Below are 104,602 nucleotides of genomic sequence, written 5' to 3'. Positions count from 1 at the left end.
CCCGGGGGGGTCGCAGAGAAATGGCGGTAGCGACTGTTTACTAAAAACATAGGACTCTGCAAAGTCGCAAGACGACGTATAGGGTCTGACGCCTGCCCGGTGCCGGAAGGTTAAGGGGATTTGTTAGCCGCAAGGTGAAGCTTTGAACCGAAGCCCCGGTAAACGGCGGCCGTAACTATAACGGTCCTAAGGTAGCGAAATTCCTTGTCGGGTAAGTTCCGACCTGCACGAATGGCGTAACGATTTCCGCGCTGTCTCAACCAGTGGCTCAGCGAAATTGAATTCTCGGTGAAGATGCCGAGTACCCGCAGAAAGACGGAAAGACCCCGTGCACCTTTACTACAGTTTGACAGTGACATTCGAATAAGCTTGTGTAGGATAGGTGGGAGACTTTGAAGCTGGGACGCCAGTCTCGGTGGAGTCATCCTTGAAATACCACCCTGGTTTGTTTGGATGTCTAACCCAGGCCCGTCATCCGGGTCGGGGACACTGTCTGATGGGTAGTTTGACTGGGGCGGTCGCCTCCCAAAGAGTAACGGAGGCGCGCGAAGGTTCCCTCAGGCTGATTGGAAACCAGCCGTAGAGTGTAAAGGCATAAGGGAGCTTGACTGCGAGACCAACAAGTCGAGCAGGTACGAAAGTAGGTCTTAGTGATCCGGCGGTTCTGTATGGAAGGGCCGTCGCTCAACGGATAAAAGGTACGCCGGGGATAACAGGCTGATCTCCCCCAAGAGTTCACATCGACGGGGAGGTTTGGCACCTCGATGTCGGCTCATCGCATCCTGGGGCTGAAGTAGGTCCCAAGGGTTTGGCTGTTCGCCAATTAAAGCGGTACGCGAGCTGGGTTTAAAACGTCGTGAGACAGTTTGGTCCCTATCTTCTGTGGGCGTAGGATACTTGAGAAGAGTTGACCTTAGTACGAGAGGACCGGGTTGAACGTACCTCTGGTGTTCCAGTTGTTCCGCCAGGAGCAGTCGCTGGGTAGCTATGTACGGAAAGGATAACCGCTGAAAGCATCTAAGCGGGAAGCCTCCTTCAAGATTAGGTATCCCTGGGAGCAATCCCCTAAAGGCCCGTTGTAGACCACAACGTTGATAGGCCGGGTGTGTAAGTGCAGTAATGCATTCAGCTTACCGGTACTAATCGGCCGTGAGGCTTGACCATAAAAAATTCTTGGAGAGGGGGGTGGGTCTCCCACCCCCCGATCATAAACTGCTGATGCGTAAAACCTACAAAAACACGAAAATGCGATTGTTGAGAAATATATTGCGAGAGCCGTAAAGGTTCGAGCTAAGAGTTTCTCTGTGGCTATGCCGAGAGGGTCACACCCGTTCCCATCCCGAACACGGAAGTTAAGCCTCTCTGGGCCGATGGTACTGCACTGGTAACGGTGTGGGAGAGTAGGTCGCCGCAGGGAATTTAATAGAGAAGCCCCGTCAGGAATACCTGGCGGGGCTTCTCGCGTTTATTCCGAGCCTGCTTTCTCTGCCCGCCCGCTATGCTGGTTTCTGAACCATCGGGCAGTTGGCTGTCGGCCCGAAGATGGCGCCGTAGTTGAAGTAAGAATCCCTGAAGCAATGTCCTGACTTGCTCTGGCATTCTTCCAGGTTTCCACAGTCGTAACAGGCTGAGCCCTTGAACTTCTCCCTGGGGGGATAAGCAAAGTTCAGCAGTGATTCGCTGTTCCATACCTCAAGCAGTGACTGGGTTGAAACGTCGCCTACAAAAAATGGCTTATCCTGCGGCACTGTATCGCATAGGACTACTTTGCCGTCAGGGGTTATAGTCATTGAGCTGCGGCCACCTGCACATTGCGCTCGACTTCTCCAATACCGTATTTTCTCAGTCTTTTTGTCGCTTAGTTCCACTGATATCTCGATCGGGCCCGGCTGCAGAGATGATGCGTGCGAACTCCCTGCCTCGGTGCTAGAGGAAAGCGCAATGCCGCTCGTGCGAAGGCTCAACTCGGGAAAGTCGATTCTGGCCCTTTCGCATTGTTGCGTGATCAAGATCTTGTCGTGACTGCTTAAACAGAGGTTATCGTTGTGCTTATGGTAGGTTTTTGTGTAGGGTGCGACCGTTATCTGTGTCACTCCCAGCTCCACGAGCTGCTTGATCCATTGGTAAATGTGCGGTGCATTCATCGGCGCGGCGACGGCTTTGACCCGCAGGTTGAACCCGCGCGCCTGTAGGTTCTGGATGCTCTGCACCGCCCTGCCGCTCGCCGCCCCCGGTTGATCAGCCGCTTCGGACGGCGCGTCCATAGTAAGCTGTACCTCGCGCAGGTACTGGTTGACTGGTTTCGTCATACCCACCTCTACCAGCCTGTCTGCGATTTCTTCTGTGATGAAGCATTTCGTCGGAAGCTGGAACAGCATGTCCTGCGAGACGAGCTCGGCGATCAGTGCCAGGGCTTCCTTTCTGTACAAAGGGTCGCCGCCGGCCTTTTCTGCTGCTGCGATTTGGAACTGTCGTCGGTGAACTGCAGCGGATCCATTTTGATCACGAAGGGCTCCAGTTCTGGAGTCATCGCAACGACCGCGTCACATTCCTTGTTTGCTGCGAGTATCACTTTGGTCACGAAGTCCTCTGCAGCTTCCAGATTCTCAAATCCGTGGGCGTACTGCACGATCAGGCACAGGTGCCGGAACGCGAGCCTCCCGTCCATCAGGGAAAGCGTTGCGCCCACCAATGGTGACACCATGGAGTATTCTGCCTGGCCAGCTGCGTACCGGCACAACAGAGTCCAGTCGCCGTTTCGTTTAAGCCGCCAATAGGGGGAGATGACCGGAATTGCTGTGTCTGTTATCTCTACATCTTTGCCCAGCACGGAACATTGCAGTTGCATATCGCTCCTCCTTGCCTGCTGCAGCTTCTGTTTGCACGTGGGTGAGCTGAAAGGCTGAGAATAAGCACGAACGCACATCAGTCTATAGCATCATTAGAAGGTGTCAATGTTGTAGGTTCAAATACGCGGGTGTGCGGCGAAGTGTCGGACGACTGCTCACTTAGTATGATCCCAACGGGTGTTGCGAAGGCGGGCGCGAATGCATATTCCGCTTAGGCCCGCCCAGAAAGCTGATGGAGAGGCAAATGTTAACCAGTGCCATCAGGGTGATCGAATGAAGACGCGGGATGCGCTACCCTTACTCTGTCACATTATGAGAAAGCTTGGCTGGTGCGGGTTGTGTGTGTTAATTTCTTTGGCACGAGCAGCTACAAAAGGTGGCGGAGCCATGGAGATGACGACGGAAAGACAGATACAACTGGAGCCTGGCTGGAAATCACATATGCTGGAGGAATTCGATAAGCCTTACATGCTGGAGCTGAAGGAGTTCCTGCGCCTGGAGTTGGCGCGCAAGAAGACCATCTATCCCAAGGGGAGCGAGTACTTCAATGCCTTCAACTCCACCTCCTTCGACAAGGTGAAGGTGGTGGTGCTGGGACAGGACCCTTACCATGGGCCGGGGCAGGCACACGGGCTCTGCTTTTCGGTAGCACGGGGGGTGGAGGTTCCGCCTTCGCTGGTGAACATCTTCAAGGAGATACAGGCGGACCTGGGGCTCGCACCTGGCGATTTCAGGCACGGTAACCTGAAATCGTGGGCGGAGCAGGGCGTCCTCCTCCTGAACAGCGTGCTGACTGTGGAGGCGGGACGCGCAGCCTCGCACCAGGGGAAGGGTTGGGAGGCCTTTACCGACCGCGCCGTTTCGATGCTCAACGACAAGAAGGATCACGTGGTATTCATGCTCTGGGGCTCGTACGCCCAGAAGAAAGGCGGCGTCATAGACGAGAAGAGGCACCTGGTCCTGAGGGCACCGCATCCCTCCCCCTTGTCAGCTCACCGCGGTTTCCTGGGCTGCCGGCACTTCTCTCAGGCCAACGCCTACCTGACAAGGCACGGCATCGACCCGATCGACTGGCGCCTCCCCGCCTAGCGGCGGCGCGGCATCCGCTCACCGCGCACAGAAAAGGGGAGACCAAAAGCTGGCGGTCCCCCCATTCTTTATGCTCCTTCCTTTAGTACCTGAATCTGCAGATCTGCAGCCTCAGGCACTCCGAGAGCCGACTCAACTCATCAGCAGTCGCCATCGATTCGCGGTTGTCCCTGGCTGTGCCCTGGATGGTCCCGGTGATCTGGTGCACGTTATTGCTGATCTCGCGGCTGGTTGCGCTCTGCTCCTCGGCCGCGGTCGCTATCTGCCCTATCTGTAGCGTCACATCGTTCACCTGCTTAAGTATTTCCGCCAGGCTCTCCCCTGATTTCACTGAGTCTTCGGCCCCTTTCGCGGCTTCCCTTGCGCTTTCATGCATGACCTGCACGGCGCGGGCGGTCTCCTCCTGGATCGACCTGATGTTGACCTCTATCTCCTTCGTGGCGCTGGTGGTCCTCTCCGCCAGCCGGCGCACCTCGTCGGCCACCACCGCGAAGCCGCGCCCCTGCTCCCCCGCGCGGGCGGCTTCTATGGCCGCGTTCAACGCGAGGAGGTTGGTCTGGTCCGCGATGTCCTGGATGGTCCCGATGATGTCGCCTATCTGTTCCGACTTTACCCCCAGATTCCCTACGCTTTCCGAGGTGGCGCGCACCTTTTCATTTATGAGCTTCATGCCTTCGATGGTCCGTTCCACGTCGGCGGCTCCGTACTTCGCCATCTCGCAGGCGCGCTGGGCGCTGTCGACCGCGCTCAGGCAGTTCTTCGAGATGTCGGCGGAGGTGGCGGCCATCTCCTCGCCGGCGGTAGAGACCGTTTCCGTCTGCACGGCTACCGCCTCGGTGGTATTGGCGAGCCTCTCGGTGCTGGAGTGCAACTCGGAACTGGCGCTGGCTACCGAGTTCGCGTTGTCCGCCACAGTCTGCACTATGGTGTGAACCCTGTCTATGAACCTGTTGAAATAACGGCTGGCGGTACCTATCTCGTCGTCGGATTCATTGAGACGATGGGTGAGGTTGCCGTCCCCTTCGGCTACGTCTTGCAGGGTCCTGATCAATTCCCGCAACGGCAACAGCGCCTTGTGCAGGGCTAGGTATCCGGCCAGAGCCAGGACCCCGCCTAGCAGTGCGGACAGCGCGAGGATCAGGTATTTCAGCCTGTCGAACACCGCCAGGTACTCGGAGCGCTTCTCCCCCACGAAGAGGGCGCCGATCACCTTGCCGTTGCCGTCTTTGAGGGGCAGGTAGGAGGCGAAGTGCGGAACACCCAGGATTACTGCCTCCCCCTGGTAGGGAACCGCGTGACCGATGACCGCCTCACGCGCGGGCCCCTGGAGCGTGGTGCCGATTGCGCGGGCGCCGTCATTCTTCTTGATCGTGGTAGCGACCCGGATGTCGTCCCTGAAGATGGTCGCCTCCCCGCCGAAGATTTCCTTCACCTTGTCGGTCAGGGCGTTGTCCCCGTCCAGCGTCATCCCGTTCGTCTGCAGCTTTCCGTCCACCAACACGATGCCGCCATCGTTCTTGCTGATCAGTTCACGGAAAGCCTTGATCCTGGAGGCGAGGGAGACGTTAACCTGGCGGGTGATTTCCTTTTTCGTGACGTAGAGAGAGATGGCCGAAGTAGTGATGGTCGCGATGAGAACCATGGCCACATTGCTGATCAAAATCTTCTTGCTTATGTTCATACTGGTCCCTTCGTTGCGCGTGTTTGGGTGGAGTTGACGGAAGCTTCGAAAAGACCTATCGGGGGGTAAAACAGGAATCTTTAGAAAAAGTATACACGTCGATGTATACACAATTACAACGTTATTAGAGAGCGGGGTAAAGTGGTCTGACCGTGGTGTGGGCGGGAGCCACCTTTTACTGAGGCAGCTATATGGCATACTGGCATAGTCGATAAGGAAAATCACTTGCAGCTGTTTCTGCCGAATTTTATACTGTCATAGAAGGAGAATCACTTACACTGATGGAGGTTTGCCATGAAAGCTTTTACTACCAAGCTGGCCGTTTTTACGGTCGTTACTCTTATGTCTGCTGTACCGGTACTCGCAGGTGACAGCGGTATGGGGATGAGCTCAGGAGACAAGTTCCAGAAGGATGAATGCCTGCTGGTCGCGCGGGCCTGCCGTGACAACGTGGACTCGATCCAGCAGAGGATAGACAGGCTCAACAAGGAGATCGGGAAAGGGACTGCTGTTTACAGCCGGGACGAACTGAAGATGCTAGATTCCCAGTTGAAGGATGCAACGCGTACCCTGGAGATGCTGATCAGTGACGGTGCCTGACAATTGAATAGCGTCGGAAATGGCATGAAGAGGTGGGGGCCGCGGGCCTCCATCTCTTTTTGTGGCCGGTCGAAAATCAAGGCGAGGGGGCTGCTTGGGACTTGAAGGCCGAGAAAGCCTGCAGCAACTCAAGGAAAAGCGCGTCGAGGGGCTCTGCGTCCTCTATCTTGGCCGCAGATTCCATCCGTGCGGCAAGTTCGCGCATGACCGGCGCGCCCATGTTGGCGGAGGTCCCTGCTATAGTGTGGGCCCTGTAATATATGGTGCCAAGGTCCTTTCGGGAGATCGCCTCTTTCAGGTGGTCGAGGTGCTCGGAGATTGCCGTTAGGAATTTCGCCACGAACATCTCCACCGCTGCCTCTTCTCCTCCCAGTCGCTCCAAGAGGTCGGCTCGGTCGAAGGCGAGCGGGGCCGTTTGCGGCGGCGGTTCTGGAGTGGCGGCCGCAGCGGAGGGGTGGCAGGCGTCGGAGGTGGCAATCTTCCTGATCATGGCGGCGATTTCCCTGTCCCGCACTGGCTTCGACAGGTAGCTGTCCATGCCGGCATCGGTGCAGATGGTGATGTCCTCCTTCATCGCGTTGGCGGTCATGGCGCAGATATGGACCCGCCACCCGGTCCCCTCTTCGCGGCTGCGGATGATCCGGGTTGCTTCCAGACCGTCCATGACTGGCATCTGCACGTCCATGAAGATGAGGTCGAAGTTCTCCCGCTCCCACATCTCGACCGCTTCCCGCCCGTTTTGCGCCGTCTGGATCTGGTGGTTTCCTGTCTTGGCGATGAGCTTGGCCGATATCAGCTGGTTGAGCGGCACGTCGTCCACCACGAGGATTCTCAATTCCCGCTCCACCTTCTCGCTCTGTGTTTCGACTTCCTCCTCGACGGGGCGCTCGCCGGGCTTGGGGAGTGTCGCCTCCATGCTGAAGCTGAAGACGCTCCCCTCTCCCAGGGCGCTTTCCACGCTCAGTTTCCCACCCATCAGTTCCGCCAGGCTCTTGCTGATGGAAAGCCCCAGTCCGGTGCCGCCGTAGAGCCGGGTGGTGGAGTTGTCCGCCTGAGAGAACTTCTCGAAGATGACTTCCATCGCCTCGGGGGCGATGCCGATACCAGTATCGGCCACCGAGAAGTTCAAACAGACCCCGCCTGCTCCGTCGCAGGTCGCTGCGGCAGTGAGTGTGATGCTCCCCTTCTCGGTGAACTTCAGGGCGTTGCCGAGGAGGTTACCCAGTATTTGCCGGAGGCGAACCGGATCCCCAACTACGAGTTCCGGAAGCTCGGTGCCCGCCTCAAGTTCTACCCGGACCCCCTTTTCCTGCCCGCGGAGCACGAACGGCTGAAGAGAGCGGTCCAGGAACCGCCGCAGGTCGAATACCACCGCTTCGAGCGTGAGCATCCCCGCTTCCACCTTGGAGACGTCGAGGATCTCGTTGATGATGGTGAGAAGACTTTCGGCGCAATCGGAAAGCGATTCCATGTAGCCGTGCTGTACCTTGTCGAGCGGCGTCTCCATCAGAAGCCTGGCAAGGCCGATCACTCCGTTCATCGGAGTCCTGATCTCGTGACTCATGTTGGCGAGGAAGGCGCTTTTGGCCGCGGTGGCGGCCTCGGCCTTGACCAGAGCTTCCTCGAGCTCGGTGGTGCGCTGGGCTACCTTCATCTCCAGTGTCTGCATGTGTTCCTGGAGCATGTCGTAGAGTTCCGAGTTCTCCACGGCATAGGCCGTGTTGATCAGGATGCTGCTCAGGGCGTTCAGGGTGGAGACCTCTGCGCTGAGGTGGCTGCCGGGAAGTATCCCCATGAACATCCCCCTGATGCGGCTGTTGGTGGCCAGCACGTGCAGCACGAGCGTGTCGGTGCCGGAGAGTGTCGGTACTATCACGGGGTGGTTCTGGTTCACGGCCCAAGCGAAGGTGCCGTCCTGCACCCGGGCATCTACCTCGTTGATCATCTCGCCACAGGAGAATTCCGGGTCGCAGACGGTAAGGGTGAAGGAAGCGTCCTCGTCGATGCCGAGCATGGCAAGAGCGGTGAAGGGTATCAGCCGCTTCAACTGGCCGAAGACCGCCCTGATCACGAAGGAAGGTTCCTTTTGACGGTAAATGTCCGACTGGAAATCGCTGCAAGCGGTCAGCACGTCGAGTGTCTTCAGGTAGTTCAGGTTGGTCTCCTCCAGGAAGTTCACCCTCTCCTGAAGCTTACGGACCTGGTTTTCAATGGGCTCATTGTGATGCATCTTCACTCCCGAACAGTACCGATACTGTCTGTTCATAGGTGCTGTCCACCTGCTTCACCAGTGTGGGAAGGAAGTAGCAGGAGATCTGCAGCCGGTCCCATACTCCCTTGTCGAGTTCCGGCACGAAGATCTCGCCGCTGTGGCCCAGCTGCAGGGCGTGGGCGATGATGTCGGCCAGATGGAGTATGGAGCTTTCGCGCGGGTACTGGTCGCCCAGGCGGCAGTCGTGGTGGCCCCCCACGGGCTCGGCCACCCGGGGGGGGATCTTCCATTTTTTCAGCAGAGCACCGCCGACGTCGGCGTGGTCGAAGCCGAACTTCTCCCGTTCCGCGCGGTGCAGCAGGGCGTCCGTCGCCCGGCACTGCTCCAGCAATTCCAGGCAGATCCCCGGCACCCGGACGTACATGACCAGCCTACCGATGTCGTGTAGAATCCCGGCAACGAAGAAGCGCTCCAGGTTCGACTCGCGCTGGCTGGTGGCAAGGATCCTCGCCGCGAGCCCGGTGGCGATGCTGTGCTTCCAGAACTGCTCCATGTTGACCAGTTCCTCGGGGATACCCTTGAATACGTCCATGACCGAGATGGCGAGGGCCAGGTCGCGCACCTGGAGCACACCTATGATGGTGACGGCCTGGGTGATGGTGTCTATCTTGGAGAAGTAGCCGAACAGAGGGCTGTTGGCGAGCTTCAGGATCCTGGCGGTGAGCCCCTGGTCCTCGGAGATGATCTTGGCGATGTCCCCGATGGAGCTGCGGGGGTGGTCGATCGCTTCCGAGAGTTGAGAGTAAAACATCGGGAGGGAATGTATGGTGGAGACGTCCTCCACCATGTGCTCCACCGAAGAATGCGGCTTACGATGCATTGGCGGCCCTCCTTTCGGTGCAGATCCGCAGCAGTTCCTTCACCGCGGGGTGCTCGGGGTCGTTATGGACGAAGAGCCTCTCCACCTCGGCTCGCGCCTGGCGCAAAAGCTCAGGGTCTACCTCCTCATGCTGAGGCGCCTCGGGGTCCTCGGCGACCCCTTCGCCTACGATCTCGACCTCGAGCACCCCCCACATCCTGAAGATGGAGAAATGCTTCTCCGTAAGCTCCGCACCGGACGGAAGGAGCATCCTGCCGCTGCGGTCGCAGACGTTGCGGCTGAGAATCATGCCGGGGGCCAGGTTGTCGATGTGGACAACTGCCAAGGGGGACCTCCTTTGTTGCACCTGCTCGCGGGGGACCGCGCTCTCATGAATTATGCTGCTAGTTGCGTATCGGTCTTTGTTGCGGTTTCTTTAGCTCCCTGCACCATTCCCGCAGCGTGACGGCAATAAGGCTCTCCTGCCGCAAAGCCCCTCGCGGGCCAGGTGGTGGAAAAACGCTACGGGGTTGACATAAGCCGCAACCCCTGTCTTTAATAGACGATGCTCAAAACTACTCATGAAGATCCTCGCTCCTCGAAGGCCACTTTCTGGCTGATACTTACAACCTTTTTCTGGGGAGGGAGTTTCGTCTTCAACAAGATCGGCTTCAGAGAGATCCCGCCAGTAACCTTCCTGTTCTTCCGCTTCGCCCTGGCAACGCTGCTTATGGCGGTGGTCTGCCTGCCGCGCTTGAAGCGCTTCGACCGGAACGTCCTGGGGAAGGGGTTCGTCATCGGGATGGCGCTTGCCGCCACCAACCTCTCCTTCGTTCTCGGTGTGAGCGGCACCAGCATCTCGCGCGCGGGGTTCCTGAACAACCTGTTCGTGCTGATCATCCCGCTGCTGTGCTTCGCCTTCTGGCGCGAGCGCTTCGACCGCTGGACCGCGACCGGTCTTTTCCTCGCCCTCGCCGGCCTGTGGCAGCTGGCCCAGGGCGGGGCGGAGGGTTTCAACAAGGGGGACCTGCTCTCCACCCTGTGCGCGCTCTTCATCGCCCTGCACATCATATCGGTGTCGAAACTTTTGCGGGACGAGGACGTCTACCTGCTGAGCCTGGTGCAATTCGGCACTGTCACGGCGGTGGGAGGCCTGCTGTTACTGGTGCTGCCGGAGCCCCCCTTCGCCATCACCGCGGTTTCGGGCGGTTCGCTGCTTTACTGCGCCATCTTCCCGACCATCATCTGCTTCACGCTGCAAAACAGCTACCAGCGCTACACCACCCCCACCAAGGCGGGGCTCATCTACACTATGGACCCGGTCTGGAGCATGCTGGGGGGGACGCTGATCCTGGGGGAGCGGCTGACCGCGGGAGAGTGGCTGGGGTGCTCGTTCATCTTCGCCTCGGTCGTACTTCCGCTCTCCATCAAGCGCCTGCGTGAGCGGCACCTGGGCATCGACTACCGAGCCGAAGGGGCCGCTGCCGATTAGCGACCATTCCGCCCCGCCGCCGCATGGTTTTCGTTGACTTCACGGCTTTCTCGGATACGCTGGCGCGAGAACGTAATCGCGACGCTAAAAAGGAGGGGGCATGCCCGAACTCCCTGATCTCACCATCTACGCTGAAAACCTGGAAAAAAAGCTGGCCGGAAAGAAAGTAAGGTCGGTTTCCTTCCACGACAGGGGGCGCCTTAACGTAGCTCCGGATCAGCTCTCCTCCGCGCTTACCGGCGCGAAGATCGCCGCGGTCAGGAGAACGGGAAAGCAGGTCTCCTTCCAGGCCGACAACGGTGCCGTCCTGAGGGTTCACCTCATGCTGACCGGCGGTTTCGTGCTGGCCGGGGCAGATCAACTGAAGGGGGTGGAGGCGCCGGTGGTTAGCATTGCCTTCACCGACGGTTGTGCGCTGGCTGTCTCCGACCCCAAGGGGTGGGCGACCCTCACCCTGAATCCTCAGCCTGAGCGGGAGGCGCCCGACGCCCTGGAAGTCAGCTTGGAGCAATTGCAGCAGTTGTGCGCCCGAAAGCCGAAGGCGCTGATCAAGGCGCTGCTCCTGGACCAGGCGCTCATCGGGGGGATCGGCAATGCCTACGCCGACGAAATCCTCTGGGAGGCGCGCATCTCGCCCAAGTCGGCGGCGGGAAAACTCCCCCCTGAGGCTGTCTCGGCACTGGCGCGGGCCATTCCCGCCGTTCTCGAGGATGCCATAGCGGAACTGCGCAAACGCCACCCCGACATGGTCTCAGGCGAGTACCGCGAGTTTCTCAAGGTGCACCGACCCGGGCTGAAGAAATCCCCCACCGGGGCACCAGTCATCAAGGAGAACGTCTCCTCCAAGCAGACCTACTACACCGACGAACAGCGGCTCTACAGGTAGCATGGGGGGCGGCACCTGCCCGCCCCCCATGGCTTCGTATCCATCCCCCTTGCAGCAGTTTCCTGACGCCTGAGCTTCGCATTTCCTCTCCGTTTCTTTCCTGTTGACCCTTTTCCCCGTGCCGCATGCCAACCTATCCGGTTTTCACTGCCGAGTCGGCCAACTTTCCAGATCCCCTGCGTTGACAATAAGAGAAAGCCGGATACTTTTAGACAGTTAGTTTTTACTAATGTTTCACCAAAACCACCGGCTTCGGCCAACAACGGGAGGAAAACATGAAAAGGTTTCTGTGGATGGCGGTCGTTTCTCTGTTTGCGTTGAGCATGGCGATCCCCGCACTTGCGGCGGATAAGCTGTCGAGGTCCGACAAGGCGTTCGTGAAGGATGCTGCCAGCGGCGGGATGATGGAGGTCGAAGCGGGACGCCTGGCCCAGCAGAAGGGGGCCTCTCAGGAGATCAAGGACTTCGGTCAGATGATGGTAACTGACCACGGCAAGGCCAACGACGAATTGGAGGCCATCATCGCTAAGAAGCAGATGAAAAAGCCGGCGAAGATGGACGCCAAGCATAAGAAGATGGTCGACCAGCTGAACGCGCTGTCCGGTGCCGAGTTCGATAAGAAATACGCGAAGGAAATGGTCAAGGACCATGAAAAGGACGTGGCGAAGTTCAAAAAGGCGAGCGGAAAAGTCAAGGACCCCGAGATCAAGGCGTGGGTGGACAAGACCCTGCCGGTCCTCGAACAGCACCTGCAGCACGCGAAGGATATGGCGAAGAAGCTGGGCGTGGCCAAGAAATAGGGAGCGCTTTCAGAGGTTAAAAACGATGGGGCTTCGGAGTTTCGAAGCCCCATTTCTGCGCCCGGGCATGGCTCAATCCTGGGCCCGGCCATAGCAGGCGGTCATCTCGGAGAGACGGGAAGCGACTTCGCCGAGGTCTGCAGTGGGGATCCTCCACTCCCAGTTCCCCTCCGCTTTCCCGGGCCTGTTCATCCTGGATTCCTCGCCCGCCCCCAGCACGTCCTGCATCTGGATCACCGCCGTGTGCGCCACCGACATCAGCGCCAGCCTGATCAGCTCCCAGTTGACCCCGTTCTCCACCCGCCGTCCCAGATAGCGGTAGAGTTCCAGCCGCTCCTCGTCGCCAGCGCCCTGATACCACCCGGTGACGGTGTCGGTATCGTGGGTGCCGGTGTACGCCACGCTGTTTAAGGGATGGAGGTGCGGCAGGTAGCTTCTTTCCCGCGCCTCCTTCTGGAACCCGAAAAGGATCACCTTCATCCCGGGGATGGCGTACCGGGCCATGGTCTCCCTTACGTCGGCGCCGATGGTCCCCAGGTCCTCTGCGATCACGGGGAAGAGAGGGTAGTGCTGAAGCATGGTGTTGAAGAATTCCTGTGTCGGGACCTTTTGCCAGTTCCCCCTGAGCCCGTTTTGCTCCCCTACCGGGACTTCCCAACAGGAGGTCAGTCCTTGGAAGTGGTCGATCCTCACGAAGTCGTACTGCCTGAACAGGTAGTGAAAGCGCCTGATCCACCAGTTGAAGCCGTTGCGCCTGAGCCCGTCCCAGTCGTAGACGGCGCAGTTGAAGAGCTGCCCTTCGGCGCTGAAGGCGTCGGCGGGGCTCCCGGCGAGCAGGTACGGCTTTTTCTGCTCGTCCACCTTGAATAGTTCCGGGTTGGCCCAGATGTCCACCGCGTCGTAGTTCATGAACATGGGGAACTCGCCGATGATCCGGATCCCCTTGCCGTTGCAGTAGTTTTTCAGCAGGTGCCATTGCTTGAAGAAGAGGTATTGCAGGAATTTCTCCCGCTCCACCTCGTCCCAGAGTTCTTCCCGCAACAGCTGGACCTTTTCGCTGCTGCGGTTGCTGAGCTCCTGCGGCCACTCGGCCAGGGGGAGGTTCCCGAGATGGTCGCTTATCGCCGTGAACAGGGCATGGTCTTCGAGCCACATGGAATTGCCCCGGCAGAACCGGGCGTAGTCCTCCGGAACCCCACCCTTCTGGAACCGGATGTGCGCACGCTGGAAAAGCTGCCGCTTGAAACGCGAGACGGCCGGGTAATCGACCCGCCGTTCCGGGAAGTGGGGATGGTCCTCAACCTCCATCTGCGTCAGGAGCCCCTCCGCCGCCAGCAGCTGCGGGCTGATGAGGGCCGTGTTTCCGGCGCAGGAAGAGAGGGAGCTGAAGGGTGAGTCGAAGTATCTCTTGTTCGTCGGGTTGAGCGGCAGGATCTGCCAGTAGCTCTGCTTCGCCTCCGACAGGAAATCGGCGAACTCGTAGGCGCCGGCTCCAAAGTCCCCAATGCCGAATGGGGACGGAAGGGACGTGATGTGACAGAGAATCCCACTACCGCGTTTTTTCATAACTCCTCCCGTAGAAAAGCCCCACCCGACTGAGACAGGTGAGGCTTTTTTTTGATGCGCAAAACGCCGGCGCTGCTCAGCAAAGCGGCCGCTAGAGGACCCGCAGGAAAGCGACCAGGTTCGTCTCCTCCTCGGCGGAAAGCTTCAGTCCGAGTACCAGGTTGAAGAACTTCACCGTGTCCTCCAGGGTGAAGCAGCGGCCGTCGTGCATGTACGGCGGGCTCTCTTTGATTCCCCTCAGGGTGAAGGTCTTGATGGGGCCATCGCCCGGTTCGCGGGTGAAGCGCTCCATCTGAAGGTCGTGCATCTGGTGATCCAGGTAGAAGGGGGTGGGGTGGCAGGTGCCACACTTCCCCTTGCCGAAGAAGATATTCTGCCCCGCCATCTCAGCCTGAGTGGCTTTGCCGGGGACCAGGTAACCTGCAGGATCGAGTTTGGGAGCGGGAGGTACGTCGAACATGTTCTGCATCTGGGCCATGTGGCTTACCTGTACCCGGCTCAGGATGTTCATCCCTTTTTTGGCGGCATGGATCTCGTCGCCGTTGAAGTAGGCGGTGCGCTGTTCGAATTCGGTGAAATCCTCGACCGAGCGCAGGCTCCGCTTGGAGGAGTGGAGCTGCTGGTTGAAAAGCCCCCTGAGGCTGACCGTATCGAGCCGGAAGCGGCGCTCCTGGGGACGGATATCTGGGCTCAGGTGGAATTGGGCGGTGGTGTGCCCGTTGACGTGGCAGTCGAGGCAGGCGACTCCCAAGCTCGCCTGGGGGGATTTGCGGTCGTCGGTTGGGTTGAATTCCTCCTGGGGGAAGGGGGTTACCAGCATCCGCAGGCCGTCCAACTGCACCGGTGTGAGGAGGTCCTTGAAGAGGCGGTAGAAGTTGTTGATGCTTACCACCTCCCCGCGGGAAACGTCCCCCAGCTCAGGCCGGTTCTGCAGGAAGATGGCGGGGGGGAGCTCGGGGAGGAAGGCATCGGGGATGTCGAAATCCACGTCGAAGCGCTGCAGCCTCGGGAACATGTCGATCTGGATCTGTGGGAAGACCTGTCCGCCGCTGACCTGCTTGGGATGAGGCAGCGGGGGATAGGGGAAGAGGTCTCCGGATCGTATCTGTTCGGGGGACATCGCCGCCAGCCGCTCCCAGGAGGTCCCTTGGGCGAGCAGGGCGGTCGGACCGACGGCTATGGGCTTGCCGCGGGTCATCTTCACGTCAGGGGAGAGGTTCGGCTTGAGGTTGTACCTCATTTCCAGCAGGCGCCTCTGGGTGGCCATCACCTTCGGCTTATCGGCCACGTCCTTCTGGTACACCTCCTGGAAAGTGGTCATCGGCTTCTTCGCGTCGAGGGGGTCACGGTAGAAATCGAAACCGAGGATCTTTCCCTCGTCGGGTTGGTTCTTGAAAGCCGTCGAGGAGGGTTCCGCCTTGGTGGCCATGAACAGGTCCGAGTTGTCGTGCTGGTTTTTTTGCTGCTCGGGGCGGGTCCTTGCCACCTCCCTTGGCGTCTGCGCAGCCTGGACCGCGTCGTAGGGCGCCTTTCTAGCGGGCTCCCCCTGTGGCTGCGTCCACGATTTGGTTGCCGGGATGATCAGGGCTGCTGCAAGAAAAAGTGACGAAACCAATGCGGCGTCTTTTCTCATGTTTAGCTCCCTTTTAGCGGTTAGAATATTTGAACCAGCTAATCTTTGCACAGCTCCCTTGGAAGTCAACACTCGACTCCCCGGTGAGGACGAGGCTGCAGCTCCAGCTTCTCCAGGCGGTGGGCAAGGCCGCGCGATACCGCTCCTGGGGCGGTGCAGCAGGATTGTTAGCTTTTGCAGATGTTGCGGGCAAGTTGTATACTGAATTGGTCAAAAGTCCCGTCATTAAAGGAGGGGAGCCATGAAAATAATGAAGATCCGAACCCTGGTGATACCGGTATTGATCGCTGCCTGGTCAGTCCTTTCGGCGGCCCAGCTGAGTTATGCCGACAGAGGCGGCGGGGGCGAGCAGGGGGCTCGCGCAGTCGGACGCGGCGGCACGAGTTACTACGGCGGCCGCGGCGGATACTACGGGCGTGGCGGATACGGTACCAGCTACGTGGGGCCAAGCCACAGCCACAGCCATTTCTCCGGCAGCGTCTGGATCGGCCCCGGCTTCGGATTCTGGGATCCCTGGTACTACCCCTACTACCCGTATCCAAGTTACCGCTACTATGCACCACCGACCGTGGTAGTCCCACAGGAGCCGCAGGAGTACGTCCTGCCTGAAAGCCAGCAGGAGACCGGGTACTGGTATTACTGCCGGAATCCGCAGGGGTATTACCCCTACGTCGAGCGCTGCCCGAGCGGCTGGATGAAGGTGGTTCCCGACAGCGTCCCCCCTGGGGAAGAAGAGCAGGACAAGGAGAAGTGACATGAAAACATATTCCAGAACAGCTGCCTGGTTGCTGCTGGCCCTTGTGGGGCTGGGCGGGTGCGCCACCGTTCCCACCGGCCCGACCGTTAGGGTATTGCCGGCCCCGGGCAAGTCATTCGAACAGTTCATGGCCGAGGACGCGGTCTGCAGGCGCTGGGCCGAACAGCAACTGGGGCTGAGCCGTCAGGATACGGTGAACCAGAATACCGCAAGCAGCGCCGTGGTCGGTACCGCCGTAGGCGCCGGGGTCGGGGCCCTTTTGGGCGCGGCCGGCGGCAACGCGGGGACCGGAGCGGCCATAGGAGGGGGCACCGGGTTGCTGTTCGGGGCCGCCAGCGGCTCCGAATCGGGACGTGCTTACGGCTACGAGGCGCAGCGCTTATACGACAACACCTACGTGCAGTGCATGTACTCCAAGGGGAACCAAGTGCCGGGCATGGTGCGCAAGGTGCGCCGGACGAGAAACGTTGCTCCTCCTCCTCCAGACATGTACTCGGTCCCTCCCGATTACTACCCGGCTCGCTAGAGACAGGGGCGCCGCGAGGCGCCCCTTCTGCGTTTGTGAGATTGTGATGATTAACGGCTTGTGCTATCTTGGCAAGCCGTTCCGTCTGCGCGCTTTTAATCCCTGTTGAAACGAGGTCACCTTGTTGAACCGCATCACCAGTCACCCCTTCTTCCCGTGGTTAGCCGCAGTTGCCAGCGGCATCCTCCTTTTCTTAGGCTACGCCGGCTTCGACCAGTTCTACCTGGAGTGGATCTTCCTGGTGCCGCTTTTCTGGGCCCTGCGCGGCGCGCGTCCAAGGCGGGCTTTCCTCATCGGCTGGGTCGCGGGAATAGTCGGGCACGCCGGCGGGTTTTACTGGGTCATAGAGATGTTCAAGCAGTTCGCCGGGGCGCCTTTCCCCTTCGCCCTTGTAGGGCTGGTGCTTTTGGCGGCTTCAAACGGCATCGTCATGGCCGCCTGGGCCTGGGGAATCAGGTTGATCGCCGCAGGCCGCGGCTGGCAGGTGGTCTGGGTGGCACCGGTGGTCTGGACGGCCATGGAGAAGTTCTGGCCCGAGGTTTTCCCGAACTACCTCGGGGCGAGCCAGTACCGGTTGTCGCACCTGACCCAGATAGCGGATTTCACCGGAGTGCTCGGGGTCAGCTTCCTCGTGGTCTACATCAACGCCACGCTCTACTGGGTGACTGCCTGCTGGTGTGAGGAAAGACGCGTCCCCTGGCGCCCGCTGTCGGCCCTGGCGCTCTCGCTTCTGCTCGTGGTCGGTTACGGGGAGATGCGGCTTAGGGAGGTGGAGCGGCAGGTAGCTTCGGCGCAGACCCTCAAGGTCGGGCTGGTGCAGGCGAACCGTGGCGCGGCGGACATGCACGTCGATGCCGACACGGTGCTTAAGGAGCACCGGGACCTGTCGCGGGGCCTGGTTGAAAGTGAACGGCCCGACCTGGTGGTCTGGCCGGAAGGGGTGCCGGTGAGCCTCTCCTTCCGCGAAGGCGTTCTCCCCACGGCGGCCCTGGGGGACCTCGGCACGCCGCTTTTGTTCGGCGCCTGCCTGCGTACCGCCGACGGGATCTGCAACAGCGCCTTCCTGGTCGACCGCTCCGGCCGCATCCTGGGGAGCTACGACAAGACGGTGCTGGTCCCTTTCGGGGAGTACATACCCTTTGGCGACACCTTTCCGAGCCTTTACTCCTGGTCCCCCTACTCGAGCCGCTTCTGGCGCGGCCAGAGCGAGGAGCCGCTCCTACTGGGAAACCACGTGATCTCGCTCAGCATCTGCTATGAGGACATCTTCCCCCTGCATATCCGAAAGCTCATGGCGGGTGGTAAGGAAAGGCGCGTTCCCGAGGTGATGTTCAACCTCACCAACGACTCCTGGTACGGCAAATCGACCGAACCGGTGCAGCACCTGGCCCTGGCGAGCTTCCGCTCCATAGAGAACCGCCGCTCCCTGGTGCGCGTCACCAATACCGGCATCTCGGCCTTCGTGGACCCCGCCGGCCGCATCGTCAAGAGTACCGGCATCTGGACCAAGGAAACCCTGGTCGACAAAATCCCGCTGTTACAGGGACGTACCGTCTATTCCACAGCCGGAGACTGGATCGGCTGGCTCAGTGCCTTTCTCTTTGCGGCAGCGGTAACCTCCGTGTGTGTCTCGGCGCGTCGCAAGCTGAGAGAGTGAAAAAGGGGGCGTCCGTCGTTTGACTGAAAAACATATTCGACTATAGTCTCACAAGGCAAAAAGGCAACGCCAGATCAACGGGCGGCGGCGACTGAGACTGCACAGGCCGCCGCTGAAAGCAAGAAAGAAGGATCAACGGTGAAAGTTACGGCAAAAACAGGGAGAAGAAGCGCCGAGCCGTCCTACCCCAGGGGAAACACGTCGCCGCTTGGCGCCACCGTGTCCCCCGGAGGGGTGAACTTCAGCGTCTTCGCCAGGGACTGCACCGGGGTCGAGCTTCTTATCTTCGATGCCGCCGACGACGCCGTTCCCTCCCGGGTCATCACCCTCGACCCGCAGCAAAACCGCACCTACCATTACTGGCACGTCTTCGTTCCCGGCATCGGGGCGGGGCAGCTCTACGGCTTCCGGGTCGCCGGGCCGTTCGAGCCGCAAAGGGGGCGCAGGTTCGACTCCGGGAAGGTGCTGATCGACCCTTACGGGCGCGCCGTCGCGGTCCCCAAAGGGTACTGCCGTGGCGACGCCTGCCTGCCGGGAGACAACGCCGCGACCGCCATGAAGAGCGTCGTCGCGGACCCGCGCGGGTACGACTGGGAGGGGGACCTTCCCCTCAAGCGCCCTTACTCCAGCACCGTCATCTACGAGATGCACGTGGCGGGTTTCACCAAGGACCCCTCCTCCGGGGTCCCGGCGGAGAAGCGCGGCACCTACGCCGGGCTGGTGGAGAAGATCCCCTACTTAAAGGACCTTGGGGTCACCGCGGTGGAGCTGCTGCCGGTCTTCCAGTTCGACCCCCACGACGCCCCCTTCGGGCTGGTGAACTACTGGGGGTACAGCCCCATCTCCTTCTTCGCCCCCCACGCCGGCTTCAGTTCGCGCAGCGAACCGCTCGGCCCCCTGGACGAGTTCCGCGACATGGTGAAGGCGCTGCACAAGGCGGGGATCGAGGTGATCCTCGACGTGGTCTACAACCACACCTCCGAAGGGGACCACAAGGGGCCCACCTTCTGCTTCCGCGGCTTTGCCAACGACGTCTACTATTCGCTTTCCCCCGACGGGAGCTACATCAACCACACCGGCTGCGGCAACACCCTGAACGCGAACCACCACGTAGTGCGCCGGCTCATCATCGACAGCCTGCACTACTGGGTCAAGGAGATGCACGTCGACGGCTTCCGTTTCGACCTTGCCTCCATCCTCTCCCGCGACGGGCAGGGGCGCCCACTCAAGAACCCCCCCATACTCTGGGACATCGAGAGCGACCCGGCGCTGGCCGGGATCAAGCTGATCGCCGAGGCGTGGGATGCGGGGGGGTTGTACCAGGTGGGGAGCTTCATCGGCGACAGCTGGAAGGAGTGGAACGGGGAGTTCCGCGACGACGTGCGCCGCTTCTTAAAGGGGGACGAGGGGGTGGTGTCGCGCTTCGCCGCGAGGATGCTGGCGAGCCCGGACATCTACGGGCACCAGGAGCGCGAACCTGAGCAGAGCATCAACTTCGTCACCTGCCATGACGGCTTTACCTTGAACGACCTGGTCTCGTACAACGAAAAGCACAACGAGCAAAACGGCGAGTCAAACAGGGACGGTTCCGACAGTAACCTGAGCTGGAACTGCGGTGTCGAAGGGCCGACCGAAGCGCCGGAGATCGAGGAGCTGCGCAACCGGCAGGTCAAGAATTTCATGGCGGTGACGCTTCTTGCCCTGGGGACCCCGATGATCCTTATGGGGGACGAGATGCGGCGCAGCCAGCAGGGGAACAACAACGCCTACTGCCAGGACAACCGCATCGGCTGGTTCGATTGGGCTCTCCAGGAGCGCCACGCGGACATCTACCGGTTCACCAAGGAGCTGATCAAGGCAAGGCTAATGCAGAGCGGCACCCTGTCCGAGGCCCGGACCCTGAGCCAGTTGCTGGGGGAGGCGCGCCTTGAATGGCAGGGGGTCAAGCTGGGTAGCCCCGACTGGAGCCACGAGTCCCACAGTATCGCGCTGACAGTCTGGAGCCGCTCCCGCCACGTGGTGTTTCACTACATGGTCAACGCGTACTGGGAGCCGCTCGACTTCGCGCTCCCCCCTCCGCGCCGGCTTCCCGGCGGCACCTGGTACCGCTGGATCGACACCTCGCTTGCCTCGCCGGACGACATCGTCCCCTGGGATCTCCCCCCGCCGCACGCCTCTCGAAGCTACCGGCTCCCCCCGCGCAGCATCGTGGTGCTGATCGCAAAGTCGCGCAGGGGCGGAGGGCGCCCGGCCCCCGACGAAGCCTGAGTACTCCACCAAAGCCGCGCTTGCCCCACCACAAGGAGATCCCGCATGTCTTCAACCTTCGGCACCCTGTTCAGGGTATCCACCTTCGGCGAAAGCCACTGTGCAGCGGTCGGTGCCGTCGTCGACGGCGTCCCCGCCCGGATGCGGCTTGCGGAGAGCGACATCCAGCCGCAGCTGGATCGGCGCCGCCCGGGGCAGAGCGAGCTTTCCACCCCCCGCGAGGAAAAGGACCTGGTGACCATCCTCTCCGGCGTGGAAAACGGGCTCACCCTAGGCACCCCCGTGTGCCTCCTGGTGCACAACCGCGACCAGCGCCCCGGCGACTACCGGGAGATGGAGGCGGTCCCCCGACCCTCGCACGCAGACTATAGCTACCAGGTGAAATACGGCATCCGGGCCTCGAGCGGCGGCGGGCGCTCCTCTGCCCGCGAAACCATAGGGCGCGTGGCCGCCGGCGCCATAGCGGAGAAGTACCTGGCCGAGCGCTTCGGAGTGGAGATCGTGGCCTGGGTGGACGGCGTGGGGGAGTTGGAAGGGGGCGCGGTCGATCTGGATCGGATCAGCCGCCAGGAGGTTGATGCTACCCTTGTCCGCTGTCCCAACCGCGCGGCTGCGGAGTCGATGATGCAGCTGATCGGGTCGGTGCGGGACCGGAAGGACTCAGTGGGCGGGGTGGTGCGCTGCGTCTGCCGCAACCTTCCCGCCGGGCTGGGGGAGCCGGTGTTCGACAAGCTGGACGCCCTGCTGGCCCACGCCATGCTCTCGCTTCCGGCCGCCAAGGGTTTCGAGATCGGCTCCGGGTTCGGCGGAAGCCGGATGCTGGGGAGCGCCCATAACGACCCCTTTGTGCAAAAAGAGGGACGCCTGGGGACCGTGACCAACTTTTCCGGAGGGGTGCAGGGGGGGATTTCCAACGGCGAGCCGGTTCATTTCCGGGTTGCCTTCAAGCCACCGGCAACCGTTTCCCTGCCTCAGCAAACGGCTGCCTTCGACGGCGCCGAGACCGTATTGGAAGCCAAGGGGCGCCACGACCCGTGCATAGTCCCGAGGGCCGTTCCCATCGTCGAATCGATGGCGGCGCTGGTCCTGATGGACCTGGTGCTGAGGCAGGAGTACCGCACGAAGTAGCCCGGGGAGGTTCAGCGACTACAGTTGGCCTCGGCCACCAGGGCCATGCGGGAGCCGGGTGGGAGGTACTCCGGCGCGGTGGTGTCGCCAAAATCCGTCGACTTCAGGATCGCTCCCTTTTGGTCGAAGTGGGTCACCGACAGCAGGCGCCCTTCCGTTTCGGCGCAGTCGATCTGGTACATGTAGCGCGACTCGTACAGGCGGGAGGGCTCAGGCAAACCGTGCAGCACCTTAAGCGCCTCCTTCTTCCCCTGTTCCGTGTAAACCACCCGCGTCCTTACCTGGATCGTGTTGTTCCTGGCGGGGGTGGTGCCGTTTCTGTCGTAGAAGAAGGAGGAATCCTGGTTCTCGTCGACGAGTACCCAGTCGGGGTCGGCGGCCAGCGCCGGAAGAGCGCAGGCAATAAGCGCCAACAGCGAAAAGAAAAGTAGTGGTAGCCGCATCTCGTTCCTCCTTGAGCCGTAGAGCCCCCTCAGCGCCGTGAATCCGTCTCCTCGGCCCGTGTCCGCATCTTCTGCATCTCGGCCCCCAGATCTGTCAGTATCTCCTCTTCACCCCTAACTACCCCCTGCACCTTCAGCGATTTTCGCAGCAGATCGAGTTCGTATTCAAGGTAGAGCGGCGCCACAGGACTTTGTATCGCAGTCTTCAGTATCTTTTTCACTATGAAGCCGGTGAATTGGGGATGCTCCAGTAACTCGTGCCGCAACTCTCCGTCATAGGGGCGCACCAGCACCCGCTCTTTCACGGGCTCGCCGTGCAGCAGCATCTCTGAGATGAAGACGTCCTCGCTTTCCTCTGTGACGCGCGCCTCGGTGATGCCGACCAGATAACGCTCAGGGTGCTGCAGCCTGTCCATGAGCATGTTCCAGAGGGTTTGATGCTCGCAATGAACAACAACCTGCAAGGTCCTGACTAGCATGAGAGCCTCCTGATAGTGTCGTTGCTGCACGCTGTAGCTTCTTTTTTGGCGACAACTAATTATAGAGCCAGGCAAAGCACGGTCAAGGGGGAGGGCCCTGGGGGCGGCACCCCGCACTCCAGCTCCGGATAGCGTTCGTTGACACCTAGATGACCACGGTTACAATGGGGAAATTGTTCGGCTTGGGGCGAATCCGGGACGGCAGGAGGTCGTCATGTTCTCAGGGAATCAGGTTTCAGCGTGGGAGAAGAGGCATCCGATTGTGACCGGCGTGGCCGCGGGTCTTGTAGCCGGCGCGGTCGCCGGCGGCAGCGAAAGGGTATTGGACCGACTGGTGAGTAAAAAGCAGAAGCGGCGCGACAGGAGGGTGCGGGAAGGCTCCGCCCATGAGGTCGCCGGGCCCCACTTCGTCTCCAAACTTTTGGGCCGGCGGCTAGACGCGCAGGAGAAAAAGCGCGCCAATCGGGCTTTCGGGGTGGCCTATGGGGTTGGGTGGGGCTTGATCCACAGCGGCCTGAGGAAGCGCTTTCCGGTACTTCGGCGTTGGGGCGGCCTTCCTTTCGCTATTCCCTTCTTCTTCGCCTGCGACGGCATCATCGCGCCGGCCCTGGGCCTGTCCCCCGGACTCAACCGCGTTCCCTGGCAGCCGAACGCCAAAGAGATGGGCAACCACATCGCCTGGGGTGCCGCGGCCGAGCTGGTGCATCGCCTGGCGGCCCGGGTGCGCTAGAGCCAAAAGGAAAGGGGGGAGCGATGGCCAGAAGATCCGATCTCAAGAAAAGTGAACTTCCCAGATGGCTCAACACGGCACTGATTTTCGGCACCATGGCTGTCGTGGCCGTCATGGAATTGAAGCGGCAGCTCAGGAAGGAACGGGAGGACAAGGTGGTCCGCAACGCGCGAAACGCCACCTTCGCCCTGCTGTCTGCGGCGACGGTCGGCCTCGCGGAGAAGCCGGTCGTGGCGCCGCTGGCCCTGGCGGTGCACAAGAAAAATCTCGGGCTCTTGAAGCTGTTCCGGCTCCCGGTCTGGGCTGATCTGCTGCTTTCCGTGCTGCTGCTCGACTACACCCTGTATATCTGGCACTACCTGACCCACAAGGTGCCTTTTTTGTGGCGCTTTCACCGCCCCCACCATGTGGACCGGGACCTCGACGCCAGCACGGCGCTCCGTTTTCACTTCGGCGAGTTGATGCTGTCGGTCCCCTGGCGCGCCGCCCAGGTGCGCCTGATCGGCGTCTCTCCGTTTGGGCTTGCCCTTTGGCAGACGCTCACCCTGATGGAGATCTTGTTCCACCACTCCAACCTGCGGCTCCCCTTAGCCTTGGAGCGCCGCCTCTGCCGGTTCATCGTCACCCCCAGGATGCACGGGATCCATCACTCGGCGGTGCAGGGGGAAACCGATTCCAACTGGGGCACCATCTGCTCCTGGCCCGATTACCTGCACGGGACCGTGCGGCTGAACGTCCTGCAGGACAGTGTAGACATAGGTGTGATCGGCTACCAGGACCCGGAGCAGCTTACCCTCGGCAAGGTGATGGCGATGCCGTTTCAGCCCGAAATCAAGGCGGTCGCCCCGCAGCGGCGGCCCTTGCCCGTCCCGAGAACCGTGCTGGCGCCGTGACGGTTGCCGGTGCCAAGGAAAGAAAAAAGAGACCCGGGTCGAACTTCAACCCGGGTCTTTTTCGTTGTCCGTTGGCGCCGTCAGGCCAAGGGGCCCCTGGGGGGATCCTTGGGACGGGTCTTGACCACCCCGGTCAGTATCGCGATCCCCAAAAGAATGATGCAGACGATGGCTATCTTGAACATGGCCAGTCCCGCCTCGACGAGCGCCCAGGCGATGCCTCCGATAACCAGCAAGAACCCGACTACATAAAGCGCGAATGACATGGGATCCTCCTTGTCGGATGCCGCAACTGGAGACGTGCCGGGGGAGTAGCGGCATGTTTTCTGGGTGGTTGTGGTTAGTGGGTATTAATTTGCGACAGGTTTAAATCTATCCGCCCAGGTCCTGATGTCAATCCTTGCCAGGGGGCGTTGGACAGATGCAGGGGGAGTCGATGCGTCAGGGGGCTTGGTACAGTGGGCCGTGTGAATCGAGGTGGGTCAGGTAAAGTCTTGTGTCGAACTCAAGCTGGTGGTAGGCAGGTTCCATGTACTCGCAGAGCTGGTAAAAGGCCTTGTTGTGCTCCTTCTCCTTCAGGTGGGCGAGCTCATGGACCACGATCATCCTCAGGAACTCCACCGGCGCCAGTTTGAAGAGTGCGGCGATCTTTATCTCGTGCTTTGCCGTGAGCTTCGCCCCCTGCACCCGCGACACGAACGCATGGAGTCCGAGGGCGTGGTTTATCACGCTGATCTTCGGGTCGTAGCTTACCTTGCTAAGCGGTTGCGATTTGCGCAGGAACTCGTTCTTGATGGCGACGGTGAAGTCGTAGAGGGCGCGGTCGGTCCTGACCTGGTGCGGGGTGGGGTATTTCGCGAGCAGCACGCTACCTAACTTGTTGTCGGCTATCAGCCGCTCCACCTTGCTGGTGACGCTTTCGGAATAACCGGCGAGATATTTCAGTCCACGCATGTACTTCTCTTCCCAAAAATGAGTTGAAGGCATGGCGAAGGTAACACATTGGCAGGCGAAGTGCTGTAAAAAAAAGAGGCGCCGGAGGAGATGCCGGCGCCACCTTTTCAAGCCATTGGTAGGACGCTAAATCAGTACCTGTAGCAGGTCTTGCTGGATCGCTCTGCGTGCCTATCGATCACCCCCTGCAGGTAGTGCGAACCGAGCTGGCTGCGGGCCAGGGTCTGTTTCACCGGGGGAATCCATTGTTGTCGATGGCTCTGCGACAGTTATGCCTTTGCACCTAAATCTGCGTCCCGAAAAAGGGAGGGGTTCGTCAACCCGATTGGGTTGTCAGGTTGACGAATCTGGATCTACTGTGCTAATAACAATGGGCGGCTGAGAACCGGGAAATCTGTCATAGGAGGGGAAGCTGTGCAGACATTTGCTGAAGAGCTTGAAGCCCTGCGGGCGGAGGGACTGTACCGCAGCATGAGGGTGGTAAAAGGCGCACAGGGAAGTCGGGTGGAGCTGGACGGGAAGCAGGTCCTCATGCTCTGCTCCAACAACTACCTGGGGCTTGCCGACCACCCGGAGCTGAGGAGCGCCGCCGTCTTCGGCGTCGCGTTCGGCGTAGGAAGCGGCGCCTCCCGGCTGGTTTCCGGGACCATGGAACTGCACGACAAGCTCGAGGAGCGGATCGCGTCGTTCAAGGGGACCGAGAAGGCGCTTTTGTTCAATTCCGGCTACGCAGCCAACACCGGGATCGTCTCGGCGTTGGTTGGGCGCGGCGACGCCATCTTCTCGGACCGGCTCAATCACGCCAGCATAATCGATGGCGCTCTCCTCTCCCGGGCCGATTTGCACCGCTACCCGCACCGGGACACGGCGGCCCTGGAGCGGTTGCTGCGCGATAAAGGGGGAAACGGCAGGCGTCTCATCGTCACCGACGGGGTGTTCAGCATGGACGGCGACATCGCCCCGTTGCAGGACCTCGTGCGGCTGGCCAAGCAATACGGCGCCCTGCTCATGGTAGACGACGCCCACGGCACGGGCGTTCTTGGCGCGACCGGACGCGGCAGCGGCGAACTTATGGGCGTCATGGACGGGATCGACATCCACATGGGGACCCTGGGCAAGGGGCTTGGCAGCTTCGGCGCCTACGCGGCCGCGTCCGCCACCATCTGCGAATACCTGGTGAACAAGGCTCGCAGCTTCATCTTCTCCACCTCGCTCCCCCCTGCCGTGCTGGCCGCCTCCATCGCGGCGATCGAACTGGTGGATTCGCCTCAAGGAAAAGAGCTGAGGGAGAAACTCGCGGCCAACACCGCACTCTTCAAGGAGAAGCTGGCGCAGGCGGGCTTCGACACCATGGGGAGCGAGACGCAGATTGTCCCCATCTTCGTGGGACCGGCCGACGCCACCATGGAGTTCAGCAAGGAGCTTCTGGAGCGGGGGATCTTCGTGCAGGGGATCAGGCCGCCCACGGTCCCTTCGGGAAGCTGCCGGCTACGCTGCACCATCATGGCGACACACGAACCGGGCGAACTCGAAGAGGCCGCGGGGATCATCGCCGAGGTCGGGAAGAAGCTCGGGGTGGTTTAAAACCAAAAACAAAAGCTCACAAAAAGCAAAAGCTCACCACAGAGGTTCACAGAGGAAAAGACAAAGCGGACACAGAGGAAAACAGAACTTCAGGGGAAAAACCTTAACGACGAATTTGCTTTTCCTTTAAAAACTTCAGTGACCTCCGTGAACCTCCGCGACCTCTGTGTTCCGCATTTTTGTGAGTCTTATCGATTGGATCTGATATGCCCTTCATCGAAACATCAACGGGAGTAACCCTTCACTACCAGGAATCAGGAGCCGGACGGCCGGTGGTGTTCCTGCACGGCTGGGCCATGTCCGGACGCGTCTGGCGCTTCCAGAACCCCCTCGAAGACAACTTTCGCCTGATCTTCCTTGACCAGCGCGGCCACGGACAGTCGACCACCTCTGCCAGCTACAGCATCGACGACTACGCAGCGGACGTTGTGGCCACCTTTGACCAGCTCGCCCTGGAAGACGCCGTCCTCGTAGGGTGGTCGCTCGGGGTGCAGGTGGCGTTGCAGGCCTTTCCTTTTGTGAGGGAGCGCCTTGCCGGACTGGTGCTGGTGGGGGGGACCGCCCGTTTCACCACGACTGACGATTACCCGCATGGGAAACCGCCGGTAGACGTGAAGGGGCTGGGCCTCAAGTTGCGGCGCGACTACCAAAAGACCATGGGGGATTTCTTCAAGGGGATGTTCGCCGAGGGGGAGATGGACCAGGCGCAGTACCAGCGTATCGTGCACGAGATCGTGATGGGCGGCCACTCCCCCGACACAGTGGCGGCGAAGGAGTCGCTGAACCTCCTGTCGACGGTGGACCAGCGGGACCGGCTGGCCCAGGTGGACCGCCCGGCGCTGCTGGTGCACGGCGAGCTGGACACCATCTGCCCTGCTTCGGCATCGGCCTACATGGCGGAGCGTATGCCCATGGCAAGGCTGGAAGTTGTCACCGGCTGTGGCCACGCGCCCTTTATGACGCAGCCGGAGGGGTTCAACGCAGTGGTGAGGAACTTCATCGACGGGTTGCAGCAGTAACTGAAATCCCCCTCCCTGTCCCTCCCCCGCTGGGGGAGGGGACGCTATGCTACAGTTCTATCCCTATGACGGGGGAGGGATTGGCGATACTTTCACGATTCAGATATAGCGGGCGGTTTATAGATGGCGGCAGAGATAGACAGGCAGAAGGTACGGGATTCTTTTCACCGGCAGGCGAACGACTACGATTGCCACGCGGTGGTGCAGTGCCGGGTGGTGGCAAAAGTGGTGGATATGCTGCAGGCGCAGCAGCTGACCCCGGCGCGGATTCTGGATGTAGGCGCCGGGACCGGCCGTCTGCTGGGGAGGGTGACGGAACTCTATCCCGAAGCGAGCGCAGTCGGAGCCGATCTGGCCCCCGGGATGTGCCGCGCGGCCGCCGAGAACCTCGCCGGCAAACGGGTGCAGATGGTTAACGCGGACGCGGAAAATCTTCCCTTTGCCCCGGAAAGCTTCGACCTGGTTCTCTCCACCTCGACCTACCAATGGCTCTCCTCGCTGGACCAGGCTTTCGGCGAGGCGCGTCGCGTACTCGCGCCGCGAGGGCTTTTTTGCTTCGCACTCTTCGGCGAGAAAACGCTCTTCGAGCTGCGGGATTCCTACCGGAGCGCCTTAAGCGGCGGAGCCGACCGCAGCCACAGCTTCTTCTCCAAATCGGAGGTCGAGGAGGCGCTGCAAAGGGTAGGTTTTACCGGCGCCACGGTAACCTCGGAGCTGGAGGTCGAGATGCACCCCGACGTGCCGGAGCTGCTCCGCTCGCTCAAGCGGATCGGTGCCGGATCAACCGCGCCGGTCGCCGCCAGTGGACTATCGGAGCGGCGCATCATGCTGGACATGATGGCGGCCTACCGGAAGGAGTTCGGAGCCAAGGACGGCATCCCGGCAACCTATGAGGTAATCTACGGCCTCGCCCGCAAACCAGGGTAACTACTTTTTCCTCTCCAAGCTCGCATGTTCCATTACAGGGGCGGTCCCTGCTCCCTCTCCCTCTGGGAGAGGGTCGGGGTGAGGGCGCTGCGGTCGGCGAAGGCTTACTTGGTGGCATCTCCCTCACCCGCCCTGCGGGCACCCTTTCCCACAGGGAGAGGGGATGTCTGATACATATCTGGATGGCTTGCATAAAAAATAAAAGGGGGCGTCCAATCCTGGACGCCCCCTTTTTATTTCAACTTCGCGAACCGGGCCTAAACCCTGGTCAGCTGCCGGTACATGATCCGGTGCGGCTGGTCTGCCGCGGTTCCAAGACGCGCGTGGCGGTCTTCCTCGTACTCTGAGTAGTTACCCTCGAACCAGACCACCTTGCTGTCCCCCTCGAAGGCGAGGATGTGGGTGGCGATGCGGTCCAGGAACCAGCGGTCGTGGGAGATGACCACGGCGCAGCCGGCGAAGTTCTCCAGGGCCTCCTCAAGCGCCCGCATGGTGTTCACGTCCAGGTCGTTGGTCGGTTCGTCTAGGAGTATTACGTTGCCGCCCTCCTTCAGCATCTTCGCCAGGTGGACGCGGTTTCTCTCGCCGCCGGAGAGCATACCGAGCTTCTTCTGCTGATCGGCGCCGGAGAAGTTGAACCGCGCCACGTAGGCGCGGGAGTTCACCAGCTGCTTGCCCAGTTGCAACTGCTCCTGTCCGCCGGAAATCGCCTCCCAGATGGTCTGCTCCGGGTCGAGCGCGTCCCTGCTCTGGTCGACGTAGGCAAGCTTCACCGTTTCGCCGATCTTGAAGGTGCCCGAATCAGGCTTCTCCTCGCCGGTGATCATGCGGAACAAGGTGGTCTTGCCGGCGCCGTTCGGGCCGATCACGCCGACGATGCCGCCGGGGGGGAGCCGGAACTCCATCCCCTCGACCAGGAGCTTGTCGCCGTACCCCTTGGCTACGTTCTCGGCCTCGACCACGACCCCGCCCAGGCGCGGCCCCGGCGGAATGTAGATCTCCAGGTCGCGCCCACGCTTCTCGCTCTCGGTGTTCAGCAAGTCCTCGTAGGAGTTGATGCGCGCCTTCCCCTTGGCGTGGCGCCCCTTAGGCGACATCCTGATCCACTCCAGCTCGCGCTTGAGGGTCTTCTGGCGCTCGCTCTCGGTCTTCTCCTCCTGCGCCAGCCGCTTTTCCTTCTGCTCCAGCCAGGAAGAGTAGTTCCCCTGCCACGGGATCCCCTGGCCGCGGTCGAGCTCCAGTATCCAGCCTGCCACGTTGTCCAGGAAGTAGCGGTCGTGCGTTACGGCGATGATGGTGCCGGCGTAGCGCTGCAGGTGCTGCTCCAGCCAGGCGACGGACTCCGCGTCCAGGTGGTTGGTCGGCTCGTCCAGGAGCAGGATGTCAGGCTTCTGCAAAAGGAGCCGGCAAAGCGCCACGCGCCTCTTCTCGCCGCCGGAGAGGTTCGCCACGTTGGTCTCCGGGGGAGGGCAGCGCAGCGCGTCCATGGCGAGCTCGAGGCGGCTGTCCAGATCCCAGGCGTCGAAGTGGTCCAGCTTCTCCTGCACCTTGGCCTGGCGGTCGCAGAGCTTCTCCATGTCGGCGTCGCTCATCTCCTCGCCGAATTTCATGTTGATCTCGTTGAACTCGTTCATCAGGTCGACGATCTCCTGCACCCCTTCCTCGACGCACTGGCGCACCGTCTTGTTCGGGTCGAGCTGCGGCTCCTGTGCCAGGTAGCCTACGGTGTATCCCGGGGAGAGGATGGTCTTGCCGTTGAACTCCTTGTCCACTCCGGCCAGGATCTTCAGCAGCGAACTCTTGCCGGAGCCGTTCAGACCGAGGACGCCGATCTTGGCGCCGTAGAAGTAGGAGAGGTAGATGTCCTTCAGCACCGGTTTCTTGTCGTAAAACTTGCTCACTCCGATCATGGAGTAAATGACCTTGTTCGGGTCTAGCGCCATCTGTCTGGTTCCTCCGTTTTTGTATGAAATTAGGCGGCAATACCTTGGTTTTCATGGTGCGGTATCATGCTTTGGTTAATCTGGCCATTCTTACATGCAACGGGGGCGCTGTGTCAACTCCGATTGCCCGGAGTCGGTCCTTGACATTCTGTTCTTTGTATAGTTAAATCCGCCGGATCGAATAAGCTAACGAGGGGTCTCTATATGCAAACCTGCAGGCGTTTCATGCTCCATATCTGCGCCGGGCTTCTGACTGTCGCGGCATTTTCCGGCTGCGGTGGATCCAGCAACAGCGATACCATTCCCACCACGGTGAGCATCTTCAACGCCCACAGTGTTATCTTCAGAAACAACACCGCGATGACCATGGGGTACAACGACTTCGGGCAGCTGGGAGACGGCACCCTGGACAACCGCGACCTCCCCACCATCGTGCCGGGGCTTGGCCACATGGACAAGGCGGCCGCGGGCGCTGAGCACACGCTTGCCTTCAGGAACAACACCTCGGTGGTCATGGCCTGGGGGTACAACGTTTACAGCCAGCTCGGCAACTCCTCGGTCTCTACCTCCGCCAACACCGGGTTCAGCTCCAGGCCGGTCAAGGCGCAGCTGGAGCGTCCGGTAACCGACGTCGCCGCGGGGGCCTTCCATTCCCTCGCCGTCGCCAACAACTCCGTATGGGCCTGGGGCTACAACGTGTACGGCCAGGTCGGCGACGACAGCACGACCGAAAAGGTGTCGATTCCGGTGAAACTGGATAAAGACATCGCCGGCGGCGCGCTGCCGGCCATAGCCGTGCAGGTCGCCGGCGGCGGGCTCCACTCGCTTGCCCTCTTCAATGACGGCTCTGTCTACGCCTGGGGGAGCAACGCCGTCGGCCAGATAGGTGTGGCCCCCGCCGACTCGATCCTCTACAAGAGGCCGAAGAAGGTGGCTGGGCTCTCGCACATCACCATGATCGCCGCCGGGAACAAGTTCAACCTGGCGCTGGAGGAGACACCCGTCACCGGGGGTACCCAGCAGAGGCTCTGGGCGTGGGGGTACGGCGCTGCCGGTCAACTCGGACAGGACCCCGCCGGAACCGGTCTCACCCAGCTGACAGCAGGCGATCCCAACACGGCGTACAGCGCCACGCCGGTTGTCGTGCCGGGGACCACCGTGACCATAGCCGACGGCAACACCGAGGTCATCAAGTCAATCTCCGCCGGCCTCGACCATGCGCTGCTTCTCGTCGGCGGCCAGGGGCACGCCCTCGGGGACCCGACCCACAAGGTGCGCTCCATAGGGTTCAACTTCTACGGGCAGCTCGGGAACAACATGCTTCCCACCCCGTCGGGAAAACTGACCACGACCAGCAGCTTCGAGCTGGTATACACCCTGAACTCCTCCGGGACCGGCGAGCTCACCGGCGTCAGCGAGATCAAGGCCTTCGGCAACCATTCCCTCGCCAAGGCGAACGGGGTCTGGTACGGCTGGGGAGACAACAACATGGGGCAGCTGGGGAATCCGGCTCCATTTTCCTCCGCCGGAAACCCGAAGATTCCGGTGCCGGTGCGGGGTCTGTAGCAAAGGTGAAACCGGGTGCGGGGGAGGGCGGAATTCCTTTTGCCGGAGCGGTCCTATTTCCCTGTTTTCCCTTGACTTAGAGTTGCCACTTAGTTTAATTTGACGGATTGTTTTCACCCCCAGGCCAACAAGAAAGGTTGCTGATTACATGGAAGAGTTGAGCGAGCTGCTGCTGCAGAGAAGACGTAAGGTAGATGCATTGTGGGAGGCGGGGATCAACCCGTACCCGAACGATTACAGGCCGCAGCACACCTCGGCCGATCTGCGCGCCGCCTACGGCGACAAGGAAGTCATCGAGGAGCAGCCGCAGAGCTTCGTGGTCGCCGGCCGCATCCTTATGCGCCGCTCTTTCGGCAAGGCGGCCTTTGTGCAGGTGCAGGACCGCAAGGGTCGCATGCAGCTCTACGTCAAGAAGGACACCGTGGGCGAGGAGCTCTTCGCCGAGTTCGAAAACTACGACATAGGCGACATCATCGGCGCCACCGGCACCCCTTTCCGCACCAAGACCGGCGAGCTTTCCTTAGCCGTCAGCGAACTGCGCCTTCTGACCAAGTCGCTATTGCCGCTTCCCGAGAAGTTCCACGGGCTCACCGACGTGGAGACCCGTTACCGCCAGCGCTACGTCGACCTGATCGTCTCCCCGGACGTGCGCGAGGTGTTCTACAAGCGCTCCCGCGTCATCCAGCTTATCCGCGATTTCATGACCAGGAACGACTTCCTGGAAGTGGAAACCCCGATGATGCAGCCGATCCCCGGCGGCGCCACCGCGAAGCCATTCGTCACGCACCATAACGCGCTGGACATGGAGCTATTCCTGCGCATCGCCCCCGAGCTCTACCTGAAAAGGCTCGTGGTCGGCGGCTTCGAGCGCGTCTTCGAGATCAACCGCAACTTCAGAAACGAAGGGATCTCGGTGCGCCACAACCCCGAGTTCACCATGATGGAGTTCTACCAGGCCTACGCCACCTTCGAGGACCTGATGAACTACACCGAGGAGCTCCTCTGCCACGTGACCCAGGAACTTCTGGGGACCCTCGACTTCACTTACGGCGGCGAGCCGATCAGCTTCCAGCGCCCTTGGCGCCGCTTCACCGTCAAGGAGGCGATCCTCGAGTACGGCGACATCGACGCGAAAAGCCTGGAGGACCGGGACTTGGCCTACGCCTACGCGCAGAAGATCGGCCTGGAACTCCCCGAGGACGTTGGGTACGGCAAGCTGATCACCGAGATCTTCGAGGAGGTCGCCGAGACCAAGCTGATCCAGCCGACCTTCATCACCAACTACCCGACCGAGGTCTCGCCCCTTTCCAGGAAGAACGACCACGACCCGGACTACGTCGACCGCTTCGAGTTCTTCTGCGCCGGGCGCGAGATGGCCAACGCCTTCTCCGAGCTGAACGACCCGCGCGACCAGAAGGAGCGCTTCCTGGCCCAGGTTGCCGCCAAGGACAAGGGGGACGAGGAGGCGCACTACATGGACGAGGACTACATCCGCGCCCTGGAGTACGGCCTTCCGCCGACAGCCGGCGAGGGGATCGGCATCGACCGCCTGGTCATGCTCCTGACCGACTCCCCGTCCATCCGCGACGTCATCCTGTTCCCGCAGCTAAGGAAAGAGGCGAAATAAATGCCCTTTGAGCTCTTCATAGGGCTGCGCTACCTGAAGGCCAAGCGCAAATCCACCTTCATCTCCCTGATCACCCTGATCTCCGTGGCCGGCGTGGCCCTGGGGGTCATGGCGCTCATCATCGTCCTCGCCGTGATGACGGGGTTCGAGGAGGACCTGAAGGACAAGATCCTCGGGACCAACGCGCACATCGTGGTCCTGAACGGGCTCGGTGCTGTGCAGGACTACCCCCAGGTCATCAAGAAGCTGGAAGGGATGGACGGCGTGGTAGCCGCGACCCCTTTCATCTACAACCAGGTCATGCTCTCCACCGGCAAGAACGTCTCCGGCGTGGTGCTGCGCGGCATCGACGTGAAGAGCGACGCCCGCGTCACCAACCTGCACAAGTCCATGGTGGAGGGGAAACTGGAGACCCTGGAGAACGAGGTCGGCAAGACCCCGGGGGTGGTGATAGGGAAGGAGCTCGCCAAGAACCTGGGGCTCTTTCTGGGGGACACGGTTGACGTGATCTCGCCCATGGGGAACATCACGCCGCTCGGCATGATGCCCAAGCTGAACCGCTTCCGCATCACCGGCATCTTCAACACCGGCATGTTCGAGTACGACTCGACCCTCGCCTACGTCTCGCTCAAGGAGGCCCAGCAGTTCCTGGGGCTGGGCGACGTGGTGACCGGGGTCCAGCTCAAGGTGCGGGACGTCTACAAGACCGGCGAACTGGCGCAAAAGATCAACCAGGAGCTCGGTCCCCCGTACCATGCCCGCGACTGGATGCAGATGAACAAGAACATCCTCTTCGCGCTGAAGACTGAAAAGAGCGTGATGTTCATCATCCTGACCCTGATCGTGCTGGTGGCCGCCTTCGGCATCGCCTCCACGCTCTTCATGGTGGTCATGGAGAAGACCCGCGACATCGCCATCCTGAAGTCGATGGGGGCGACCAGCCGCAGCATCATGCGCATCTTCGTCTTCGAGGGGGTCATCATCGGCGTCCTCGGCACCGTGATCGGCGTCCTGGGAGGGCTGCTGGTGGCGCTCAACCTGGAGCCGATCGTGACCTTCGTGCAGAAGGTGACCGGGTTCGAGCTGTTCAGCAAGGACATCTACTACCTGGACCACTTCCCCTCCCAGGTGATCCCGTCGGACGTGGTGCTGATCAGCATCACGGCGGTCCTGATCTCCTTTGCCGCGACGCTCTACCCCTCCTGGGCCGCCTCGCGCATGGCCCCGGCGGAGGCGCTCCGCTATGAGTAGCCTTCTCGAGGTGAAGAACCTCTACAAGTCCTACGGGGAAGCCGCGGCCAAGGTGGAGGTCCTGAAGGGAATCGACCTCACAGTCGAGCCGGGGGACACCATTGCCCTGGTGGGCCCCTCCGGCGCCGGGAAAAGCACGCTGCTGCACATCATGGGGACCATCGACCGTCCCACAAGCGGAGAGGTGCTCTTCGACGGGCAGCCGGTCTTCGCGCTCGGGGACCAGCCGCTGGCCGCCTTCAGGAACCGCTCCATCGGCTTCGTGTTCCAGTTCCACCACCTCCTGCCCGAGTTCTCGGCGCTGGAGAACGTGATGATGCCGCTTCTGATCGGCGGCGAGAAGAGGTCCAAGGTGGAGGGGCGCGCCCGCGAGCTTTTGAGCGACGTGGGGCTCGCGCACCGGGTCACCCACCGGCCGGGCGAGCTTTCCGGAGGCGAGCAGCAGCGCGTGGCCATCGCGCGGGCGCTGGTGCGGCAGCCGAGGCTGCTTCTGGCCGACGAGCCTACCGGCAACCTCGACATGAAGACCAGCCACGAGGTGCACGAACTGCTCTACTCGATACAGCGCAGTACCGGGATCTCCCTGGTGATCGTCACCCACAACGAGCAGCTGGCCGCGGGGATGAACCGCACCATCCGCGTGGTCGACGGCAAGATCTTGGAATAACCGGGCTCTTTCCCGCCGGGCCAGGCGCGGAAACGCCCCGGAACTGCCGCTGCCGCAAGGCTTTAGTTACTTTACTTATTGACTGTATTCCCTGGGGGCCCTTTGCTGCGTACATTGCGTACCTTGATTTCAGCCGTGCTTGCCGTTCAGCTCCTGGTCTGCCCGACGTTGTCGTTTGCCCAGGGCGAGCAAAATGTACCGTCTGCTACGCCGGCTCCTTCGGCCGGGCCCGTTCCGGCAACGCAGCCCACGCAGCCGGCTTCATCCCCTGCAGCAGCGCCCGAGGCGGCAGCGCCCCATGCCGGCGCCGAGAAGATCACCGCGATCAAGGTCAGCGGCAACCGGCGCATAGAGACCGCCGTGATCATGCCTGCATTGCGGGTAAAGGCGGGTGAGGCGCTGGACCCGGAAAAGGTCGATGCCGACCTGAAAACGATCTACCAGCTCGGTTACTTCAAGGACGTGAAGGCGCAGACCGAGCCGGCGGACGGGGGTGTGATCCTAGAGTACGTGGTGCAGGAAAAACCGATCGTGCGCGAGGTGAAAGTCGAGGGCGCGAAGGAACTTGCCCCCGAGAAGGTGCGCGATGCGGTGGAGATCAAGCCTAACGCCATCTTCTCCCAGAAGGACCTGCAAAAGAGCATCAAGAAGGTGAAAAAGCTCTACGCGGACGAGGGTTACTACCTGGCCGAGGTGACGGGCGACATCAGCATGCGCTCGGAGACTGAACTCAACGTCATCTTCCGGGTCAAGGAGGGGGACAAGGTCCTGATCAAGTCGATCCGCTTCGAGGGGAACCACGCCTTCAAGGCGAAGAAGCTGAAAAAGGCCATGGAGACCTCTGAGAAATGGATGTTCTCCTGGCTCACCGGCGCCGGCACCTACAAGGAAGAAACCCTTAAAAACGACATGGCGCTCCTTACAGAGCTGTACATGAACGACGGCTACATCAACGTGAAGATCGGGGAGCCGAAGGTGGAGCTGACCCCGGACCGCAAGGCGCTCATGGTCACCATCGGGATCACCGAGGGAGAGCAGTACCGCATCGGCAAGCTCGATTTCAAGGGAGACCTCCTGGAGCACCGTGACGTCCTCTTCGGCAAGCTCAAGGAGAAGAGCGGTGATATCTTCAGCCGCAGCAACCTGCGCGCCGACATCTTCACCCTTACCGACTTCTACGCCGACAAGGGGTACGCCTTCGCCAACGTCGCCCCGATCACCAACCTGAACCGGGAGCAGCGCATCATCGACATCAGCTTCGACCTGGAGAAGGGGGAGAAGGTTAACATCGACCGGATCAACATCAGCGGCAACACCAAGACCCGCGACAAGGTGGTGCGCCGCGAACTGAGGCTCGCCGAGGGCGAGCTTTACAGCTCGACCGCGCTGAAGCGGAGCAAGCAGAACCTGATGAACACCGGCTTCTTCGAGGAGGCCAACCTGGTGACGGCTAAGGGGAGCGCCTCCAACAAGCTCGACCTGAACGTCGACGTGAAGGAGAAGCCGACCGGCACCTTCAGCATCGGCGCCGGCTACAGCTCGCTGGACGGCATCATCGGGCAGGGCTCGGTGCAGCAGGCGAACTTCCTGGGGCTCGGCCTCAAGATGACCGCCGCCGCCTCCTTCGGCAGCAAGTCGCAGACCTACAACCTCGGGCTCACCGACCCGTATTTCAACGATACCAAGTGGACCCTGGGTGGGGATCTCTACCGCAACGAGCGGCAGTACCTGGACTACACCCGCCGCGCTACCGGCGGTGACATCAAGGCCGGCTACCCCTTCTCGGATACCCTGAGCACCTTCTGGCTCTACAAGTACGAGCAAAAGGAGATCTTCGACGAGTCTCCTGAACTCCTGAACAACATCGCCAACGGCGCCATCGTGGCACCCGAAAAGACCTCGACCACTTCCGCCATCGTCGGCAGTCTCACCAGCAACACCACCGACTATCGGCTGGACCCCTCCACCGGGATGATGAACACCCTCTCCATGGAGGTGGCCGGGTTTGGCGGCACCAACCGCTACATCAAGACCATCACCGAGCACACGCTGTTCCATCCGCTGCTCTTCGGGGTCGGGTCCTTGCGGGGGACGCTCGGATACGTACAGGGCTTCGGCGGCAAAGAGATCCCGATCGACGAGATGTTTTACCTCGGGGGGATCAACTCGCTGCGCGGCTACCGCTCCAGGACGGTTAGCCCGAACAAGACCACCCCCGTCCCGCAACTGGACGCGACCGGCGGCTTCGCCGGGATGACCGAAAGCCGCGTCTACCTCGGTGGCGAGATGGAGGCGGTGGCGAACGCAGAGTTCACCTTCCCGCTCCTGAAAGAGGCGGGGCTCAAGGCGGTTGTCTTCTTCGACGCGGGGAACGCGGCCAACAGCCTGAACGACACCTTCGGCAACATCCTGACCAGTTACGGCGGCGGCATCAGGTGGTTCTCCCCGATCGGGCCGCTGCGGCTCGAATACGGCATCCCCATCAACCCCAGACAGGGAATAGATTCGGGCGGAAGGCTCGAGTTCTCCATAGGGAGTATTTTCTAAATCCATGCACTGCAAGGAGCAAGTCATGAAACGTCTTATCATCGCATTACTGGTGGTGTTTTCCCTTCCTCTCTCCGCTTTGGCTGCTGACGCCAAGTTCGGCTCCGTCGACATCCAGAAGGTGCTGCTCATGTCCGATGCGGGCAAAGAGGCGAAGGACCAGCTTAGCCAGAAGGCGGCCAAGTACGAGAGCGAGAAGAACACCAAGGAAAGCGAGCTGAAGAAGCTCAAGGGGGAGCTGGAAAGCCAGGGGGTCGTGCTTAACGAATCCGCCCGCGGCGCCAAGGAACGCGACTACCAGCAGCGCCTCAAGGAGTACCAGCGTTTCCTGAAGGACGCGCAGGACGACCTGCAGGCCAAAAACGACGAGTTCACCGGCAAGATCGTGGACGAGATCGTCAAGGTGGCGCAGGAATTCGGGCGCAAGAACGGCTACACCTTCATCCTGGTGCGCAACGAGACCATGATCTACCTGGACCCGGCCGCTGACGTGACCGACGAAGTGCTGAAGGCTTTCAACGCCTCCAGGAAGAAATAACAACGATCGTTCCGCGTTCCGTGTTCAACCTTCTGCGTTAACGACCTGACACAGTTCCCCCCTTTGCCAAACCTTCCTTCAGGCAAAGGGGGAATTGTCGTTTTTATCGCCGGAGCTGGAACCGGAGCCAGGAAGCTCTGGTGAGGTTTTAGATGAAGAAATCGCTTAATGAAATAGCGCAGTACCTGGGAGGGACGGTTTCCGGCGACGGCTCCGTCCTGATCGGCGGGCTCGCGACCCTGGACGACGCGGGGGAGGGGACCCTCACCTTCCTCGCCAACCCGAAGTACGCCGCCAAGGTGGCCACCACCAAGGCCTCGGCGGTGCTGATGGGAACCGGTGGGAACACCCACGGCAAGAACGCCATCTTCCACCCCAACCCCTACCTCGCCTTCGCCAAGCTGCTCACCCTCTTTTACACCGCTCCGGCAAAGCCGCTGGGTGTGCTTCCGGGCGCCTTCGTTGCCGAAGGGGTGAAGCTCGGGGCGGACGTATCGGTGTACCCGGGGGCCTCCATTGGCGCCGGCGCAGTGATCGGGGACCGCGTGGTGCTGCACCCGGGGGTGGTGATCTACCCCGGGGTCGTGGTCGGCAACGACGTGACGCTGCACGCCAACGTGAGCGTGCGCGAGAGGTGCCGCATCGGCAACCGCGTCACCATACACGACGGGACCGTGATCGGCTCCGACGGCTTCGGCTACGCACCCGACGGCGCCTCCTATTACAAGATCCCGCAGATAGGCATCGTCATCATCGAGGACGACGTGGAAATCGGCTCCAACTGCGTCATCGACCGCGCAGCCCTCGAGGCCACCCGGATCCGCCGCGGTACGAAAATCGACAACCTGGTGCAGATCGCGCACAACGTCGTCATCGGCGAGGACTGCATCATCGTCTCCCAGGTCGGCATCTCCGGCAGCACCCAGCTGGGGAACCACGTAACGCTCGGGGGGCAGGTCGGCGTCGCGGGTCACATCAAGATCGGCGACAACGTCATGATCGGCGCCAAGTCCGGCGTCGCCGGCAACGTGGAGCCGAACCAGGTCCTTTCCGGCATCCCGGTCATGCCCCACCGCGACTGGCTCCGCTCCGCAGGGATCGCACCCAAGCTCCCCGAGATGAAGAAGACGCTCTCGGCGCTTGAGAAGCGGGTGGCGGAGCTGGAAGCAAAGCTGGCCAAGGGGGAGTAACTTCGTGAACCCCCTTTGCCAAGGGTAAGTCAACTGAGGCACTTCAATGTAAATCTCGGCTCCGTTCGCTGGAGCCGGTGCAAGGAGAGATTATCAATGCTTGATATAGTGCAAATTATGGAGCTCCTTCCGCATCGCTACCCTTTCCTCCTGGTCGACAAGATCGTGGAGATGGAACCGGGCAAGCGGATCGTCGGCATCAAGAACGTCACCATGAACGAGCCGTTTTTCCAGGGGCACTTCCCCGGATTTCCGGTCATGCCCGGGGTCCTGATCATCGAGGCCATGGCGCAGGTTGCGGCCATCCTGGCCTACAAGGCGGCCGAAGGCGACGCGAAGGATAAGGTGAGCTACTTCATGGCGATCGACAAAGCCCGTTTCAGGAAACCGGTGAAACCGGGCGACACCCTGAGGATCGAGGTGGAGACCCTGTTCTGCAAGCGGGGTGTCTGGAGCGTCGGTGCCAAGGCGTACGTAGGCGAGACCCTGATGACTGAAGCGGAGCTGAAGGCGACCCTCGGGGACAAGTAGCCCCGTTCAACGTGGGATTCAGGGGGATTTTCCGTCCAACAGGTAAATCCCACCCCGCCCCCCCTTGCGAAGGGGGAGTCGCGTCTTTGCGTTTTACCGAAGCGGGCGCGGCAAAAATGGAGAAAGAGATGATTCACAGCACCGCAGTAATCCACCCCGGCGCCAAGATCGCCGACGGGGTTGAAATCGGCCCGTACGTCGTCATCGGTGAGAACGTAAGCATCGGCAAGGGGACCAAGATCGGCCCGCACACCGTGATCGACGGCTGGACCGAGATCGGCGAGGACAACAATATCTTCCACATGGCCTCGGTGGGGGCCGTCCCCCAGGACCTGAAGTACAAAGGGGAGAAGACCTGGCTGCGGATCGGCAACGGCAACACCATCAGGGAGTTCGCCAGCCTGCACCTGGGAACCGTGACCGGCGACGGCGAGACCACCGTCGGCGACGGCAACCTCTTCATGGCCTATTCGCACGTAGCCCACGACTGCCACATCGGCAACCATGTCATCATGGCCAACTCGGCCACCCTCGCCGGGCACGTCACCGTCGAGGACTACGCCATCATGGGGGGGCTCTCCGCGGTGCTGCAGTTCACCCGGATCGGCGCGCACGTCATGGTCGGCGGCATGACCTCGATCACCCTCGACGTCCCCCCCTACACCATCGTCACCGGCGACCGCACCGAGTCGAGGCTCAGGGGCTTGAACCTGGTCGGGCTTAAAAGGCGCGGCTTTCCGGAGCAGACCATCTCAAGCCTGAAGAAGGCGTACAAGATCCTGTCGCTTTCAGGCATGAAGCTGACCGAAGCGCTGGAGAAGATGAAGAGCGACATCCCCACCTGCCCCGAGCTCGAGCACTTCATTTCCTTCATAGAGTCCGCCAAGCGCGGGGTCACTAGGTAGAGATGGGGCAGATTAAGAGGTAAGGCAGATTAAGATAAAGAGTGAGGCAGATTAAGAGCAGAACCAGATTAAGACTAAGATATCAAGAAGCTTTATGTTGAGGTGCCGCTGAGGTTGATGTTAAGAATTACGAAAGGTTTTGCTCAATCTTAATCTTAATCTGCCTTTGCCTTTAAGCTGGTTTTCAGAGGTTCGTTTGCAAGAAAAACCGAAGTCCGTGATGATCGTCGCCGGTGAGGCTTCCGGCGAGATGTACGGCGCGAGCATCGCGTCCGAGATACGCGCCCTCGCCCCGAAGACCCGGTTCTTCGGGATGGGTGGCGGCAAAATGCGCAAGGCCGGCGTCGAGACGCTGGTCGATGCGGACACCATGGCCGTTATGGGGCTGGTTGAAGTGCTCGCGCACCTCCCGGTGATCGTCAACGGTTTCAACACCCTGAAGAACAAGCTCCGCAGCGATCCTCCCGACCTGTTGATCCTGATCGACTACCCCGACTTCAACCTCAGGCTCGCCAAGGTGGCGAAAAAGGCCGGCGTCAAGGTGCTCTACTTCATCTCCCCGCAGGTGTGGGCCTGGAGAAGCGGGCGCGTCAAGGGTATCGGGCAGGTGGTGGACATGATGGCCGTCCTCTTCCCGTTCGAGGTCCCCTTCTACCAAAACGCCGGGGTCCCGGTCACCTTCGTGGGACATCCGCTGCTCGACCTGGTGCGCCCGACCATGAAGCGCGACGAGGCGCTTGCCTCCCTGGGGCTCGACCCTGGGCGGCGCTGCGTCGGCCTTTTCCCGGGGAGCCGGAAGTCCGAGATCGGGAAGCTTCTGGGGGTCATCCTTGAGGCCGCTGAGATCCTGAAAGAGAGGATGCCGGAATTGCAGTTCGTGCTCCCGCTTGCCTCGTCGCTGCGCCAGGAGGATCTCGATCCCTACCTTCAAGCCTCCAAGGTCGAGGTGAAGGTTGTTTCCGGGCGCAACCACGACGTGATGACCGCCTGCGACGCCGCCGTCTGCGCCTCGGGGACGGTGGTGATGGAGATGGCGCTGGTCGGGACCCCGCACGTGATCATCTACAAGATGTCCACCTTCACTTACGAGGTGGGCAAAAGGGTGATCAACGTGCCGCACATAGGGATCAGCAACATCGTGGCGGAAAAGCGGATGGTAAAGGAACTGGTCCAGCACGAGGCCGAACCGCTTGCCATTGCGGACGAAGTTGACGCCCTGTTGAACGACGCGGGATACGCAGCCGAGATGCGGGAAGGGTTCGCCGCGATGAGAGTCAAGCTAGGCAGCGGAGGCGCTCTGGAAAGGGTGGCCCGGCTGGCCATGGAGATGATGGGATGAGTGCAGTAAACGAGAAAGCAACCAATGCCTTCAAAAGGCTGCTGCAATACAGTCGCCCCTACTGGTGGCGCATCGCCCTGGCGGCGGTGGGCTCCCTTGGCGTCGGCGCGATGGACGGCGCCCTGGCCTACCTGGTGGAGCCGGTGTTGAGAAAGATCTTCTCCGGCAAGGAGACCGGCATCTTCGTCCTCCTTCCCATCGGGATAATCGTGCTCTACGCGCTGCGCGGCTGCTGCCGCTACACCAACGACTTCTTCATCAGGAGCGCCGGCCAGCTCGCCGTGCAGGACGTCAGGAACGATCTCTACGAGAGGAACATGAGGCTCAGCCTTGGGTACTTCTTCCGTAACGAAACCGGGACCCTCATGTCGCGGGTCCTAAGCGACGTCGCCATGATGCAGGAGGGGGTGGCGAGCGTCATCACCGGCCTGTTCCGCGACGGCATCTCGTCCGTTTCGCTTTTGTGCGTCATCTTCTACCGCGACTGGAAGCTTGCACTTATCTCCTTCGTCGTCATCCCGCTCACCGTGATCCCTGCCCAGAAGATCGGCAAGAGGATCAAGGGGCTCGCCCGGCACGGGCAGGAGAAGATGGGGGATCTGGCGAGCATCCTCCAGGAGACCTATTCCGGCATCAAGGTGGTGAAGGCGTTCGGGCTCGAGGCGCGCGAGGTGGAGCGTTTCAAGCGCAGCAACGAGGAGTTCTACTACTTCACCAGGAAGAACATCAAGTACGAGGGGCTCTCCGCTCCCATCATGGAGTTCATCATCTCCTTCGGCGTGGCGGCCGTAATCTGGGTGGGCGGCAGCAGCGTCATGCAGGGGACCCGCAGCGCCTCGGAGTTCTTCTCCTTCATCACCGCTATGGTGCTGGTGTTCACCCCCATCAAGCGACTGATCTCTTCCTACAACAACGTCCAGCGCTCGGTGGGCGCTGCGGAGCGGGTGTTCGAGGTGATGGACGAGGAGCCTGAGATCGTGGACCTGCCGGGTTCCAGCGACCTGGGGAGGGCCAAGGGGGAGGTGGAGTTCCGCGACGTCCACTTCAAGTACGAAGACGAGTACGTGCTGCAGGGGGTGAGCCTCGTGGCCAGAAGGGGAGAAGTGATCGCCCTGGTTGGGCCTTCCGGCGGCGGCAAGACCACGCTGGTCTCGCTCATCACCAGGTTCTACGACCCGACACAGGGGGCGGTGCTCATGGACGGGGTGGATATCCGGCAGCGGACCGTAAAGAGCCTCCTGGAGCAGATCGCGCTGGTGGACCAGGAGACCATCCTCTTCAACGACACCATCGCCAACAACATCCGCTACGGCAAGATAAACGCCACCGACGCCGAGGTCGAGGCCGCGGCACGCGCCGCCTTCGCCCACGATTTCATCCTGGAGCTCCCCGAGGGGTACGAGACAAACATCGGCGACCGCGGCGTCCGTCTCTCCGGAGGTCAGCGGCAGCGGCTCTGCATCGCCCGGGCGATCCTCAAGGACGCCCCGATACTGATCCTGGACGAGGCCACGAGTGCGCTCGATACCGAGAGCGAGCAGATGGTGCAGCAGGCCTTGAACAACCTGATGCACAACCGCACCACCTTCGTCATCGCGCACCGCCTTTCCACCATCACCCACGCCGACCGGATCGTGGTGCTTGAGAAGGGGAAGATTGCCGAGGTGGGGAGCCACCAGACGCTCATGGACAACGAAGGGCTCTACAGCCGTCTGCACGGGATGCAGTTTAAGACGTCGTAGTCAGGTATAGCCCCCCTCTCGGAAGGGAAGGGGAATTGGAACGAGAGGCTTCTTGATGTTGAAACAGATCCGATGGTACCTGGAGACCGCGCTTTTTGTCGCGGTCTCCTTTGCTGTTGCGCTCCTGCCGGACCGGGTGGCGCTGGCCGCGGGAAGGTGTATCGGCCGGCTCTTCTTCCGACTGGTGAAAGGAAGGCGGCGGGTGGCCATCGAGAACATCGCGGCGAGCCTCCCCTTTCTGGAAAGCCAGCCCGGCTGGCGCGGCGGCACGGCCGAGCAACTGGCGCGGGAGACCTTCGAGAACCTCGGCTGCTGCGTGGTCGAGGTCTGCAAGCTTTACCGCGGCAAGGGGCAGGGGCTCATCGACTCGGTCGAGTTTCGGGGGCTGGAGCATTACGAGGCCGCGCTCGCCAAGGGGAAGGGGATCGCCTTCATCACCGCCCACTGCGGCAACTGGGAACTGATGGCGCTTGCCTTCGGCGTGCGTCACCACGAGATCTCCGTGGTGGCCCGGCGCCAGGACAACCCGCACCTGAACGCGCTGATCGAGAAGATCCGCAAGGCCTACGGCAACGGCGTCATCTACAAGGACGGAGCGCTGCGCTCCATGTTCGCGGCGCTGAAGAAACAGGAGATCGTGGGGCTTCTGATCGACCAGGCGGTGCATCCCGACGGTGGGGTGCTGGTCGATTTCCTGGGGCGGCCCGCCTGGACCATCCGGCTTCCGGCGCTCATCGGGCGCAAGAGCGGCGCTCCCATGGTTCCCGGCTTCATCCACCGCGAGGGGGGCAAGAACATAGTCACCCTGTACCCCGAGTACCAGATGTCCACCCTGGATGACCCGGAGCTTGCCGCCGCCGAGGACACCAGGGCGCTGACCCGGTTCATCGAGGAGTACGTGATCCAGCACCCCACGCAGTGGTACTGGGTGCACAAACGCTGGAAGAACTCCCCTGCTCCAGCCGTAGCGGACGGGGCAGCCAGCGACTGAGCGACACCCGCCGCAGATGGAGTAGCGTCTGCATTCCCTCCCCCGGAGGGGGTGAGGGCGTCGCCGATGGCGGCCATCTTGATGCAACTGCAATGACTTGCCTGACAAGGCTTCGAGGCGCGGACCCAGGTCCTATTGCCAGAGGGTGTTTTCTATTAAATGATCGACTTCTTTTACAACCTGCTGCTCTGGCTGCTGCTGCCGGTGCTGGTCCCCTACCACGCCTACCGCTCCTTGAGCCGGGGGAGGCGCACCGCCTTCATGGAGCGCTTCGGCGCCATCCCGGACAGCGAACTGGCGCCGGTTCAAGGCCAGAGGACCATCCTGGTCCACGCCGTCTCGGTAGGGGAGACCCTCGCCGCCCAACCGCTCCTCAAGGGGATCCGTTCGCGTTTCCCGGAACACCGGCTGGTGATCACCAACGTGACCGAGACCGGCCGCGGCGTAGCTCTCAAAAGCAACTCCGCCGACGTCTGCATCTATTTCCCCTTCGACTATCCTTTCGCCGTCCGCGCCGTCCTTGAAAAGGTGAGGCCCGACCTAGTGGTCATCATGGAGACCGAGATCTGGCCCAACTTCATCAAGGAGGCGGGGAAGCTCGGTATCCCGGTACTACTCGCCAACGGCCGCATCTCGGACCGCTCGCTTTCGCGCTACCTCCGCTTTTCCTGGTTCTTCCGCCCCGTGCTGCAAAGGCTCTCCTCTCTCTGCATGCAAAGCGCGGAGGATGCAAGCCGCATCCAGGCCATCGGGGCGCGGCCGGAGACGGTCCACGTCGCCGGGAACCTGAAGTACGACATCCCGCTGCGGCCGAGAAACGCGGAGCAGGCGTCCGGGGTGAAGGCGAAGTACGGCATCCCCGAAGGCCCCTTCATCTTCACCGCCGCCAGCACCCACGAGGGGGAGGAGGAATTCGTCCTTGAGGCGTACCGCATGCTCCTGTCGGCGCGGCCGGAGAGTTTCCTCATCCTCGCCCCGCGCCACCCGGAGCGCGCCGCCGGCGTCGCCGAACTGGTGAAGAAGAGCGGATTCCAGTTGCGGCGCCGCTCGCAGCTGGAGGCGGCTCCCGCGCCGCAACAGGCGGGAGAGGTGTTCATCCTCGACACGGTCGGCGAGCTCGCCGGGCTTTACGGCGCCTCGGACCTCGTCTTCGTGGGAGGCTCGCTGGTCCCGACGGGTGGGCACAACCCGCTGGAGCCCGCGGCCTGCGGCGTCCCGGTTCTCTTCGGGCCGCACATGGAAAACTTCCGCGAGATCGCCGCGACCTTCCTCGCCAAGGGTGGGGGCATCCAGCTCACAGGCGCGCCCGAACTGGGGGATAAGCTCGTTTCCCTTTCCGGCGATGCCGCCAGCCGCGACGAGATTGGGCGCCGTGGCGCGGGGATCCTAGCGGAAAGTGCCGGCTCCACCGCGCGCCATCTGGACGCGATGGCGGCGTGCCTGGGAGAAACACGTGGCTGATTTCGAACTCTATTTCAAGGAACTGATGGACGGAAAGCGCGCGGGCTGGAAGGACAGGCTCGCCCTGGCCGGCCTGCGCCTCGCCTCGCTTCCCTACGCGCTGGCGCTCAGGGCGCGGGCGCTTGGGTACGCGAGCGGCCTGATTCCGTCGCACCGGCTCCCCCGCCCGGTGATCTCGGTCGGTAACATCACCCTTGGCGGAACCGGCAAGACCCCGACCGTCGCCTGGCTCGCCTCCTACCTGATCGGGCGCGGCAAAAAGGTGGCCGTCCTGTCGCGCGGCTACGGCGGGAGCGCGGAGGGGGAACTGCGCATCGTCAGCGACGGCAAAAGCCTCCTCGTGGGGCCGGAAGAGGCTGGGGACGAACCTTGCCTTCTTGCGCGCAAGGTGCCGGGGCTCATGGTGGTGACGGGGGCCGACCGCTACCGCGCCGGGCTTCTCGCACTCAAGGAGCTTGCCCCGGACGTGTTCATCCTGGACGACGGCTTTCAGCACCTGAAGCTCAAGCGCGACCTGAACCTGCTGCTGCTAGACTGCAGGCGCCCCTTCGGCAACGAGCGCGTGCTCCCGGCCGGGTACCTGAGGGAACCGAAGAGTGCCGTGAAGCGTGCCGACCTTGTGCTCTTCACGCGCTGCCAGCCCGATGGCGCACCGCAGCTTGCGAACCTGGATAAGCCGGTCTGCCACTCAATGCACCGGCTGAACGGCTGCGCTCCTCTGGAAGGGGGAGAGCCCCGGGCGTTTGCCGAGCTGAAGGGAGAGCGCGCCATGGCCTTTGCCGGCATCGCCGACCCGGCCGGGTTCTTCGATTCGCTGGAAAAGGAGGGGGTGCAACTGGTTACCACTCTCGCTTTTTCGGACCATATCTGCTATGGTGACGCCGAAATTGCGGCCGTTTTGCGCCTGAAGAAGGCGTCCCGGTCGACTTTCATGGTAACCACCGAGAAGGACGCGGTGAAGCTCGCCCCCTTCAAAGAACAACTGGGAACCGTCTACGTGGCGCGGCTCGATCTCGAGCCTCTCGATGCACCGCTTCTGCAAGGGATGGTGGATCGTCTTGTCGCGAACGGCCAGGCGCGGGCGCTGGAACAGAAAAAAGGCGGGGATAAACGCGCATGACCATGGCTGCCATGACTGACAACCGCACCGGGAAAAGGATCCTGGTGCTGCGCTACCGTTTCATCGGCGACACCATCCTCACTGTCCCGTTTCTGCGCAACCTGCGCCGTGCCGAGCCCGATGCCTACATCGCCTGGGTCGTCGCCCCCGGATCCTCCGAGGTGATCCAGGGAACCCCCTACGTCGACGAGCTCATCTTCTGGGATCCCCCCACCATCCATGCTGACAGCCGTTCCACCCACAAGACGCTAGGCGACAAGCTCGGCTTCATCAGGGAGTTGCGCGCCCGCCGCTTCGACAAGGTCTACGTGCTGAAGCGCTCCTTCGGCAGCGCCGTCATAGGCTTTCTCTCTGGCGCCCCCAAACGGGTGGGCTTCGCCACCGAGGGGCGGAGCTTGCTCTTGACCAAGGGGGTGCCCTACCGGCACGGACAGCACGAGGTGCAGAACTTCCTGGACGTCCTGCGCGCCGACGGCGTGCCGGTTGTGGACGACCATCTCGAGGCGTGGCTCTCGGCCGAGGAAAAGGCGTTCGCGGACGACTTCTTCCGGGAGCGAGGCGTCGGTGCGGACGAGCTGGTGGTCGGGATGCACCCCTTCGCCGCGAACCCGCCGCGCGCCTGGCACCTGGACAACTTCACCGAACTCGCGCGTGCACTGCAAAAGCGTCACGCCTGCCGGATCCTGTTCTTCGGCGGTCCCCGTGACAAAGAGGCGCTCGATGCGATACGCGGCGGCCTGGATGTCCCGCCCCTCGAGGCGGTCGGCTCCACCACACTGCGCCAGACCATGGCGCTTCTCTCCCGCTGCGGGGCGCTTATCTGCAACGACAGCGGCATCATGCACCTCGCCGCCTCGCTCCAGGTGCCGCTGGTGGCGCTTTTCGGCCCGCAGTCGCCGGTGAAGTTCGGCCCCTGGGGAAAGGTGTGCCGCGTGGTGCGCCACGACTTCCCCTGCAGCCCGTGCCGCCAGCGGTTCTTCACCGAGTGCGAGCCGTCGGAGCGCGGGAGGCCCGCCTGCATCGAGGCGATAACCGTCGAAGAAGTACTGGCTGAAATTGAAGCCCTGCTTGCCGCAGGGGATAGGGAGCATACGGATAGATGAAAGTTCTGCTGATCAACAACGGCAAGGGATGGAGCGGGGGGCAGGAGCACCTCAAGGACCTTGCCCTGGAATTGCGCGAAAACGGCGTGGAAGTCCAGTTCCTGGTGCGCCAGGACACGGTGAACGAGACGAGGTACGCAGAGCTTGGCTTCAAGGTGCACCTGATGCCTTACAAGCACGGCCTCAACATGGTGCGGACCTTCCCCTGGCTGGTCTCCATGCTGCGCAGCGAGCGCTTCGACATCGTCTCCATCAACCGGGAGCACGACCTCGCGCTCACCGTTCTCGCCTACCGCGCGGCGTTCCCGTTCAAGCGCCACGGCAAGCTGATGATGAGCTACCACCTCCCGACCGAGCGCAACCAGTTTCTCCTCTCCGCCGTGGACGCCATCGTCAACATCTCGGTGCACGTGCAGGACAAGCTTGTGAACAGCAATCCCGCCGCCCGCGGCAAGTCGCACATCCTCTACTACGGCATCAAGCTCCCCGAACCGCCGCCGGAAGAGAAGTTCGACAACGATCGCCCGGGGCGCTACCTCACCGGGCGCCGCTTCCCGGTTATCGGCATGGTAGGGGAGTTCTGGAAGAACCAGATCGAGATGGTGGAGATGCTTCCTTTGCTCATGAAGGAATTTCCCGGCATCACCCTCGCCTTCATCGGCAACGATTCGGCCCGCCCCCTGGTCGAGCCGCTCGTCGTCCGCGCCAAAGAGCTGGGCGTGGAGGAGAACGTCCTCTTCACCGGGCTCGTGCCGCGCGACCGGATCTACGACATGTTCCACGACCTCGACCTCTCGGTCACCACGCACAGAAACGAAGGGCTCGGCATCGTGCATCTGGAGAGCCTGGCCGCGGGGACCCCGGTGGTGGGCTACAACGAGGGTGGCTACGTCGACATATTCAAGGGTGAGGACGTGGGGATCATGGTGGACGGGACCACCCCCGACTTCGCCGCCGCCGTTATCGGCCTTTTGAAGGATGACGCCCGTCGCTTCGCCATGGGACGCGAGGGATACGAACTGATCCGCGAGCGCTACTCGCTGCAGGCGATGGGAAGAAGCTACCTGCAGTTCTACAAAAAACTCCTGGGGGCCTGATGCGCGTTGCCATGATCGACAACAGCCGCGGCTGGGGCGGAGCCGAGCAGGTTATGCTGATGGTCGCTTCCAAGCTGCGCGAGCGGGGCCACGAGGTGACCGTGTTCGTGCGGGAGGGTGGCGCCCTGGTGGAGCCTTTCCGGAAGGCGGGGCATGATGTCTGCGCCGTGCCGCGAAAGGGGCTCGGGCTTCTCACCGGTGTCGCCAGGACGGCAAGCGAGATCCGGCGCGGCAGGTTCGACCTGATCCACGTGCACAGAAACCATGACCTCGTGGTCGGCAAGATCGCCTCCGTCGCTGCGGGGCTCCCGATGCTCCTCACCCAGCACTGCCTTTTGGGGAGCACCTCCAGCTCCATCATCAACCTGGCCGACCGGATCGTCGCGGTATCCGGCTTCATCGGCGACGACATGAAGCGCCGCTTCCCGGTCCTTTCCGGCAAGGTGCAGGTGATCCACAACGGCATCGACCTCACCCCGTTCAAGGAGCCGAGGCCCGGCTTTTGGGAGAAGGTTCCGGCGGTAGCGGGCGCCAAGCCGCTGCTGGGGGTGATCGGCTACTTCTACAAGAACCAGGAGGAGCTGATCGCGATGATGCCGCGGGTGCGGGAAAAGCTCCCCCAGGCGAAGCTCGTCATCATCGGCAAGGACGACGAGAAGCAGCCCGCGCTCGAGAAGCTTGCGGCCGAGCTGGGGGTGGCGGACGCCGTCCACTTCCCGGGTAAGATCCCGTATGCGGAGATCGGCGACGCCATGGCCGGGCTCGACTTCAACGTGAGCGCCTTCCGCCGCGAGGGGTGCGCCCTGAACGTCCTGGAATCTTTGGCCGTCGGCACACCCTTCGTAGGCTACCGCTCCGGCAGCTATCCCGAGCTTGCCCTCGACGGCGAAACCGGGGTGCTGGTCGACGACCAGGACCAGTTCGTTGAGGCGCTGGCGCGCCTCTCCGCCGATCCCGAACTCGTTGCCTCGATGAGGCAAAGGGCGCGGGAAGACGCCTTCGTCCGCTTCGACCTGAACAGGATGGTTGACGACTACGTGGACCGCTACCGGGAGATGGCGGGGGAGCGGGGGTGAGCGAGCGTCCGCTGATCAGTTTCATATTGCTCGCCTACCGCCAGGAGCAGTTTGTTGCGGACGCGGTGGCGGCGGCACTGGCGCAGACCTATGAGCCGCTGGAAATAATCCTGACCGACGACTGCTCGCCCGACGGGACCTTCCGCATCATGAGTGAGATGGCTGAGGCGTACCGCGGCCCGCACAAGATCATCCTGAACCGCAGCCCCGAAAACCTCGGCATCTGCGGTCATATCAACCGAGCCGTTGGCCTCTCCAGAGGCGATCTTATAATCCTTGCGGCCGCTGACGACATATCCTTGCCGGAGCGGACACTGGCACTGTACCAGCATTGGCAGGGACAGGGAGGACGAGCGGATTCGGTTTTCTCCGATGCGTTCCTCATCGACGAGGAGGGGTGCCGAACGGGGCGGCTCTTCGAGAAGACGGCAGCATCCTTCGCCGGCTCTGTCGAGGAGGCAGTGCAGCGCGGCGGGGTGGGAGTGCCAGGCTGCACCCACATGTTCACCAGGCGGAGCTTCGATAACTTCGGACCCATCGACCCAGTGGTAATTGCCGAGGATATGGTGCTTCCTTTTCGGAGCCTGCTGGGAGGAGGGGTCACTTTCGTGGACCTCCCGCTGGTGAACTACAGGGTTCACTGCAGCAACGAGAGCATCGCGGCCACAAAAATTCCTTCCCGTGCCAGGAGGGAGCGAAGCGCCAAAAACGCCACCGCGGTGCTGCAGACTTGGCTAAACGACCTGAAAACGGCCTCGGCGACAGGCATGATCTCCAAGGAGAGGGCACGTACGCTGAGCGACCGTATCGCGATGGAGCGCTACTGGAGCATCGTGGAGGCGAGATGCTACGCGACTAGCCTTCGGAGTGCCCTCGCCGAATTCCTTCGGGACGCAATGAAGCACCTTGGCCGCATCATCGACCGGTACCGCCGCAGCAAAAAATGGTGACATGCTCACTCTGTTGCCGTTAGCAATGCCTTTTAAGCAAGGGGGCGTAATGGCTTTACCGAAAGTTTCACACTTCATAATCACCTACAATCAGCGCGCCTACATTGAACAGGCACTACAAAGCGCCGTAGATCAAGACTACCCTGAACTTGAGATTGTGGTGGCGGACGACGGTTCAGTGGACGGCACTGCAGAGATCGTCGCTGACTTTGCCCTGAGGTACCCCGGGAAAGTCATCCCTTCCTTGGCCGAGAGCAATGGGGGAATAACGAGTAACTGCAATCGTGCCTTGGCCCTATGTAGCGGAAAATACATCTCGTGCCAGGGCGGAGACGACGTCCTGCTTCCGGGGAAGATTTCGCACCAGGTACAGTGGCTGGAGGCGGACGAGAGACGGGTCATGTGTGGGCACGATGTGCGTGTCTTCTTCACCTCTTTGGACGGCTCGGAGCATGTGAGAGGAAGTGGTAGAGCCGGTCGCAACGGTGTCGGAGCGGGCAAAATCATCGAAGGGGGCGTCGGTTCCTTCTTCATGGGGACCTCGCTGATGTGGCGCGCCTCTGCCACCCCTCCCGGCGGTTTCGACACGCGGATACCGATCTCCTCAGACTGGAAGTTCATTATCGATGTCGTCGGTCTCGACGGTGTATGGGGGGCGGTAGACGGCGTGTATGCGCTGTACCGCATTCATCCTCAGAATATTTCCAGTACCAAGCGTGACAGCATAATCATGGAAACCCTGCGGACTTTCGTTTATTTGCGACAGCAGTACCCAGCGTTCCGAAGCGAACTCAACTTGGCCAGGAGGGAGATTTTTTACAACGTGGCCAAGGTGTACTATCGGAACAACAGCTTTGGCAGGGCGCGCAGGGTCTTCAGGGCGCTTCTCGGCACGGAAGGGAGTGGCTCGTGGGGACAGAAGGCGCGGGTCTTGAAGTACTTATTCAAATGCAGACGCAGAAGCAGGGGGGCAATTTGAACTACTTCGTACACAGCCATGCCCTGGTGGAGTCGACGAAGATCGGCGACAACACCAGGATCTGGGCCTTCGCGCATGTGCTCCCGCAGGCGACCATCGGCTCGGACTGCAATATCTGCGACCATGTTTTCATCGAAAACGACGTCGTGGTGGGAGACCGGGTGACTGTCAAGTGTGGCGTGCAGCTCTGGGACGGACTGCGCGTGGCGGACGACGTCTTCATCGGCCCAAACGCCACCTTTACCAACGACATGTACCCCCGCAGCAAGAAACCGTTTCAGCTTCTCAAAACGGTCGTGGAGTGTGGGGCGACGATCGGTGCCAACGCCACCATCCTTCCCGGTTTGACCATCGGCGCCGGAGCCATGGTGGCGGCTGGCGCCGTGGTCACCAAGGATGTCCCGGCTGGCGCCTTAGTGGCCGGCAACCCGGCGCGCCTGATCCGGTACATCGAGGAGAAGTGCTGATGTCTCTTTCCAAGTGCAAACTGATCGATCTCCCCAAGATCTCCGATCCGCGCGGGAACCTGACCTTCATCGAGGAGAACAGGCACTTCCCCTTCGACATAAAGCGCGTCTACTACCTCTACGACGTCCCGGGGGGAGCGGAACGCGGCGGGCACGCGCACCGCGAGATGAACCAGATGATCATCGCCATGTCCGGCAGCTTCGACGTGGTGCTCGACGACGGCTTCGAGCGGAAGCGCTTCCACATGAACCGCTCGTACTACGCCCTGTACGTGGCGCCCATGGTCTGGCGGGAGATCGACAACTTCTCCTCCGGTGCCGTCCTTTTGTCGCTTGCCTCAAACTTCTACGACGAAAGCGACTACTACCGCGAATACGATCACTTTTTGCGCGACGTCAGGGGAGGGAAGTGATGGTCCCCTTTCTTGACCTGAAGGCCCCCTACCTGGAGCTGAAGGACGAGCTCGACGCGGCCTACCGCCGTGTGATGGAGTCGGGATGGTTCATCACCGGACGCGAAGTCGAGGCGTTCGAGGCGGAGTTCGCAGCCTTTTGCGGGACGAAGCACTGCATCGGCGTCGGCAATGGGCTGGACGCGCTGCACCTCATCCTGCGCGCCATGGAGATTGGCCCCGGCGACGAGGTGATCGTCGCTTCCAACACCTACATCGCCACCTGGCTTGCCGTCTCCTACGCCGGTGCCACGCCGGTACCCGTCGAGCCGGACGAGGCGACGCACAACATGAGGCCGGAGCTGATCGAGGCCGCCATCACCCCTGCTACCCGTGCCATCATGCCGGTGCACCTCTACGGCCAGCCGGCGGATATGGACCCGATCCTCGATATCGCCAGGCGCCACGGTCTGAAGGTCATCGAGGACTCGGCGCAGGCGCACGGCGCGACCTACCGCGGCAAAAGGGCGGGGAACCTCGGCGACGCGGCCGGCTTCAGCTTCTATCCCGGCAAGAACCTCGGCGCGCTGGGGGACGGCGGCGCCGTCACCACGAACGACGGCGCGCTTGCCGACAAGATCCGCCTGCTGCGCAGCTACGGCTCCAAGGTCCGCTACTGCCACGAGGTGCAGGGCTTCAACTCGCGCCTGGACGAACTGCAGGCTGCGTTTTTGCGGGTCAAGCTTGCACGGCTCGACGCCTGGAACGAACGGCGCAAAGCGATCGCGAAGCTCTACCTCGAAGGGATACGCCTTGACCGGCTGCGCCTGCCGCGCGTTATTGACGGGGCGGAGTCGGCCTGGCATCTCTTCGCCGTCTGCCATCACGAACGCGACCGGCTCCAGGGAGCGCTCAAGGAGGCAGGCATCGAGACCCTGATCCACTACCCGGTTCCGCCCCACCGCCAGGACGCCTATCGGGCCGTGCAGCTGCCGCAGGGAAGTCTCCCCGTTGCCGAGCGCCTGGCGCAACAGGTCTTGAGCCTTCCGATGGGGCCGCACCTCTCAGCCGCGGACGCAGAGCGGGTCATCGCGGTCGTGAACGAGGCACTGCGGTAGACCCGATTAAGCAAACGGAAGTGATCCAGGAACTGATGTGAAGCGGTTCCTCACCAAGGCATCAAAGGGTTGAAATGAAAAGACTTCTGTTCATAGAGCCGAACCTGCGCAGTCCCAGCGGGCATTACTGCGATTTCGTGCGCGCTTTGGGGAGCCGCGCCACCGACGCCGTTCTCGAGGTCTTCGCGCACCCCGAGGCGGACGCGATGCTGGAGCGGATGGCCGGGGTGCAGGTCTGCCGGCAGGAGCCGAGGGTGGGGAGCCCGCTCGCCGAGTGGCGCACCATTGCGCGGGAGACCCGCGCCGGCAACCCCTTTCTGGTCTTGACCGCCGATGCGCGCCATGCCGCCGCAGTGACCATGACCGCCGCCTTTACCGGCAAGGACCCCAACGCTGCACGGCTCTTTTTTCACCGTCCTCCCACCACGGTCCGTGACCAGTACCTGTTCCCGCTCACCTGGGGCGCCCGTGAGCATGCTCTCGCCGTCACCTCCACGGAGCAGGTGGCCGAGTCGCTGCGGGGCATGGGGTACCGCCGCGTGGTCTGCGTCCCATATCCGGCGCAGGGACCCGCGACCGCACCTGAGCCGGTTCCCTTCTCCCACCTGCTGATGGCGGGGGCGGCGCGCCTCAACAAGGGGCTCGACCTGGTCGCGGGGATGGCCGGAAACTGGGCGGCACAGGGGAGAAACATCCCCCTTTTGGTGCAGGTCTCCCAAAAGCACGCCGACCGGCACGGCCGTCGCGAGGGGGAGGTTGTGCGCGCCCTTCTTGCCTGCGGCTACCAGGGGTTGAGGGGCGACGACAGCGCTCCCGACAGGGCCGAGTACCTCTCCCGCTTCAAGGGGGCGCTGGTCTTGGCACCCTACGCCCGCGAGCAGTTCGCAAGCCAGGTGAGCGGCATCGTGCTGGACGCGCTTTTGCTCGGCTCCCCGGTGATCGCCACCAGCGGCACCTGGCCCGGAGCCCAGGTGGAGCGCTTCGGCGCCGGCGAGACCATTGCCGAGCGCACGCCGGAGGCGCTCTCCGCGGCCGTCGACCGGGTGCTGGCCGACTGGGACGGCTACAGCGCCAGGGCCTGCGAGGCCGCAAGGACCCTTGCCCAGGAGCATGATCCGGCGCGCCTTTTACGGGTGCTACTGGAGGGAGAGGGGGCGCTGTAGCATTTGCCCACGGTGGGGAAAATCCCCCCTGTCTCCCCTCCCGCCTTCGCGGACCGAAGCGCTACGGCGCGCAGGCCCTCGCAAAGGGGGGAACGTTAGTTCTAGCGCTATGCCTGAACCTTCACAAACGGGGATGAATATAGGTGCTTAAAAAGGAACCGATGAACGCTAAGGTCTCGAACATACTCATCATCAAGCCGGGCGCCATCGGCGACCTATTGCACATGACCCCCGTGATCCGGGCCCTGAAGGGGATCTACCCCGCAGCCTCCATTACCATCATGGTAAGCTCCCGCGTCACCGCGCTTCTTTTCGCGGACAATCCGATGGTGGACGAGGTGGTAATCTTCGACAAGAAGGGGGAGCAGAAGACCTGGGGCGGCGTCTTCAAACTCTGGAAGCGGCTCAGGCCCAAGCGCTTCGACCTGGTGCTCAACTACCAGCGGAGCAACCTGAAGGGTTGGGCGCTGGTGACGGCGGCCATCCCTTGCCGGGTGCTGGTCTACCACAAGACCCGCGGACGGGTGATCCACGCCATCGTCGACCACCTGCGCCCCCTGGCCCGCCTCGGTGTGGACCCGGAGCGGGCCGACCGCTCCCTCGACTTCTTCCCCTCGCAGGCGGATACCGAGTACGCGGAGCGGTTCGTGCGGGAGAACGGCCTGGCAGGCAGGCGCCTGGTCGCCTTCAACCCCGGGACCAGCAGCGAGAACAAGTGCTGGCCCATCGAGCGCTACGCGGAGCTGGGGGACCGGCTGGCTGCGCGCGGCGTGGCCGTGGTGGTGGTCGGGAGCCGGGACGAGGCTCCGCTTGCTGCGGCGATCCGGGCGGGGATGAAGGAGCAGGTGTACGATCTGTGCGGCTGTTCGCTGGGGGAGCTCGCCGCTTTGCTCAAGCACTGCGAGTTCCTGGTCACCGGCGACACCGGCCCCATGCACATAGCGGCCGCGGTCGGCACCAGGAACCTGGCGCTTTACGGCCCGATCAGCCCTGTGAGAAGCGGCCCGGTCGGCGAGGGGCACCGGATAGTCATCCACGACGAACTGGACTGCTGCCCCTGCAACAGCTTCAAGTGCAGCAACAAGGAGTTCAGGCTCTGCATGGAGAAGATAACGGTCGACGAGGCGGATAAGGTAGCGACGGAAATGTTGGCAGTCAAAGAGAGGTGAAATGAAGATGCACGTACAGGAATTGAAACTGGCAGATCTGATCCAGGCGTTCGACCGCCTGATAACCTTCTGGCACAGCGACCCGGCCGATTACAGAAGCGAGCCGGGCGAACTGAACCCTATAGCGCTCGAACTCGGCTGGCGCAACTATTCGCTGTGGCACGAGGAGGACAAGGCGCGCCGCACAGACGTCGACGACAGCATGATCGCCCAGGTGAAGCGCAACATCGACGGCTTCAACCAGCAGAGAAACGACCTGATCGAGAAGCTGGACGAGGCGATCCTCGCCTGGCTCACCCCGAAGGTCGATTTCGATAAGGATCTCCCGATCAACTCGGAGACCCCCGGCTCTATCGTGGACCGCATCTTCATCATGTCGCTCAAGGTCTACCACATGCACGAGGACACCCTGCGCGACGACATCGACGACGCCCACAGAAGCCGCTCCCAGCAAAAGCTCGCCACCCTCAGGGAGCAGCGCGCCGACCTGGAGCAGGCACTGCACCGCCTCCTCGACGATTACCTGGCGGGGAACCGGAAGATGAAGCTGTACCGTCAGTTCAAGATGTACAACGACCCGACCCTGAACCCCGAGCTGTACCGGCAGACAGGCGCCTGAGATGAATAGGGGAAGGAGTCTGTCGTGCGCGTTCTGATCGTCAAGATGTCGGCGCTGGGTGACGTGGTACATGCCCTGCCGGTGCTGGATTACCTGGCCCAAACGGTCAAGGGGGTCGAGATCGACTGGGTGGTGGAAGAGGCTTTCCGGGACATGCTCTCCGGCAACCCGCTGATCTCCCGGCTGCACCTCGCGCGCTTCAAGGCGTGGCGCAAGAAGCCGTTCGCGCTGGCCACGCTTAAAGAGGTGAACGCCCTGGCGAACACGCTCAAGGAGCGCAACTACGACATCGTCTTCGACCTGCAGGGGAACATCAAGAGCGGCATCGTCACCAGGATCACCGGCTGCCCGAGGCGCTACGGCTTCGACCGGGAAGCGGTGCGCGAGAGCCTCAACGTCTACTGCACCACGAACCAGATACCGCTCAGGCGCGCCGACCAGCACGTGAACGACCGGGCGCTGCGGGTGGTGAGCGTCCCCTTCGGCAAGAACTACCAGGGGATGCAGCTTGCCACCGATATCTTCACCCCCCCTGAGGACGATGCGGCCGCCGAGGCGTTCCTGGCGACGCTCTCCGACGGGCTGGTCTTCGTGCTGCATCATGGCACCACCTGGAGCACGAAGCACTGGCACCAGGAAGGGTGGATCTCGCTGGGACAGGAACTTCTGGCACTCTACCCGGAGGCCACCATCCTCCTTTCCTGGAGCGGGGAGACCGAGCACGAGGGGGCCAAGGAGATCGCCGCGGGGATCGGGCGCCAGGTGCGGGTGCTCCCCAAGCTGACCCTGAAGGGATTTGCCGCTCTCTTGAAGAAGGTCGACCTGGTCCTTGGCGGGGACACCGGGCCCATCCACATCGCCGCTGCCGTCGGGACCCCCACGGTCAGCCTGTACCGCGCTACCGACGGTTCCCGCAACGCGCCGCGGGGAGAGCACCGGGCGGTGCAGTCGCCGCTTTCCTGCACCAAGTGCCTGCGCCGCTCCTGCGACCGGGACGACGAGTGCCGCAGGAGCATCGAGGTGAAGGCCATGCTGCAGGCCTGCCAGGAACTCCTGGATGCTGCCGAATCCGTTTCTTGATCCGCTGCGCCCCGGCCTGCAGTTCCGGGTCCAAAACTGGAACTTGGGAACGAGTTGTGGCAGAAGCTTCAGAACGAGGTTGTACCTGTAGCCTGTTCGTTTTTTAATGAAATAAAATCTCTCTAGCACGCATTGGAGGTAGGTATGGCGAAGATACTGGTTACCGGCGCTGCAGGATTTATCGGCTACCACCTTTCGGAGAAGCTCCTCGCCAAGGGGTGCGAGGTGGTCGGCCTGGACAACGTGAACGACTACTACGACGTCACCCTGAAGGAGGGGAGGCTCTCCAGGCTGGAGGGGAAGCCCGGCTTCCGCTTCCTGCGCATGAACCTCGAGGACCGCGAGGGGATCAAGGAGCTCTTCGCCGCCGAGAAGTTCGACAGCGCGGTGAACCTGGCGGCCCAGGCCGGGGTCCGCTACTCGATCCAGAACCCCTACGTCTACATCGACAGCAACCTCTCGGGATTCATCAACATCCTGGAGGGATGCCGCCACAACAAGGTGAAGCACCTGGTCTACGCCTCGTCCTCCTCGGTCTACGGCGCCAACACCTCGATGCCATTTTCGGTACACCACAACGTGGACCATCCCGTCTCGCTCTACGCCGCCACCAAGAAGGCCAACGAGCTGATGGCGCACACCTATTCCAGCCTGTACGGGCTCCCCACCACGGGGCTGCGCTTTTTCACGGTCTATGGACCTTGGGGGCGCCCCGACATGGCGCTCTTTCTCTTCACCAAGGCGATCCTGGAGGGAAAGCCGATCGACGTCTTCAACTACGGGAAGATGCAGCGCGACTTCACCTTCGTGGACGACATCGTTGAAGGCATTAGCCGCGTGATCGACAGCGTCCCCCCGGGCGACCCCGGTTGGAGCGGCGCGAACCCCGACCCCGGGACGAGCTACGCCCCTTACAAGATCTACAACATCGGCAACAACAACCCGGTGGAACTCCTGCGCTTCATCGAGGTGCTGGAAAAGGCCCTGGGCAAGGAGGCGCAGAAGAACCTGCTCCCGATCCAGGCCGGCGACGTCCCGGCTACCTACGCCGACGTAGACGACCTGATGCGGGACGTGGGTTTCAAGCCGGCCACCTCCATCGAGGAAGGTATCGGCAGGTTCGTCGCCTGGTACCGCGAGTTCTACAAGGTCTAAACGGCACAAGTTACTGGGGACCGTCCGGTCCCCGGGGGCGTACAAACCCTGGAACTGCCTCAGGGTAGCGAAACGAAAAAAGCGAAAAGGAAAGCTCGTGAAGAAATACCGTCCGCTCGATTTCTCAGGTGTCAGCACCTATCCCATCGCCACGCGTAAGAACAAGATGAACGTCAAGGACGACTTCGCCCTGCCGGTCAGGCCGGGGATGACCGTCTCGGACCTCTTGGCCGCCATGCCGAACCAGTTGGGCTCCCAGTCCCTGAACCGGGTGATCGATGCCGTGGTCGCGGCGCGTAAGAAGGGGAAACCGGTGGTGATGGCCATGGGCGGCCACGTCATCAAGTGCGGCCTGCAGCCGGTCCTCAAATCCCTGATCGAGGCCGGCATCGTCACCGCCGTGGCGCTCAACGGCGCGGGCTCCATCCACGACTTCGAGATTGCGCTCATAGGCGCCACCAGCGAGGACGTGGGGGCCGTGCTGCACGCGGGGAACTTCGGCATGGCCGAGGAGACCGGAAGCCAGATCAACGAGGCGCTCAAGAAAGGGGTGGCACAGGGGCTTGGCCACGGCGAGTCGCTCGGCCGCATGATCCTCGAGCGCGAGCTACCCTACCGCGAGCAGAGCCTCATGGCCACCTGCGTGAAAAACGGGATCCCGGTCACCGTGCATGTCGCCATCGGCACCGACATCACGCATCAGCACCCCTCCGCCGACGGGGCGATGCTGGGCGCTGCGAGCTTCACCGATTTCCGCACCTTCGCTTCCGTCGTTTCCGAGCTTGGGGATGGCGGGGTCTATCTCAACATCGGGAGCGCGGTGCTCCTGCCCGAGGTCTTTTTGAAGGCGCTCTCCATAGCGCAGAACCTGGGGCATCACGTCGATCACTTCACCACCGCGAACTTCGACATGCAACAGCACTACCGTCCTCTCACCAACGTGGTGAAGCGCCCCACCTCGGGGGAGAGCCGCGGCTACACCGTCACCGGCCATCACGAGATCATGATCCCGCTTCTGGCTGCGGGAATACTGGACAGGTTAAAAGCATAATCAAAGGCTTTCACCACAGAGGAACACAGAGGAACACAGAAGAAAATCAAACCCTTAAAAGCCTGAAACTGGGATGAAGGAGATACAGGGGATAACAGCAAAAGAACAAAAGCTTTGGTTAAACCAGAAGTTGTTTTGGTTTTATCCCTTTTATCCGTTTTTATCCCTGTTAATCGTCTTTGGTTTTGCCTTTCCTCTGTGAACCTCTGTGTACCTCTGTGGTGAGCGCCTTCTAGTTTTTTTGGGAGTTTCTATGGAACGTAGGGAAGTAGAATCCTTTTTCGAACGGGCCGGGTCGATCCGGGCCCTTGTTGTCGGCGACCTGATGCTGGACGAGTACCTCTGGGGACGGGCGGAACGGATCTCGCCGGAGGCCCCGGTGCAGGTGGTCGAGGTGGCGAGCGAAGACCTGCGTCTCGGCGGCGCCGGGAACGTGGTCAACAACCTCGCCGCCCTGGGATGCCAGGTGAGTGTCTGCTCGGTGATAGGAAAGGACGAAAACGGCGCGCTACTGCGCCGCGCCCTGGAGGAGAAGGGTGCGGGGCTGGAAGGCCTCTTCGAGGAAGGTGAGAGAAAGACAAGCAAGAAGACCCGCGTCCTCGCGGCGAACCAGCAGATCGTCAGGATCGACCGGGAGACCAAGTCGTCCATAGGCGCCGCCAGCGAAAACGGGATCATCGATTACCTTACGGCGAGAAGCCGCGACTTCGACGTAATCGTGGTCTCGGATTACCTGAAGGGGGTCCTGACCCCGGCGGTCCTCACGGCGCTTGCCCGCACGGGAAGGGCGCTGGGGATTCCGGTGGTGGTAGACCCCAAGGGGAACGACTACGGCAAGTACCGCGGCGCCACCATACTCACTCCCAACCGCAAGGAGGCCGAAATCGCTTCGGGTGTAGCCATCACGGACCAGGAGTCGCTGCAGCGCGCGGCGGAGGGGCTTCTCTCCTCCCTCGAGCTCGACGCGCTCCTCATCACGCGCAGCGAGGCGGGGATGTCGCTCTTCCCGTCGGCCGGGGAGGCGGTCCACATCCCGACCGTGGCCCGCGAGGTCTTCGACGTGACCGGCGCGGGGGACACGGTGATCTCGGTCCTCTCCCTGGGGCTTGCCTGCGGCCTCTCCATGGCTGACGCTGCCTGGATCGCCAACGTGGCGGCGGGGATCGCGGTCGGAAAACTCGGGACCTCGACGGTCGCGCCGGAGGAGATCGTCGCCGAGGTCGGGCACGGCGCGAAGGACAGCGACTCGAAGATCAAGAACCTGGACGTCCTGTCCCACGCCATTGCCCGCGAGCGCTCGCGCGGCAAGAAGGTGGTCTTCACCAACGGCTGCTTCGACCTTCTGCACGTGGGGCACGTGAAATACCTGCAAAAAGCCAGGGGGCTAGGGGACATTCTGGTGGTCGGCCTCAACACCGACGCCTCGGTCCGCCGCCTCAAGGGGGAGAAACGCCCCCTCATCGAGGAGACGGAGCGGGCCCACATCCTGGCGGCCTTGGACTGCATCGACTACGTGGTGCTCTTCGACGAGGACACCCCCCTCAAGGTGATCGAGGCGCTTGCCCCGGACATCCTGGTTAAAGGGGGCGATTACAGCATAGAAGGGGTGGTCGGGCGCGAGTTGGTGGAGGCACGCGGCGGGCGCGTGGAGCTGATCCAGTTCGTCGACGGCAGGTCCACCAGCCGGATCATCGAGAAGATCCTCTCCTCGTACTGAGAGTCGTGGAAGTGGCTGGATGAGGGACTGCTTGCATCTCGTCAGCGATGCCGTGACGCCTGGGCCTGGGGCCTCGGAGACCGCTGTCGAAAGGTTGCAACCACTGTTTTGCATCCTTTTTCAATCTTTGTGCCAAATTTTCCGACTCGGCCAAAATTGGCTTTACAGTGAAATTCTATGATGCTATACTTTGCAGCGTAATTATGAATAACTTCAATAATATCAAGCGATTTCTCGGTCTGGCAGCCGTCGTCGCATCCCTTTTGGTGGTGGTTACAATTCTGGTAAGGATGGATCACGGAGTGGTGCCGAAGCTGCCGGTCAGGAAGCTTCCGCTGCAGGTGGACATCTCGCTGCAGAAGTTCCACTACACCGAAACCAAACAAGGGGTGAAGCGTTGGGACCTCGCGGCCGAGAAGGCAGAGTACAACAAGACGAAGGACCTTACCTCCCTCACTGGCGTCAAACTCGTGGTAGCCGGGGGTGCTAAGTTCGGAGATCTGGTGGTTACCGCGGACCGGGCGGAATACCATAACGACACCCGAGACGTGGCCTTGACCGGCAACGTGATAGGGGTGAGCAGCAAGGGGGTCCGCTTCTCCGCCTCCAATGTAAGATACCTGGCGTCGCGCTACCTCATGGTGAGCGAGGACCGGGTCCGCTTCAGCGATGGAGGCAATGAGCTGGAAGGGGTAGGGATGGAGTTTCAGACGCAGACACGGAGGTTCAAGTTGAAAAAGGACGTGAGCGCCGTATTCCGGCAGCAGGAGGCCAGGTGATGCGGAGCGTCTTTTGCCAGTTAACGCTTTTGCTGCTGCTAGCTTCGGCTGCCCTGGCTGCGCCGATTAGCGGAAAAGAGCCCTTAAAGGTTAAGTCCGACAACTTAACTGCCGATAACGAGAAGAAGACGGCGACGTTCGAGGGGAAGGTGGTTGCCCACCAGGGCGAACTGACCCTTTACACGGACCGTCTGGTGGTCTCATCCGACGGCGAGGGCAATGAGCTCTCCAAGGTGGAAGCCTTCGGCAACGTCAGGATCCTGCAGGGAAACCGGCAAGCCACGGGTGGGCACGCGGTCTACGACCCGAAGCGGGGGGTGATCCTTTTGGATGGCAACCCCAAGGTCATGGCAGGGGAAGACGTCATCACCGGGAAGGTGATCACCTACTTCATCAACGAACAGAGAAGCGTAGTAACCGGCGGCCCGAAGGAGCGGGTGGAAGCGGTCATTCACCCCGGAGGGAAAAATGTCGGCGCAAAACCGTAGCACCCTCTGCACCAAGGGGCTCGAGAAGGGTTTCAACAAGCGCAAGGTGGTCCGCGGCGTGGACCTCGAGGTGTCGTCGGGAGAGGTAGTGGGGCTTCTGGGGCCCAACGGGGCCGGCAAGACGACGACTTTTTACATGGTCGTGGGGCTTTGCCGCCCTGACCAGGGAGAGGTCATGCTGGACGGCGAACCGATCACGGTGCTCCCCATGTACCAGCGCGCCAGGCGCGGCATCAGCTACCTCCCCCAGGAGCCTTCGGTCTTCAGGCGCCTGAGCGTGCGGGACAACCTGATGGCGGTGCTGGAAACCATGGACCTCGAAGAGGTGAGGCGGAAGGAGCGGGTCGAGGAGCTTCTGGGCGAGTTCCGCATCGAGCACATCGCCGGGAGCAAGGGGTACGCTCTTTCCGGCGGAGAGAGGCGCCGGGTCGAGATAGCCCGGGCGCTCGCGACCGATCCGGCCTTCATCCTCCTGGACGAGCCGTTCGCCGGCATCGACCCCATCGCGGTGATCGACATACAGAGCATCATCACCACCTTGAAGGACAAGGGGCTCGGTGTGCTGATCTCGGATCACAACGTGCGTGAGACGCTGGGGGTCTGCGACAAGGCGTACATCATGAGCGCCGGAGAGGTGCTGGAATGCGGGGACCCGGTCCAGATCTCCCAGAGCAAGAAGGCACGCGAGATCTATCTGGGCGAAAAATTCAGGCTTTGACAGCCGCAACGCTCTTTGTTCTGTCTCCAATTCCTTCGTTTTAAAAAAATAATGCTTCGGCCGTTTTCCAAATCGCCTTCCGCGGTTATAATGAGGATAGGCGCAAGTCATAGCTGAGGCTGACCGGACATCAATAAAACAGTGCAAGCGAAGAACGGCAGCTTGTAACTGTTAAACCGCCGATCTTGAACGAAGAAGCAGAACGTAGAACTTCATTCATTTAGAAAGGAACTGTCGTAGCAGTACACGGATTCAGCGAGGACTTATGGCAATAGAGATGCGCCAGCAGATGAAAATGAGTCAGCAACTGGTGATGACGCCCCAGTTGCAGCAGGCCATCAAGCTCCTCCAGCTTTCCCGGCTGGAGTTGCAGGACGTAGTACGTCAGGAGTTGGAGGAAAACCCCATACTCGACGAGGTTATCGAGCAGGAGGAGATCCGGGAGCCCGAACAGATAGAGCTGCGCGAGAAGGAAGCCGAGCCGGAGGCCGCTGCGAGCGACTTTCAGGAAGTGCGTGCCGGCGAGGAGACGCGCGAGGCTGACTGGGATTCCTACATCGACGGCTACAACTACAGCTCCGGAGAGCAGTACTACGACGACGAGGACCGCCCCTCCTTCGAGAACCTCCTCACCAAGAAATCAACCCTGTTCGACCACCTGATGTGGCAGCTGAGCCTGACCCGCCTCACCGAGCGCGAGATGGCGGCTGGAGCCGAGATCATCGGCAACATCGACGAGGACGGCTACCTGCGCGCCTCCCTTGAGGACGTAGCTTCAGCCTGTGTCCAGGTAGCCCCTTTTCACGAGGAGGTGCTCGAGTGGTCGGGGCTTTCCGCCGACGCCGGCGAGGAAGAGATCGCCGATGCGGCCGGCGGGTTCTCCGCCACGGTGCTGGTGCCGCTCATCGATTCGGTTCTGAAGCGGGTCCAGGAATTCGACCCGGTCGGGGTCGGGGCCCGCGACCTGCGCGAGTGCCTCCTGATCCAGGTGGGGAGCCTCGGCATGGCGGGGAGCCTCGTGGAGTCGCTTTTGCGCGACCACCTGAAGGACCTGGAAAGCCACAAGTACAAGCAGGCCGCCAAGGTGCTGGGGGTGGAGGTGAACGACATCCTCGCCGCCACGAGGATCATCGCGGAACTCGATCCCAAGCCGGGGCGGGTCTTTGGCAGCGACGACGTGCAGTACATCTCGGCCGACATCTTCGTGCACAAGGTTGGCGACGAGTACGTGGTGATGCTGAACGACGAGGGGATGCCCAACCTGAGGATCAACCCCATCTACGCCCCCGAGGCGAAGAGCAGCCGCCCGGTCGACAAGGTGGCCGAGGACTACATCGGCGAGAAGATGCGCTCCGCCCTGTGGCTCATCAAGAGCATCCAGCAGCGCCAGCGCACCATCTTCAAGGTGGCGAAAAGCATCGTTAAGTTCCAGCGCGACTTCCTCGACCGCGGCATAGAGCACCTGCGCCCGCTGGTCTTGAGGGACATCGCCGAGGACATCGGCATGCACGAGTCCACCATCAGCCGCGTCACCACCAACAAGTACATGCAGACCCCCCAGGGGCTCTTCGAGCTGAAGTACTTCTTCAATTCCGGCATCTCGACCGGAGAAGGGGACTTCATCGCCTCCGAGAGCGTGAAGAGCAAGATCAAGGAGCTGGTCGACAACGAGGACCCCAAGCGCCCTTACAGCGACCAGCGCCTGGCAGAGCTCCTCTCTGACCACAACATCGTCATCGCCCGCCGCACCGTCACCAAGTATCGCGAGATGCTCCGGATCGGTTCGTCCTCGGAGCGCAAGAAGCATTTCTAACGCGGGCGCCGCCGGCCGGCGCGTGAGCCGCGTGTATTGACAATAAAGGGAGGTACTTATTATGCAAACAACCGTGACGTTCAGACACATGGAGCCGAGCGACGCTCTCAAGAGCTACGCAGAGGAGAAACTGGAGCGGGTTAAGAAATATATAGACGAGCCGATCGTCGTCCAGGTATTTTTGACCGTCGAGAAGATCCGCCACCTGGCCGAGGTGACCATCACCGCCAAGGGGATCACCATCAAGGCCGCAGAAGAAACCAACGACATGTACGCCTCCATCGACGCCGTCTCGGACAAGATCGAGCGCCAGCTGCGCCGCTTCAAGGAGCGCATCAAGGCCCACAAGCCGGCCCCCGACGCCCGCGAGCGCCAGGTGCAAAAGAGTATCGTAGAGGCCCAGAGCATCGAGGAGGGGGCCCAGGCCCCGGTCATCATCAAGACCAAGAGCTTCTCCATGAAGCCGATGTCTGTCGAGGAAGCCGTGATGCAGATGGAGCTTCTGCACAAGGACTTCCTGGTCTACACCGAGTCCTCCACCGAGAAGATCAACGTGGTGTACCGCAGAAAAGACGGCAACTACGGCCTGATCTCCCCGGAGACCACCTGATAGCCGCAAAGCGGCAATCATCTTGAAAACCGGAGCTGAAAGCTCCCGGTAAAGGATCGGGAGGCGCCCCCCGTGGCGCCTCCCGCCATAACTACGGCCCCTTCTGGGGCTTTTCGCTTGCACGGGGGAAAGGTCGGCGCAATTGACTAGCATGAGCCTCAGCATCAAGGATCTCCTGGAAGACAAGGCCTACGGCCTGGACCTGCAGCTTGTCTGCGGCGAAACCGGTCTGGGCAACCGTCTCTACAGTTCCCGCATCCAGAAACCGGGGCTGGCGCTTACCGGATACACGGAGCACCTGCACCCGGACCGGGTCCAGGTGCTGGGCAACACCGAGATCTCCTACCTGAGCCAGGTCCCCGAGGAAGTGGGGAGCCGGCACATAGAGAAGCTTTGCAGCTATCCCATCGCCTGCTTCATCGTCACCAAGGGGCTCGATCCCCCCGAATTCCTGAAGAAGAGCGCGCATGATGCCGGGATCCCGCTTCTGGGGACGCACCACCAGTCCTCCACCTTCATCTCCCTCATCACCAAGTTCCTGGAGGAGAGCCTCCTTCCCTCGACCCACATCCACGGCGTGCTGGTCGACGTCCTGGGGGTGGGGGTGCTGCTTCTGGGCAAGAGCGGCATAGGCAAGAGCGAGTGCGCCCTCGACCTGGTGATCCGCGGGCACCGGCTGGTCGCCGACGACGTGATCCACATCAAGAAGAAGATGCCGGCGGCTCTCGTCGGGCAGGCGGGCGACTCTATCCAGTACCACATGGAGATCCGGGGCTTAGGCATCATCAACATCAAGGACCTCTACGGCGTCTCCTCCATCCGGGAGAAGAAGATCATCGACATGGTCCTGGAACTCATGGAGTGGGACGCAAACCAGGAGTACGAGCGCCTGGGGATCGACGAACCGGTGAAGACCATCCTGGGGGTCGATCTGCCGCACCTGAAGATCCCGGTGCGCCCCGGTAGAAACCTCACCTCCATCATCGAGGTGGCCGCCAGGAACTTCCTGTTGAAGGGGATGGGGTACCACTCAGCGCGGGAGTTCCACGAAAAGCTCCTGGCCCGCCTGGAATTCCGGCCGCTGGGCAACGAGGTGGAATAGCATGCGCATCGTCATCATAACCGGGCTCTCCGGATCGGGAAAATCGACCGCGGTGCGCGCTCTGGAGGACGAGGGGTTCTTCTGTCTCGACAACCTTCCGGTCTCCCTTGTCACCACCTTCATCGAGCTGGTCGAGCACTCGCGCGAGGACATAAAGGACGTGGCCCTGGTGATGGACATCCGCTCCCGCGACTTCATCAAGGGGTACGACCAGGTATTTCAGGCCATATCGTCGGCCGGGCACAGCGTCAAGATCTTCTACTTCGACGCAACCGACGAGGTGCTGATCCGCCGCTTCTCCGAGACCCGGCGCCGCCACCCGGCGCTGGAGGGGGCCACGGTCCCCGAGGGGATCCGCTTCGAGCGCGACCAGCTGGCGGGTCTAAGACGCATCGCCACTGCCATCATCGACACCTCCGAGATGAACGTGCATCGCCTGAAAGAGCTGGTGATCGGCCTGGTCAAGGGGGGGGAGGGTGTGCTGGAGATGCAGGTGAACCTGCAGTCCTTCGGCTTCCGCTACGGGCTCCCCCTAGAGAGCGACCTGGTCATGGACGTGCGCTTTCTCCCCAACCCGTACTTCGTGGCCACGCTGCGCCCCATGTCCGGCCTGGACCAGGGGGTGCGGGATTACGTCATGGGACACAAGGAAACGGTCGTCTTCCTGGAGCACTTCAGGAACATGCTGGAGCTCTTGCTCCCCAGTTACCGCAGGGAGGGGAAGTCCTACCTCTCTGTTTCCATCGGCTGCACCGGCGGCAGGCACCGCTCGGTTGCCATAGCGGAGGAGCTTTACAACTACTTTCGCCAGAGAAACGTGAACATCAAGATTACACACAGGGACATAGATAAGGGGTTGGGATGATCGGACTGCTTTTGGTAGCGCATGCCGGTGTGGCGAGCGAGCTGTTGGCCGCGGCGGAGATGATAGTGGGCAAGCTGGAGTTAGCCGAGGCTGTGGGGGTGACCCCGGACGCATCGGCCACGGACGTGATGGCCGCCATCAAGGAGGCGGTGGCCCGAGTCTCGGAGGAGGGTGCGATCATCATGACCGACATGTTCGGCGGCACCCCCTCGAATATGAGCATTTCCTTTCTGGAGGAGGGGCGCGTGGAGGTCCTTACCGGCGTCAACCTCCCCATGCTGATCCGTTTCACCCAGGAGCGCGGCCGCTGCAGCGTCGGGGAACTCGCTCTCAAGCTGAAGGAGAGCGCCGTCGAGGGGATCACCGTAGCAGGTGATTACCTGAAGAAATAAAGGTCAACTATGATCCAAGGTGAATTCGTCATACCCAACAAGCTGGGATTGCACGCCAGGGCCTCCGCGCTCCTGGTGAAGACCGCGAGCCGCTTCGCTTCCGAGATCAGGATCGAGCGCGAAGGGGTCGAGGTGAACGGCAAGAGCATCATGGGGATCATGATGCTGGCCGCGGGGAAGGGGAGCACCGTCGTGCTCAAGGTCGAGGGGCTGGACGACGCCGAGGCGTTTGCGGCTATCGGGGAGCTGATCCGTAATGGGTTTGGAGAGGAGTGATTCCAAGGAGCTGAAGGGGATCGGCGCCTCCGCAGGCATCGCCATCGGCCAGGTCCGCATCACGGACCGGCGCCGGGTGTCGGTGACCGAGGTGGTGGTGGCGCACGAGGAGATCCCTGGGGAGGTGGTGCGCTTCGCCAAGGCGATCGAGCGGGCCAAGGGGGAGCTTTGCGCCCTCAAGGACCAGCTCTCCAGCACCCACGGCCCGGAACACCTCTGCGTCATCGACGCGCACCTGATGCTTTTGGACGACACCATGCTGCTGGGGGAGACCACCCAGTACATTGAAAGGCTCGGCATCAACGCGGAAGGGGCGCTGAAAAGGACCCTGACCCGCTTCAAGTCCTTCTTCGAAGGGGTGGACGACGACTACCTGCGCGAGCGCGGCAGCGACGTGGAGACGGTGGTCGAGCGGGTGCTCAGGAACATGGTGGGGCAAAAGCAGGAGTCCATCGCCAAGATCGAGGGGAAGGTGATCGTGGTGGCCCACGACCTCTCCCCGGCGGACATCCTGCAGATCGACAAGGAGAACGTGATCGGCTTCATCACCGATCTCGGGGGGAAGACCTCCCACTCCTCTATCCTCGCGCGCGCCTTCGAGATCCCCGCCGTGGTGGGGCTGGAGCGTGCCACGCTCGAGGTGGCGGACGGCGACACCATCATCGTAGACGGCGCCACCGGCCTGGTGATAGTGAACCCCGGCGTCGAGCAGTTCAGGGACTACCTGCAGAAAAAGCAGCGCTACGAGTACGTTGAAAGGGAACTGCTGAAACTGCGGGACCTGCCGGCGGTGACTCTGGACGGGCACCGGATGCGGCTCAAGGGGAACGTCGAGTTCATCGAGGAAGTGGCCGGCATCCAGCGGCACGGCGGCGAGGGGATCGGCCTGTACCGCACCGAGATGCTCTTTTTCAACCGGAACACCCTTCCCGGCGAGGAGGAGCAGTTCGAGGCATACGCGGCGCTGGTGAAGAAAATGGCCCCGCAGCCGGTGACCATCAGGACGCTGGACATAGGCGGCGACAAGTGCCTCACCGACCTGGATCTGACCGACGAGATGAACCCGGCCTTGGGGGTGAGGGCGATCCGCCTCTCGCTGCGCCAGCCCGATGCATTCAAGGCCCAGCTTAGGGCCATCCTCAGGGCCAGCGCCTTCGGGGAAGTCCGCCTCTTCTTCCCGATGGTCTCCGGGGTGGCCGAGGTGCGCGCCGCCAAGGCGCTACTCGAGGAGGCCAAGGCCGAGTTGCGCGGGCGTCACAGCTTCGACGAGAAGGTCCAGGTCGGCATCATGATCGAGATCCCTTCGGCCGTCGTCATCGCCGACCTTTTGGCTGCGGAGGTCGACTTCTTCAGCGTCGGCACCAACGATCTCATCCAGTACACCCTTGCCATCGACCGCACCAACGAGCACCTCTCCTCTCTTTACGAGCCGCTGCACCCGGCGGTGCTCCGTTCCCTTAAGATGGTGGTGGACGCGGCGCACGGGGCTGGTATCGACGCCTGCATCTGCGGCGAGATGGCGGGCGAGCCGGAATACCTCCCCGTTCTTCTTGGTCTTGGCTTCGACGAGCTCTCCATGAATGCCGTCTCCATCCCGCGCGTCAAGAAAATCCTGCGCCGCTGCAGCATGGAGGAGGCCCGCCAGGTCGCCCTGCGCGCCCTTTCCTTTGCGACGGCGGCCGAAGCGGACGCCTACCTCAAGGGAGAGATAGCGGCGCGCTTCTCCGAGAGCTTCGACTAACCCCCTTTTACTTCGTTTCACCCAGCGCCACGAGCGTGAGCTCCACCCCGAGCGCCAGGTTCTCCCCCGCTACCTTGGAGTTCCGCGCCAGCCGGATCAACTGCGGAACCAGCGCAGGCCTCTTGGCCAGGGTGAGCATGAGCCGCCACGGGCTCAGGTTAAGCTGCGAGTCGCAGATTTCGGCGATGTCGAAGCCCAGTTCCTCCTCTGCCGGGTCGCTCACCCCCCTAAGCGCCACCGCCGCGATCCCGGCTTGTCGAGCCTCCCGGAACACCGCCGCACTCTCCATCTCCAGTACCGGCTGGTCGATCGACCCCGCAAGCCTCTGTGCGAGCTCACGCTTTTTCACCACCCCGGTGGCGGTGATGAAGGAGCCTTGCCTGGGTGAGAGCCCCCCCCCGCGGCAGCTTTCCAGGATAGAGGAGGCAAACTGCAGGGGAGGTGCGGGCGCCTCGGTGAGCGTTCCCCCGGAAAGCGTGAAGATCAGCTCGGCCAGCACCAGGTCGCCCACGGCCAAGCCCGGGAGGACGCCGCCGCAGAACCCGAAGTTGAGGATCACCCGCGGCGAGGCGGTCCGGATCAGGGTTTTGGTGGCTTTAGCCGCATGTTCGGGCCCCATTCCCGATTCCACCAGGACCACCGGGTAGCCGCCGCAATCGAAGCGGTACAGGTTGAACCCCGAGACCTTTTCCCTCCGGCAGCGGCCCACCCGCCGCAAAAGCGGGGCTATCTCCTGGGGCATGGCGGCCACCGCCCCGAGGCACTCTTTCTTCATGGCCAGGCTCCTCTGTTTGGTTTGCGCACTTTAACAGAGCGAGGCTTTTGCCGCAATGTCAAAGGTTGCCGAGGGTTAACTTGACAAACGGGATTCACCGCCTTATAGTCAGGGCTTATTTTTTGGTGTGACTCTGTTAATCTGGAGGGCGAATCATGAAGCCGTTGTTTCTGAACCCGCCGACCTTCGAGGACTTCGACGGGGGGGCCGGTGCGCGCTACCAGGCCTCCCGCGAGGTCACCTCCTTCTGGTTTCCCGGCTGGCTTACCTACCCCGCCGGCATGATCCCCGGAGCCCGGGTGGTGGACGCCCCGGTGCAGCGGCTCGACCTCGATGCCTGCCTGAAGATCGCCCAAGAGTACGACATGGTGGTGATGTACACCTCCACCCCGACCCTCGCCATCGACGTCGAAACCGCGCGTCGGATCAAGGCGCAGAACCCCGCCACGTTAACCGTTTTGACCGGGCCCCACGTGAGCGTCCTCCCCGAGGAGTCGCTGCGCTTTGCCGCCGGCGCTGTCGACATCGTCTGCCGCGGCGAGTTCGACTACTCGACAAAGGAACTTTGCGAAGGGAAGCCCTGGTCAGAGGTGGATGGCATCAGCTTCCTTAAGGAGGGCAAGGTGGTCCACACCAAGGACCGCCCCCCCATCGCCGACCTCGACAGCCTCCCCTTCGCAAGCCAGGTCTACCACCGCGACCTACCCATCGAGGAGTACGTCATCCCGCATTTCCGGCACCCGTACGTCTCCATCTACGCCTCCCGCGGCTGCCCCTCGCGCTGCATCTACTGCCTGTGGCCCCAGACCTTCTCCGGGCGGACCTTGAGGAAGAGGAGCCCGCAGAACGTCTACGAGGAGGTGCGCTGGATCAAGGAGAACCTTCCCCAGGTGAAGGAGATCTCCTTCGACGACGACACCTTCACCGCCGACCGAGAGCATGCCAAGGCAATCGCACGCGCCATCAAGCCGCTCAACGTATCCTGGGTGATCAACGCCCGGGCCAACTGCGACTACGACACGCTCAAGGAACTGCGCGACGCGGGGATGCACCACGTGGTGGTCGGCTACGAGACCGGCAACGAGCAGATCCTAAAGAACATCAAGAAGGGAGTCACCAAGGAGCAGGCGATCGAATTCACCCGCAACTGCCACAAGCTCGGCCTCACCATACACGGCGCCTTCGTCCTGGGTCTTCCCGGCGAGACCAGGGAGACCATCAAGGAGACCATCGCCTACGCCATAGATCTCGACCTCACCTCGATCCAGGTTTCGCTCGCCTCCCCCTATCCCGGCACCGAGTTCTACGACATGGCGCTCAAGGAGGGGTGGATCGCCTCGGACAGCTTCCTGGACGCAAGCGGGCACCAGAAATGCGTCATCAACTACCCCGACCTCTCCAATAAGGAGATCTTCGACGCGGTAGAGCTCTTCTACAACAAGTTCTATTTCCGCCCCCGCTACATCGCCCGCAGCCTCTACAGCATGCTGGTCGACTCCGCCCAGCGCAAGAAGCTCCTCAAGGAGGGGGCGCAGTACCTGAGCTACATGCGAAAGCGCAAGCAGGCCTGTGCCTAGTGGGTCGATGAAAGAGCTAGTGATCAACGCGGACGACTTCGGCCTTTCCAGGGGCGCCAACCACGGCGTCTTCCGGGGCTGGGAGGAAGGGGTATTGACCAGCGCCTCGCTCATGGTCGGCGGCGACACCTTCGAGGAGGCGGCAGCCTACGCCCGGGCCAATCCCGCCCTGCAGGTCGGGCTGCACCTGACCCTGGTGCAGGGAAGCGGCGTGCTGACGCAACACGGCCTGCCTCCCTTGACCGACGCGAGTGGCTACTTCGGCGACGACCCGGTGCTGGCAGGGATGCGATTTTTCTTCCTGAAGCCTTTGAGAAAGAAGCTGCACCTGGAGATCGAGGCGCAGATCACGAAGTGCCTGGACGCGGGGGTGGACCTCTCCCACATCGACGGGCACTTGAGCATCCACATGCACCCGGTGGTGTTCGACATCCTCTGCGAGCTGATGCCGCGCTACGGCATCAAAAGCTTCCGGCTCACCAGGGAGAACCTCGCCGCAAACCTAGCCCAGGACCGCAAAAGGATCTTCGGCAAGTGCGCAGACGCCTTCATCTTCGCCTCGCTCGCCAGGCGCTGCCGTCCCATGCTGGACCGGCTCGGGATCCGCTACGCTGCCGAGGTGAAGGGGCTGCTCAACTCGGGGCGGATGACGGAGCAGTATCTCTTGCGGGCGCTGGAAAGCGTGGGGGAAGGTCTCACCGAGATCTACTTCCATCCCGGCAGCCGTCCCTGCCCGACTCTGGAGCGCCGGATGCCGGATTACCTGCACGACCAGGAACTGGCCGCCTTGACCAGCGCGAACACGCGGCAGAAGCTGGCCCAGCTGGGAATCCGGCTCAGAAACTACCGCGGAGAGGAAAAGACATATGCTTAAAACCGTTGTGGTCATGCTGATGGCGGTCACCGCCGGAACCATCGGGGACCTGCTGCTTGCCAGCGGCATGAAGGAGTTGGGGGATCTCTCCACCATGAATCTCAGGGGGATACTGAAGGTCTCCCAGCAGGCTCTGACCACGCCGAAACTGGTGCTGGGAACCGCGATGCTCGCCGTCTTCTTCTTCCTGTGGCTCGCCGTGCTCTCCTGGGAGGACCTCTCCGTCGCGCTGCCGATGCAGGCGCTAAACTACATACTGGTCGCCTTTTTGTCTCAGTACTTCCTGCACGAGATAGTCAGCCCTCTGCGCTGGGCCGGGACGGTTCTCGTAGCGGTGGGCGTTATAATGATAACCAAGAGCTCAGGCGCCTGATCTTCTAATCGCGTCGGTTGCGGTAGAAGGGCCGGCAGCGGCTGGCTGTGTAACATTAGATAAAACCTAGGCTTTTTCACTTGAAAAAAAATTCCAAGTGGAGATAAGCTGTAGCCATGAAAACTTCCATTCTCATTATACTCGCCGCATTGCTCATCCCTCTGCACGCTTTTCCCGCCACGGCCTTCAGCAACAACGAGAAGCTGGTCTACGACGTAAGCTGGACCGGCGTGAAGGCCGCGACCTCAGTGCACGAGGTATCCACCAAGGGAAACGAGATGCACATCGTTTCCACCACCCGCTCCAATTCCTGGATCGACTCTTTCTTCAAGGTAGACGACCGTGCCGAGTCGGTCATCACGCGCGGCAGCGGGGACCGCTTCGGAACCCCCAAGTACTCCCGCAACAAGATCCAGGAGGGTAGGCACCGCAGGCTGAAGGAGGCCTTCTTCGATCCGCAGGAGCTGAAAGTGGAGTCGCGCAACCTCCTGGAGAAGTCGAAGCGTGTGGACAAGATCAGCACCAACACCTTCGATTCCCTTTCCTGCGTCTACTACGTCAGGACCCTGGAGCTCATCCCGGGGAGGTCGGTTTATGTCGACATCTACGATTTCAACAGGCTTTGGAGCACAGAGGTGAAGGTGCTCAGGCGCGAGGAGGTCAGCACTCCGCTCGGGAGGTTCAAGACCATCGTGGTGAAGCCGCTGATGAAGGCGGAAGGGTATTTCTCCCGCACCGGCGACGTCACCGTCTGGCTCACCGACGATTCGCTGCGCATTCCGGTGAAGATGACCACCAAGGTGAAGATCGGCAAGATCACCGCCACCATTGCCGGAGGGAGTTACTGGCCCACAGCCGGCGACCGCACCGCCAGCAACTAGCAGCAGCGCCGGGCATCGCACGGAAAATAGAAGGGGCCGGCAAGGCAGCTTAAAGCTGACCCGCCGGCCCCTTTTCATTGAGCCGTTATCAAGGCGTTCCCCCGCTTTGAAGGGAAAGTTCAAGGTTTCGTTGTCAATTGTCCATCGTCAATTGTCAATTGCCTCTCTAGAATTCCGCGTGTCTCGGCGTCCTCGGGAAAGGTATCACGTCCCTGATGTTCTCCATCCCGGTCAGGTACATGATCAGCCTCTCGAACCCGAGGCCGAATCCCGCGTGCGGGGTAGAGCCCCAACGCCGGGTGTCCAGGTACCAGGAAAGCGACTCCGGCTCGATCCCGACCTCCATCATCCGCGCGATCAGCGGCTCCAGCCGCTCCTCGCGCTGGCTCCCGCCGATGATCTCCCCCACCTTGGGGACCAGGAGGTCCATTGCGGCGACGGTCCTGCCGTCGTCGTTGAGCCTCATGTAAAAAGCCTTGATGTCCTTGGGGTAGTTCATTATGAAGACCGGCCCGCCGACCACCTGCTCGGTCAGGTAGCGTTCGTGTTCGGACTGCAGGTCGAGCCCCCATTCAACGGGGAACTGGAAGGAGACCGGCGCCTTCTTGAGCCGCTCGATCGCCTCGCCGTAATCCATCCGCGCAAAGGAGGCCCGCGCCACCCCCTCTATCCTTTCTATGAGTCCCTTGTCGATCTGCGCGTTGAAGAACCTCATGTCCTCGTCGCAGTTGTCCAGCGCGAAGCGGCAGAGCCTTTTCAAAAAGGCCTCGGCCAGGTCGGCGTCGTCGGAGAGGTCGGCGAACGCCATCTCCGGCTCGATCATCCAGAACTCGGCGGCGTGGCGCGCCGTGTTCGAGTTTTCCGCCCGGAAGGTGGGGCCGAAGGTATAGATGTCGGAGAAGGCCTGGGCGAAGAGCTCTCCTTCCAATTGGCCGCTCACGGTGAGCCCGGTGGCCCTGGCGAAGAAGTCCTCTCCGAAGTCGATCTCCCCCTCGACCCTGGGCGGGTTGTCCAGGTCGAGCGTGGTGACGCGGAAAAGCTCGCCCGCCCCCTCGCAGTCGTTTGCGGTGATGATGGGTGTGTGCACGTAGAGAAAGTCGCGCTCGGCGAAGAATCGGTGCACCTCCTGGGCCAGCGCCGAACGGACCCGGAACACGGCGCCGAAGGTGTTGCTGCGCATCCTCATGTGCGCGATGGTGCGCAGGTACTCGAAGCTGTGCCGTTTTTTCTGCATCGGGTATTCCTGGTCCGCAGCACCCACCACCTCCACCGAGAGCGCCTTGAGTTCCAGTTCCTGCCCGGCGGCGGGCGACTCCTGCAGCACGCCGGTGACTGCGACCGCGCTCCCGGTTCCAAGCGCCGAGACCTCGGCGTAGTTCTCAAGGTCCGGCTCGGCGACCACCTGTATCCCCGCCAGCGTGGAGCCGTCGTTCAGGGAGATGAAGGTTACCCCCTTGCCGGTCCGCACCGTTCTCGCCCACCCCTTGAGCAGTAAAGTCTCGCCCGGCCGTCCCTCGCTCAGTGCCTGTTTTACCCTGGTTCTCGCTGTCATGTGAGCCGCTCCGCTGGTAGATTTTAATGCACCATTTATAGCATAGAGGTCAGGCCACGGCAAAAGCATAGTTGACAATCCCCCCGGGGTTCGTATAGGTTTGCTCCCTATGATGAAGACATTGTTCGTCCTATTACTCTGCCTGTTCCTCCAGGCGCCGGCGGCCTTCGGCAAGGAGGCTTTCGGCGGCGTCGGCATCGACGGCGTCCCCAGGGCAGACGGCACCATCGTGGTGAGACAGCTGGTCGCGGGAGGTCCGGCGCATCTGGCCGGAATCAAGGCGGGGGACGTGATCACCCAGGTGGACGGAACGCCGACTCAGGGGAGCGACTTCAAGTTCATCGTGGAGCGCAGGCTGCGCGGGCGGGCCGGGACCCCCGTGCTCATTCTGGTGCGGCGGCCGGGAAACCCGAAGACGCTCAGTTTCAACCTGGTGCGGCGGCAGTTGAAAATCGGCGGTGCCGGGAAAAAAGTTAACCAAAAGGGGGAGTGACATGCGGAGATTCATGACTTTAGCAGCGGCGTTTTTCCTTATGCTTCCGCTTTCGGGCCTGGCCGCGGAGCAGATGCCGCAGAGCCCGCTGGGGCAGCACGCCCCGGCACAGAAGAAGTACCCGAAGATAGTGCTCTTCTCGACCTCGTGGTGCCCGCACTGCAAGGCCGCAAAGGAGTTCTTCACCCGCAACGACATCCCCTTCATCAACCGCGACGTGGAACTGGACAGCGAGGCGATGGAGCTGCTGACCGGGAAGTACAAAAGCCAGGGAGTGCCGGTGATCGTGATCGGGGATGATGCCCAGGTGCTGAAGGGGTTCGACGAGGGGCGGGTGCAAAAGGCGCTGGATCAATTCAGGAAGAAGTAGGAAAGGGCAGATAGACGATTCAGACCAAGGGAGGGCGCGATGCTCTCCCTTTTTTTATTCCTGCAGTTCGGCCTCCTCGTCCATGATCTCCAATAGGACCTCCACCAGCCGCGGCGCCAGGTGTTTTCCCTTCATCTCGGTCATGGTCCAGATGGTCTCCTCGCGGGTGAACCCCTTGCGGTAGGGGCGGTCCATGGTCAGCGCGTCGCAGATGTCGGCGGTGGCGACAATCTGCGCCTCGATCGGGATCCGGTCCCCGTCCAGCTTATGGGGGTACCCATTGCCGTCGAAGCGCTCATGGTGATAAAGGACTATGTTCTGCACGGTCTTCGACAGGTTCGCCTTGCGCACCACCTCGCATCCCCATTCCGGGTGCTTCATCACGACCTTGAACTCCTCGTCGGTCAGGCCGCGCTCCGCGTTCAGGATCGCCTCAGGGACCCCTATCTTGCCGCAGTCGTGCAGCCAACTGCCGTACCTGATCTCCTGCTTTATATCCTCGGTCACCCCCAGGCGTTCCGCTATCTTCATCGCGAGGGTGGCGACCCGGTCGCAGTGCCCCTTGGTGGAGGAGTCCTTCAGCTCTATGGTCTGCGCCAGCGAGTGCAGGATGAATTCGTCCTCGCGCTTTAGCGATTGCAGCACCCGATACCTGCGGATCCCGTCCTTCACCGCGCGCAGCATGTCCGCCTTTTTCCACGGCTTGAGCACGAAGCGGAAGACCTCGCCGCTGTTTATGGCGGCCAGGGTGGTGGAGAGGTCGGCGCTCCCGGTCATCATGATTTTCACCGTGTGCGGCGAGACCTCCTTGATCTTCGACAGAAGCTCTATTCCCCGCATCCCTGGCATCTCGTTGTCAGAGATGACCACGGCTACATTCTGCTCCTCCACGATCTGCAGCGCCTCCAGGGCGGAAGCGGCAGTCAGGACGTTGAGCCCCCTGTTATCGAAGACCCCTCTGGTATAGGCGAGGTAGCTTTTTTCGTCGTCGACGAAAAGGATCGTATCTCGTTCTTGTCTGTCGTTGGGCATAGGTTCATCTCCGGCTGGGCGCAGCTTTGAAGGAGTGCGCCTGGTACTTATCGGCAGAAGTTCCCATTAGAAAAGAAAAAAATGTGCGGCTGCGGCAACTATTCTAATTGCCGAGCTGAGGGCGCGCTGCGCGCCGCTTGACACGCTAGGCAAGAGCGGTACCATGCAACGGGGTAGTTCAATTAAAAAGACGCGCAGCTATCTTTCTTAATTTCCCGATACACCGTTCGCGGGAGAGCTGGCCAAAGGGGGAAACCATGCTGATCACCAAGACCTGGTACACGATTGCTGAAGCGGCGGAGAAGTTCGGGGTGGAAGAGGAGCGGCTCAGGGTGTGGATCGACGAGGGGGTGATCCGGACCGAGGAGGAAAGCGGGGTCGTCCGGATGAACGGGGACGATCTGGAGCTTAAAATCGAGGAACTGACCGGGATATAGCTGTACACGACGGAAAATGCCCTGCTGGCCCTTAAGCTCATGACCGTGCTGCCGATATAGTTACCTGTGCCGACCACGCAGGGGGCAAAGGTAACCACGGGCAGATCTCTCACGGTGCTGCTTGATCCTACCTTCTGTCCAATGAACCCGGATGCTTGATGTCGCATCGGGACGCTCCTGCACGATTTCGGTAAGGTACCCGTCTCGCCCACCACTCATTGCCTGGCCGTAGATTATGGGAAATTACAGGAGCCGCCCCGCTCTGAAAAATACCAAGCATCAGTTGTCAATTGTCAATCGTCAGTTGTCAATTGGTCTCAGGAGGTTGCCTTGAGCAGCATCACTTTCGAAGAGATCATGTTCACCATCATGTCCGCCACGCAGGATACCTTCAAAAGCTACATGAACACGGACATCTTCGCCGGCAAGGTGGAGAAGAAGATAAACCCGCTGCACAGCGACGTGGTCGGCATCGTCGGGGTTGCCGGAGACCGTGTCGGCTACATCCTTTTCGCCACCGAAAAAGGACCGGCCGAGCAGATAGCGAAGCAGCTCCTTATGATGGACGAGGCGGACGACGAAGCGATCAACGACGCGGTTGGGGAGGTGGTCAACAACATCGCCGGCGTGTTCAAGACCAAGTACCATGAGCAGTACGGAAGCGTGGCCCTGGGGCTTCCCCTGGTACTCTCGGGACGCCTGAGGCCGATCACCGACCCCCCCGAACAGTCCGCGGCCGACGGCAGCATGGTGGTCCAGTGCAAGGGGGTCACCATCCCCTTCACCACCATGGACGGGAGACTGACCTTCCGGGTCATGGTCTACATGTAAAAGACAGGGGCTAAGGGCTAGGGGCTGGAAAGCCTCTAGGTCACCGGCCTCCGGGTTTCAAGCGCTCCCCCCCTCCGCTGATCCTCCAACTAAAAAGCCCCCGTTGCCGAAATGGCAACGGGGGCTTTTCTTTTTTCTGCTTGGCCTTGCGGGCCGTAGCGCCAGGCGCTAAGGCATCCTAGATGCCGAGCTGTTTGAAGAAGTCGTTCCCCTTGTCGTCCACCAGGATGAACGCCGGGAAGTCGACCACCTCTATCTTCCAGACCGCCTCCATGCCAAGTTCGGGGAAGTCGATGCACTCGACCTTCTTGATGTTCTCCTCGGCGAGGATCGCTGCGGGGCCGCCGATGGAGCCGAGGTAGAAGCCGCCGTGCTTCTTGCAGGCGTCGGTGACCTGCTGGGAGCGGTTACCCTTGGCGATCATGATCATGGAGCCGCCGTTTGCCTGCAGCAGGTCGACGTAGGAGTCCATGCGGCCGGCGGTGGTGGGGCCGAAGGAGCCGGAGGGCTTCCCTTTCGGGGTCTTGGCCGGGCCCGCGTAGTAGATAGGGTGGTTCTTCAGGTACTCGGGAAGCGGCTTGCCGGAGTCCAGGATCTCCTTGAACTTGGCGTGAGCGATGTCGCGGCCGACCACGATGGTTCCGGAGAGGAGCAGCGGGGTGGAGACCGGGTGCTTGGTCAGCTCGGCCAGCACGTCCTTGAGCGGCTGGTTCAGGTTGATCTTGACGCCGTGCTCGTGCTTGCCGCGGTAGCGCTCGGGGATCAGGCGGCCCGGGTTGTCGTCCATCTGCTCGACCCAGATCCCTTCCTTGTTGATCTTCGCCTTGATGTTGCGGTCCGCGGAGCAGGATACCCCCATGCCGACCGGGCAGGAGGCACCGTGGCGCGGCAGGCGGATGATGCGCACATCGTGGGCGAAGTATTTGCCGCCGAACTGGGCCCCGATGCCGCTCTTCTGGGCCTCCTCGAGGAGCTTCGCCTCGAGCTCGACGTCGCGGAACGCCTGGCCGCCGTCGTTGCCGGAGGTGGGAAGCGCGTCGAGGTACTTGGCGGACGCGAGCTTCACTGTCTTCAGGCACGCTTCGGCGGAAGTGCCGCCGATGGCGAAGGCCAGGTGGTACGGCGGGCAGGCCGCGGTCCCCAGGGTCTTCATCTTGGCAACCAGGAACTTGATCAGGCTGTCAGGGTTAAGGAGCGCCTTGGTCTCCTGGTAGAGGTAGGTCTTGTTGGCGGAGCCGCCCCCCTTGGCCATGAAGAGGAACTTGTACTCCGCACCCTTGGTGGCGTAGACGTCGATCTGCGCCGGGAGGTTGGTCCCGGTGTTGATCTCCTTGTACATGTCGAGCGCCACGGTCTGGGAGTAGCGCAGGTTCTCCTCGGTGTAGGTCTTGTAGACCCCCTTGGAGAGGTACTCCTCGTCGTTGACGCCGGTCCAGACCTGCTGCCCTTTCTTGCCCATGACGATGGCGGTGCCGGTGTCCTGGCAGATGGGGAGTTCGAGCTTCGCTGCGACCTCGGCGTTTCTCAGGAAGGCGAGGGCGACGCCCTTGTCGTTCTGGGACGCTTCCGGGTCTGCAAGGATCTTAGCCACCTGCTCGTTGTGCTCCGGGCGCAGCATGAAGGAGAGGTCCTTCATCGCGGTGTTGGCCGCTATGGTGAGCGCCTCGGGCGCCACCTTGAGGATCTCCTGCCCCTCGAAGCTGGCCACCGACACGTACTGCTTGGAATCCGGGATCAGGCGGTACTTGGTGCTGTCCGGTCCGAGCGGGAAGGCTTCCTGGTACTTGAACTCTGGAGTTGCCATCGATTCTCTTCTCCTTTTGCTGGGATGATGGTGACAATCTGCTCTATCGGCTCCTGCCGGGACTGAAGGCAGGATAATTTGTATACAGTATCCCGGAATATATTGCAAAAGGCTCACTTTGTCGAGAGAGAATTGAAGCGGATCGCGCCTCTGGAACAGAAAAGCCCCCTGCCGCTGCCAAGAAAGCGCAGGCCACTCCCGCCCAGTACACCGACCTTATCATGAGATTCTCCTCGACGACCACATGACGGAGCCGGCGCAGGGGCGACCAAGGAGCTGCGCCGCCACCAGACTCAGCTCCTGCGTTATTGCAGCTTAGTGCACCGTCTTCTCCCGGACCATGCGGCCGAGCATCTGGCGCAGCTCGTCTTCCTCAACGAAACTGAAAAGCTCGCTCCTACTTCCGAAAGCGACCTCGACGCTCCCGCGTCTTTTTTTCAGGGTGACGTCCACCTCATGGACTCCGTTGCCGAGAAGGCCGTAGTAGACCTGGTCCAGCCCGTTGCGGCTACGGAGAGCCTCTTTGCCCCTCATCTCGAAATACACTGCCTGGTCCAGCGCGTCGTTGGTAAGGTAGATCATGGTGCACCTCCTCGTTTTTCTACATGAAACCACGGGGCGGTGACAGATTAAGTCGCACAGGGGGGGAGGGGCACAGCGCGGGGGGAAAGGGTTGACAATTGCGCGCCACGATTGTACGGATGATTTCCAGGATCAAATCGTCGGGGGGGAGGGGCGGCTATGGATGGAGATCGCATCAAGTGGGACCGGCGTTACCGCGAGGTTGAGCGCTTCTTCTCTCTCGGGCCCTCCAAGTTTCTCGCCGACTCCCTGGTGAGGGTACTGTCACTGGTCCCGGGGAGGAAGGCGCTGGATCTTGCCTGCGGTGAAGGGCGCAACAGCATCTACCTGGCGCAGCAGGGGTTCGAGGTGAGCGGCGTTGACATTTCACCGGTGGGGCTGGAACGGGGGAGGAGGAGGGCGGCCGATCTAGGGGTTTCCGTACGGTTTGTCGAGGCGGACTTGGACGACTGGCGCCCGCAGGGAAGCTACGACCTGATCCTCAACTTCAACTTCCTGATGCGGGGGTTGCTCCCGTCGCTGGTCGACTCTCTTTCGCCGGGAGGAGTGGTGCTGATGGAGACGATACTGGACGCGCCCAGCCTGCAGGGGGAGCATCGGAAGGAATACCTGCTGCAACCCGGAGAGTTGGGGACCATCTTCGCTGCGTTCGACGGGAGGGTGCTGCTTCTGGAAGAGGACGCCTGTCTCGAGACGCCGGTTGCGCGGGTGCTGTTTCAAAAACAAAAAAAAGGTTGAGGCGAGCGGCACTGCTCTCGACCTCAACCTCGATCTATTCTTACTTCTTCGTGCCGACGTAGACGGTGGCGATGCCGCCGGTCAGGTCGAAGTGCCGCACGTCCTTGAACCCCACCTGTGTCATCATCCCCTTGAACACCTCCCTTGGAGGAAACTCCAGGACGGAATCCGGCAGGTACTGGTAGGCGCTGAACCTGGAGAAGGCGCCGCCGATCTTGGGGAGCACCTTCAGGAAGTAGAAATGGTACAGGTCCTTGAAGATGGGGAGAGTAGGGGTTGAGAACTCAAGGATGACGATCTTTCCCTCCTCCTTGAGCACCCGGTGCATCTCGGTGAGACCCTTGATCCGGTCCACCACGTTCCTGATGCCGAAGGATATGGTGGCAGCGTCGAAGCTCCCGTCCTCGAAAGGGATCTCTTCGCAGGGCGCCACCTGCAGGGTGATCCGGCCGGAGTGGCGCGATCCCTCAACCTTCACCTTCCCCAAATCTATCATCTCGGGGGTGAAGTCGATGCCGACGATGCTGACGGAGGCAGGGGTCTGGGAGGCGATTTCCAGCGCCACGTCCCCGGTGCCGGTGGCGACGTCGAGCACGCGCCCGGGTCCCTTGACCCCGATCTGCTTTACCGCGAAGCGGCGCCAGCGGCGGTCAATCCCCAGGGAAAGAAGCCTGTTCAAAAGATCGTAGCGCGGGGCGATGCTCCCGAACATGGCGCGGATACGTTCACCCTTTTCCGACAATGCGTACATATTTTCCTACCTTTTTGGCGCGTGAAATGCTATAAATTTTAACCTCTTCCCGTGGTGGAAAGGGTTGGCAAGCCTTGATTTTTAACATAAAGCGCCCCCTCTTGCCAGCAAAAAGCGGTCCCGCCTCTTCCGGTTCACTTCAAAACGGGTGGTGAAGAACCGGCGGCGGCGCTGCTCACTCTCCGGCGTCATCTCCTCAAGGAGGAAACTGTTGCTCCCGCAATTCCGGCCCCAGGACATCGCAGACATCCTCATCATGACCTTCCTGGTCTACCAGCTTTACAGCTGGTTCAAGAACTCCAAGGCGCTCCAGGTCGTCCTGGGACTGCTCTTTCTTGGGGTGATCTACTTCATCACCAAGAACCTCGGGCTCTTCATGACCAGCTGGATCCTGCAGGAACTGGGAACCGTGCTGCTGGTGCTCTTGATCGTGGTGTTCCAGGCGGAGATCCGCCAGGCCCTCTACCGGTTCAGCCTGTTGCGCAACTTCTTCGACCGCGAGGAGAACACGCTGCGCATCGACCTCATGGAGTTCTCGGCAACCGTCTTCTCCCTGGCCTCCCAGCGCATCGGCGCGCTGGTCGTCTTCCAGCGCGAGGAGCTTTTGGACGACCACATCCTGCACGGCGTTCCCCTGGATTCCCTGGTGAGCGGTTCGTTGATCAGCAGCATCTTCATCCCCACTTCGCCGCTGCATGACGGAGCGGTGCTGATCAAGGACGGCAGGGTCTCGCTTGCCTCCTGCCATCTGCCGCTTTCGGTGAGCGCAGAGGTGCCGCAGCACCTGGGGACGAGACACAGGGCAGCACTCGGCTTGTCGGAGCGCTCCGACGCCGCCATCGTGGTGGTTTCCGAGGAGCGTGGGGAGGTCTCCCTTTCCATAGGGGGCGAATTGCAGCCGGTCGCCTCCGCCGCGGAACTTCACGAGAAACTCACCTCCCTGCTGCAGCCCCTCTCCCCGGAAGAGCAGAGGGTGGGGCTCAGGTCGCGGCTCTTCTCCAACCTCTGGCCCAAGGTGGCGATCCTCTGCACGGTGGTTATCTGCTGGCTGCTGATCACCTTCCGCCAGGGTGAGATCCTGACCATAACTGCACCGGTCACCTTCCATAACCTCCCCGACACGCTCACCTTGACCCGCAGCTACCCGGACCAGGTCGACCTGCAGCTCAAGTCGTTTTCGAACCTCGTCTCGCCCAAACAGCTCGACATCGTGGTGGACCTCGACCTTTCCAAGGTGAAGGAAGGGAACAACAGCATCCAGATCAGCAAGGAGCAGATCAAGCTTCCCCCGGGGGTCGTAGTGGTGAACATGGACCGCTCCCTCATCCGCGTCACGGCGGAGCGCAAGCCCTTGAAGGAGGAAAACCGCCGGCGCTAACCGCCTGATTTTACAAACCATTTAAAAAATATTTCTTAGCAATACGATCAATTGGTTGACATCAGGCAACTTTTGTTATATAAACTTTGGCGCCTGCGGTATTTTTTAAAACAATGAAGGAGGATTCATGATAAAATGCGTCAAGCTAATCGCCTTATGCCTTCTCATGCTCTCCGTCCCTTCGCTCTCCTTCGCTGCCAAGACCCACCGCGTTAAAAAGCATGAAACCCTATATTCCCTCGCCAAAAAATATCACGTCACCGTCGAAGAACTGAAAGCGGCGAACAACCTGGTTGGCAACAGCGTGAAGCCGCGCGTCGTCCTGGTCATTCCCGCGCGCTCGGTTTCCGAGGGAAAAAACGAGGCCGCATCGAGTGCGGTTTACAAGGTGAAGAAAAGCGAAACCCTTTCCCGCATCGCCAAGAAGACCGGCGTCTCCGTAGCTGAGCTGAAGCGTCTGAACGGTCTGCGCGGCAGCAAGGTCAAAGCCGGAAAGGTGCTGGTGCTCAAGGAGAGCGAACCCGCCGAGGAACCGAAGGTCAAGGTGGTTAAAAAGCTGCAACTGCGTCACGGCGACCTTTTTAACGAGAAGGATTACGAGCAGAGCCTGCAGGAATTGACCGCGCTCGAACCTGAGCAGCAGGTCGACCTCGCCAAGAACGCAGAGCTCAAGGTGGACAACCTGAAGGAGTTGAAGAAATCGGCCTACGGTTTCCTGGGGACCCGCTACCGCTTCGGCGGGAGTTCCCGCTCCGGCATCGACTGCTCAAGCTTCGTGCAGCACGTGTTCCGAGACCTGGAGGTCGCCTTGCCGCGCACAGCCCGCGAGCAGTTCGAGGTGGGGAACGCGGTGGCGCCCGGGGACCTGCAGAAGGGGGATCTCATCTTCTTCGCCACCTACGCCTCCTATCCGTCACACGTAGGGATCTACCTGGGCAACAACAAGATGATCCACGCCTCCTCGCGCGACCGCCGGGTGGTCATATCCTCGCTCAACACCTCATACTACCGTTCACGCTTCCTCGGCGCCAAACGGATCGCCAAGGTCAATCCTGACGTGTTCAAGCTGGACGACCTGATCCTCGGGGTCGAGGAGGAGAACCCGGAGGAGATGCTGGAAAACGACGCGCTCGGTCTGACCAGCAGCAACTAGCAGAGAAGAAACAACGAACTTCCGAATCCGGCCCTCTGGGCCGGATTTTTTTATGGGTGCAGATTGAAGATCGTCCTTGCCTACAAATGCCATCCCGAAGGCGCTGAAGACCCTTTCACCTCCCTGCTGCCGGCAGGGCTCCTCTCCCTGCACGCCGTGCTGCTTCAGGCGGGTCACCAGGTGACACTTGCGAACCTCTCCGGTTCCAGCTGGCGCGAGGTGAGGGCGCTTCTGACGCGACTGCGCCCCGACATCCTCGGTGTGTCGCAGTTCACCCACAACCGGGTTGAGTCGCTGCGCCTGGCCTCCCTCGCCAAGGAACTCGACCCGCGCTGCCTGGTGGTGCTAGGGGGGCCGCACGCGACCCACTGCTGGCGTGAGCTTTTGGCGGGGCACCCCGAGGTCGACCTGGTGGTGCTCGGCGAGGGGGAGGTGACGCTTTGCGAGCTGGCGCAGGCCAAGGCCGAGGGAAGCTCCTTTGGCCAGGTGGCGGGGCTTGCCTACCGCACCGACGGCAAAGCCTGCCTGAGCGCGCCCAGGGCTCCCATCGCCGACCTGGACCTCCTCCCTCTTCCCGGAGAGGCTGAAGGCGACAGCGTAGGCGTCGACTTTCGGCGCCAGCTTGAGTTCGTGATCACCTCCCGCGGTTGCCCGGCCAGCTGCCTCTTCTGCTCCTCGCCCCTGTTCTGGGGGCGCGGGGTCCGCTTCCGGTCGCCGGAAGCGGTGGTGCGGGAGATCCGCATGCTCAAGGAGCGCTACGGCCTGATCTACTTCTCCTTCCGCGACGACACCTTCACCGCCAACCGGGGCCGGGTGCTGGAGATCTGCCGCCTGCTCCGGGAGGAGCGGCTTCACGTCATGTGGAACTGCCAGTCCCGGGTGAATGCGGTGGACGAGGAGATGCTGGTCGCCATGAAAAAGGCCGGCTGCGAGTGCATCCAGTTCGGGGTCGAATCGGGCTCTCCGCAGATGCTGAAGGCGTTGGGGAAGAGGATCCTCCCTCCCGAGGTGGAGCGGGCCGCGGCGGCGGTGCGGCGCGCTGGGATCAACCTGTCGGTCTACCTGATCACGGGGATTCCGGGGGAAGGGGAGGAGGACCTGCGGCAGACGGTGCAACTCATCGAGAGCATCCGCCCGCACGATGGGCAGGTTTCCCCGCTGGTCTACTACCCGGGAACGGAGCTTTTGGCCCGTGCGGTGCGGGAAGAGGGGGTGCCGTCAGACCTCTTCGAGGAAGAGCGCGGCGAGGGGTTCCTGGTGCGTCGCGACCCGTTCGTGGAGCGGTCGCGCCAGGCGATGCTGAAGGCGCTGGAGAAGGCCGGGCGCAAGGCGGTCTTCACCCAGGCGGCCTATGCGGCGCAGCGCGCCCTTTTGGGGTACTGCTTCGTCACCGAGATGCTCTGCGCCGAATCCCTGGAGCAGCAGGGGGACTGGGAGGGGGCGCTCCGGCTGTACCGTGGCATGGTGAAGGCCGAGCCGGACAACCCCTGGGGTTGGCTCCAGCTCGGGGGATTGCAGGCGCGCCTGGGTGACCTGAAGGGGGCCGCCCGATCCTATCAGAAGGTGCTGCAACTGGTGCCGCGGCACCTCCCTGCGCTGCTGGCGTTGGGAGAGCTGGCCCTGGAGCAGGGAGACCGCTCCGGCGCGGCCAGTCACTTCGCCGCTGCGCTCAAACTCGACCCTGCCGACCCGATGGCGCTGGAAGGTGCGGCCGCGGCCGGCGCAGGAAAAGGGCCAAAGGGGAAGCGGGGGAAATAAAAAAGGCGCCTTCCTTGCGGAGGGCGCCTTTTTTTATCGCTTCAGGGAGGCCTACTTGTTGACTGCGAGGCCCGGGGCGAAGATGATCTTGTCGAAGGTGCGCTTCAGAGTCTTGCTCTGGAAGTTCACCATCGGCGGGGAGTCCGGGAACTCAACGGTGTCGCCGACTTTCACCGGGGTCTGCATTGCAGCAACCCACAGTTTCTCGCCTTTTTCTTCGATCTGCACATAGGTGTACCCGCCGGAGTCCATGGTCTCGAGGACCTTGCCTTTGTGCCCTGCGCCCGGCTTCACTTCCTGGGGCTTCAGGCCGGCATGGGGGTCGCCGCCAGGTGCTGCTGCGGGCATCTGGCCTGCGGGTGCTGCCGCGGGAGCGGTGGTCTGGGGTGCTTCTTCCTTCTTCTTGCAGCCAACTGCTGCCACAGCAACGATTGCCAACAGTACCAAAATCTTCTTCACAGTCTTCCTCCGTGTTGGATAATATTAAGCTTCCGAACGACGAGCAAAAATAGCATAACCTTGGCTGGCTTGACAACTAAAAAAAGTGTAGGCGGTTGGAGGGCTTGGGCGGGCTACCTTCCTATCACGACCTCTCCGGTGTCGGTGATGAGCCGGGCGGGGAGTTCGAAAACCCTCTTAAAGATGTTGAACACCCCCTTGGCCAGGGATTTCACCGGAACCGCGGTGACCTGGGGATCGTCGATCCTTCCCTTGGCCTCGAAGTAGGTGGTGATCAGCGACTTATCCTTGCCGGTCAGCACCCACCCAACAATCGGGATCTTGCTCACCACCTTGTCCACGGTCTGCAGCGGCTGCACCCCGATGTTGAGATCGAGCTCGTTTCTTGCCAGGTTCACCCTCCCCACCGCCGAGATGTTCATGGCGTTGCTGTCCAGGAACAGGTTTTCCGTGGAGGCGACGCCATCTTTGAGGGCGAAGTCGCCGGTGATCCTGTTGAAGGGCATCCCGCCGGAAACCATGTCGGGGAGCTGGAACTTGAAGAGTTGCGAGACGTTCAGGATCGAGAAGACCTTCGACAGGGTGGAGAACTTCCTGACGCTGCCCCGCTCCACCTTGAGCTTCACGTTCCCCTGCGCGCTCCTCTTCCATTCCGCGGGGGTGTCGCCTCTTCCCGCCACTTCACCCTGCAGCGACATCGCCCCGGTTAATTCCTGCTTCTTCACCCCCATGGCACGCATCAGCCGGTCCGCGGAGACCTTCTGCACGTTGTAGCTCAAGGTGTGGTGCACCGGCACCTGGTTGAAGTCGCTTTTGAGCCTCCCGGACACCTCACCCTCGAAGGCGGCGAAGTCGAAGGGTTGCAGGTGCAGCACCTTGTTTTCCAGCAGCACGTTGCAGCGCAGGTGCTGGAAGGGGATGTCGCTGAACCTCCCCTCGCTGGCCGCAAGGTGCGCCCTGAGCGTGACGCGGCTCTCTCCCTCGCCCGAGCCGCCGAAGAGCGGGAAAAGGTCCTCGACCTCCAGGTGCGGCGAGCTTACCGACAGGTCTGCTACCGGGTTCTTGAGCTCCTTCACGCTTCCTTTCATCCATAGCGTGCTCTTGCCGAGGGTTCCCGAGAGCGCCGAGATCTGGAGGTTGTCCTTTTGGTAAGCGAGGGTTCCCTGCACGCGCTCCACCCGCACCGACCTATTGCCGGGTGCCAGCCCCAGGTCGGCCAGATCAAGCGACGGTGAGCTGAAGGAGATCAGGAAGCTCGGGTGGTCCAGCCCGGTCACCGTCCCCTTGCCGCTCACGCTCGAAGCGCCGACCCTTAGCGACAGTTGCGAGCTCTCAAAGCTCTCGCCGTTGATCCGGACGTTGCCGTTCACCCCTGTCACCGGCTTCACCTTCTCGCCTGCCTTCACCGAGACGTTGGAAAGTGCCGCGTTGCCGCTCCAGAAAAGCCGCTCCATATCGGGGCCGGCCGCGTGCAGCTGCAGCTGTACCAGGCCGGCCGGGTGGTAGTTGCGCACCATCGGCACCATGTACCCCACCTCTCCGGACTGGAACTGGTTGCTCCTGATGTCGAAGCTGACCGGGCCGTCGTAGCGGCTGACGGCAGTAGCCGAGAGTGCCGCCGGGGGAAGCTGATAGTTGAGCGCGGTGATCCGGAACTGATCCTTGTCGAAGTCCATCGCGAAGGAGAGGGTGTTCGGGCGCGACACCGGTTTGGCCACGATGTCGCGGAAGGCATAGGAGGTCGCCGTGAGGTTCGCATCCCCGGAAAGCTTGTAGAGATCGGTAGTCCCTTCCCCCTTGAGGTTCACAGTGGAGCCGTCGGAGAAGGAGGTTAGACCTTTGCCGAGAAGCCAGACCGCCTCCGGTTTCTTGGCCTGCACCTTCGCGTTGAAGAGGTATTGGCAGGGAACGGTGAGGGGGTAGTCGGTGATGCGCCCCTCCAGGGTGAGCGGGGAGCCGCCGAACTTTCCGCTCATCCCCTTGAGATGGAAGTCCTTGCCGGCCAGCACCAGTTCGCCGCGGATGGCGCTGAATACCGGGATGCCGGAGCCGTAATCCACCACCCCTTCCTCCACCCGTGCCTTTATGGCGAGCACGTTGTAGTTCTGTCCCCGTTCCATGTGCAGGATCTGGCTCACCCTGCCGTCCAGGTGACCCTGCTCCAGGCGGTAGATCCCACCCTTGATCTTCTGCTCGATGAACTGCGAGGTGCCGTCGACGATGATGCCGTAGGGGATGTACTGGTGGAAGTCGCGCAGGTTGAAGCTGTTGCTGGTAGCGTTGGCGGTGATGCGAAGGTCCCCCGAGTGGAGGTCGGACAGGCGCACCCCGCCGCTTACCTTGAACCCGTCCAGGTCGACTTTGACGTGGTCGATGTCGAGCTGGTTCCCCGTCAGGGTCAGCGCGCAGGATCCCTTGAGAAGCCTCGGGGTGAGCCTTGCGTGGAACACCTGGGGGTAGTCCAGGTTCATCCGGGTGATCCGGAACTCCGCCTTGCTCTTGAACGCGTCGAGCCTTCCCTTGAACGAGGCGTCGAGCGCCAGTTCGCCGGCGAGGCTTTTGAAGGGGACCCACTTGCTGTAGTAAGGCCAGAAGTGCCCGGCGTCTAGCGGGCCGGTTTCGACCTTGCCGTTTAGCTCCATGCCGGACAGCGGCGCTCCGGCCTCAGGTATCCTGGCGGTGCCGGAGATGGATAAGGGGACCGGTCCCTTGGGGGAGCCGAGCGCTGCGGCGAGCTTGAAATCGCAGCTCTTCCCCCGCACCAGGCGGCTTAGGTAGAGGTCGGCGTCGGAGAGTTCGGTGATGACCGGCGTTTCGGAGAAGGCTAAATCGGTGAAGCGGATGTGGGCCTTTTTCAACTCCAGCCCCCTGATCCCGGGCGCCTCGCCGCCGGTGGAAGGGGTGAGGAGGTCGCCTATGTTGAAGCTCCCCTGGCGGTCGCGCACGATTCGAAGCGTCGGGCGCTCCAGTTGCAGGCGCGACAGCACGAGCTCCTTGCGCAAAAGCGGGAGGATCGCGATGCGTACCGTGAGCCGGTCCGCGGTGATGAAGTCGCCGGAACCGTCCTTTTCCAGGACCTTGACCCCGGTGAAGGTGAAGGCGGGGGTGAGGCGGAGGGAAAATTCGCCGGTCTGGTACTGCAGGTCCCGTTTCAGGGCGCTCTTCACCTGGGCCAGGATCTCCTGCTTGTAGGTGTCGAGGTCCAAAAGCCTCGGCAGGAGCGCCGCGGCAAGGACTATCACGGTGAGTATGGTGGCCAGAGCCGGCAAGAGCCAGCTCCGTATTCTTTTCAGCGGCATGGGCGTCCTAAGAACAGCTTATGCTGCGTCAGCGGGGAGTTCGATGACGAACCTGCTCCCCTTGGGGTAGTTTTCCTTGGCCCTGATGAAGCCGTGGTGGTCGGTGATGATGGTGTTGACGATGGCAAGCCCCAGCCCGGTGCCGCTTTTCTTGCGGGAGAAGTAAGGTTCGAAAAGCCGCGGGCGGTCCTCGGCGGAAATGCCGTGGCCGGTGTCGGAAACGGTGAAGGTCGCCATCTTGAGCTGGCTGTCGTAGCTGGTGCTGAGCTCGACCACCCCCTCGCCGTCCCCCTCTATGGCGGCGACGGCGTTGTCCAAAAGGTTGATCACCACCCGCTTGATCTGGTCCCGGTCCAAAAGGATCGGGGGCAGGGCGTCGTCTGCGTTCAAGACGAAGCGGATGTGCCGGTGCGCCTCGTCGTAGAGGGTGAGCGCCTCCTTGAGTATGGCGTTCAGGTCGTTTGGCTTCAGCACTGCGGCCGGCATCCTGGCGAAGTTGGAGAACTCGTTCACCAGCCCCTTCAGTTCGTCCACCGATTTGATGATCATGGCGGTGCACTGGTCGAACACCTCTTCCTCCCCCTCGAAGCGGGTGAGGTAGCGCTTCCTCAGCCGCTGGGCCGAGAGCTGGATCGGGGTGAGCGGGTTCTTGATCTCGTGGGCGATCCTTCGCGCGACCTCGCGCCAGGCGGCCATCCTCTGCGCCTTGATCAGCGAGGTCATGTCGTCCAGGACCACCACCATCCCCATGAAGGCGTCGTTTTCATCCTTCAGTACGGTGAGGTTGGTGAGCAGGGTGAGCTCCGCGTCGCGCATCGGGATCACCACCTGCCGCACGATGGAGTCGTGCTTGGCGAGCACCATTTCCCGCAGGAGCCCCTTGACGATATCCAGGTGCTCCGGGCGCAGCACTTCCCGGAAGTTCTGCCCGGTGACCTTGTCCGTGTTGATCAAAAGGAGCTTCTCGGCCGATTTGTTCACCGTGGTGAGCAGGCCGTTTTTGTCCACCGAGATGATACCGGCGGTGACGTTAGCGAGCACCGCCTCCATGTAGCGGCGGCGCTGCTCCAGCTCGAGGTTGCTTTTTTGCAGTTCCTCGTTGGTGTGCTGAAGCGCGAGCTGGTTGGCCCGCAGGTCTTCGGTCATGCGGTTGAAGGAGGAGATCAGCATGCCGATCTCGTCGCCCCCGCTTTGGCCCAGGTGCACGTCCAGGTTGCCCTCGGCGACCTGCCTGGTCGCCTCCGCCAGCTCCTGGATCGGGATGGTGAGGCTTCGGGCGAGGTACATCCCGAACCACACGGCGAGGAAGATGATCACCATGGTGATCAGGAACAGGGTGAGGATGTATCCGGTCCGGATCGGGTTCTTGAGGATCTTGAGCTGGCGGAATTCCTGGTAGGAGGAGGAAATCTCCCGCATCTTGGACACCAGCGAGTAGGGGACGTAGTAGTTGACCACCACCACCCCGACCACCTCCTTCTCGTTCCAGTTGCTCCGTATCGGGACGATGCCGCGGATCAGGTCGGCCTTGCCGATGGCGTTCACACGGGTGAGCCTTCCCCCGGAGAGGACGCGCTGGATGTCATCCGACGAGGGGTTGGTGAATTCGCCCAGCGGCAGCTTGGCGTTCGCGGCACGGAACAGCTCCTCGCGCTGCGCCGAGAAGACCTCGACCACACCCAGGTTGTACTCTGTCTGTTTCTGGCGCACCAGGGCCTTAAGCTCGGGGAGGTTCTCCTCGTTCAAAAGCTTCCGTTCCTTGATGGCTGCGCTGATCTGGTCGCCGTAGTAGAGGGCGTTGGCGGCGGAGGTCTTGTAATAGACCTGGGCCACCTCCATCGACTCATTGAGCGAGGTCTCCACCTGTTTGTTGAACCAGTTCGAGATGCTGTTCTTTATGAATCCGGCGGAGACGAAGAAGAGCATCATGGTCGGGACCAGCGACAGGGTGACAAAGGCAAGCACGAGCTTCGTACGCAGCTTCGCTCCGGGCGTGTTCTTGCGCCGTTCCAGGACCAGCTTGGCGATGTTTCGGAAGACCAGGTAGACCAGCAGGATGATGAGGAGGATGATCAGGTTGACCATCCCGAAGATGGCGATATTGCTTCCCATCGGCACCTGCTCGCTCAGGCGGGTGAGGTGGATCTCCAAAAAGGTGAGGAGGCAGATGGTCAGAAGCGAGAGGCAGACGATGATGGCCTCGCGCTTTCTTTTCCTCAGTTCACCGGCGGAGAGCTCTGCCCCTTGGTGCTGCGGGGGCGTCCCCCGTTTTTCGGCTGAAATCGGCATTTGGCCACTCTATACGAAAGGATGCGGGAATTCAAGTAGTGCAGGGGGAGCTGTAAACGAAAAGAGCAGCCCCGTTTCCGGTGGCTGCTCCGTTAATTCCTAGTCTTTATCTCAATTTCAATCTTAATCTCAGTCTGCTTAGTCTGCCTCTAAGCCTCCAGCCAGGAGAGCTCGGGGATGCCGATGTTGAACGGCGCGTTGAAGGCCTGCGGGGTGAACTCGATCAGCGTGTAGCAGTCCGGGCGCTTCAGGAGCTCGGTGACCAGCTTGTGGTTCAGGTCGTGTCCCGACTTGGTCGCTTTCACGTGGCCGATGAGGCGATGGCCGGCGAGCGAGAAATCGCCTACCGAGTCCAGGATCTTGTGGCGCACGAACTCGTCCTGGAACCTGAGCCCTTCCGGGTTGATGACGCCGTTGTCGCCGATAACCACGGCATTTTCCAGCGATCCCCCCAGTGCCAGGCCGTGGGACTTCATCATTTCCACCTCGGCCAGGAATCCGAAGGTTCTTGCCGCGGCGAACTCGTGGGTGAAGCTTTCCTGGCTGAACTCCAGGGAGCGGAACTGGCTTTTCACCGCCGGGTGGGCGAACTGCATATCGAAGGATATCTTGTAGTGGCGCGAGGGGATGATGGTCGCTTTCTTGTCCCCGTCCACCACGGTCACCGCCTTTTTGACCACGAGGTACTTGCGCGCCTTGCCGGAGGCCTTCACCCCCGCCTTGGCGATCGCGGCCACGAAGGGGGCTGCGGAGCCGTCCATGATCGGGACTTCGGGGCCGTCGATGTCGACGTGGGCGTTGTCTATGCCGCAGCCGTAGAGGGCGGCCATCAGGTGCTCGATGGTCGATACGCTCGCCTCGCCGCGGCCGATGGTGGTGGAGAGTCTGGTGTTGACGACGTTGGAGGCGTGCGCTTCTATCGAGACGGCAGGGGAGAGGTCAACCCTGTGGAAGACGATGCCGGTCCCGGCCTCGGCCGGGCGCAGCGTCAGGGTGATGGTCTTACCCGTGTGCAGCCCGATGCCGCTGAATTTTGCTTTGTTCCCCAAGGTCTGCTGGAATATCATCTGCGTGCTCCCTGATAATCAGTATGCGGAGTATTAAGCAAGGAGCGCGCCAAAACGCGAAAGTTACTCATGAGAAGGAAAAGTGTAGCGCTTTCGGTATGATGGCGGGTCGGGGCGGATGCTGCGTACGTGGGGAAGCTGTGGCGAAAATGCCCGTGTGGTGGAAAAGCAACGGCTGGTGTGTCTTTTTTGCTACAGTCTCCCGGAGCGCAGGATGGCGATCATCCACCAGATCCCGACCACGCCAGCGCAGCTGTAGCCGAAAAATGCGAAGGCGGGGAACCCCCAGAGCATCGGGCCGCGGTTCGTCTGCATGGCGATGGAGGAGCCGATCAGGAGCGCCGCTATGATGAGGCTCAGGCAGACCCGGTTCGCGGAGCGGTCGAGTTCCCGGCTGAAACGGTCCAGTCCGCGGTGCTCCAGGTCGATGCGGAACTTGTTCCGGTTGATCTTGTTCAGGATCTCCTTCAGCTCCCGCGGCAGGTTGCGCGCCAGGGTCAGGTATCCTTCGAGCCCCTGCTCCATCTCCCGCAAAAGCCGCCCGGGGGAGTGCTGCTGCCTGAACTCCCGCTCCAGGAAAGGGCGCAGGTGTCCCACCATGTCGAACTCGGGATCGAGCTTTCGGCCCATCCCCTCCACCACCACCAGCACCTTGACCAGCATGGTGAGGTCCGGGTGCACCTTGATGCGATGCGTCGAGACCAGGTCTATGAACTCCAGGAGCATGCGCCCCACCACGATCTCTTTCAGCGGGATCTCGAAGTAGCTGTCGATGAACTCGGCAAGCCCCTTTTTCAGGGCGTGCATGTTGACGTTCTCGCCTGCGTCGCCGGCCTCCACCACGATGTAGGCGAGCCCCTCCACGTCCCTTTCGATCACCGCGCCGAGGACATCGGTCAGGTAGCGCTTCACCGCGGGGTCGAGCCTTCCCACCATGCCGTAGTCGAGCAGGCAGATCACGTTGTTGGGGAGTATCATCACGTTGCCCGGGTGCGGGTCGCCGTGGAAGAAGCCGTGCTCCAGCACCATCTTCAGAAAGGCGGTCGCCCCGCGCCGCGCGATCTCGCGCCGGTCCAGCCCAGCCTTCTCAATGGCGCAGATGTCGCTCACCTTGATGCCGTCCACGTACTCGGTGGTAAGCACCCCCTTGGCGGTCGCCTCCCAGTAGACCTGCGGGAAGTACAGATCGGGGTAACCCTTGAAGTTGTCGCGGATCCGCTCGATGGCGTGCCCCTCGCGGGAGAGGTCCATCTCGCGCCGGATGGTGTAGGAGAATTCCCGCACCACCCCCACCGGGTCATAGATGTCGCTTCGGGCCATGTGGCGCTCCAGGAGCAGCGCCACCCCCATGAGGATGTCGATGTCGGTCTCGACCGCCTCCATCACACCGGGACGGCGCACTTTCACCACCACGTCCTCGCCGGTGATAAGCGTTGCCCGGTGCACCTGCGCGATCGACGCCCCCGCGATCGCCACCGGTTCCACCCGCAGGAAGCGGTTTTCCAGCGGTACCCCCAACTCGTGCTCGATCTGTACCTTTATCTCCTCGAAGTCGATGCAGGGGATCTCGTCCTGCAGGCGCGCCAGTTCCTGCACGAAGGCGGGGGGGATGATGTCGGCGCGGGTGGAGAGGAGTTGCCCCAGCTTGATGAAGGTGGGGCCCAGTTCCTCCAGGGCGAGGCGCAGACGTTCCGGGGCCGAGAGGTGGGCGGCCTTACCAGGGCGGCGCAGCATGCGCCGGGACAGGGCCACCACATGCCCCAGGTTCAGGTACTCCAGCAACTGGCCGAGCCCGTACCCTCCCATGACGGTGATGATCTGCCGGTAACGCCGGATGCTCCTGACGTTGCGGTTGATGTTCAGGATTCTATACACTCTTCCTCCGCCTCGACGCTCAGGTTTTGCACCTGGACCGCCTCAAGCGCCCGCACGCGCCGCTCCAGGCGCTCGTATTCCTCGCGTGACACCATACCCATACGGTCCAGCGCCTTCTTCACCTCGGTCTCCGCCATCTCCGCGGAGCGCTGCTGCCCTGCCTTTACCATCTCCTGGATCCGGTCCAGGAAGGCCCTACCTTCCTCTTCGCTGATCTTGTAGCGGGACTTCATCTCCTGCACCAGTTCCTCGCCCTTTTTCTGGGTGATGGCCGCAGCCCCGAGCGCCGTGAGCACTACCTTCTCGAAAAGTTCAAACATGGTATCCCTCCTTGAGCTTCTAATTTACGCGCCGGTTCTTAGGCGCAAATTAATGATATCGGTCGGCCGACCGTTGTCAAACTCGGACTCCCTTGACTTTACTCGGGTTCTCGCTGATACTCGCAGCCTTAAGCACATGAGAGAGGTGCCGCATGCACAGGAAGAAGATGTTCACCATCCAGAACGTCGGGCAGATACTCCTGCAGCGCCAGATGATCACCGACGAGCAGTTCCGGGCGCTGCTCGCCCAGGGTGAGGCGCAGGCCCAGCGGCTGGCCGGGGCGCAGCAGGCAGGGTACTCGCGCCGGGTGCTGCATGCGCCGGAAAAGGCCTCTCCCGCCGAGGTGATCGCCTCCTTCAACCTGGAGATTCCGGGGGGGGGAGGGAAACTTCTGACCGAGGACGCCATCACCGAGGTGCTGGCGCAGGCCGTCGGGCTTCCCTACCTCAAGATCAACCCGATGAAGCTCGATCTCGAGCTGGTCACGGCGCACATCTCGCGCCCCTTCGCCTTGAAGCACCTGATCGTCCCGGTGGGTTACGAGGACGGCGTGGTGGTGCTGGCGGTAGCCGACCCCTTCAACGAGGAGGTTGTCGAGGAACTCAAATCCATCAAGCGGATGGAGTTCCGCCGGGTCCTCGCCTCAAGAAACGACATCCTGAAGATACTCAGGGAGTTCTTCGGCTTCCGCGCCTCCGTGCAGGCCGCGGAGAGCGAGGTCTCGGCCGGGGTGGACCTGGGGAACCTCGAGCAGTTCGTGCGCCTTAAGACCGGGCACGAGATCGAGGGGACCGACCGCAACATCATCTCAGCCGTCGATTTCCTGTTGCAGTACGCCTTCGACCAGCGCGCCAGCGACATCCATATCGAGCCCAAGAGGGAGAAAAGCCTGGTGCGGCTCAGGGTGGACGGGGTGCTGCACAACGTCCACGTGGTTCCCAAGCAGCTTCACCCCCCCATCGTCTCGCGCATCAAGATGCTCTCCCGCATGGACCTGGCCGAGAAGAGGCGCCCGCAGGACGGCCGGATCAAGACCAGCCACCAGGAGAAGGAGGTCGAGCTGCGCGTCTCCACGCTCCCGGTAGCCTTCGGCGAGAAGGTGGTCATCAGGATCTTCGACCCGGACGTCTTGATGCAGGAGCTCGACCAGATAGGTTTCTACCCGCGCGAGTACCAGCTCTACAGCTCCTTTTTGCGCAGGCCAAACGGCATCATCCTGGTGACAGGCCCAACCGGCAGCGGCAAGACCACCACGCTCTACTCGTCGCTGCGGACCCTCTCCTCCCCCGAGGTGAACATAGTTACCGTGGAAGACCCGATCGAGATGGTGATGGAGGAGTTCAACCAGGTGGGGGTCCAGTCGGGGATCGGGGTCACCTTCGACAAGGTGCTGAGAAACGTCCTTAGGCAGGACCCCGACATCATCATGATCGGTGAGATCCGGGACAAGGAGACCGCCGAGAACGCGGTGCAGGCGGCGCTGACCGGGCACCTGGTGCTCTCCACCCTGCACACCAACGACGCTCCCTCCTCCGTCACCAGGCTCATCGACCTGGGAGTCCCCCCCTTTCTCATCTCCTCCACTGTCGTCGGCATCATCGCGCAGAGGCTTTTGCGCAAGATCTGCCCTGCCTGCAAGAAGGAGCGCCGGCTTGCCCCCGAAGAACTCGAATACCTGGGACTCAAGCGGGCCGGAGTCGTCTGGTCCGGCGAGGGGTGTCCAGAGTGCCGCGGCACCGGCTACAAGGGTAGGACCGGGATCTTCGAGGTGCTGGACGTGAACGATGCGGTGAAGGGGGTCATCTCGGAGCGGCTGGACCTAGCCGAGTTGCAGGCAGTCGCCCGCCGCGATGGCCTGGTCACGCTGAGGGAGCAGGCCGTGCGCAAGATGCTGGAGGGAATCTCCACCTACGAAGAGGTGATCGCGGTCACCGGGTGATGGTCGGACAGGTCGGACAGGTCGGACAGGTACTGGCGTCGCTGCTAGCACTTCTTTTTTAACGCCTGCTGCAGGTCCGCCCACCGGTACGGCTTCACCACGGCGCAACAAAAACCGTAATCGGCATAGCGCGACATGACCGGATCGTTGGAGTACCCGCTGGAGACGACGAGCCGGGCCTTCGGGGCGAAGGAGAGAATCTCCCGTGCGGCTTCCTTCCCCCCCATTCCCGCCGGCACCGTCAGATCCATTATGGCCGCATAGAAGGGGCGCCCCGCCTCGCTTGCTTCGCGGTAGAGCCGGACCGCCTCCTCTCCCGTACTGCAGGTGACTGCTTCGTAACCGAGGTGGGTCAGCAGGTCCTCGGCCAGAGTCCTGATCGCTTCCTCGTCATCCATGACCAGGATGGGACCTTCGCCGGACTCCCCGCGACACGGCTTTTCAGGGTCCTTTCCCTGCTCGGGGACGACCTCTCCCGCCGAGGGGAGGTAGAAGGTGAAATTGGTTCCCTTCCCGGGCGCGCTCACGACCTCGATCTTCCCCGCGTGCCTGGATACTATGGAGTGCACCGACGCGAGCCCCAGCCCGGTTCCGCCTGCCTTGGTGGTGTAATAGGGGTCGAAGATCTTCTTCTGGTCCTCGAACGGTATGCCGCACCCCTCGTCGATGAACGAGATCCTGACGTACTCTCCCGCGGCAAGCCCCAGCTCGTTTTCCGCCTTCAATGAGACGTTTTCCGCTGTCACTTTCAAGACCCCGCCCTCCGGCATGGCCTGGCAGGCGTTGATGATCACGTTGTTGAAGGACTGGCTCATCTGCCCTTCGTCCGCGTCTATGGCGTGCAGCGACTCAGGGATCTCCACCTCGGTCTGCACCTTCGACCCGTGCAGCGACAGGGCGAGCGATTCCCGAACCAGGTGCGCCGCGGAAACCACCTTCTTCACCGGCTCTCCTCCCCGGGAGAAGGTGAGCAGCTGGTGCGCGAGTTCCGCCGCCCGCTGGGACGCCTTTTCCGCGTGCCCCAGGGGCCCGCGCGCCGGGTGGTCGCCTTCCAAAAGAAGCCCCGCAAAAGAGATGTTCCCGAGGATGCCGGTGAGGATGTTGTTGAAATCGTGGGCTATCCCGCCGGCAAGAATCCCCAGCGATTCCAGCTTCTGCGCCTTCAGGATCTCGGCTTGCACGGCTTCCCACTTGGTGATGTCGGTGAAGATGAAGAGTATGCGGTGGTGGATCAGGCTGGTGTTGAGGATGACGTGCTTGATCGAGCCGTCGCTGCAGGTGAGTTTTACCTCGATAGGGGGGATGGGGGTGCCGTGTTCCAGGGTCGCGCGGATGCCGGCGTACCATAGCCTTTGGATCCCGGCTCGGTACTCCGGGTCGGGCAGGGCACGCTCAAGCAGCCCGTCGAGGGTCGGCTTGTCGGAGCGGGCCAGGCCGAGCCACTCGCTGATCAGGCCGTTCAGGTACTGGATCCCCTTCCCTTCGTCCGACCACCCCACCCCCGCCGGCATCTCCTCCATCAGCAGCTTGAGGATTTCCTCGTTTTGCCTGAGCGCCTCCTCGACCTCCTTGCGGGAGGTGATGTCCCGCACCATGACGACGATGCGCTCCTCGTCGTTGATGATGGCCCGGCGCAGGCTGACCTCGGACCAGAACAAGGTCCCGTTCTTCTTCCTGCTGTGCCACTGGACCGTCTGCGGGACCCCTTGCGCCGCGAGCGTGAGCAGGTGTCGCGCCTCTTGATGCGAGTAAGGCGGCTCCCCCTGGCTTAGCTCGCCTACGCTCAGTTGCAGGGCCTCGTTCCTGCTGTAGCCGAACATGCTGCACATGGTGCGGTTCACGTCGGTTACCCGGCCGTCGGGCTCATGAATCAGCAGGGCGTCGTTCACGTTATGGTAGATGGCCTGGAAGCGCGCCTCGCTTTCCTCCAGCTTTTCCACGCTTTCGGCCAGGCGCTTGGCGAAGCGGGTGATCAGCCGGTACAAAAGCCAGGAGGTGACCAAGATGAAGAGGAGCCCCTTGTAGACCTCAATCCGGTATGCCAGCTGCGGGTCGGATACCAGCCAGGTGAGGGCATACCCGGAGAGGTAGATCCAGGCGCTGCCGAAGAGCGCGTAGATCCCGACGATCTTTCCTATCTCCCGTGCCGCTCTCTTCTCCGATTGACTTCGCATCAGCGCTCCGGCCGCCGCGGGCGGGGCTTACCTCGTTTCGGGGTTTGAGACCACGACGATCCCCGACTCGGTCACCCGGTAACCCTTGAGGCGGTCCTTGTCATGGTCGAGGCCGATCTCTGTTCCGTCCGGGATGACGATGTTCTTGTCGATGATGGCCTTCTTGATGGTGACGTTGCGCCCCACGGTCACGTTCTCGAAGAGGATGGAGTCTTCTACCAGGCTGAAGCTGTTCACCTTGCAGCGCGGGCCGAGAATGGTCCTTTTCACCGTGGCCCCGCTGGTGATGCACCCGGCGCAGACGTAGGAGTCTATGTTCATGCCGCGCCTTCCCTCTTCGTCGAAGACGGTCTTGGCGGGGGGGAGGTTCCCCTGGTTGGTGAGGATGGGCCACTTGTAGTTGTACAGGTTCAGTTGGGGCGAGACGTTGATCAAGTCCATGTTCGCCTCGTAGTAGGAGTCGAGGGTCCCCACGTCCTTCCAGTACCCCTTCTCCTCGGCCTTCATGCCGGGGATGATGTTGTCGTTGAAGTTGTAGGCGAACACCTTGTCCCGGTTTTCCAGCATCATCGGGATGACGTGCTTGCCGAAGTCCAGATCTTCGTACCGCTTCTTCCCCTCCTGCAGCACCTCGATCAGCTTCTTGGTGGAGAAGATGTAGTTCCCCATGGAGGCGAAGCAGGTGCTCCGCCCGGGGATGCTCTCCGGGTTTGCCGGCTTTTCGGTGAAGGCGGTGATGTGGTAGTCCTCGTCCACCGAGAAGACGCCGAAGCGGCTCGCCTCCTCCACCGGGACCTCCAGCGCGGCGACGGTCAGGTCGGCGCGGTTTCTGCGGTGGTAGTCGATCATCTGGCTGACGTCCATCTTGTAGATGTGGTCTCCGCCGAAGATGGCGACGTAATCCGCGTCGGAGGACTCCACGAACCTCAAGTACTGCAGGATCGCGTCGGCAGTCCCCTTGAACCATTCCTCGCTCTCGGAGCTTGTCTCGGGAGAGATGGAGACGAAGAACTCCCCGAGCCCGGTCCACTTCCCCCACGACTCCCGGATGTGCTTGGTGAGCGAGTAGGCGCGGTACTGGGTCAGGATGTAGACCTTCTTGATCCCGGAGTTGAAGAGGTTGCTCAGCACGAAGTCGATGATCTTGTACTTGCCGCCGAACATGACGCTGGGCTTGGCCCTGCGCGTCGTCAGGGGGCTCAGCCTCTCCCCCTTGCCGCCTGCCAGCACCATCGCAATCGTGTTCCCGACATTACTCATGGCATACATATCCTATCCTCCAAGGATTTCAGTGGTCATGGCGCCTTTTTCGGCTCCGCATTCTCAGGCTTGCCATGCTGGTAGGGCTTGCTCGATTTGAACTCGACCTCGACGCTCATCGGTTCCCCGGCTCGCTCCAGCTTCAGCGTGCCGCGGTCGCCCGCGTGCTTCTGCTTTATGGCGTAGACCA

General features: G+C 61.8%; 95 protein-coding genes and 2 rRNA genes (2 of these 97 cut by a window edge). 69 read left to right on the top strand and 28 right to left on the bottom strand.

Annotated elements, in window-relative coordinates:
• Positions 1–1,164: ribosomal RNA gene (locus tag GEOBRER4_RS16935) — 23S ribosomal RNA — on the top strand; it begins 1,793 nt to the left of the window's first position.
• A gap of 136 nt (positions 1,165–1,300) precedes the next feature.
• Positions 1,301–1,417 (top strand): 5S ribosomal RNA (rrf, locus tag GEOBRER4_RS16930).
• A 79-nt stretch (positions 1,418–1,496) separates the two neighbouring features.
• Here the strand turns inward: rrf and GEOBRER4_RS16925 are convergent.
• Positions 1,497–2,429, bottom strand: a complete 933-nt coding sequence (locus tag GEOBRER4_RS16925; RefSeq protein ID WP_226377817.1) for a radical SAM/SPASM domain-containing protein — start codon at positions 2,427–2,429, stop codon at positions 1,497–1,499.
• Positions 2,402–2,848: a hypothetical protein gene (locus GEOBRER4_RS20140; RefSeq protein ID WP_226377816.1), complete on the bottom strand. Its 447-nt coding sequence runs from the start codon at positions 2,846–2,848 to the stop codon at positions 2,402–2,404. The genes GEOBRER4_RS16925 and GEOBRER4_RS20140 overlap by 28 nt, the downstream gene beginning before the upstream one ends.
• Before the next feature lie 394 nt (positions 2,849–3,242).
• Between GEOBRER4_RS20140 and ung the strand changes: the two genes are divergently transcribed.
• Positions 3,243–3,938: a uracil-DNA glycosylase gene (gene ung, locus GEOBRER4_RS16920; protein WP_085815345.1), complete on the top strand. Its 696-nt coding sequence runs from the start codon at positions 3,243–3,245 to the stop codon at positions 3,936–3,938.
• An 82-nt stretch (positions 3,939–4,020) separates the two neighbouring features.
• On the opposite strand, the gene GEOBRER4_RS16915 is transcribed toward ung, so the two are convergent.
• Positions 4,021–5,619 (bottom strand): methyl-accepting chemotaxis protein, encoded by a 1,599-nt coding sequence (locus tag GEOBRER4_RS16915; RefSeq protein ID WP_185243252.1) that lies wholly within the window; start codon positions 5,617–5,619, stop codon positions 4,021–4,023.
• Between the two features lie 294 nt (positions 5,620–5,913).
• Here GEOBRER4_RS16915 and GEOBRER4_RS16910 point away from each other — a divergent pair, with 294 nt between their 5' ends.
• The gene (locus GEOBRER4_RS16910) at positions 5,914–6,219 is read left to right on the top strand and encodes a hypothetical protein (protein WP_085815338.1); all 306 of its coding nucleotides are present in this window, start codon (positions 5,914–5,916) and stop codon (positions 6,217–6,219) included.
• Positions 6,220–6,295: 76 nt separating this feature from the next.
• On the opposite strand, the gene GEOBRER4_RS16905 is transcribed toward GEOBRER4_RS16910, so the two are convergent.
• Genes GEOBRER4_RS16905 through GEOBRER4_RS16895 form a run of 3 tightly spaced genes read right to left on the bottom strand, consistent with a single transcriptional unit; the run spans position 6,296 to position 9,636 of the window.
• Positions 6,296–8,449, bottom strand: coding sequence for an ATP-binding protein (locus GEOBRER4_RS16905; RefSeq protein ID WP_185243251.1), 2,154 nt, complete (start codon positions 8,447–8,449; stop codon positions 6,296–6,298).
• Positions 8,436–9,311 carry an HDOD domain-containing protein gene (locus tag GEOBRER4_RS16900; protein WP_185243250.1) on the bottom strand — a complete coding sequence of 292 codons (876 nt, stop codon included), beginning with the start codon at positions 9,309–9,311 and terminating at the stop codon, positions 8,436–8,438. Before GEOBRER4_RS16900 ends, GEOBRER4_RS16905 begins: the two co-directional genes overlap by 14 nt.
• Positions 9,301–9,636: a hypothetical protein gene (locus tag GEOBRER4_RS16895; RefSeq protein WP_085815335.1), complete on the bottom strand. Its 336-nt coding sequence runs from the start codon at positions 9,634–9,636 to the stop codon at positions 9,301–9,303. The genes GEOBRER4_RS16900 and GEOBRER4_RS16895 overlap by 11 nt, the downstream gene beginning before the upstream one ends.
• Before the next feature lie 219 nt (positions 9,637–9,855).
• Between GEOBRER4_RS16895 and GEOBRER4_RS16890 the strand changes: the two genes are divergently transcribed.
• The 3 genes from GEOBRER4_RS16890 to GEOBRER4_RS16880 all read left to right on the top strand — a co-directional run bounded on the left by GEOBRER4_RS16890 (position 9,856) and on the right by GEOBRER4_RS16880 (position 12,468).
• Positions 9,856–10,782: a DMT family transporter gene (locus GEOBRER4_RS16890; RefSeq protein WP_185243249.1), complete on the top strand. Its 927-nt coding sequence runs from the start codon at positions 9,856–9,858 to the stop codon at positions 10,780–10,782.
• 100 nt (positions 10,783–10,882) lie between these two features.
• Positions 10,883–11,668: an Fpg/Nei family DNA glycosylase gene (locus GEOBRER4_RS16885; protein WP_185243248.1), complete on the top strand. Its 786-nt coding sequence runs from the start codon at positions 10,883–10,885 to the stop codon at positions 11,666–11,668.
• A 275-nt stretch (positions 11,669–11,943) separates the two neighbouring features.
• Entirely contained in the window at positions 11,944–12,468 is a 525-nt protein-coding gene (locus tag GEOBRER4_RS16880; protein ID WP_085815332.1) for a DUF4142 domain-containing protein, read from the top strand.
• 72 nt (positions 12,469–12,540) lie between these two features.
• On the opposite strand, the gene malQ is transcribed toward GEOBRER4_RS16880, so the two are convergent.
• Positions 12,541–14,034, bottom strand: coding sequence for a 4-alpha-glucanotransferase (gene malQ / locus GEOBRER4_RS16875; RefSeq protein WP_185243247.1), 1,494 nt, complete (start codon positions 14,032–14,034; stop codon positions 12,541–12,543).
• Positions 14,035–14,125: 91 nt separating this feature from the next.
• Entirely contained in the window at positions 14,126–15,667 is a 1,542-nt protein-coding gene (locus GEOBRER4_RS16870; protein WP_185243246.1) for a cytochrome B6, read from the bottom strand.
• A gap of 241 nt (positions 15,668–15,908) precedes the next feature.
• On the opposite strand from GEOBRER4_RS16870, the gene GEOBRER4_RS16865 reads away from it, so the two are divergent.
• The 5 genes from GEOBRER4_RS16865 (at position 15,909) to aroC (ending at position 22,003) form a co-directional block, all read left to right on the top strand.
• Positions 15,909–16,421, top strand: coding sequence for a hypothetical protein (locus tag GEOBRER4_RS16865; RefSeq protein WP_185243245.1), 513 nt, complete (start codon positions 15,909–15,911; stop codon positions 16,419–16,421).
• Between the two features lies 1 nt (position 16,422).
• Positions 16,423–16,950, top strand: coding sequence for a YMGG-like glycine zipper-containing protein (locus tag GEOBRER4_RS16860; RefSeq protein ID WP_085815328.1), 528 nt, complete (start codon positions 16,423–16,425; stop codon positions 16,948–16,950).
• Positions 16,951–17,071: 121 nt separating this feature from the next.
• Positions 17,072–18,607, top strand: coding sequence for an apolipoprotein N-acyltransferase (lnt, locus tag GEOBRER4_RS16855; RefSeq protein ID WP_185243244.1), 1,536 nt, complete (start codon positions 17,072–17,074; stop codon positions 18,605–18,607).
• 138 nt (positions 18,608–18,745) lie between these two features.
• Positions 18,746–20,875, top strand: a complete 2,130-nt coding sequence (gene glgX, locus GEOBRER4_RS16850) for a glycogen debranching protein GlgX (protein ID WP_185243243.1) — start codon at positions 18,746–18,748, stop codon at positions 20,873–20,875.
• 45 nt (positions 20,876–20,920) lie between these two features.
• Positions 20,921–22,003 carry a chorismate synthase gene (gene aroC, locus GEOBRER4_RS16845; RefSeq protein ID WP_185243242.1) on the top strand — a complete coding sequence of 361 codons (1,083 nt, stop codon included), beginning with the start codon at positions 20,921–20,923 and terminating at the stop codon, positions 22,001–22,003.
• An 11-nt stretch (positions 22,004–22,014) separates the two neighbouring features.
• Here aroC and GEOBRER4_RS16840 read toward each other — a convergent pair whose 3' ends face one another.
• A complete protein-coding gene (locus tag GEOBRER4_RS16840) occupies positions 22,015–22,446 on the bottom strand; it encodes a surface-adhesin E family protein (protein WP_185243241.1) in 432 nt (143 codons plus the stop codon).
• 29 nt (positions 22,447–22,475) lie between these two features.
• Positions 22,476–22,925, bottom strand: a complete 450-nt coding sequence (locus GEOBRER4_RS16835) for a DUF1857 family protein (protein WP_185243240.1) — start codon at positions 22,923–22,925, stop codon at positions 22,476–22,478.
• A gap of 214 nt (positions 22,926–23,139) precedes the next feature.
• On the opposite strand from GEOBRER4_RS16835, the gene GEOBRER4_RS16830 reads away from it, so the two are divergent.
• Together GEOBRER4_RS16830 and GEOBRER4_RS16825 are read left to right on the top strand one after the other, a co-directional pair.
• A complete protein-coding gene (locus GEOBRER4_RS16830) occupies positions 23,140–23,655 on the top strand; it encodes a DUF1440 domain-containing protein (RefSeq protein WP_185243239.1) in 516 nt (171 codons plus the stop codon).
• A gap of 23 nt (positions 23,656–23,678) precedes the next feature.
• Positions 23,679–24,548, top strand: coding sequence for a sterol desaturase family protein (locus GEOBRER4_RS16825; protein ID WP_185243238.1), 870 nt, complete (start codon positions 23,679–23,681; stop codon positions 24,546–24,548).
• 80 nt (positions 24,549–24,628) lie between these two features.
• Here GEOBRER4_RS16825 and GEOBRER4_RS16820 read toward each other — a convergent pair whose 3' ends face one another.
• Together GEOBRER4_RS16820 and GEOBRER4_RS16815 are read right to left on the bottom strand one after the other, a co-directional pair.
• Entirely contained in the window at positions 24,629–24,814 is a 186-nt protein-coding gene (locus GEOBRER4_RS16820) for a hypothetical protein (RefSeq protein ID WP_185243237.1), read from the bottom strand.
• Positions 24,815–24,989: 175 nt separating this feature from the next.
• Positions 24,990–25,502: a M48 metallopeptidase family protein gene (locus tag GEOBRER4_RS16815; RefSeq protein ID WP_185243236.1), complete on the bottom strand. Its 513-nt coding sequence runs from the start codon at positions 25,500–25,502 to the stop codon at positions 24,990–24,992.
• A gap of 414 nt (positions 25,503–25,916) precedes the next feature.
• Here GEOBRER4_RS16815 and bioF point away from each other — a divergent pair, with 414 nt between their 5' ends.
• The 3 genes from bioF to GEOBRER4_RS16800 all read left to right on the top strand — a co-directional run bounded on the left by bioF (position 25,917) and on the right by GEOBRER4_RS16800 (position 29,032).
• The gene (gene bioF / locus GEOBRER4_RS16810) at positions 25,917–27,086 is read left to right on the top strand and encodes an 8-amino-7-oxononanoate synthase (RefSeq protein WP_185243235.1); all 1,170 of its coding nucleotides are present in this window, start codon (positions 25,917–25,919) and stop codon (positions 27,084–27,086) included.
• A gap of 206 nt (positions 27,087–27,292) precedes the next feature.
• Positions 27,293–28,105 (top strand): alpha/beta fold hydrolase, encoded by an 813-nt coding sequence (locus GEOBRER4_RS16805; RefSeq protein ID WP_185243234.1) that lies wholly within the window; start codon positions 27,293–27,295, stop codon positions 28,103–28,105.
• 123 nt (positions 28,106–28,228) lie between these two features.
• A complete protein-coding gene (locus GEOBRER4_RS16800; RefSeq protein ID WP_185243233.1) occupies positions 28,229–29,032 on the top strand; it encodes a methyltransferase domain-containing protein in 804 nt (267 codons plus the stop codon).
• 257 nt (positions 29,033–29,289) lie between these two features.
• Here GEOBRER4_RS16800 and ettA read toward each other — a convergent pair whose 3' ends face one another.
• Positions 29,290–30,975, bottom strand: coding sequence for an energy-dependent translational throttle protein EttA (ettA, locus tag GEOBRER4_RS16795; RefSeq protein WP_185243232.1), 1,686 nt, complete (start codon positions 30,973–30,975; stop codon positions 29,290–29,292).
• 204 nt (positions 30,976–31,179) lie between these two features.
• Between ettA and GEOBRER4_RS16790 the strand changes: the two genes are divergently transcribed.
• The 39 genes from GEOBRER4_RS16790 (at position 31,180) to ptsP (ending at position 72,370) form a co-directional block, all read left to right on the top strand.
• Positions 31,180–32,541 carry an RCC1 domain-containing protein gene (locus GEOBRER4_RS16790; RefSeq protein ID WP_185243231.1) on the top strand — a complete coding sequence of 454 codons (1,362 nt, stop codon included), beginning with the start codon at positions 31,180–31,182 and terminating at the stop codon, positions 32,539–32,541.
• Between the two features lie 148 nt (positions 32,542–32,689).
• Entirely contained in the window at positions 32,690–34,168 is a 1,479-nt protein-coding gene (gene lysS, locus GEOBRER4_RS16785) for a lysine--tRNA ligase (protein WP_085815313.1), read from the top strand.
• Entirely contained in the window at positions 34,169–35,419 is a 1,251-nt protein-coding gene (locus GEOBRER4_RS16780; protein WP_085815312.1) for a lipoprotein-releasing ABC transporter permease subunit, read from the top strand.
• Complete coding sequence (locus tag GEOBRER4_RS16775; RefSeq protein ID WP_085815311.1) at positions 35,412–36,086, top strand: ABC transporter ATP-binding protein; 675 nt, start codon at positions 35,412–35,414, stop codon at positions 36,084–36,086. The genes GEOBRER4_RS16780 and GEOBRER4_RS16775 overlap by 8 nt, the downstream gene beginning before the upstream one ends.
• A 102-nt stretch (positions 36,087–36,188) precedes the next feature.
• Complete coding sequence (gene bamA / locus GEOBRER4_RS16770) at positions 36,189–38,633, top strand: outer membrane protein assembly factor BamA (protein ID WP_226377815.1); 2,445 nt, start codon at positions 36,189–36,191, stop codon at positions 38,631–38,633.
• Between the two features lie 25 nt (positions 38,634–38,658).
• Positions 38,659–39,171: an OmpH family outer membrane protein gene (locus GEOBRER4_RS16765; protein WP_185243230.1), complete on the top strand. Its 513-nt coding sequence runs from the start codon at positions 38,659–38,661 to the stop codon at positions 39,169–39,171.
• 152 nt (positions 39,172–39,323) lie between these two features.
• Entirely contained in the window at positions 39,324–40,361 is a 1,038-nt protein-coding gene (lpxD, locus tag GEOBRER4_RS16760) for a UDP-3-O-(3-hydroxymyristoyl)glucosamine N-acyltransferase (RefSeq protein ID WP_185243229.1), read from the top strand.
• 96 nt (positions 40,362–40,457) lie between these two features.
• Entirely contained in the window at positions 40,458–40,892 is a 435-nt protein-coding gene (gene fabZ / locus GEOBRER4_RS16755; protein WP_085815308.1) for a 3-hydroxyacyl-ACP dehydratase FabZ, read from the top strand.
• A 128-nt stretch (positions 40,893–41,020) separates the two neighbouring features.
• Positions 41,021–41,797 (top strand): acyl-ACP--UDP-N-acetylglucosamine O-acyltransferase, encoded by a 777-nt coding sequence (gene lpxA, locus GEOBRER4_RS16750; RefSeq protein ID WP_185243228.1) that lies wholly within the window; start codon positions 41,021–41,023, stop codon positions 41,795–41,797.
• Between the two features lie 196 nt (positions 41,798–41,993).
• Positions 41,994–43,136 (top strand): lipid-A-disaccharide synthase, encoded by a 1,143-nt coding sequence (gene lpxB, locus GEOBRER4_RS16745; RefSeq protein WP_143424363.1) that lies wholly within the window; start codon positions 41,994–41,996, stop codon positions 43,134–43,136.
• Entirely contained in the window at positions 43,133–44,878 is a 1,746-nt protein-coding gene (msbA, locus tag GEOBRER4_RS16740) for a lipid A export permease/ATP-binding protein MsbA (RefSeq protein WP_085815305.1), read from the top strand. Before lpxB ends, msbA begins: the two co-directional genes overlap by 4 nt.
• A 55-nt stretch (positions 44,879–44,933) precedes the next feature.
• Positions 44,934–45,869, top strand: a complete 936-nt coding sequence (locus GEOBRER4_RS16735; RefSeq protein ID WP_185243227.1) for a lysophospholipid acyltransferase family protein — start codon at positions 44,934–44,936, stop codon at positions 45,867–45,869.
• A 159-nt stretch (positions 45,870–46,028) separates the two neighbouring features.
• Entirely contained in the window at positions 46,029–47,330 is a 1,302-nt protein-coding gene (locus GEOBRER4_RS16730; protein WP_185243226.1) for a 3-deoxy-D-manno-octulosonic acid transferase, read from the top strand.
• Positions 47,331–47,355: 25 nt separating this feature from the next.
• Positions 47,356–48,450, top strand: a complete 1,095-nt coding sequence (gene lpxK, locus GEOBRER4_RS16725) for a tetraacyldisaccharide 4'-kinase (RefSeq protein WP_185245356.1) — start codon at positions 47,356–47,358, stop codon at positions 48,448–48,450.
• On the top strand, positions 48,447–49,553 hold the full coding sequence (waaF, locus tag GEOBRER4_RS16720) for a lipopolysaccharide heptosyltransferase II (protein WP_185243225.1): 1,107 nt from the start codon (positions 48,447–48,449) through the stop codon (positions 49,551–49,553). Before lpxK ends, waaF begins: the two co-directional genes overlap by 4 nt.
• Positions 49,550–50,650, top strand: coding sequence for a glycosyltransferase family 4 protein (locus GEOBRER4_RS16715; protein WP_185243224.1), 1,101 nt, complete (start codon positions 49,550–49,552; stop codon positions 50,648–50,650). The genes waaF and GEOBRER4_RS16715 overlap by 4 nt, the downstream gene beginning before the upstream one ends.
• Positions 50,650–51,726 (top strand): glycosyltransferase family 4 protein, encoded by a 1,077-nt coding sequence (locus tag GEOBRER4_RS16710; RefSeq protein ID WP_185243223.1) that lies wholly within the window; start codon positions 50,650–50,652, stop codon positions 51,724–51,726. Before GEOBRER4_RS16715 ends, GEOBRER4_RS16710 begins: the two co-directional genes overlap by 1 nt.
• The gene (locus GEOBRER4_RS16705) at positions 51,723–52,676 is read left to right on the top strand and encodes a glycosyltransferase (RefSeq protein WP_185243222.1); all 954 of its coding nucleotides are present in this window, start codon (positions 51,723–51,725) and stop codon (positions 52,674–52,676) included. Before GEOBRER4_RS16710 ends, GEOBRER4_RS16705 begins: the two co-directional genes overlap by 4 nt.
• A gap of 49 nt (positions 52,677–52,725) precedes the next feature.
• Entirely contained in the window at positions 52,726–53,655 is a 930-nt protein-coding gene (locus GEOBRER4_RS16700; RefSeq protein WP_185243221.1) for a glycosyltransferase family 2 protein, read from the top strand.
• Positions 53,652–54,122, top strand: coding sequence for an N-acetyltransferase (locus GEOBRER4_RS20290; RefSeq protein WP_318842562.1), 471 nt, complete (start codon positions 53,652–53,654; stop codon positions 54,120–54,122). Before GEOBRER4_RS16700 ends, GEOBRER4_RS20290 begins: the two co-directional genes overlap by 4 nt.
• Entirely contained in the window at positions 54,122–54,535 is a 414-nt protein-coding gene (locus tag GEOBRER4_RS16690) for a sugar 3,4-ketoisomerase (protein WP_085815295.1), read from the top strand. The genes GEOBRER4_RS20290 and GEOBRER4_RS16690 overlap by 1 nt, the downstream gene beginning before the upstream one ends.
• Positions 54,535–55,632 carry a DegT/DnrJ/EryC1/StrS family aminotransferase gene (locus tag GEOBRER4_RS16685; protein ID WP_185243219.1) on the top strand — a complete coding sequence of 366 codons (1,098 nt, stop codon included), beginning with the start codon at positions 54,535–54,537 and terminating at the stop codon, positions 55,630–55,632. The genes GEOBRER4_RS16690 and GEOBRER4_RS16685 overlap by 1 nt, the downstream gene beginning before the upstream one ends.
• Positions 55,633–55,706: 74 nt before the next feature.
• Complete coding sequence (locus tag GEOBRER4_RS16680) at positions 55,707–56,795, top strand: glycosyltransferase (protein WP_185243218.1); 1,089 nt, start codon at positions 55,707–55,709, stop codon at positions 56,793–56,795.
• Between the two features lie 161 nt (positions 56,796–56,956).
• Positions 56,957–57,964 carry a glycosyltransferase family 9 protein gene (locus GEOBRER4_RS16675; RefSeq protein WP_185243217.1) on the top strand — a complete coding sequence of 336 codons (1,008 nt, stop codon included), beginning with the start codon at positions 56,957–56,959 and terminating at the stop codon, positions 57,962–57,964.
• Between the two features lies 1 nt (position 57,965).
• Complete coding sequence (locus GEOBRER4_RS16670) at positions 57,966–58,583, top strand: DUF4254 domain-containing protein (protein ID WP_185243216.1); 618 nt, start codon at positions 57,966–57,968, stop codon at positions 58,581–58,583.
• 24 nt (positions 58,584–58,607) lie between these two features.
• Complete coding sequence (gene waaC, locus GEOBRER4_RS16665) at positions 58,608–59,663, top strand: lipopolysaccharide heptosyltransferase I (RefSeq protein WP_185243215.1); 1,056 nt, start codon at positions 58,608–58,610, stop codon at positions 59,661–59,663.
• A gap of 144 nt (positions 59,664–59,807) precedes the next feature.
• On the top strand, positions 59,808–60,818 hold the full coding sequence (locus GEOBRER4_RS16660) for an NAD-dependent epimerase (protein ID WP_185243214.1): 1,011 nt from the start codon (positions 59,808–59,810) through the stop codon (positions 60,816–60,818).
• Positions 60,819–60,915: 97 nt separating this feature from the next.
• On the top strand, positions 60,916–61,869 hold the full coding sequence (locus GEOBRER4_RS16655; protein WP_185243213.1) for a hypothetical protein: 954 nt from the start codon (positions 60,916–60,918) through the stop codon (positions 61,867–61,869).
• Between the two features lie 253 nt (positions 61,870–62,122).
• Positions 62,123–63,586 (top strand): bifunctional D-glycero-beta-D-manno-heptose-7-phosphate kinase/D-glycero-beta-D-manno-heptose 1-phosphate adenylyltransferase HldE, encoded by a 1,464-nt coding sequence (hldE, locus tag GEOBRER4_RS16650; RefSeq protein WP_185243212.1) that lies wholly within the window; start codon positions 62,123–62,125, stop codon positions 63,584–63,586.
• 203 nt (positions 63,587–63,789) lie between these two features.
• Positions 63,790–64,365: an LPS export ABC transporter periplasmic protein LptC gene (gene lptC / locus GEOBRER4_RS16645; protein WP_185243211.1), complete on the top strand. Its 576-nt coding sequence runs from the start codon at positions 63,790–63,792 to the stop codon at positions 64,363–64,365.
• A complete protein-coding gene (lptA, locus tag GEOBRER4_RS16640; protein ID WP_185243210.1) occupies positions 64,365–64,853 on the top strand; it encodes a lipopolysaccharide transport periplasmic protein LptA in 489 nt (162 codons plus the stop codon). Before lptC ends, lptA begins: the two co-directional genes overlap by 1 nt.
• On the top strand, positions 64,834–65,571 hold the full coding sequence (lptB, locus tag GEOBRER4_RS16635) for an LPS export ABC transporter ATP-binding protein (RefSeq protein ID WP_185243209.1): 738 nt from the start codon (positions 64,834–64,836) through the stop codon (positions 65,569–65,571). Before lptA ends, lptB begins: the two co-directional genes overlap by 20 nt.
• A 265-nt stretch (positions 65,572–65,836) precedes the next feature.
• On the top strand, positions 65,837–67,384 hold the full coding sequence (gene rpoN, locus GEOBRER4_RS16630; RefSeq protein WP_185243208.1) for an RNA polymerase factor sigma-54: 1,548 nt from the start codon (positions 65,837–65,839) through the stop codon (positions 67,382–67,384).
• 61 nt (positions 67,385–67,445) lie between these two features.
• Positions 67,446–67,994, top strand: coding sequence for a ribosome hibernation-promoting factor, HPF/YfiA family (gene hpf / locus GEOBRER4_RS16625; RefSeq protein ID WP_085815283.1), 549 nt, complete (start codon positions 67,446–67,448; stop codon positions 67,992–67,994).
• A gap of 151 nt (positions 67,995–68,145) precedes the next feature.
• Complete coding sequence (gene hprK / locus GEOBRER4_RS16620; protein ID WP_085815282.1) at positions 68,146–69,096, top strand: HPr(Ser) kinase/phosphatase; 951 nt, start codon at positions 68,146–68,148, stop codon at positions 69,094–69,096.
• A 1-nt stretch (position 69,097) separates the two neighbouring features.
• Complete coding sequence (gene rapZ / locus GEOBRER4_RS16615; protein ID WP_085815281.1) at positions 69,098–69,961, top strand: RNase adapter RapZ; 864 nt, start codon at positions 69,098–69,100, stop codon at positions 69,959–69,961.
• Positions 69,958–70,353, top strand: a complete 396-nt coding sequence (locus tag GEOBRER4_RS16610; protein ID WP_085815280.1) for a PTS sugar transporter subunit IIA — start codon at positions 69,958–69,960, stop codon at positions 70,351–70,353. Before rapZ ends, GEOBRER4_RS16610 begins: the two co-directional genes overlap by 4 nt.
• 9 nt (positions 70,354–70,362) lie before the next feature.
• Positions 70,363–70,629 carry an HPr family phosphocarrier protein gene (locus tag GEOBRER4_RS16605; protein ID WP_185243207.1) on the top strand — a complete coding sequence of 89 codons (267 nt, stop codon included), beginning with the start codon at positions 70,363–70,365 and terminating at the stop codon, positions 70,627–70,629.
• Complete coding sequence (gene ptsP / locus GEOBRER4_RS16600) at positions 70,610–72,370, top strand: phosphoenolpyruvate--protein phosphotransferase (protein WP_185243206.1); 1,761 nt, start codon at positions 70,610–70,612, stop codon at positions 72,368–72,370. Before GEOBRER4_RS16605 ends, ptsP begins: the two co-directional genes overlap by 20 nt.
• A 7-nt stretch (positions 72,371–72,377) precedes the next feature.
• On the opposite strand, the gene GEOBRER4_RS16595 is transcribed toward ptsP, so the two are convergent.
• Positions 72,378–73,145 (bottom strand): phosphorylase family protein, encoded by a 768-nt coding sequence (locus GEOBRER4_RS16595; protein WP_185243205.1) that lies wholly within the window; start codon positions 73,143–73,145, stop codon positions 72,378–72,380.
• Between the two features lie 155 nt (positions 73,146–73,300).
• On the opposite strand from GEOBRER4_RS16595, the gene hpnJ reads away from it, so the two are divergent.
• From hpnJ to GEOBRER4_RS16575, 4 genes are all read left to right on the top strand, one after another.
• Positions 73,301–74,722, top strand: coding sequence for a hopanoid biosynthesis associated radical SAM protein HpnJ (hpnJ, locus tag GEOBRER4_RS16590; RefSeq protein WP_185243204.1), 1,422 nt, complete (start codon positions 73,301–73,303; stop codon positions 74,720–74,722).
• 7 nt (positions 74,723–74,729) lie between these two features.
• The gene (gene hpnK / locus GEOBRER4_RS16585) at positions 74,730–75,596 is read left to right on the top strand and encodes a hopanoid biosynthesis-associated protein HpnK (RefSeq protein WP_185243203.1); all 867 of its coding nucleotides are present in this window, start codon (positions 74,730–74,732) and stop codon (positions 75,594–75,596) included.
• Positions 75,589–75,969, top strand: a complete 381-nt coding sequence (locus GEOBRER4_RS16580) for an EamA family transporter (RefSeq protein WP_085815275.1) — start codon at positions 75,589–75,591, stop codon at positions 75,967–75,969. Before hpnK ends, GEOBRER4_RS16580 begins: the two co-directional genes overlap by 8 nt.
• 116 nt (positions 75,970–76,085) lie before the next feature.
• A complete protein-coding gene (locus GEOBRER4_RS16575) occupies positions 76,086–76,850 on the top strand; it encodes a DUF3108 domain-containing protein (RefSeq protein WP_185243202.1) in 765 nt (254 codons plus the stop codon).
• Between the two features lie 166 nt (positions 76,851–77,016).
• Here the strand turns inward: GEOBRER4_RS16575 and asnS are convergent, their stop codons facing one another.
• Positions 77,017–78,402 (bottom strand): asparagine--tRNA ligase, encoded by a 1,386-nt coding sequence (gene asnS, locus GEOBRER4_RS16570; RefSeq protein WP_185243201.1) that lies wholly within the window; start codon positions 78,400–78,402, stop codon positions 77,017–77,019.
• Between the two features lie 109 nt (positions 78,403–78,511).
• On the opposite strand from asnS, the gene GEOBRER4_RS16565 reads away from it, so the two are divergent.
• The gene (locus GEOBRER4_RS16565; protein WP_185243200.1) at positions 78,512–78,895 is read left to right on the top strand and encodes a S41 family peptidase; all 384 of its coding nucleotides are present in this window, start codon (positions 78,512–78,514) and stop codon (positions 78,893–78,895) included.
• A 1-nt stretch (position 78,896) separates the two neighbouring features.
• A complete protein-coding gene (locus GEOBRER4_RS16560; protein WP_085815271.1) occupies positions 78,897–79,265 on the top strand; it encodes a glutaredoxin domain-containing protein in 369 nt (122 codons plus the stop codon).
• Positions 79,266–79,319: 54 nt separating this feature from the next.
• On the opposite strand, the gene GEOBRER4_RS16555 is transcribed toward GEOBRER4_RS16560, so the two are convergent.
• Complete coding sequence (locus GEOBRER4_RS16555; protein WP_185243199.1) at positions 79,320–80,297, bottom strand: HD domain-containing phosphohydrolase; 978 nt, start codon at positions 80,295–80,297, stop codon at positions 79,320–79,322.
• 257 nt (positions 80,298–80,554) lie between these two features.
• On the opposite strand from GEOBRER4_RS16555, the gene GEOBRER4_RS16550 reads away from it, so the two are divergent.
• Together GEOBRER4_RS16550 and GEOBRER4_RS16545 are read left to right on the top strand one after the other, a co-directional pair.
• A complete protein-coding gene (locus GEOBRER4_RS16550) occupies positions 80,555–80,734 on the top strand; it encodes a MerR family transcriptional regulator (RefSeq protein ID WP_185243198.1) in 180 nt (59 codons plus the stop codon).
• A 330-nt stretch (positions 80,735–81,064) separates the two neighbouring features.
• On the top strand, positions 81,065–81,565 hold the full coding sequence (locus GEOBRER4_RS16545) for a chemotaxis protein CheX (RefSeq protein ID WP_185243197.1): 501 nt from the start codon (positions 81,065–81,067) through the stop codon (positions 81,563–81,565).
• 178 nt (positions 81,566–81,743) lie between these two features.
• On the opposite strand, the gene GEOBRER4_RS16540 is transcribed toward GEOBRER4_RS16545, so the two are convergent.
• Positions 81,744–83,369 carry a fumarate hydratase gene (locus GEOBRER4_RS16540; protein ID WP_185243196.1) on the bottom strand — a complete coding sequence of 542 codons (1,626 nt, stop codon included), beginning with the start codon at positions 83,367–83,369 and terminating at the stop codon, positions 81,744–81,746.
• Positions 83,370–83,684: 315 nt separating this feature from the next.
• Positions 83,685–83,951 (bottom strand): hypothetical protein, encoded by a 267-nt coding sequence (locus GEOBRER4_RS16535; protein WP_085815266.1) that lies wholly within the window; start codon positions 83,949–83,951, stop codon positions 83,685–83,687.
• 159 nt (positions 83,952–84,110) lie between these two features.
• Here GEOBRER4_RS16535 and GEOBRER4_RS16530 point away from each other — a divergent pair, with 159 nt between their 5' ends.
• Positions 84,111–84,689 (top strand): class I SAM-dependent methyltransferase, encoded by a 579-nt coding sequence (locus GEOBRER4_RS16530; protein ID WP_185243195.1) that lies wholly within the window; start codon positions 84,111–84,113, stop codon positions 84,687–84,689.
• A 40-nt stretch (positions 84,690–84,729) separates the two neighbouring features.
• Here the strand turns inward: GEOBRER4_RS16530 and ubiE are convergent, their stop codons facing one another.
• The gene (gene ubiE / locus GEOBRER4_RS16525; RefSeq protein WP_185243194.1) at positions 84,730–85,440 is read right to left on the bottom strand and encodes a bifunctional demethylmenaquinone methyltransferase/2-methoxy-6-polyprenyl-1,4-benzoquinol methylase UbiE; all 711 of its coding nucleotides are present in this window, start codon (positions 85,438–85,440) and stop codon (positions 84,730–84,732) included.
• A 211-nt stretch (positions 85,441–85,651) separates the two neighbouring features.
• On the opposite strand from ubiE, the gene cdaA reads away from it, so the two are divergent.
• The 3 genes from cdaA to GEOBRER4_RS16510 all read left to right on the top strand — a co-directional run bounded on the left by cdaA (position 85,652) and on the right by GEOBRER4_RS16510 (position 89,729).
• Positions 85,652–86,818: a diadenylate cyclase CdaA gene (gene cdaA, locus GEOBRER4_RS16520; protein ID WP_185243193.1), complete on the top strand. Its 1,167-nt coding sequence runs from the start codon at positions 85,652–85,654 to the stop codon at positions 86,816–86,818.
• 127 nt (positions 86,819–86,945) lie between these two features.
• Positions 86,946–87,971 (top strand): C40 family peptidase, encoded by a 1,026-nt coding sequence (locus GEOBRER4_RS16515; RefSeq protein ID WP_085815262.1) that lies wholly within the window; start codon positions 86,946–86,948, stop codon positions 87,969–87,971.
• A gap of 63 nt (positions 87,972–88,034) precedes the next feature.
• The gene (locus GEOBRER4_RS16510; protein ID WP_185243192.1) at positions 88,035–89,729 is read left to right on the top strand and encodes a B12-binding domain-containing radical SAM protein; all 1,695 of its coding nucleotides are present in this window, start codon (positions 88,035–88,037) and stop codon (positions 89,727–89,729) included.
• Between the two features lie 51 nt (positions 89,730–89,780).
• Here the strand turns inward: GEOBRER4_RS16510 and GEOBRER4_RS16505 are convergent, their stop codons facing one another.
• The 6 genes from GEOBRER4_RS16505 to GEOBRER4_RS16480 form a co-directional block, all read right to left on the bottom strand.
• Entirely contained in the window at positions 89,781–90,188 is a 408-nt protein-coding gene (locus tag GEOBRER4_RS16505; RefSeq protein ID WP_085815260.1) for a hypothetical protein, read from the bottom strand.
• Between the two features lie 113 nt (positions 90,189–90,301).
• Entirely contained in the window at positions 90,302–93,487 is a 3,186-nt protein-coding gene (locus GEOBRER4_RS16500) for a DUF3971 domain-containing protein (RefSeq protein ID WP_185243191.1), read from the bottom strand.
• A gap of 18 nt (positions 93,488–93,505) precedes the next feature.
• A complete protein-coding gene (locus GEOBRER4_RS16495; protein WP_185243190.1) occupies positions 93,506–95,776 on the bottom strand; it encodes a sensor histidine kinase in 2,271 nt (756 codons plus the stop codon).
• Between the two features lie 149 nt (positions 95,777–95,925).
• Entirely contained in the window at positions 95,926–96,843 is a 918-nt protein-coding gene (gene lpxC, locus GEOBRER4_RS16490) for a UDP-3-O-acyl-N-acetylglucosamine deacetylase (protein ID WP_085815257.1), read from the bottom strand.
• 192 nt (positions 96,844–97,035) lie between these two features.
• Entirely contained in the window at positions 97,036–98,718 is a 1,683-nt protein-coding gene (locus GEOBRER4_RS16485) for an ABC1 kinase family protein (protein ID WP_185243189.1), read from the bottom strand.
• Positions 98,703–99,038, bottom strand: a complete 336-nt coding sequence (locus GEOBRER4_RS16480) for a phasin family protein (protein ID WP_185243188.1) — start codon at positions 99,036–99,038, stop codon at positions 98,703–98,705. The genes GEOBRER4_RS16485 and GEOBRER4_RS16480 overlap by 16 nt, the downstream gene beginning before the upstream one ends.
• A gap of 152 nt (positions 99,039–99,190) precedes the next feature.
• Here GEOBRER4_RS16480 and GEOBRER4_RS16475 point away from each other — a divergent pair, with 152 nt between their 5' ends.
• The gene (locus tag GEOBRER4_RS16475; RefSeq protein WP_085815254.1) at positions 99,191–100,978 is read left to right on the top strand and encodes a GspE/PulE family protein; all 1,788 of its coding nucleotides are present in this window, start codon (positions 99,191–99,193) and stop codon (positions 100,976–100,978) included.
• A gap of 44 nt (positions 100,979–101,022) precedes the next feature.
• Here GEOBRER4_RS16475 and GEOBRER4_RS16470 read toward each other — a convergent pair whose 3' ends face one another.
• The 3 genes in view from GEOBRER4_RS16470 to GEOBRER4_RS16460 are tightly spaced (at most 27 nt apart) and all read right to left on the bottom strand, a layout consistent with a single transcriptional unit that may run on beyond the window.
• Positions 101,023–103,152 (bottom strand): PAS domain-containing hybrid sensor histidine kinase/response regulator, encoded by a 2,130-nt coding sequence (locus GEOBRER4_RS16470; RefSeq protein WP_185243187.1) that lies wholly within the window; start codon positions 103,150–103,152, stop codon positions 101,023–101,025.
• A 27-nt stretch (positions 103,153–103,179) separates the two neighbouring features.
• Entirely contained in the window at positions 103,180–104,421 is a 1,242-nt protein-coding gene (gene glgC / locus GEOBRER4_RS16465; protein ID WP_185243186.1) for a glucose-1-phosphate adenylyltransferase, read from the bottom strand.
• A gap of 26 nt (positions 104,422–104,447) precedes the next feature.
• Positions 104,448–104,602, bottom strand: the 3' end of a protein-coding gene (locus tag GEOBRER4_RS16460) for a ChaN family lipoprotein (protein WP_185243185.1). Its footprint extends 1,126 nt past the window's final position; only the last 155 of its 1,281 coding nucleotides appear in the window; its start codon lies beyond the right edge, outside the window; the stop codon is at positions 104,448–104,450.

It is taken from the genome of Citrifermentans bremense (assembly GCF_014218275.1).
Classification (GTDB): Bacteria; Desulfobacterota; Desulfuromonadia; order Geobacterales; family Geobacteraceae; genus Geomonas; species Geomonas pelophila.
Note: the sequence above shows the minus strand (reverse complement) of the source record. Positions and strands in the feature narration are given on the sequence as shown.

Bases quoted from the DNA above. Each gene is read 5' to 3' on its own strand.
- GEOBRER4_RS20140 (WP_226377816.1), bottom strand. From the start codon at position 2,848: ATGCAACTGCAATGTTCCGTGCTGGGCAAAGATGTAGAGATAACAGAC.
- ung (WP_085815345.1), top strand. From the start codon at position 3,243: ATGACGACGGAAAGACAGATACAACTGGAGCCTGGCTGGAAATCACAT.
- GEOBRER4_RS16915 (WP_185243252.1), bottom strand. From the start codon at position 5,619: ATGAACATAAGCAAGAAGATTTTGATCAGCAATGTGGCCATGGTTCTC.
- GEOBRER4_RS16910 (WP_085815338.1), top strand. From the start codon at position 5,914: ATGAAAGCTTTTACTACCAAGCTGGCCGTTTTTACGGTCGTTACTCTT.
- GEOBRER4_RS16905 (WP_185243251.1), bottom strand. From the start codon at position 8,449: ATGCATCACAATGAGCCCATTGAAAACCAGGTCCGTAAGCTTCAGGAG.
- GEOBRER4_RS16900 (WP_185243250.1), bottom strand. From the start codon at position 9,311: ATGCATCGTAAGCCGCATTCTTCGGTGGAGCACATGGTGGAGGACGTC.
- GEOBRER4_RS16890 (WP_185243249.1), top strand. From the start codon at position 9,856: ATGCTCAAAACTACTCATGAAGATCCTCGCTCCTCGAAGGCCACTTTC.
- GEOBRER4_RS16885 (WP_185243248.1), top strand. From the start codon at position 10,883: ATGCCCGAACTCCCTGATCTCACCATCTACGCTGAAAACCTGGAAAAA.
- GEOBRER4_RS16880 (WP_085815332.1), top strand. From the start codon at position 11,944: ATGAAAAGGTTTCTGTGGATGGCGGTCGTTTCTCTGTTTGCGTTGAGC.
- malQ (WP_185243247.1), bottom strand. From the start codon at position 14,034: ATGAAAAAACGCGGTAGTGGGATTCTCTGTCACATCACGTCCCTTCCG.
- GEOBRER4_RS16870 (WP_185243246.1), bottom strand. From the start codon at position 15,667: ATGAGAAAAGACGCCGCATTGGTTTCGTCACTTTTTCTTGCAGCAGCC.
- GEOBRER4_RS16865 (WP_185243245.1), top strand. From the start codon at position 15,909: ATGAAAATAATGAAGATCCGAACCCTGGTGATACCGGTATTGATCGCT.
- GEOBRER4_RS16860 (WP_085815328.1), top strand. From the start codon at position 16,423: ATGAAAACATATTCCAGAACAGCTGCCTGGTTGCTGCTGGCCCTTGTG.
- aroC (WP_185243242.1), top strand. From the start codon at position 20,921: ATGTCTTCAACCTTCGGCACCCTGTTCAGGGTATCCACCTTCGGCGAA.
- GEOBRER4_RS16840 (WP_185243241.1), bottom strand. From the start codon at position 22,446: ATGCGGCTACCACTACTTTTCTTTTCGCTGTTGGCGCTTATTGCCTGC.
- GEOBRER4_RS16835 (WP_185243240.1), bottom strand. From the start codon at position 22,925: ATGCTAGTCAGGACCTTGCAGGTTGTTGTTCATTGCGAGCATCAAACC.
- GEOBRER4_RS16830 (WP_185243239.1), top strand. From the start codon at position 23,140: ATGTTCTCAGGGAATCAGGTTTCAGCGTGGGAGAAGAGGCATCCGATT.
- GEOBRER4_RS16825 (WP_185243238.1), top strand. From the start codon at position 23,679: ATGGCCAGAAGATCCGATCTCAAGAAAAGTGAACTTCCCAGATGGCTC.
- GEOBRER4_RS16820 (WP_185243237.1), bottom strand. From the start codon at position 24,814: ATGTCATTCGCGCTTTATGTAGTCGGGTTCTTGCTGGTTATCGGAGGC.
- GEOBRER4_RS16815 (WP_185243236.1), bottom strand. From the start codon at position 25,502: ATGCGTGGACTGAAATATCTCGCCGGTTATTCCGAAAGCGTCACCAGC.
- GEOBRER4_RS16805 (WP_185243234.1), top strand. From the start codon at position 27,293: ATGCCCTTCATCGAAACATCAACGGGAGTAACCCTTCACTACCAGGAA.
- GEOBRER4_RS16800 (WP_185243233.1), top strand. From the start codon at position 28,229: ATGGCGGCAGAGATAGACAGGCAGAAGGTACGGGATTCTTTTCACCGG.
- ettA (WP_185243232.1), bottom strand. From the start codon at position 30,975: ATGGCGCTAGACCCGAACAAGGTCATTTACTCCATGATCGGAGTGAGC.
- GEOBRER4_RS16790 (WP_185243231.1), top strand. From the start codon at position 31,180: ATGCAAACCTGCAGGCGTTTCATGCTCCATATCTGCGCCGGGCTTCTG.
- lysS (WP_085815313.1), top strand. From the start codon at position 32,690: ATGGAAGAGTTGAGCGAGCTGCTGCTGCAGAGAAGACGTAAGGTAGAT.
- GEOBRER4_RS16780 (WP_085815312.1), top strand. From the start codon at position 34,169: ATGCCCTTTGAGCTCTTCATAGGGCTGCGCTACCTGAAGGCCAAGCGC.
- GEOBRER4_RS16775 (WP_085815311.1), top strand. From the start codon at position 35,412: ATGAGTAGCCTTCTCGAGGTGAAGAACCTCTACAAGTCCTACGGGGAA.
- GEOBRER4_RS16765 (WP_185243230.1), top strand. From the start codon at position 38,659: ATGAAACGTCTTATCATCGCATTACTGGTGGTGTTTTCCCTTCCTCTC.
- lpxD (WP_185243229.1), top strand. From the start codon at position 39,324: ATGAAGAAATCGCTTAATGAAATAGCGCAGTACCTGGGAGGGACGGTT.
- fabZ (WP_085815308.1), top strand. From the start codon at position 40,458: ATGCTTGATATAGTGCAAATTATGGAGCTCCTTCCGCATCGCTACCCT.
- lpxA (WP_185243228.1), top strand. From the start codon at position 41,021: ATGATTCACAGCACCGCAGTAATCCACCCCGGCGCCAAGATCGCCGAC.
- msbA (WP_085815305.1), top strand. From the start codon at position 43,133: ATGAGTGCAGTAAACGAGAAAGCAACCAATGCCTTCAAAAGGCTGCTG.
- GEOBRER4_RS16735 (WP_185243227.1), top strand. From the start codon at position 44,934: ATGTTGAAACAGATCCGATGGTACCTGGAGACCGCGCTTTTTGTCGCG.
- GEOBRER4_RS16730 (WP_185243226.1), top strand. From the start codon at position 46,029: ATGATCGACTTCTTTTACAACCTGCTGCTCTGGCTGCTGCTGCCGGTG.
- lpxK (WP_185245356.1), top strand. From the start codon at position 47,356: ATGGACGGAAAGCGCGCGGGCTGGAAGGACAGGCTCGCCCTGGCCGGC.
- waaF (WP_185243225.1), top strand. From the start codon at position 48,447: ATGACCATGGCTGCCATGACTGACAACCGCACCGGGAAAAGGATCCTG.
- GEOBRER4_RS16715 (WP_185243224.1), top strand. From the start codon at position 49,550: ATGAAAGTTCTGCTGATCAACAACGGCAAGGGATGGAGCGGGGGGCAG.
- GEOBRER4_RS16710 (WP_185243223.1), top strand. From the start codon at position 50,650: ATGCGCGTTGCCATGATCGACAACAGCCGCGGCTGGGGCGGAGCCGAG.
- GEOBRER4_RS16700 (WP_185243221.1), top strand. From the start codon at position 52,726: ATGGCTTTACCGAAAGTTTCACACTTCATAATCACCTACAATCAGCGC.
- GEOBRER4_RS16690 (WP_085815295.1), top strand. From the start codon at position 54,122: ATGTCTCTTTCCAAGTGCAAACTGATCGATCTCCCCAAGATCTCCGAT.
- GEOBRER4_RS16685 (WP_185243219.1), top strand. From the start codon at position 54,535: ATGGTCCCCTTTCTTGACCTGAAGGCCCCCTACCTGGAGCTGAAGGAC.
- GEOBRER4_RS16680 (WP_185243218.1), top strand. From the start codon at position 55,707: ATGAAAAGACTTCTGTTCATAGAGCCGAACCTGCGCAGTCCCAGCGGG.
- GEOBRER4_RS16675 (WP_185243217.1), top strand. From the start codon at position 56,957: ATGAACGCTAAGGTCTCGAACATACTCATCATCAAGCCGGGCGCCATC.
- GEOBRER4_RS16670 (WP_185243216.1), top strand. From the start codon at position 57,966: ATGAAGATGCACGTACAGGAATTGAAACTGGCAGATCTGATCCAGGCG.
- GEOBRER4_RS16660 (WP_185243214.1), top strand. From the start codon at position 59,808: ATGGCGAAGATACTGGTTACCGGCGCTGCAGGATTTATCGGCTACCAC.
- hldE (WP_185243212.1), top strand. From the start codon at position 62,123: ATGGAACGTAGGGAAGTAGAATCCTTTTTCGAACGGGCCGGGTCGATC.
- lptC (WP_185243211.1), top strand. From the start codon at position 63,790: ATGAATAACTTCAATAATATCAAGCGATTTCTCGGTCTGGCAGCCGTC.
- lptA (WP_185243210.1), top strand. From the start codon at position 64,365: ATGCGGAGCGTCTTTTGCCAGTTAACGCTTTTGCTGCTGCTAGCTTCG.
- lptB (WP_185243209.1), top strand. From the start codon at position 64,834: ATGTCGGCGCAAAACCGTAGCACCCTCTGCACCAAGGGGCTCGAGAAG.
- rpoN (WP_185243208.1), top strand. From the start codon at position 65,837: ATGGCAATAGAGATGCGCCAGCAGATGAAAATGAGTCAGCAACTGGTG.
- hpf (WP_085815283.1), top strand. From the start codon at position 67,446: ATGCAAACAACCGTGACGTTCAGACACATGGAGCCGAGCGACGCTCTC.
- hprK (WP_085815282.1), top strand. From the start codon at position 68,146: ATGAGCCTCAGCATCAAGGATCTCCTGGAAGACAAGGCCTACGGCCTG.
- rapZ (WP_085815281.1), top strand. From the start codon at position 69,098: ATGCGCATCGTCATCATAACCGGGCTCTCCGGATCGGGAAAATCGACC.
- GEOBRER4_RS16610 (WP_085815280.1), top strand. From the start codon at position 69,958: ATGATCGGACTGCTTTTGGTAGCGCATGCCGGTGTGGCGAGCGAGCTG.
- GEOBRER4_RS16605 (WP_185243207.1), top strand. From the start codon at position 70,363: ATGATCCAAGGTGAATTCGTCATACCCAACAAGCTGGGATTGCACGCC.
- ptsP (WP_185243206.1), top strand. From the start codon at position 70,610: ATGGGTTTGGAGAGGAGTGATTCCAAGGAGCTGAAGGGGATCGGCGCC.
- GEOBRER4_RS16595 (WP_185243205.1), bottom strand. From the start codon at position 73,145: ATGAAGAAAGAGTGCCTCGGGGCGGTGGCCGCCATGCCCCAGGAGATA.
- hpnJ (WP_185243204.1), top strand. From the start codon at position 73,301: ATGAAGCCGTTGTTTCTGAACCCGCCGACCTTCGAGGACTTCGACGGG.
- hpnK (WP_185243203.1), top strand. From the start codon at position 74,730: ATGAAAGAGCTAGTGATCAACGCGGACGACTTCGGCCTTTCCAGGGGC.
- GEOBRER4_RS16580 (WP_085815275.1), top strand. From the start codon at position 75,589: ATGCTTAAAACCGTTGTGGTCATGCTGATGGCGGTCACCGCCGGAACC.
- GEOBRER4_RS16575 (WP_185243202.1), top strand. From the start codon at position 76,086: ATGAAAACTTCCATTCTCATTATACTCGCCGCATTGCTCATCCCTCTG.
- asnS (WP_185243201.1), bottom strand. From the start codon at position 78,402: ATGACAGCGAGAACCAGGGTAAAACAGGCACTGAGCGAGGGACGGCCG.
- GEOBRER4_RS16565 (WP_185243200.1), top strand. From the start codon at position 78,512: ATGATGAAGACATTGTTCGTCCTATTACTCTGCCTGTTCCTCCAGGCG.
- GEOBRER4_RS16560 (WP_085815271.1), top strand. From the start codon at position 78,897: ATGCGGAGATTCATGACTTTAGCAGCGGCGTTTTTCCTTATGCTTCCG.
- GEOBRER4_RS16555 (WP_185243199.1), bottom strand. From the start codon at position 80,297: ATGCCCAACGACAGACAAGAACGAGATACGATCCTTTTCGTCGACGAC.
- GEOBRER4_RS16550 (WP_185243198.1), top strand. From the start codon at position 80,555: ATGCTGATCACCAAGACCTGGTACACGATTGCTGAAGCGGCGGAGAAG.
- GEOBRER4_RS16540 (WP_185243196.1), bottom strand. From the start codon at position 83,369: ATGGCAACTCCAGAGTTCAAGTACCAGGAAGCCTTCCCGCTCGGACCG.
- GEOBRER4_RS16535 (WP_085815266.1), bottom strand. From the start codon at position 83,951: ATGATCTACCTTACCAACGACGCGCTGGACCAGGCAGTGTATTTCGAG.
- GEOBRER4_RS16530 (WP_185243195.1), top strand. From the start codon at position 84,111: ATGGATGGAGATCGCATCAAGTGGGACCGGCGTTACCGCGAGGTTGAG.
- ubiE (WP_185243194.1), bottom strand. From the start codon at position 85,440: ATGTACGCATTGTCGGAAAAGGGTGAACGTATCCGCGCCATGTTCGGG.
- GEOBRER4_RS16515 (WP_085815262.1), top strand. From the start codon at position 86,946: ATGATAAAATGCGTCAAGCTAATCGCCTTATGCCTTCTCATGCTCTCC.
- GEOBRER4_RS16500 (WP_185243191.1), bottom strand. From the start codon at position 93,487: ATGCCGCTGAAAAGAATACGGAGCTGGCTCTTGCCGGCTCTGGCCACC.
- GEOBRER4_RS16495 (WP_185243190.1), bottom strand. From the start codon at position 95,776: ATGCCGATTTCAGCCGAAAAACGGGGGACGCCCCCGCAGCACCAAGGG.
- lpxC (WP_085815257.1), bottom strand. From the start codon at position 96,843: ATGATATTCCAGCAGACCTTGGGGAACAAAGCAAAATTCAGCGGCATC.
- GEOBRER4_RS16480 (WP_185243188.1), bottom strand. From the start codon at position 99,038: ATGTTTGAACTTTTCGAGAAGGTAGTGCTCACGGCGCTCGGGGCTGCG.
- GEOBRER4_RS16475 (WP_085815254.1), top strand. From the start codon at position 99,191: ATGCACAGGAAGAAGATGTTCACCATCCAGAACGTCGGGCAGATACTC.
- GEOBRER4_RS16470 (WP_185243187.1), bottom strand. From the start codon at position 103,152: ATGCGAAGTCAATCGGAGAAGAGAGCGGCACGGGAGATAGGAAAGATC.
- glgC (WP_185243186.1), bottom strand. From the start codon at position 104,421: ATGTATGCCATGAGTAATGTCGGGAACACGATTGCGATGGTGCTGGCA.